104 protein-coding genes, 5 tRNA genes, 1 pseudogene and 2 riboswitches (1 of these 112 running past the window's edge) are annotated in these 115,343 nt (G+C 51.4%); of the genes and pseudogenes, 80 read left to right on the top strand and 30 right to left on the bottom strand.

The genetic code is table 11. From position 1 onward, the window contains the following. On the top strand, nt 1-327 hold the 3' portion of the coding sequence (gene cls, locus AC0YOB_RS22155; protein ID WP_475794604.1) for a cardiolipin synthase. Its footprint begins 1,101 nt before the window's first position; 327 of the gene's 1,428 nt are visible here — the last part of the coding sequence; the start codon falls outside the window, past its left edge; its stop codon occupies nt 325-327. A gap of 67 nt (nt 328-394) precedes the next feature. On the opposite strand, the gene AC0YOB_RS22150 is transcribed toward cls, so the two are convergent. The 3 genes from AC0YOB_RS22150 to AC0YOB_RS22140 all read right to left on the bottom strand — a co-directional run bounded on the left by AC0YOB_RS22150 (nt 395) and on the right by AC0YOB_RS22140 (nt 2,514). Next, entirely contained in the window at nt 395-1,624 is a 1,230-nt protein-coding gene (locus AC0YOB_RS22150) for an NAD(P)/FAD-dependent oxidoreductase (protein WP_475794603.1), read from the bottom strand. 262 nt (nt 1,625-1,886) lie between these two features. Further along, complete coding sequence (locus AC0YOB_RS22145; protein WP_475768586.1) at nt 1,887-2,117, bottom strand: hypothetical protein; 231 nt, start codon at nt 2,115-2,117, stop codon at nt 1,887-1,889. After that, a complete protein-coding gene (locus tag AC0YOB_RS22140; protein ID WP_475794602.1) occupies nt 2,065-2,514 on the bottom strand; it encodes a YtxH domain-containing protein in 450 nt (149 codons plus the stop codon). The genes AC0YOB_RS22145 and AC0YOB_RS22140 overlap by 53 nt, the downstream gene beginning before the upstream one ends. A 234-nt stretch (nt 2,515-2,748) precedes the next feature. On the opposite strand from AC0YOB_RS22140, the gene AC0YOB_RS22135 reads away from it, so the two are divergent. The 4 genes from AC0YOB_RS22135 (at nt 2,749) to AC0YOB_RS22120 (ending at nt 5,753) form a co-directional block, all read left to right on the top strand. Continuing rightward, the gene (locus AC0YOB_RS22135; RefSeq protein ID WP_475794601.1) at nt 2,749-3,795 is read left to right on the top strand and encodes an asparaginase; all 1,047 of its coding nucleotides are present in this window, start codon (nt 2,749-2,751) and stop codon (nt 3,793-3,795) included. Between the two features lie 168 nt (nt 3,796-3,963). Then, nucleotides 3,964-4,125 carry a DUF1328 domain-containing protein gene (locus AC0YOB_RS22130; RefSeq protein ID WP_210038290.1) on the top strand — a complete coding sequence of 54 codons (162 nt, stop codon included), beginning with the start codon at nt 3,964-3,966 and terminating at the stop codon, nt 4,123-4,125. Between the two features lie 41 nt (nt 4,126-4,166). Further along, nucleotides 4,167-4,562, top strand: a complete 396-nt coding sequence (locus tag AC0YOB_RS22125; RefSeq protein WP_210038291.1) for a YflT domain-containing protein — start codon at nt 4,167-4,169, stop codon at nt 4,560-4,562. A gap of 105 nt (nt 4,563-4,667) precedes the next feature. Next, nucleotides 4,668-5,753 carry an AI-2E family transporter gene (locus AC0YOB_RS22120; protein WP_475768590.1) on the top strand — a complete coding sequence of 362 codons (1,086 nt, stop codon included), beginning with the start codon at nt 4,668-4,670 and terminating at the stop codon, nt 5,751-5,753. A gap of 183 nt (nt 5,754-5,936) precedes the next feature. Here AC0YOB_RS22120 and AC0YOB_RS22115 read toward each other — a convergent pair whose 3' ends face one another. After that, nucleotides 5,937-6,794: an AraC family transcriptional regulator gene (locus AC0YOB_RS22115; protein ID WP_475794600.1), complete on the bottom strand. Its 858-nt coding sequence runs from the start codon at nt 6,792-6,794 to the stop codon at nt 5,937-5,939. A gap of 32 nt (nt 6,795-6,826) precedes the next feature. Then, on the bottom strand, nt 6,827-7,117 hold the full coding sequence (locus AC0YOB_RS22110; protein WP_475794599.1) for a hypothetical protein: 291 nt from the start codon (nt 7,115-7,117) through the stop codon (nt 6,827-6,829). Nucleotides 7,118-7,216: 99 nt separating this feature from the next. Between AC0YOB_RS22110 and AC0YOB_RS22105 the strand changes: the two genes are divergently transcribed. The 4 genes from AC0YOB_RS22105 (at nt 7,217) to AC0YOB_RS22090 (ending at nt 11,928) form a co-directional block, all read left to right on the top strand. Next, on the top strand, nt 7,217-8,389 hold the full coding sequence (locus AC0YOB_RS22105) for a galactokinase (protein WP_210038294.1): 1,173 nt from the start codon (nt 7,217-7,219) through the stop codon (nt 8,387-8,389). 91 nt (nt 8,390-8,480) lie between these two features. After that, the gene (gene galE / locus AC0YOB_RS22100; RefSeq protein WP_475794598.1) at nt 8,481-9,467 is read left to right on the top strand and encodes a UDP-glucose 4-epimerase GalE; all 987 of its coding nucleotides are present in this window, start codon (nt 8,481-8,483) and stop codon (nt 9,465-9,467) included. 180 nt (nt 9,468-9,647) lie between these two features. Then, nucleotides 9,648-11,225 carry a UDP-glucose--hexose-1-phosphate uridylyltransferase gene (locus AC0YOB_RS22095; protein WP_475794597.1) on the top strand — a complete coding sequence of 526 codons (1,578 nt, stop codon included), beginning with the start codon at nt 9,648-9,650 and terminating at the stop codon, nt 11,223-11,225. Nucleotides 11,226-11,451: 226 nt separating this feature from the next. After that, nucleotides 11,452-11,928 carry a hypothetical protein gene (locus tag AC0YOB_RS22090; RefSeq protein WP_210038297.1) on the top strand — a complete coding sequence of 159 codons (477 nt, stop codon included), beginning with the start codon at nt 11,452-11,454 and terminating at the stop codon, nt 11,926-11,928. A gap of 91 nt (nt 11,929-12,019) precedes the next feature. On the opposite strand, the gene AC0YOB_RS22085 is transcribed toward AC0YOB_RS22090, so the two are convergent. Next, on the bottom strand, nt 12,020-12,247 hold the full coding sequence (locus tag AC0YOB_RS22085; protein WP_475789542.1) for a DUF1128 domain-containing protein: 228 nt from the start codon (nt 12,245-12,247) through the stop codon (nt 12,020-12,022). A 192-nt stretch (nt 12,248-12,439) separates the two neighbouring features. Between AC0YOB_RS22085 and yyaC the strand changes: the two genes are divergently transcribed. The 9 genes from yyaC to AC0YOB_RS22040 all read left to right on the top strand — a co-directional run bounded on the left by yyaC (nt 12,440) and on the right by AC0YOB_RS22040 (nt 22,986). Further along, a complete protein-coding gene (yyaC, locus tag AC0YOB_RS22080) occupies nt 12,440-13,030 on the top strand; it encodes a spore protease YyaC (protein ID WP_475789543.1) in 591 nt (196 codons plus the stop codon). Nucleotides 13,031-13,084: 54 nt separating this feature from the next. Continuing rightward, entirely contained in the window at nt 13,085-13,927 is an 843-nt protein-coding gene (locus AC0YOB_RS22075) for an alpha/beta fold hydrolase (RefSeq protein ID WP_475789544.1), read from the top strand. Between the two features lie 28 nt (nt 13,928-13,955). Beyond that, a complete protein-coding gene (locus tag AC0YOB_RS22070; protein WP_475789545.1) occupies nt 13,956-14,621 on the top strand; it encodes a DUF6483 family protein in 666 nt (221 codons plus the stop codon). Between the two features lie 6 nt (nt 14,622-14,627). Then, nucleotides 14,628-15,809: a class I SAM-dependent methyltransferase gene (locus tag AC0YOB_RS22065; RefSeq protein WP_475789546.1), complete on the top strand. Its 1,182-nt coding sequence runs from the start codon at nt 14,628-14,630 to the stop codon at nt 15,807-15,809. A gap of 132 nt (nt 15,810-15,941) precedes the next feature. Further along, the gene (locus AC0YOB_RS22060; RefSeq protein ID WP_475789563.1) at nt 15,942-17,597 is read left to right on the top strand and encodes a histidine kinase N-terminal 7TM domain-containing diguanylate cyclase; all 1,656 of its coding nucleotides are present in this window, start codon (nt 15,942-15,944) and stop codon (nt 17,595-17,597) included. A gap of 492 nt (nt 17,598-18,089) precedes the next feature. Continuing rightward, nucleotides 18,090-19,172, top strand: coding sequence for an HD-GYP domain-containing protein (locus AC0YOB_RS22055; protein WP_475794596.1), 1,083 nt, complete (start codon nt 18,090-18,092; stop codon nt 19,170-19,172). Nucleotides 19,173-19,199: 27 nt separating this feature from the next. Further along, nucleotides 19,200-19,292, top strand: a riboswitch (cyclic di-GMP riboswitch). A gap of 137 nt (nt 19,293-19,429) precedes the next feature. After that, nucleotides 19,430-20,149 carry a PilZ domain-containing protein gene (locus AC0YOB_RS22050; protein ID WP_475794595.1) on the top strand — a complete coding sequence of 240 codons (720 nt, stop codon included), beginning with the start codon at nt 19,430-19,432 and terminating at the stop codon, nt 20,147-20,149. Between the two features lie 196 nt (nt 20,150-20,345). Continuing rightward, nucleotides 20,346-22,553, top strand: a complete 2,208-nt coding sequence (locus AC0YOB_RS22045) for an O-antigen ligase family protein (RefSeq protein WP_475794594.1) — start codon at nt 20,346-20,348, stop codon at nt 22,551-22,553. A 76-nt stretch (nt 22,554-22,629) separates the two neighbouring features. Continuing rightward, nucleotides 22,630-22,986, top strand: coding sequence for a hypothetical protein (locus AC0YOB_RS22040; RefSeq protein ID WP_475794593.1), 357 nt, complete (start codon nt 22,630-22,632; stop codon nt 22,984-22,986). A 188-nt stretch (nt 22,987-23,174) separates the two neighbouring features. On the opposite strand, the gene AC0YOB_RS22035 is transcribed toward AC0YOB_RS22040, so the two are convergent. Next, nucleotides 23,175-23,486, bottom strand: coding sequence for a dehydrogenase (locus tag AC0YOB_RS22035; protein ID WP_475794592.1), 312 nt, complete (start codon nt 23,484-23,486; stop codon nt 23,175-23,177). 62 nt (nt 23,487-23,548) lie between these two features. Next, complete coding sequence (locus AC0YOB_RS22030; protein ID WP_210038308.1) at nt 23,549-23,995, bottom strand: cupredoxin domain-containing protein; 447 nt, start codon at nt 23,993-23,995, stop codon at nt 23,549-23,551. A 165-nt stretch (nt 23,996-24,160) separates the two neighbouring features. Between AC0YOB_RS22030 and uptA the strand changes: the two genes are divergently transcribed. From uptA to AC0YOB_RS22010, 4 genes are all read left to right on the top strand, one after another. Further along, nucleotides 24,161-24,778: an undecaprenyl phosphate transporter UptA gene (gene uptA / locus AC0YOB_RS22025; protein WP_210038309.1), complete on the top strand. Its 618-nt coding sequence runs from the start codon at nt 24,161-24,163 to the stop codon at nt 24,776-24,778. A gap of 172 nt (nt 24,779-24,950) precedes the next feature. Next, on the top strand, nt 24,951-25,517 hold the full coding sequence (locus AC0YOB_RS22020; protein ID WP_475794591.1) for a thioredoxin family protein: 567 nt from the start codon (nt 24,951-24,953) through the stop codon (nt 25,515-25,517). A gap of 1 nt (nt 25,518) precedes the next feature. Continuing rightward, the gene (locus AC0YOB_RS22015; protein ID WP_475768925.1) at nt 25,519-26,148 is read left to right on the top strand and encodes an MBL fold metallo-hydrolase; all 630 of its coding nucleotides are present in this window, start codon (nt 25,519-25,521) and stop codon (nt 26,146-26,148) included. 111 nt (nt 26,149-26,259) lie between these two features. Then, on the top strand, nt 26,260-28,464 hold the full coding sequence (locus AC0YOB_RS22010; protein WP_475794760.1) for a Tex family protein: 2,205 nt from the start codon (nt 26,260-26,262) through the stop codon (nt 28,462-28,464). Between the two features lie 163 nt (nt 28,465-28,627). On the opposite strand, the gene cmpA is transcribed toward AC0YOB_RS22010, so the two are convergent. Further along, nucleotides 28,628-28,777: a cortex morphogenetic protein CmpA gene (cmpA, locus tag AC0YOB_RS22005; protein WP_475789552.1), complete on the bottom strand. Its 150-nt coding sequence runs from the start codon at nt 28,775-28,777 to the stop codon at nt 28,628-28,630. Between the two features lie 105 nt (nt 28,778-28,882). Then, on the bottom strand, nt 28,883-29,236 hold the full coding sequence (locus AC0YOB_RS22000; protein WP_210038313.1) for a hydrolase/acyltransferase: 354 nt from the start codon (nt 29,234-29,236) through the stop codon (nt 28,883-28,885). Nucleotides 29,237-29,348: 112 nt separating this feature from the next. Between AC0YOB_RS22000 and AC0YOB_RS21995 the strand changes: the two genes are divergently transcribed. The 6 genes from AC0YOB_RS21995 (at nt 29,349) to AC0YOB_RS21970 (ending at nt 30,480) form a co-directional block, all read left to right on the top strand. Then, a complete protein-coding gene (locus AC0YOB_RS21995; RefSeq protein ID WP_475794590.1) occupies nt 29,349-29,828 on the top strand; it encodes a SprT family protein in 480 nt (159 codons plus the stop codon). Between the two features lie 29 nt (nt 29,829-29,857). After that, nucleotides 29,858-29,933: transfer RNA gene (locus tag AC0YOB_RS21990), tRNA-Asn, on the top strand. Nucleotides 29,934-29,943: 10 nt separating this feature from the next. After that, nucleotides 29,944-30,034: transfer RNA gene (locus tag AC0YOB_RS21985), tRNA-Ser, on the top strand. Nucleotides 30,035-30,205: 171 nt separating this feature from the next. Next, nucleotides 30,206-30,280 (top strand) — tRNA-Glu (locus tag AC0YOB_RS21980). Between the two features lie 3 nt (nt 30,281-30,283). After that, a tRNA-Lys gene (locus tag AC0YOB_RS21975) sits at nt 30,284-30,359 on the top strand. A gap of 36 nt (nt 30,360-30,395) precedes the next feature. Next, nucleotides 30,396-30,480, top strand: a tRNA-Leu gene (locus tag AC0YOB_RS21970). 55 nt (nt 30,481-30,535) lie between these two features. Here the strand turns inward: AC0YOB_RS21970 and AC0YOB_RS21965 are convergent. After that, nucleotides 30,536-31,012: a tyrosine-type recombinase/integrase gene (locus AC0YOB_RS21965; protein WP_475794589.1), complete on the bottom strand. Its 477-nt coding sequence runs from the start codon at nt 31,010-31,012 to the stop codon at nt 30,536-30,538. A gap of 903 nt (nt 31,013-31,915) precedes the next feature. On the opposite strand from AC0YOB_RS21965, the gene AC0YOB_RS21960 reads away from it, so the two are divergent. The 4 genes from AC0YOB_RS21960 to AC0YOB_RS21945 all read left to right on the top strand — a co-directional run bounded on the left by AC0YOB_RS21960 (nt 31,916) and on the right by AC0YOB_RS21945 (nt 33,875). Next, nucleotides 31,916-32,452, top strand: coding sequence for a hypothetical protein (locus tag AC0YOB_RS21960; protein ID WP_475794588.1), 537 nt, complete (start codon nt 31,916-31,918; stop codon nt 32,450-32,452). 54 nt (nt 32,453-32,506) lie between these two features. After that, the gene (locus AC0YOB_RS21955) at nt 32,507-33,016 is read left to right on the top strand and encodes a hypothetical protein (protein ID WP_475794587.1); all 510 of its coding nucleotides are present in this window, start codon (nt 32,507-32,509) and stop codon (nt 33,014-33,016) included. Nucleotides 33,017-33,312: 296 nt separating this feature from the next. Next, nucleotides 33,313-33,465, top strand: a complete 153-nt coding sequence (locus tag AC0YOB_RS21950; protein ID WP_475794586.1) for a hypothetical protein — start codon at nt 33,313-33,315, stop codon at nt 33,463-33,465. A 38-nt stretch (nt 33,466-33,503) separates the two neighbouring features. After that, on the top strand, nt 33,504-33,875 hold the full coding sequence (locus AC0YOB_RS21945; RefSeq protein ID WP_475794764.1) for a hypothetical protein: 372 nt from the start codon (nt 33,504-33,506) through the stop codon (nt 33,873-33,875). 4 nt (nt 33,876-33,879) lie between these two features. Here the strand turns inward: AC0YOB_RS21945 and AC0YOB_RS21940 are convergent. Beyond that, nucleotides 33,880-33,969 (bottom strand): annotated as a pseudogene (locus tag AC0YOB_RS21940) (sigma factor-like helix-turn-helix DNA-binding protein); the annotation flags it as partial. A 588-nt stretch (nt 33,970-34,557) separates the two neighbouring features. On the opposite strand from AC0YOB_RS21940, the gene AC0YOB_RS21935 reads away from it, so the two are divergent. Continuing rightward, the gene (locus AC0YOB_RS21935) at nt 34,558-35,547 is read left to right on the top strand and encodes a DUF3231 family protein (RefSeq protein ID WP_475794585.1); all 990 of its coding nucleotides are present in this window, start codon (nt 34,558-34,560) and stop codon (nt 35,545-35,547) included. An 879-nt stretch (nt 35,548-36,426) separates the two neighbouring features. After that, a complete protein-coding gene (locus tag AC0YOB_RS21930; RefSeq protein ID WP_475794584.1) occupies nt 36,427-37,689 on the top strand; it encodes a Ger(x)C family spore germination protein in 1,263 nt (420 codons plus the stop codon). Nucleotides 37,690-38,349: 660 nt separating this feature from the next. On the opposite strand, the gene AC0YOB_RS21925 is transcribed toward AC0YOB_RS21930, so the two are convergent. Beyond that, complete coding sequence (locus tag AC0YOB_RS21925) at nt 38,350-38,637, bottom strand: WGxxGxxG family protein (protein WP_475794583.1); 288 nt, start codon at nt 38,635-38,637, stop codon at nt 38,350-38,352. Nucleotides 38,638-38,760: 123 nt separating this feature from the next. Here AC0YOB_RS21925 and AC0YOB_RS21920 point away from each other — a divergent pair, with 123 nt between their 5' ends. Further along, entirely contained in the window at nt 38,761-39,039 is a 279-nt protein-coding gene (locus tag AC0YOB_RS21920; protein ID WP_475794582.1) for a hypothetical protein, read from the top strand. Between the two features lie 198 nt (nt 39,040-39,237). On the opposite strand, the gene AC0YOB_RS21915 is transcribed toward AC0YOB_RS21920, so the two are convergent. The 6 genes from AC0YOB_RS21915 to AC0YOB_RS21890 all read right to left on the bottom strand — a co-directional run bounded on the left by AC0YOB_RS21915 (nt 39,238) and on the right by AC0YOB_RS21890 (nt 47,683). After that, a complete protein-coding gene (locus AC0YOB_RS21915; RefSeq protein WP_210038316.1) occupies nt 39,238-39,354 on the bottom strand; it encodes a YjcZ family sporulation protein in 117 nt (38 codons plus the stop codon). Nucleotides 39,355-39,553: 199 nt separating this feature from the next. Next, complete coding sequence (locus AC0YOB_RS21910; RefSeq protein WP_475794581.1) at nt 39,554-41,218, bottom strand: type 2 periplasmic-binding domain-containing protein; 1,665 nt, start codon at nt 41,216-41,218, stop codon at nt 39,554-39,556. A 230-nt stretch (nt 41,219-41,448) separates the two neighbouring features. Continuing rightward, on the bottom strand, nt 41,449-42,348 hold the full coding sequence (locus AC0YOB_RS21905) for a carbohydrate ABC transporter permease (protein WP_475794580.1): 900 nt from the start codon (nt 42,346-42,348) through the stop codon (nt 41,449-41,451). Nucleotides 42,349-42,368: 20 nt separating this feature from the next. After that, a complete protein-coding gene (locus AC0YOB_RS21900) occupies nt 42,369-43,340 on the bottom strand; it encodes an ABC transporter permease (protein ID WP_475794579.1) in 972 nt (323 codons plus the stop codon). 417 nt (nt 43,341-43,757) lie between these two features. Next, a complete protein-coding gene (locus tag AC0YOB_RS21895) occupies nt 43,758-45,431 on the bottom strand; it encodes a type 2 periplasmic-binding domain-containing protein (RefSeq protein WP_475794578.1) in 1,674 nt (557 codons plus the stop codon). A 47-nt stretch (nt 45,432-45,478) separates the two neighbouring features. Next, nucleotides 45,479-47,683 (bottom strand): helix-turn-helix domain-containing protein, encoded by a 2,205-nt coding sequence (locus tag AC0YOB_RS21890; protein WP_475794577.1) that lies wholly within the window; start codon nt 47,681-47,683, stop codon nt 45,479-45,481. Between the two features lie 325 nt (nt 47,684-48,008). Here AC0YOB_RS21890 and AC0YOB_RS21885 point away from each other — a divergent pair, with 325 nt between their 5' ends. The 6 genes from AC0YOB_RS21885 to AC0YOB_RS21860 all read left to right on the top strand — a co-directional run bounded on the left by AC0YOB_RS21885 (nt 48,009) and on the right by AC0YOB_RS21860 (nt 55,833). Further along, nucleotides 48,009-50,318 (top strand): AraC family transcriptional regulator, encoded by a 2,310-nt coding sequence (locus tag AC0YOB_RS21885; RefSeq protein ID WP_475794576.1) that lies wholly within the window; start codon nt 48,009-48,011, stop codon nt 50,316-50,318. Nucleotides 50,319-50,488: 170 nt separating this feature from the next. After that, on the top strand, nt 50,489-51,454 hold the full coding sequence (locus AC0YOB_RS21880) for an ABC transporter permease (protein ID WP_475794575.1): 966 nt from the start codon (nt 50,489-50,491) through the stop codon (nt 51,452-51,454). A gap of 12 nt (nt 51,455-51,466) precedes the next feature. After that, nucleotides 51,467-52,345, top strand: a complete 879-nt coding sequence (locus AC0YOB_RS21875; RefSeq protein ID WP_210038324.1) for a carbohydrate ABC transporter permease — start codon at nt 51,467-51,469, stop codon at nt 52,343-52,345. A gap of 34 nt (nt 52,346-52,379) precedes the next feature. After that, entirely contained in the window at nt 52,380-53,909 is a 1,530-nt protein-coding gene (locus AC0YOB_RS21870) for an extracellular solute-binding protein (protein ID WP_475794574.1), read from the top strand. Nucleotides 53,910-53,953: 44 nt separating this feature from the next. Beyond that, a complete protein-coding gene (locus tag AC0YOB_RS21865) occupies nt 53,954-54,778 on the top strand; it encodes a sugar phosphate isomerase/epimerase family protein (RefSeq protein WP_475794573.1) in 825 nt (274 codons plus the stop codon). Beyond that, nucleotides 54,775-55,833: a Gfo/Idh/MocA family protein gene (locus AC0YOB_RS21860; RefSeq protein WP_475794572.1), complete on the top strand. Its 1,059-nt coding sequence runs from the start codon at nt 54,775-54,777 to the stop codon at nt 55,831-55,833. Before AC0YOB_RS21865 ends, AC0YOB_RS21860 begins: the two co-directional genes overlap by 4 nt. 119 nt (nt 55,834-55,952) lie before the next feature. Here AC0YOB_RS21860 and catA read toward each other — a convergent pair whose 3' ends face one another. From catA to AC0YOB_RS21845, 3 genes are all read right to left on the bottom strand, one after another. Beyond that, complete coding sequence (gene catA, locus AC0YOB_RS21855; RefSeq protein ID WP_475794571.1) at nt 55,953-56,609, bottom strand: type A chloramphenicol O-acetyltransferase; 657 nt, start codon at nt 56,607-56,609, stop codon at nt 55,953-55,955. Between the two features lie 233 nt (nt 56,610-56,842). Continuing rightward, nucleotides 56,843-57,319 (bottom strand): YqeG family HAD IIIA-type phosphatase, encoded by a 477-nt coding sequence (locus tag AC0YOB_RS21850; protein WP_475794570.1) that lies wholly within the window; start codon nt 57,317-57,319, stop codon nt 56,843-56,845. Nucleotides 57,320-57,371: 52 nt separating this feature from the next. Next, a complete protein-coding gene (locus tag AC0YOB_RS21845; RefSeq protein ID WP_475794759.1) occupies nt 57,372-58,097 on the bottom strand; it encodes a DUF421 domain-containing protein in 726 nt (241 codons plus the stop codon). 252 nt (nt 58,098-58,349) lie between these two features. Here AC0YOB_RS21845 and AC0YOB_RS21840 point away from each other — a divergent pair, with 252 nt between their 5' ends. The 14 genes from AC0YOB_RS21840 to AC0YOB_RS21775 all read left to right on the top strand — a co-directional run bounded on the left by AC0YOB_RS21840 (nt 58,350) and on the right by AC0YOB_RS21775 (nt 74,837). Next, complete coding sequence (locus tag AC0YOB_RS21840; protein ID WP_475794569.1) at nt 58,350-59,156, top strand: helix-turn-helix domain-containing protein; 807 nt, start codon at nt 58,350-58,352, stop codon at nt 59,154-59,156. Between the two features lie 185 nt (nt 59,157-59,341). After that, nucleotides 59,342-60,670: an ABC transporter substrate-binding protein gene (locus AC0YOB_RS21835; RefSeq protein ID WP_475794568.1), complete on the top strand. Its 1,329-nt coding sequence runs from the start codon at nt 59,342-59,344 to the stop codon at nt 60,668-60,670. 69 nt (nt 60,671-60,739) lie between these two features. Continuing rightward, a complete protein-coding gene (locus tag AC0YOB_RS21830; protein ID WP_475794567.1) occupies nt 60,740-61,627 on the top strand; it encodes a carbohydrate ABC transporter permease in 888 nt (295 codons plus the stop codon). Nucleotides 61,628-61,631: 4 nt separating this feature from the next. Then, nucleotides 61,632-62,522: a carbohydrate ABC transporter permease gene (locus tag AC0YOB_RS21825; RefSeq protein ID WP_475794566.1), complete on the top strand. Its 891-nt coding sequence runs from the start codon at nt 61,632-61,634 to the stop codon at nt 62,520-62,522. Between the two features lie 264 nt (nt 62,523-62,786). Further along, nucleotides 62,787-64,154 carry an ABC transporter substrate-binding protein gene (locus tag AC0YOB_RS21820; protein WP_475794565.1) on the top strand — a complete coding sequence of 456 codons (1,368 nt, stop codon included), beginning with the start codon at nt 62,787-62,789 and terminating at the stop codon, nt 64,152-64,154. Between the two features lie 113 nt (nt 64,155-64,267). Beyond that, on the top strand, nt 64,268-65,158 hold the full coding sequence (locus AC0YOB_RS21815) for a carbohydrate ABC transporter permease (protein ID WP_210038335.1): 891 nt from the start codon (nt 64,268-64,270) through the stop codon (nt 65,156-65,158). A gap of 18 nt (nt 65,159-65,176) precedes the next feature. Next, nucleotides 65,177-66,010, top strand: coding sequence for a carbohydrate ABC transporter permease (locus tag AC0YOB_RS21810; RefSeq protein ID WP_475794564.1), 834 nt, complete (start codon nt 65,177-65,179; stop codon nt 66,008-66,010). 415 nt (nt 66,011-66,425) lie between these two features. Further along, nucleotides 66,426-66,503, top strand: a complete 78-nt coding sequence (locus AC0YOB_RS21805; protein ID WP_210038550.1) for a potassium-transporting ATPase subunit F — start codon at nt 66,426-66,428, stop codon at nt 66,501-66,503. A 14-nt stretch (nt 66,504-66,517) separates the two neighbouring features. Beyond that, entirely contained in the window at nt 66,518-68,206 is a 1,689-nt protein-coding gene (gene kdpA / locus AC0YOB_RS21800; protein ID WP_475794563.1) for a potassium-transporting ATPase subunit KdpA, read from the top strand. A gap of 7 nt (nt 68,207-68,213) precedes the next feature. Next, complete coding sequence (gene kdpB, locus AC0YOB_RS21795; protein ID WP_475794562.1) at nt 68,214-70,250, top strand: potassium-transporting ATPase subunit KdpB; 2,037 nt, start codon at nt 68,214-68,216, stop codon at nt 70,248-70,250. Between the two features lie 37 nt (nt 70,251-70,287). Continuing rightward, nucleotides 70,288-70,899 (top strand): potassium-transporting ATPase subunit KdpC, encoded by a 612-nt coding sequence (gene kdpC, locus AC0YOB_RS21790; RefSeq protein ID WP_475794561.1) that lies wholly within the window; start codon nt 70,288-70,290, stop codon nt 70,897-70,899. An 82-nt stretch (nt 70,900-70,981) separates the two neighbouring features. Then, nucleotides 70,982-73,306 carry a histidine kinase gene (locus tag AC0YOB_RS21785; RefSeq protein WP_475794758.1) on the top strand — a complete coding sequence of 775 codons (2,325 nt, stop codon included), beginning with the start codon at nt 70,982-70,984 and terminating at the stop codon, nt 73,304-73,306. 37 nt (nt 73,307-73,343) lie between these two features. Then, the gene (locus AC0YOB_RS21780) at nt 73,344-73,592 is read left to right on the top strand and encodes a hypothetical protein (protein WP_475794560.1); all 249 of its coding nucleotides are present in this window, start codon (nt 73,344-73,346) and stop codon (nt 73,590-73,592) included. A gap of 480 nt (nt 73,593-74,072) precedes the next feature. Further along, nucleotides 74,073-74,837 carry an SDR family oxidoreductase gene (locus AC0YOB_RS21775; RefSeq protein ID WP_475794559.1) on the top strand — a complete coding sequence of 255 codons (765 nt, stop codon included), beginning with the start codon at nt 74,073-74,075 and terminating at the stop codon, nt 74,835-74,837. A 410-nt stretch (nt 74,838-75,247) separates the two neighbouring features. Here AC0YOB_RS21775 and AC0YOB_RS21770 read toward each other — a convergent pair whose 3' ends face one another. Then, nucleotides 75,248-77,278 (bottom strand): beta-galactosidase, encoded by a 2,031-nt coding sequence (locus AC0YOB_RS21770; RefSeq protein WP_475794558.1) that lies wholly within the window; start codon nt 77,276-77,278, stop codon nt 75,248-75,250. A 91-nt stretch (nt 77,279-77,369) separates the two neighbouring features. On the opposite strand from AC0YOB_RS21770, the gene AC0YOB_RS21765 reads away from it, so the two are divergent. The 14 genes from AC0YOB_RS21765 to AC0YOB_RS21700 all read left to right on the top strand — a co-directional run bounded on the left by AC0YOB_RS21765 (nt 77,370) and on the right by AC0YOB_RS21700 (nt 92,176). After that, the gene (locus AC0YOB_RS21765) at nt 77,370-78,245 is read left to right on the top strand and encodes a helix-turn-helix transcriptional regulator (RefSeq protein ID WP_475794557.1); all 876 of its coding nucleotides are present in this window, start codon (nt 77,370-77,372) and stop codon (nt 78,243-78,245) included. Nucleotides 78,246-78,442: 197 nt separating this feature from the next. Beyond that, entirely contained in the window at nt 78,443-79,585 is a 1,143-nt protein-coding gene (locus AC0YOB_RS21760) for an HNH endonuclease (protein ID WP_475794556.1), read from the top strand. Between the two features lie 157 nt (nt 79,586-79,742). Beyond that, nucleotides 79,743-80,429: a response regulator transcription factor gene (locus AC0YOB_RS21755; RefSeq protein ID WP_475768632.1), complete on the top strand. Its 687-nt coding sequence runs from the start codon at nt 79,743-79,745 to the stop codon at nt 80,427-80,429. Then, nucleotides 80,429-81,913 (top strand): sensor histidine kinase, encoded by a 1,485-nt coding sequence (locus tag AC0YOB_RS21750; RefSeq protein ID WP_475794555.1) that lies wholly within the window; start codon nt 80,429-80,431, stop codon nt 81,911-81,913. Before AC0YOB_RS21755 ends, AC0YOB_RS21750 begins: the two co-directional genes overlap by 1 nt. A gap of 110 nt (nt 81,914-82,023) precedes the next feature. After that, complete coding sequence (locus AC0YOB_RS21745; protein WP_475794554.1) at nt 82,024-83,166, top strand: hypothetical protein; 1,143 nt, start codon at nt 82,024-82,026, stop codon at nt 83,164-83,166. Between the two features lie 346 nt (nt 83,167-83,512). Next, nucleotides 83,513-83,920, top strand: a complete 408-nt coding sequence (locus AC0YOB_RS21740) for a GntR family transcriptional regulator (RefSeq protein WP_475794553.1) — start codon at nt 83,513-83,515, stop codon at nt 83,918-83,920. Then, nucleotides 83,917-84,630: an ABC transporter ATP-binding protein gene (locus AC0YOB_RS21735; protein WP_475794552.1), complete on the top strand. Its 714-nt coding sequence runs from the start codon at nt 83,917-83,919 to the stop codon at nt 84,628-84,630. The genes AC0YOB_RS21740 and AC0YOB_RS21735 overlap by 4 nt, the downstream gene beginning before the upstream one ends. After that, nucleotides 84,627-85,388, top strand: a complete 762-nt coding sequence (locus AC0YOB_RS21730) for an ABC-2 transporter permease (RefSeq protein ID WP_475794551.1) — start codon at nt 84,627-84,629, stop codon at nt 85,386-85,388. The genes AC0YOB_RS21735 and AC0YOB_RS21730 overlap by 4 nt, the downstream gene beginning before the upstream one ends. 28 nt (nt 85,389-85,416) lie before the next feature. Then, on the top strand, nt 85,417-86,397 hold the full coding sequence (locus AC0YOB_RS21725) for an ABC transporter ATP-binding protein (protein WP_475794550.1): 981 nt from the start codon (nt 85,417-85,419) through the stop codon (nt 86,395-86,397). Between the two features lie 33 nt (nt 86,398-86,430). Beyond that, nucleotides 86,431-87,573 (top strand): ABC transporter permease, encoded by a 1,143-nt coding sequence (locus AC0YOB_RS21720; protein WP_475794549.1) that lies wholly within the window; start codon nt 86,431-86,433, stop codon nt 87,571-87,573. A gap of 268 nt (nt 87,574-87,841) precedes the next feature. Then, nucleotides 87,842-88,642: a CAP domain-containing protein gene (locus tag AC0YOB_RS21715; protein ID WP_475794548.1), complete on the top strand. Its 801-nt coding sequence runs from the start codon at nt 87,842-87,844 to the stop codon at nt 88,640-88,642. 219 nt (nt 88,643-88,861) lie between these two features. Beyond that, complete coding sequence (locus AC0YOB_RS21710; RefSeq protein ID WP_475794547.1) at nt 88,862-89,485, top strand: TetR/AcrR family transcriptional regulator; 624 nt, start codon at nt 88,862-88,864, stop codon at nt 89,483-89,485. A 130-nt stretch (nt 89,486-89,615) separates the two neighbouring features. Further along, nucleotides 89,616-91,073 (top strand): PAS domain S-box protein, encoded by a 1,458-nt coding sequence (locus AC0YOB_RS21705; protein ID WP_475794546.1) that lies wholly within the window; start codon nt 89,616-89,618, stop codon nt 91,071-91,073. Nucleotides 91,074-91,150: 77 nt separating this feature from the next. Then, a riboswitch (cyclic di-AMP (ydaO/yuaA leader) is annotated at nt 91,151-91,389 on the top strand. A 115-nt stretch (nt 91,390-91,504) separates the two neighbouring features. Then, nucleotides 91,505-92,176: a 3D domain-containing protein gene (locus AC0YOB_RS21700; RefSeq protein ID WP_475794545.1), complete on the top strand. Its 672-nt coding sequence runs from the start codon at nt 91,505-91,507 to the stop codon at nt 92,174-92,176. 63 nt (nt 92,177-92,239) lie between these two features. On the opposite strand, the gene AC0YOB_RS21695 is transcribed toward AC0YOB_RS21700, so the two are convergent. After that, complete coding sequence (locus AC0YOB_RS21695; RefSeq protein WP_475794544.1) at nt 92,240-93,169, bottom strand: polysaccharide deacetylase family protein; 930 nt, start codon at nt 93,167-93,169, stop codon at nt 92,240-92,242. A gap of 240 nt (nt 93,170-93,409) precedes the next feature. On the opposite strand from AC0YOB_RS21695, the gene AC0YOB_RS21690 reads away from it, so the two are divergent. The 8 genes from AC0YOB_RS21690 (at nt 93,410) to AC0YOB_RS21655 (ending at nt 104,850) form a co-directional block, all read left to right on the top strand. Further along, entirely contained in the window at nt 93,410-94,372 is a 963-nt protein-coding gene (locus AC0YOB_RS21690; protein WP_475794543.1) for an acetylxylan esterase, read from the top strand. An 18-nt stretch (nt 94,373-94,390) separates the two neighbouring features. Further along, nucleotides 94,391-95,056, top strand: a complete 666-nt coding sequence (locus tag AC0YOB_RS21685; protein ID WP_475794542.1) for an SGNH/GDSL hydrolase family protein — start codon at nt 94,391-94,393, stop codon at nt 95,054-95,056. Between the two features lie 239 nt (nt 95,057-95,295). Next, entirely contained in the window at nt 95,296-96,192 is an 897-nt protein-coding gene (locus AC0YOB_RS21680) for a helix-turn-helix domain-containing protein (protein WP_475794541.1), read from the top strand. Nucleotides 96,193-96,253: 61 nt separating this feature from the next. Beyond that, nucleotides 96,254-97,825 carry a type 2 periplasmic-binding domain-containing protein gene (locus tag AC0YOB_RS21675; RefSeq protein ID WP_475794540.1) on the top strand — a complete coding sequence of 524 codons (1,572 nt, stop codon included), beginning with the start codon at nt 96,254-96,256 and terminating at the stop codon, nt 97,823-97,825. Nucleotides 97,826-97,888: 63 nt separating this feature from the next. After that, nucleotides 97,889-98,836: an ABC transporter permease gene (locus AC0YOB_RS21670; protein WP_475794757.1), complete on the top strand. Its 948-nt coding sequence runs from the start codon at nt 97,889-97,891 to the stop codon at nt 98,834-98,836. Nucleotides 98,837-98,842: 6 nt separating this feature from the next. Next, nucleotides 98,843-99,712 (top strand): carbohydrate ABC transporter permease, encoded by an 870-nt coding sequence (locus AC0YOB_RS21665; protein WP_475794756.1) that lies wholly within the window; start codon nt 98,843-98,845, stop codon nt 99,710-99,712. A gap of 17 nt (nt 99,713-99,729) precedes the next feature. After that, the gene (locus AC0YOB_RS21660) at nt 99,730-101,235 is read left to right on the top strand and encodes a sulfatase family protein (protein ID WP_475794539.1); all 1,506 of its coding nucleotides are present in this window, start codon (nt 99,730-99,732) and stop codon (nt 101,233-101,235) included. A 171-nt stretch (nt 101,236-101,406) separates the two neighbouring features. Beyond that, nucleotides 101,407-104,850, top strand: a complete 3,444-nt coding sequence (locus AC0YOB_RS21655) for a glycosyl hydrolase (protein WP_475794538.1) — start codon at nt 101,407-101,409, stop codon at nt 104,848-104,850. Between the two features lie 86 nt (nt 104,851-104,936). Here the strand turns inward: AC0YOB_RS21655 and AC0YOB_RS21650 are convergent, their stop codons facing one another. Continuing rightward, complete coding sequence (locus tag AC0YOB_RS21650; RefSeq protein ID WP_210038363.1) at nt 104,937-106,196, bottom strand: methyl-accepting chemotaxis protein; 1,260 nt, start codon at nt 106,194-106,196, stop codon at nt 104,937-104,939. A gap of 249 nt (nt 106,197-106,445) precedes the next feature. On the opposite strand from AC0YOB_RS21650, the gene AC0YOB_RS21645 reads away from it, so the two are divergent. Continuing rightward, a complete protein-coding gene (locus tag AC0YOB_RS21645) occupies nt 106,446-106,856 on the top strand; it encodes an O-methyltransferase (protein ID WP_210038364.1) in 411 nt (136 codons plus the stop codon). Nucleotides 106,857-106,990: 134 nt separating this feature from the next. On the opposite strand, the gene AC0YOB_RS21640 is transcribed toward AC0YOB_RS21645, so the two are convergent. From AC0YOB_RS21640 to AC0YOB_RS21620, 5 genes are all read right to left on the bottom strand, one after another. Next, a complete protein-coding gene (locus AC0YOB_RS21640; RefSeq protein ID WP_475794537.1) occupies nt 106,991-107,509 on the bottom strand; it encodes a YhcN/YlaJ family sporulation lipoprotein in 519 nt (172 codons plus the stop codon). A 62-nt stretch (nt 107,510-107,571) separates the two neighbouring features. Beyond that, nucleotides 107,572-108,348, bottom strand: coding sequence for a polysaccharide deacetylase family protein (locus tag AC0YOB_RS21635; RefSeq protein ID WP_475794536.1), 777 nt, complete (start codon nt 108,346-108,348; stop codon nt 107,572-107,574). Nucleotides 108,349-108,517: 169 nt separating this feature from the next. Next, nucleotides 108,518-108,748 carry an alpha/beta-type small acid-soluble spore protein gene (locus tag AC0YOB_RS21630; RefSeq protein ID WP_379114097.1) on the bottom strand — a complete coding sequence of 77 codons (231 nt, stop codon included), beginning with the start codon at nt 108,746-108,748 and terminating at the stop codon, nt 108,518-108,520. A gap of 110 nt (nt 108,749-108,858) precedes the next feature. Continuing rightward, on the bottom strand, nt 108,859-109,755 hold the full coding sequence (locus tag AC0YOB_RS21625; RefSeq protein WP_475794535.1) for a TIGR03943 family putative permease subunit: 897 nt from the start codon (nt 109,753-109,755) through the stop codon (nt 108,859-108,861). A gap of 24 nt (nt 109,756-109,779) precedes the next feature. Beyond that, nucleotides 109,780-110,805 carry a permease gene (locus tag AC0YOB_RS21620; protein WP_475794534.1) on the bottom strand — a complete coding sequence of 342 codons (1,026 nt, stop codon included), beginning with the start codon at nt 110,803-110,805 and terminating at the stop codon, nt 109,780-109,782. A 282-nt stretch (nt 110,806-111,087) separates the two neighbouring features. Between AC0YOB_RS21620 and AC0YOB_RS21615 the strand changes: the two genes are divergently transcribed. Together AC0YOB_RS21615 and AC0YOB_RS21610 are read left to right on the top strand one after the other, a co-directional pair. After that, nucleotides 111,088-113,103: a hypothetical protein gene (locus AC0YOB_RS21615; protein ID WP_475794755.1), complete on the top strand. Its 2,016-nt coding sequence runs from the start codon at nt 111,088-111,090 to the stop codon at nt 113,101-113,103. Further along, nucleotides 113,060-115,063: a beta-propeller fold lactonase family protein gene (locus tag AC0YOB_RS21610; protein ID WP_475794533.1), complete on the top strand. Its 2,004-nt coding sequence runs from the start codon at nt 113,060-113,062 to the stop codon at nt 115,061-115,063. Before AC0YOB_RS21615 ends, AC0YOB_RS21610 begins: the two co-directional genes overlap by 44 nt. Nucleotides 115,064-115,343: the final 280 nt, after the last annotated feature.

The raw sequence follows: 115,343 nt of genomic DNA, 5'->3' as shown, positions 1-115,343 counted from the left end.
TTCGCTTCCCTCTCGTATGTGTCCGAGATGCTGGCGGCCGGAGTACGGATTTACCGCTACAAGAAGGGCTTCATTCATGCCAAAGTGCTGATTGTAGACGACTTTATGGCTTCTGTCGGATCGGCGAATATGGACATGCGCAGCTTCTTCAGCAATTTTGAATTGAATGGCCTGCTGTTTGACGAGAAAATTATTAAACGTCTGGAAACGGATTATATGACGGATATGGAAGACAGCGAAGAGATTCATCTCTCAAACTTTCAGCAGCGCTCCATATGGCGCAAGGGCAGTGAGGTGGTAGCCCGTATGTTATCCCCGCTGTTATAAGAAAAGGCCGTTCCGATCAAGCCCCCGCGGGCTAGAGCAGAACGGCTTTTTGCAAAGAACTTTGTGGTCAGACACTTTCCAGCGAAGGGCGGTCCAGACGAACAATATGGCTGATCGGATGTTCTTCTCCACGGATCAGGTTCAGCAGCAGATTCGCGGCAAGCATGCTGTAGACCGTTCCGTTGCCGCCATAGCCCAGACAATAATAGACCCGGGGCCATTTGGGATCTTCGCCGATAAAGGGCAGATTGTCTCTAGATTCGCCAAAGACAGCCGTCCAGTCATATTCCAGCCTGCCTGTAAACGAAGGAAAATGCTCCTTGATCCGATCGTACAGTTTGTCCGTACGCTTGCGGCGCTCGCTCTCGCTGTGGAGCGGTTTTGGGTTTTCCTCGTCCTGGCCTCCGGCGATAACTCTTCCTTCCGCGGTTGTTCGCATATAGAAATAAGGGCGGGCCGTTTCCCAGATCAAGATATTATCCTTCCAGGCCGAGAGGTCGGGCTGAGGCTCCGTTGCCAGGGCGTAGGTGCGGTTAACATCTGCTTTGACGAGCTGGCCGCGCAACTCCTCAGGCTCATAGCCGACCGCATAGATAACATGCTCCGCCTCCAGTACAATGCCGGTTGAGGTTGTCAGACGCTGAATGCCTTCCCCGGCAGCGGCATGATCCACAATATCGGTATGTTCATGAATAGATGCCCCCGCGGCTGCGGCAGCGTCGGCCAGGGCGTGAACGAACCCGTAAGGGTTGATTTCGGCATCGCCACGGGTGATGATCGCAGCGGGTTTATGGAATGGGTAATGGGTGCTGATTTCCTCGCCAGTCCAGAATTCCACATCGAAGCCGCTGCCTTGCAGTGCCTCAAATTCCTTGCGCAGCTTGGGAACATCCTGCTCTGTGCTGGCATAATAGAGACTGCTGCGGGGAATAAAGCCCACTTCCTTTCCAAGCTTGGCGGCGATTTCTCCGATATGTACAACAGCATCGCGGCAAGCCTTGTAGAACAGCACGGCATCCTGCCGGCCGATCTGCCCGATGAGCTCCGAAAGCATCACATCATTGCAGAACTGCAATATGCCGGTATTTGCGGCTGTGCTGCCTCCGGCAATATCTCCCCGCTCCACCATGCAGACGTCAATTCCGCTTTGGGCAAGGACGTAGCCGCAAATACTGCCAGACATACCGCCGCCAACAATCGCGACCGAGGTGCGTTTGTTGGCCGTCAGAGACGGATAGCGGCGAATATCGTTCATCGTTTCAAGCCAATAAAGCCGGCCATTGTACAAGTCTTTCATCCACATTCCTCCTGAGGTCTATTATGTCCAAATTCCGGTTCATGTATCATAGATTGAGCACGGTGAAAAGCGGATGTCCGCAGCAAAAAAGGAGGGGATTCCCCTCCTTCTTGAAGCAACTGACTTTGCCGCCAAAAGGACGGCGGGCAGGCGTTTCTTCTGAAATATAAGAAGTATAATATGTCTCTATACTTAACTTATATTTCTAAGGGAAGAAACTTGCTGCGCCGCCAAAAGGACAGCGGCAGCCGTTACTTTTTGACTACTCCTGTATGGGATCGGGGACGAGGCCCTCTTCTTCAAGCTGGCTGTTCGTCTTCATCCCTTTCATGTCATTGCCCAGTCGCTTCATATCCTGCTCATCCTGAACCATCGACCCGTTATGGGCATTCTCGATCGGTTCCGATTTGCGGCCCGCCTGACCGGCGGAAAGGGGTGAGTCAGGGCTGGCTCCGGTCTTGGGCAGCTCCGTTTGGTCCGGTTGATGTTCCATTTGGTTTCGCTCCCTCTTCTTCTTTTTTCATGGATTGAAACACATTAGCCGTTGATTCGGCGGCATTCGCCACTTTATCGGCGGTGGTTTTGCCAAGCTCGTTCACACGCATGGTCACATCGCTTGCCTTATCCTTCGCCTGGTCTGCCAGGGCGGCTGCCCGGTCACGCGCAGCTTCTGCCAGACTGACTGCAGTGTCGCGGGTAGCTCCGGCAATGTTGACCGCATGATCCCGGGCGGCGCCCGAAATCTCGGATGACTTGCGGCGGATTGTCTCACGCATATCTTTACCTGTTTTAGGCGTTAATAACACAGCAGCTGCGGCACCAACGGCACCGCCGATGAGTATGCCTTTGACCAAACTTCCACCCGTTTGTTTTGTAACCGTGTTTTCCATTTGAAGTCAACTCCTTCGTTTTACATAAATTAATAGATGCGAGTAACACCCATTATCTTCTTGTCTACTTATAAACCACTGATTGATGTTTGAAACGATTGCCCTGATGATGAATAATTTTCCAAAAATAAGGGAACGTATCTATAGACAGCATGTGCTTCATTATTTCCAACCGTACTAAACGTTCTTATAGATTATGAAAAACAGCCGCAAAAAAGGATGGTGCGAGATTGAATGTCAGATAAACCGAATACGGAACAGATGGCCATTCAGGGTTTGGGCGAACCGCTGGAGGTAACCATACGGGGTGACCGGGCAGAAGATATTTACAGCGGACATGTCGTTGTCGTATCCATGGACGGCAAAATCATGGCGCATGCCGGAGATCCGGATATATGGACCTTTATCCGCTCCACCGCCAAGCCTATACAGGCGATTCCTTCCGTACGGGCGGGTGTCATGGAGAAATTCGGCTTTGACACAAGAGCGCTTGCTCTGATGACGTCGTCCCATCGCGGTTCTCCCGAACATATAGCCGTGCTGGAACAAATGCTGAAGCTTACCGGGATCAAGGAAGCTGATCTGGTATTTGACGAAGCCAAACCTGCAGATCCCCGAACCCGTGATGAATGGGCGAGGAAGGGCGGTCTGCCCCGGAAGCTGTATCATGTATGCGCCGGCAAGCATATCGGCCTGCTTGCCATGTGCAAGCTGCGGGGCTGGCCAATGGAATCCTATACGGATCCGGAGCACCCGCTGCAGCAGGAGCTGCTGCAGACCATTGCAGCGATGGCCGATCTGCCGGCTGCAGAGGTCGGGCGAGCGGTTGACGGCTGCGGCCTGCCCGTCTTCGCTATGCCTTTATGGCGGCTTGCACTTATGTATACACGGCTCGCTGCCCAGTCCCCGGACGGGGCGGACGATGAAACCAAATCAGCGGCGGACCGGATTACGATTGCCATGAATGCCTGGCCCGACCTGGTTGAAGGAGAGGGGCGGCTTGCCAGCATTATGCTCGCCGACGGGACGGTTATTGCCAAAAGCGGAGCCCAGGGCTTATTCGTATTCGGCATGCGCCAGCAAGGAATTGCTGTAGCGCTGAAGCTGGCGGATGGAGGGGAGGCCTCACAGCCTGGGATTATCTGTTCTGTTTTGGAGAAGCTCCATGTGGGAGCGGATTTGTCGGAGCGGATAAACCAGCATTTTTCGGCAGATTTGTATAATGATGCAGGTCAGTTGATTGGACACCGGGAGTCAAGTCTGCGCCTGAAGTTTCATTAAAGGGATCCTGGAAGATGCATAAAGCGATGATTCCGCAGCTGGATTTGCCTTGGTCTATTCGGAAGTGTGGATATTCCTGCCAAGTTTCATGCCCGAAAGGATTGGTTTATAAGCATGATAGGAAGACGGGATAACAAATTCCACTTTGAATAGAAAGGGTGAGTGTCAATGTTAGGATGGGCTGTTCTTTGCTTCATTATCGCTGTTGTCGCAGGTATACTTGGATTCTTTACACTGGCAGCAGCTGCTGCGAGTATCGCTAAAGTCCTTTTCATCGTATTTCTGATTTTGTTTGTTGTATCGCTTATTTTCGGAAGAAGAAGAGCTTAACCGTATAATACTTGTCATTTTTGAAAAAGGAGGAATGAACGATGGAGATTCAAGTGACTAACGTTCATACAGTCGACAATATCCAGCAGGCGAGGGAACAATTGGAACGCTACAAAACGCGTGGTTACGACAAGGATCATCTCTACGTGCTGACTCATGACAAGGAGCGGAACAAACGGATTGCGGCATCTACCGATGCGGACGAGATCGGCGTTGCAGAGGAAGGGCTGGATACAGCCTTTGCCAATATTTTTCGCTCGCGCGGAGCGGAGCTTCGGGCCAAGCTGCGGTCTATGGGAATCAGCAAAGAAGAAGCGGAACGGCTGGAAGAGGAGATGGACAACGACCGGATTGTGGTTATCGCATGGGGCGGCAACCAGTACGACGATAATGATTACGATCCCAATATCGTTTATTTTCCGCCGCTCTTGATCTGACTTCAAGCTTCATAGCTTTTGAGATATACAAATTGCAGTAGACCGTTCGCAAGGAGAACGGTCTACTTTTTCATACATAATAAGAACGCGGGGGGAAGCGACGGCATGCTGCAAAGCCGGTTTTTTCGATTTTGTTTGGGTACGATTGCGCTGCTGATCATCATTTATTTGATCGCGGTGGACAGCTTTATTTTCATACCCTTGATTAAAATGGTCAATATTCTGATAGTCCCTTTCATGCTTGCCGGCTTCTTCTATTATTTGCTCCGGCCAATCGTTCATTATTTGGCGGATCGGCGGATGAGTAAAATCCTGGCGATTTTGCTTGTTTACTTGGGGTTGACAGTGGTTCTGGTCCTGGTATGGCTGGTCGTTTGGCCGACGCTCGTGCTTCAGATCAACACTTTCATCGAGAGTACGCCCAGGCTCATCGAGGGGCTGAAGGAGCAGATCTCCCGGTGGCAGCAGAACCGCATCGTCTTGCTGGTCAGCTCGAACAGCCAGACCGACATGTCGACCCGGATTTCGGATTATCTGAACGAAGCGATTACGACGGCGTCCAACTATGTGACCGACATCATCGCGTTTATTACCAATTTCGTTGTTGTCGTTGCGACCGCTCCGATTATTTTGTATTACATGCTCAAGGAGAGCGAAGCGATACCCCGATCGGTTCTTCATCTGGTGCCGGGACGGTACAGCCGCGACGGAAGAGAAGTGCTTGACGAAATAGATGCCGCACTTAGCGGATTCATCGTGGGACGGATGATTATAACCTTCCTGCTGGGCATTATGATGTATATCGGCTTTCTGCTCATCGGGCTGCCCTATTCCCTGCTGATCGCGATCATCGCCACCATTCTCAATATCATCCCCTACATCGGACCAATACTCGGGCTTGTCCCCTGCGTGATGGTCGCACTCACCGATTCGCCGATGATGGTCGTCTGGGTGCTGATTGTCGTTCTGATCGCGCAGCAGGTCGAAGGGAATCTCCTGTCTCCGCATATTTACGGAAGAAGGCTGGATATGCATCCGTTAACGACCATTGTCATCCTGCTCGTGGCGGTGGAAATATCAGGCATACTTGGCGCCATTCTCGCTATCCCGCTGTATATGGTGGTGAAAATCATTGTGGTGCGCGTCTACCGGCTGTTTTTTGCGGAAAAAGTCGAGGAGCTTGTAGAGTAGCAGAGGGAATAATTTACCCGGATTCCCCGGCTCCTCACTCGTCTCTCCTTGCTGGAAATAAACTCCGGCTCTGTTAACTCCGCTGCTTCCACAATGAAAGTCAAATCCGACTCCGGATATCGGAGGTAGTTCCTGATCAAGAACCGGTCAGCTCCTTGAATCCTGATTATTGTCCGGGCAGCCCTAAACCCGGCGCATCTCCTCGCGGTATGCGCTGGGCGAGAGCCCGTAGAAGCGGCGGAACTGCTTGGAGAAATAAAGCGGGTCCTGAAGGCCGACGGAAGCGGCGATCTGCTGGGTCGTCAGCTCCTGCCGCTCTCGCAGCAGCTGGCGCGCTTTATCCAGCCGAAGCTTGAGCAGGAACGTAACGGGGGTCATGCCGGTATGCTGTTTGAATACGCGTGACAGATAAGCCCGATTATACCCCATCGTCTCGGCCATCCGCTGGATCGAGACCGGCTCGGCGTATTGTGCGGATAAATAACGGATCAGCTGCTGGGTAATCGATTCGCTCTCATGAGCGGAGCCTGCCTGCCGGTCGTGGAGCAGATCTGCGGCAGTGCTGAATTCCGCGAATAACAGATGCAGGTAGCCGATAGAACGCAAATGAGCCGCACCCCCGCCCTGGCGGAAGGTCCGGTCCATGCTGCGGAACAATACGCCAATGCGCTTGTTTGCCCCCGTATCGATAACCGGCCGGGCAATGGTCAGCCCAGCCGACTCCGCAAGCTCCGCCGCCTGCCCGCCATTAAAGGCAATCCACCGGTACCGCCATGGATCCTGCTCGCTTGCCTCATAGCTGATGAGCTGCTCCGGGGGAATGAGGAAGGTTTGTCCCTGCCTGATTTCAAATATGCCGCCTGCGCAATGAAAGGTACCCGACCCTGACAATACATGATGCATAAGATAAAAGCTGTACACCTTCGGCCCGATGCGGTGAGCGGACTTGGTCTGGCTTTCTCCGGCAAACAGCACATACAATTCACTTTGCTCGCTTGGCACCGGATTGGAGACAACGGTGTAACTCACTTGTCGCGCCATTTATGGCAACCTCCCGATTGTAGCAGATATAATCAAGCTAAAAATGCGAATATCTTCAGCGGCGTTTCTTCCAACCGATAATTGCGGTGATGATTAATTCGACGGTCCTTACCGAAAATCCCCCAAAGACAAGTAAAATATTCGTTAACGCACCAATTTCCGAAGGGATTGGCGGCAGCAGAGGGAATATAGATGGGGGAGAATAAATATAGAAGGCGATAGGCGATTCGAGTGACAAAGGCAGGGTTCGTCAAGCCCGATGCCGATACCGCCGGAATACATACCGTGTTTGGCAATTCCGCAACAAAGTCACATTTCTCCATGCTTACTTCACATCAAGCCATTTTGTTCAACGGCACATTCCGTTATACTGTTCCTATACAAATCCTAAAAACAAACTTGCAAAGGAAAGTGGTGTGATAATGGCTGACCTTCAAGAGCTGACACAACGATTTCTGGAATTATACAAGGATTCGGCTGAGAGCATTCACATTTTTCATGCGCCGGGACGGGTTAACCTTATTGGCGAGCATACCGACTATAATGGAGGCTACGTGTTTCCGGCGGCGCTGACCTTCGGCACAACGCTGCTGATCCGCAAGCGCAGCGACAAGCTGCTCGGCCTTGCGACAACGAATTTTCCCGACCACAAGCATCTGCCGATCGAGCCGATTGTCTATGACGAGGCGGACGACTGGATGAATTATCCCAAGGGGATCGTCCATGAGCTGCAGCAGCAGGGCAGGACGTTCGAGACAGGCTTTGACCTGCTGTTCCATGGTGAAATCCCGAACGGTGCAGGCTTGTCCTCATCAGCCTCGATCGAAGTCGTGACGGCGTTTGCGCTGTTGACTATGGGAGGCTACCCGGTCGATACGGTGAAAATCGCCCTTCTGGCGCAAAAATCCGAAAATGAATTCAATGGTGTCCAATGCGGAATTATGGATCAGTTCGCCGTCGCCAACGGGAAGAAGGATCATGCGATCCTGCTGATGTGCGACACCCTTGAATATGATCTGGTTCCTTTCGATTCCGGAAGCTACCGGCTCGTTATCGGCAACACGAACAAACGCCGGGGACTGGTCGATTCCAAATATAATGAGCGCCGCAGCCAGTGCGAGCAGGCGGTGCAGGACTTACGGACCGCTTTTCCGGAACTTACGCTTCTCGGCCAAATTTCGCTTGAGGATTTCAACCGCACCAAGCATCTGATTGAGGACGACACGGTACGGCGCAGGGCTCAGCATGTCGTGGAGGAGATCGACCGCGTTATCCGCTCCATTACCGTTCTGAAGAATAATGACCTTGCAGCATTCGGTCAGCTGATGAATCAATCGCATGATTCGCTTCGCGATCTGTATGAAGTGACAGGCGAAGAACTGGACGCCATGGTGGCTGCCGCGCGCACTGTTCCTGGCGTTCTTGGCTCGCGGATGACTGGCGCTGGCTTCGGAGGCTGCACCGTCTCCCTGGTGCACGAGGACAGCATCGAGCGGTTCAAGGCGGAGGTTAGCCGCCAATACACGGCTGCGACCGGGCTGGAAGCGGACTTCTATGTGTGCAAAATCGGCAATGGCGTGGAGCAGTTGAGCTGATCCCCCATGGCCTTCCCATAGCAAAAGGCATGTTTGCGAAGAAGCGCAGTCCAGCTCCTTCGTCACAAAATTTTTTAGAGGAGGGCACATCATGGCAGTTTTAGTTACAGGAGGAGCGGGTTACATCGGCTCCCATGCGGTGGCGGCACTGCAGGAACGCGGCGAGGAAATTGTAATTGTGGACAATCTGCAGCAGGGACATAAGGAGTCTTTGCTCGGCGGCAAGCTGTACGCAGGCGACCTGCGCGATGCGGATTTTATGGATACGGTATTCAAGGAAAATCAGATCGATGCAGTCATTCATTTTGCGGCCAATTCTCTTGTCGGCGAAAGCATGAAGGACCCGGGCAAATACTATCATAATAACGTCTACGGCACCTTGTGTCTGCTGGAGAAGATGAATCAATACGGCGTCAGGAAAATTGTCTTCTCGTCGACAGCAGCCACTTACGGGGAGCCCGAAAACGTACCGATTGACGAGCATGACCGTACGCTTCCCACCAATGCATACGGCGAGACGAAGCTTGCGATGGAGAAAATGATGAAATGGTTCGATATCGCCCATGGGCTCAAATTCGTCTCGCTCCGTTATTTCAACGCGGCCGGCGCGCATGCCAGCGGCAGAATCGGCGAGGATCATGATCCCGAGACGCATTTGATTCCTGTTGTGCTCCAGGTTGCGCTGGGCCAGCGTCCTCATATCTCTGTTTTTGGCGAAGACTATGCAACAGAAGACGGCACCTGCGTGCGGGATTACATCCATGTCAGCGATCTTGCGGACGCCCACGTATTGGCAGTGGAGAAGCTTCGCAAGGGTGGAGACAGCGCAGTATACAACCTGGGTAATGGTACGGGCTTCTCTGTCAAACAGGTGATCGATATTGCCAGGCAGGTGACCGGCAAGGAAATACCGGCCGTAGTGGAAGCGCGTCGTGCGGGCGACCCCGCTGTGCTTGTCGCTTCGTCCGACCGCGCACGCAGGGAGCTTGGCTGGAATCCGATCCGCAATAAGCTTGAAGATATTATCGGCAGCGCGTGGGCCTGGCACAAGGCCAATCCGCATGGCTATCAGGATTAAGAAGAAATGGGAATGGAGCACGCCTTCGACGGGCGTGCTTTATTTCCAACTATAAGCATGCCAACGTTTTTTTCTATATTTTGCTTACCGATTCGGAAGAAAGTAATCTGCAAGCGCCGGATACGGCGGGTGCCGTTTCTTCTTACACTGGAAAATACCGAGATTAAAGGAGCATTATCAATGACAGAATATGATCAAATACCCGATGGCGGCGAAGCGCTTCTCCTTATTGAACGATTGGTGCAGTTTGCCCGGCAGCGCGGTCTTATTGAGCCTCTGGATGTTTATTATTCACGCAATGCCCTGCTTGAATTGTTTGGCTTCTCCGAAGCTTATGAAGGAGAGGTGCCTGAAGAACAGCTGGAGAGTGCGCTCGAGCTGCTGGAGCCGCTGCTCAGCTACGGGGCTTCAATTGGCCTGATATCGGATAACACGACCACCTTCCGCGATCTTCTTGATGCGCGAATTATGGGACTGCTGATGTCGAGACCGGCGGAGACCGCTGGCCGTTTCGGCCGGCAGGCGGCAAGCGAGGGCATCTTCAAGGCTACCGATACGTTCTATCAGTTGAATATCGATTCCAATTACATCCGGATGGACCGCATTCGCAAAAATCAATACTGGAAGCAGACTACGGAATATGGCGAGCTCGAGATCACGGTCAACCTCTCCAAGCCCGAGAAGGATCCGAAGGAAATTGCTATGCTCAAGGCCATAGCGCCAAGCAAATATCCGAAGTGCCTGCTTTGCGCGGAGAATATCGGCTATGCCGGGCGCGCCGACCATCCCGCACGGCAGAATCTGCGGGTTATCCCGCTTGAGCTCACAGGAGAAGAATGGTATTTTCAATATTCCCCATATGTCTATTACAATGAGCACAGCATCGTTTTCAACAGCAAGCATGTACCGATGCGGATAACGCGTGAAACCTTCGCAAGGCTGCTGGATTTTGTCGACTCGTTTCCCCATTACTTCATTGGCTCCAATGCCGACCTGCCGATCGTCGGAGGATCCATTTTGAACCATGATCATTTTCAGGCGGGCAGGCATGTATTCCCTATGGAGACAGCGAAGGTGGAGACCGAGTTTGCGGACCCTTCGGCTGAGGGGCTGAGCTTCGGGATTGTGAATTGGCCGATGTCGGTGCTGCGCATTCATGGCGGCAGCAAGAAGGATGTTCTTCAGGCCGCCGGCCGAGTATTGGATGCGTGGAAAATGTACAGCGATCCGGACGCGGATGTGCTGGCTTTCTCGGACATCAACGGAGAGAAGATTCCGCACAACACGATTACCCCGATTGCGCGATTGCGTGATAATGGCCAGTATGAGCTGGATCTGGTGCTGCGCAACAACAGAACGAGCGAGGCGTATCCCGACGGGATTTTCCACCCGCATCAGGAATTGCATCATATCAAGAAAGAAAACATTGGCTTGATTGAGGTTATGGGGCTCGCCATCCTTCCAGGCCGGCTCAAATCCGAGCTGGAAGAAATAACAGGCCTGCTCACAGGCAGTGTTTCATACGATAAAGCTTCAGTCGAAACAGGCTCGCTCGACAAGCACAGCCATTGGGTCGATGCGCTGATCGCTGAGCATGGCACCAGCTTGACCCATGAGCAGGCAGTGAGCCTCCTGCACGATGAGGTTGGACGAAAATTCAAGGATGTGCTGATTGACGCGGGCGTGTTTAAACGGACGGATCATGGGCAGCGCGCATTCGCTGCATTTTTGCTGTCGCTTGGATTGACCGCCCGGTAAAACGGGCTCCTGCAGGTAAGAAAATCCGAAAGTAACCCGCAAGCCCCCTTAACTGAGGCTTGCGGGTTATTCTTCGTTATATGAGACATCCGGAAACCGATGATATTTATCAGGTTCGAGAATAAAAAAATATATGGTATTTTTTTATAATTTATAAAGGGAAATTAATATTTATGGCGAAAATATATTTAGTTGCACATCTATCTGAACAAGGGGGAAATTTTTTATGCCTTTATCCATAATGCCATTGGATGACTTTTTAGCTTTGACGACAGACGAGCAAGTAGAGAAATTAAAGCAGTGGAAGCTGGATTATAACTTGAAGGATATCAGAGATGCCTGGGGCTTCAAGCATTCCGCTCAATATTACATGCTTCTCAAGAAGCTGCGGATTTATGAGCGCGTGGTTAACAAATCAGACAAATTTTCACCGGAGCAGATGCTGAACTCGCGTACCCCGTCTGACATGTACGCCCCTCCCGTCTATACGGTGATCGATAGAACCGCGCCGGCGGATCAGTTCGGGTATGAGCTGAATGTGACCTTGAGCGGTCCTGAGCTTGCCGACAAGCTGGAGAGGCTGGCTCATTTTCTGAAGGGCGAGAACAAGGAAATTACGGTCAGCTTATCGATAAAAGCAGCATCAAGAGCCGATAATGATTCCCGGCATCCGGACGAGGAAACGCTCGACAGAGGGGAATAAAGATAAAAAATAAACCGAAGCCAGGTAGGGGCTTTGGTTTATTTTTTGGAAAACTATGTCGACAATTGTAATTTTATGGTTCTATTTTGCGTTATTTACCCCGCAGCCTGCCAAGTTCCGAGACAAGGGCCTCGACTTCGCTGATGCTGAACTTGTCTTTGCTGGCAACTACATCATAAATGTCCTTGATATCCTCATAGTAGTCTATTTTGAAATGGGATGCCTGCATAGCGGCTCCGGACGCCATCCGCAGCTTCGTTTTTACCGTTTCTATCATATACTCAACATTTTCTTGCGTCGGTTCGTTCAAGTTTCTCATTGCTACTCTCCTCCCGGAAGACCATAATGGCTGTACGTATTGTATCATGAGATCAGAATGACCGCTACAGGGCGTTTGATGCATCGCCCGGATTTAGGTACAATTAGAGAACCGGTATCTGCCGCGGTATCCGACAAGCTTGGCGGCAGATCATAATCAGGAAAAACCGGGTAAAGCAAGGAAAGGTAAGGTGTGGCTTTCGTGGTCAAGCGTGCCAAATTACGTAAGACTTTCAATGAGGAACAGCCGCACAGGGACAAGGTCGACATTCGGGGAGCAGCCGAGTTTTTTGCGGACATCGCAAAGCGGCATCCCGTTCGCAGCCAGATGGTTTTTGTCTGTATTGGAACAGACCGCTCAACAGGCGACTCCTTTGGTCCATGGGTGGGCACGATGCTGAGCGAACAAGGCTGGCCTTTTGTCATTGGAACACTGGAAAATCCCTGCGACGCCAATCACTACGAGGCGGCTGTAGCGGATATTCCCAGCCATCGGACGGTTGTCGCAATCGATGCGTGCCTAGGGACAATGGATCCGCGATGCCATTATTTGATCGCCCGCGGTCCTCTGCTGCCCGGCAGGGCAGCCGGAAGAAGCCTGCCTCCCATTGGGGATTACAGCCTGGGCTGCATTGTGGCGCCGATGAGTATAAAACCGTATTCGAGCCTTCAGCAGGCCTCGCTTTTCGAGGTTATGGGAATGGCCCGCGCTGTCGCGGAAGCCATCCATGCCGCCTGGAGCGGGGAATCGGCGGGTACTGCAGTTTTGACAGATTATGTCTGAGTTTTTCAGATGAAGATAAATCATTCAACTATATAACGGAGAGGATGGATTACCATGGCGTCTTTGTCATTAGCAAATCATTCCGCTGACCTGCCGGGAGACGTGAAGCTGGGCTATTACGATACAGGAGAAGCGGGGAATCTCCTGCCTGCGGATACAGCTATCGTATTGCTGCACGGATTTTGCGGCAGCTCGGCCTACTGGGAGCCTATCATTCCGAAGCTTGCGGGACTTGGGCGGATTATCGCGCCTGATCTTCGGGGCCACGGAAAAAGCCCGGCTCCGGTCGGGGACATCTACCTGATGGACGACTTCGCCGGGGATCTGCACTCGCTCCTGGAACAACTGGAGGTCAAGCGGATCTGCCTGTTCGGACACTCTCTGGGCGGTTATATATCCTTGGCTTTTGCGGAGCGGCACGCCGAGATGCTTCAATCCTTCAGCCTGGTTCATTCTACCGCCATGGCGGATGGAGAAGCTGCAAGGCAAAACCGTGACAAGGCAGTGCAAACCATTCAGACTGAGGGCATCAGAGCGTTTGCTGAGGGACTCGTCCCCAAACTGTTTGCGCCGAAGCATCGTGAATCCATGGCCGACCGTATTTTGCAGATGATTGAAGTGGGCGCTGCGACTTCCGCTGCAGGCGCTGCGGCTGCGGCAAGAGGGATGAAGGTGCGTGAAGACAAACGCGAATTGCTGGATCAGATGACGATCCCCTGTTTGCTGATCGCAGGCTCCGAAGACGGCGTCATTCCGACTGAAAATACTTTTACGGCTGAAGGGCCGAGTGTCTCCCAGGTTCTGCTGAGCAATTCCGGTCATATGGGAATGATCGAAGAGCCGAATATGATGGGAGACCGCATCTCCGCTTTTATCCGCTTTGTATCTACGCTGTAAGCCTTAATATAGAGGAGAGTGGCCAGCCATGTTTCAAAGGGATTTTTTTATGCGGATGATTGAACAAATGACGGATGTCGCCAGGCAGGTGATGGGTCTGCGCAGAGAAGGCAAGCCGGAGGAAGCGCTGCTGATCATCGACGATATGCTCGACAAGCAGTTTCGGCTCAACGGCAGGCTGATCCGATCCTTATCGGATTCGGATCTGCTCCGCATCATGACGACCAACGGGGTTGTAGAGACGGCGAACCTGCATGCTATTGCTCTATTGATGAAGGAAGAAGCGGATATATACGACGAACAGGGGCTTCCGGAGAAGAGCTATCCCGTAAGGCTCAAAGCGCTGCAGCTCTTTATGCGCCTGTCGCTGCTGGACTCGCCTCCGATGCCGCGGACGCCTTCTGAAGAAGCGTTGGAGCTTCTTCCCAAGCTTGACGCCTACGAATTGCCGGAGGAAACGAAAGCGCTGATATATGAGTGGCATGATGCGGACAAACGATATGATCAGGCGGAGAACATGATGTATGAGCTGCTGGAGGATGGCGCTTTGTCTGCGGAGGAAGCTTTGTCTTTCTATCAAAGACTGCTGCTGCTTCCGGATGAGCTGCTGGAGGCAGGCGGATTGCCGCGTGACGAGGTACAGGATGGACAAAGATCGGTCATGAATCGAGAAGTTGGTTTAGGAGCTGAATAGAAAGTCATGGATAATTGGCAGGAAGATCTGGTCAAATGGGTAGAAAACGGAGAGCTGCTACAGGCTTCATACAGCCAGCTGCGCCGCAAGGACGGGACTGCCCCGCAGAAGACGACAGTGCGTCCCATTGAACTGAAAGGCGCGCTTTTTTATCAGTTTGAATATCACTTTCCTTCCAAGGTCACGCATGATAATGTGCCCCGGGAGGAAGCTGCGAAGCGGATGGGCGAGTGGCTGGAGCAGCATTACCGCCAGGCGCTGTTCAAGACCGCCGGAGCCGATGTTCAAGTGCTGTTCAACAAGAAGGGGAAAGCGGCGAAGCTGGTCAAGCCCCCGACGGCCAAGGCCGGTCAGGAACGGATGGACCATAACCGGACCAAGCAGCGGGTTGTCCGGGAGGGAGATGCCGCGCCTTTCCTCGTGGAGCTGGGCATCATGACCCGGGATGGGCAGGTTATTCCGAAGAAGCAGGACAAGTTCCGTCAAATCAACCGGTTTTTGGAGATGGTGAGCGATGTTTTGCCGTCTTTGCCCGCGGATAGGGAGATCAAAATCGTTGATTTTGGCTGCGGCAAATCCTATTTGACGTTCGCCCTCTACCACTTGCTGGCGATCCGGCAGCAGCGCCGGATTTCGGTGGTGGGGCTCGATTTGAAGGAGGATGTAATCGCCTTCTGCTCCGGGCTTGCGCACAAGCTCGGGTATGACCGGCTGCATTTTCAGGTTGGCGATATCGCGGAGTATAACGACCAGACGGCGGTTGATATGGTGGTTACCCTGCATGCCTGCGATACGGCTACCGATGCGGCGCTTGTCAAGGCCGTGGAATGGGGAGCCTCGGTTATTCTCAGCGTCCCATGCTGCCAGCATGAGCTGTTCAAACAGGTGAAGAATGATGCCCTGGCCCCCTTGTTGTCCCATGGCTTGCTGAAGGAACGGTTCACAGCACTTGCCACAGATGCCGTTCGTGCCCAGCTTTTGGAGGTTCTGGGATACAAGGTGCAGATGCTGGAATTCATTGATCCGGAGCATACGCCCAAAAACATGTTAATTCGTGCTGCTGCAGGTCCCAAATCGGATTCTGCGAAGAAGTGGCGCGAATATGAAACATTCCGGGACATGCTCCAGCTGTCACCCTACCTGGAGAGGGCGCTATTGCCCCGGATTCATAAGGAGCTGGAGACATAAATAGACTCTCATCGTACTGGGGCACTAATTTATTGTCGTATAAATGTAGATTATGGTAGAATGGGAGAGCGTGGCAGGTCCCGGGCCATTTTTCATAATAATCTTATGATTGGGTGAATAATAGTGGGACTGATGACATGGCTTGATTTTGTTTTTTTTGTCGTGCTTTTCATCTTATTTGTCTATGTAATCGCCAACAACGTTATCACTCAACTGCATAGAGTATATTTGTTTTTCCACTTCTCCATGATGATTTGGCCGCTTGGCCAAATCGCAGTCCACACGACAGACAACCCTCATCTTCAGCTCATATGCATCAATGTCTCGTTTGTCGGCTTGTCCATGCTAGGCTTTGGATGGCTGCTCTTCACCAAATATTTGACGAATCACGGATTCGCGCCCAGACCCTACGTGCTTCTGATGATGCTGATTCCGTCTGTATTTGTAGTGGTCGGGATTATCTGGAATCCAAATGACTGGTTCATTGCTGCCGTTGACGGACGTTATGACGACCGGCAGTACGGCTTGATATTCTGGTTGATGATCGTTATGCTGATTTCCTATTTTATGTACTCGATGAAGCTATTGACCCGTGCTTACCAATCGGACGCGCCGCCATCGGACCGTGCGCAGATTGCAAATGCCCTGACCGGTATTGGCGTTTTTGTCTGCTTTACCCTGCTAGATCTATTGCTTAATGTTGTGCTTGCAAAATGGCTTCCCGTCATCCCGGGCTTGACGTCGCTCGGAATTGTAATTGCGGATATTTATTTTGTATTCTCCATTCAAAAGCACCGTATGTTCGATATCGTGAATATCGCTCAAAAAGATGTTGCCGATACACTGTCTGTCGGTATTATTGTGCTGGACGAGCAGAATGTTGTGATTGATCTCAACAGCGTGGTGAGTCCCGTTTTCCAGCTTTCAGTCGGTACAAGGCTCGATATGGACAAGCTTCTGCAGTCAGTGGAAGACCGTGAGAGGACCGAAGCTTTTCTGGAGATGTACCGTCTGCATCCTGAAGAGCGCGTTCATACCGAGATCGAAGTGCCGGAGGAAGGCAGAATGGCCTATATTGCCTTACATGTCGCGCCTATTGTTGTTAAACAGCAAATCATTGGAAGAGTGATCACGCTGCAGGACCATACAGAGCTGAGAAGGCTTATTGAAGAAACCAACCGTCAGAATGAAGCGCTGCAGGAGAGAAACCGTGCGCTGCTTCTTATGCAGGATGAATTGTACCAGGCCAACCGGAAGCTGGAGCAAATGGCCATTATCGATGGCTTGACGGGCTGCTACAACCGGAGATATCTGATGCAGCAGCTGGAGCATGAGGTCATGGTCAACATGCGCTATCAGATTCCTTATGCGATCCTGTTGTTTGATATCGATCTGTTCAAGACGATCAACGACGCATACGGTCATATGGTCGGCGATGATGTTCTCAAGTTGACGGCGGACGTGGTCCGCAGTACGCTCAGACAAACGGATATTTTCGCCCGCTACGGCGGGGAGGAGTTCACGGTCTACTTGCCCCACACCACCAGGCAGCAGGCGGAAGAGCTGGCGCACCGCGTACGGTCGGTTGTTGAGCATAACTTTGTCGATACCGGAGTCGGGAACGCTCCTGTTTCCATTACAATCAGCATAGGCATGCTTGCCGTTGAGCCGCAGCCGGATACTGAATTGAAGGATAGCAAGTCTTATCTGCGCGAGCTGTTCGTCAAGGTGGACAAGGCGCTTTACGAAGCGAAGGAGAACGGCCGCAACCGGATTGTTCAGTATTAGACAAGGCAGGCAGCGTTATGTGCTGTGATGCTCGTTTTGGCTGCAGGGCGGTCGTGCTGACACAGGGCTGAGAGCATGGTCTGCCGGCATGTCGGGCGATTTGGTGCCAATCCTGACAAGCGCAGCGGCATATGCCGCTTTTACCCTTCCGGCGGCAGGCACGCTTTCTGGACGAAGCATGACCGCCTGATGAGCCGTGGACGAATTTATAATGATTTGTCCTGATTCAGATGATAAACTTGATTGAAGCTGTCATTCGCCAGCATCATGAACAATTGCACAAGCTTATACCCTATCGACAGGATTGCAACTCTTTCGTCTCTGTCGGAAGCGCCAACTTTCCCGACCAAGGGAGCGACTTGAATATGCTTGTGCAAATCGCAGACATCAGGATATACGCCGATAAGCAATTACACTAACTGCGTGCTGCCGAACTGGCAGCGATGCAAGCTTGATCAAATATGCAACCGGACTAAAGGCGGGAATGCTCAGATGAGAAAAGTACATATACTTTCGGCGAAGCCTGGAGATAAACTGGCTCGCCCGATCCTGCAGGAAAATGGCAACATTCTTCTGGGTGTCGGTGTCGAGCTGAACGAACGGTTTATCAATCGCCTGAAGATGCTGGGAGTCGATATGCTGTTCGTCGAAGATCCGTTTACCGAGGATCTGGAGCCGGAAACAGCGATCCGCGACGATACGCGCAGAAAAGCCCATGATGCGGTATTCAAAACCATGACCACGCTGAAGGACCATCCTATGACCAAGGGCAGAACCATTGCGCCGGAGATGGGCCGGACGTTCAAGAATGTGTTTGGCCAGATCATGCAGGATCTGGTTACGCGGGACGACGTTATGGTCAGCTTGACGAATATTCAAGTGGCGGATGGCTATCTGTTCCAGCATTCCGTGAATGTGGCTATATTGTCAGGCATAATGGGACTGGCTAAGGGCTATAACCGCAACCAGCTTGAAGAATTGGGCATGGGAGCGCTTCTGTTCGATATCGGGATGACAAGATTGCCCAAGGATCTTCTGAACAAGACCTCCCCGCTGACCCCTGAAGAGCGGGTCCTGATGGAGAAGCATACGGAGGATGGCTTCAATATTATCCGCGCCCAGCACGATATTTCCCTGTTGTCCGCGCATTGTGCTTTTCAGCATCACGAGCGGTACAACGGATCGGGTTATCCGCGTGGGCTAAAGGGGGATGCCATTCATGAATATGCGCAGATTGTGGCATTGGCCGATGTTTATGATGCGTTAACCTCGCCGAGGCCGCACCGCAAGCGTCATACGCCTACGGAAGCCATCGAGTTTTTATTCGCGGCCGGGAACACTTTCTTCGATCTTGATTTGATCCAGACCTTTTGCAAGCATATATCCATTTATCCGGTATCGACAACGGTACTGCTCAGCTCGGGCCAGATTGCGGTTGTGGCTCTGAATAATCCGCTTGCGGTCAACCGCCCGATCGTACGGATCCTTCGCGAGGCGGACGGCACACCTCCTGCCCAGCCCTATCAGATTGACCTTAAGGATTCGCACAGTATCATGATCGTGGAAGAAATGTAAGAATCGCCTGTACCTAACTTCATATATATCCGATAATGGCAAACTTGCCGAAAGGCAAGGACGCAAAGCTAAAGGGTCTAAGGTTCTTGAAAAGGAGCGACTGACAGCCTGGCTGCCGAAATGAACACCCTTCAGCAGGGTGCAAGTCAAGCGGCTCCGAGGCAGAGGAACGGCTTTTTTCATTTCCTTGAACAGGCAATCCCTTATCAAACTCTCAAGACTCGGCCAGGCGATTGCACACTAAGGAGATGGTACTTATGAGCACGAATGCCCGCAGCAAGGAATTATACACGAAAGCAAAGCAAACTTACTCAGATAAGGTATTAATCCACAGCCGGACCGTAGTCGAGAAAGAAGGATATGTCTCAACGGGGATCTTGAGCCATATTGAGGGCGAGATGATGGAGATTGAAATGACGGAATACAAGTCATTTGATCTCGGCAATCCGGTGGAGATGACAATCTACTCTCCGGTCGGGATACAACGTCTGCAGTCGACGGTCATCGGCAAGGCGGAAGGATCTATCGCAGTTATTTTTCCTGTCCGGGCCTTGAGCGGACTGGAAGAGAAACGGGAGTCTCCCCGTGTTCAGATTGACCATAAAGGCACCATGAAGAAGATAATTATTGAAACAAGAGAATTGTCAACAGGGCCGGAAAACTTTGAATTTATTGAAGATATGGAACTGGCCATACGAAATATAAGCTTATCCGGGCTGGGGTTCATTGTTGCCGAGGGGCCGAGGCTCAAGACGCATGAGCGTCTGGAAGCTGTGTTGTCTCTGGGCTTTGAGCTGCCATGCTGGCTGGAGATCATACGCTATGACAGCGATGGAGCCCAATCCTTCTATGGAGCGCGCTTTTGCGATCTGGATGGGCTGCAGCAGCGAGCGCTGCGGGCCTTTATTCTGAGGGAGCAGGTCGCAGCCTATTACCGCAGGAAACAGGAAAAGGCCAGTGACAACCGGACTCATTAACTATAAAAAACAGGTGCACCGCGGCAATCGCGGAGCGCCTGTTTTTTTGTTCAAAGATAAGAAAATAAACTCTTCTTGCTGCTGAGGCAGCAGCTCCATGACACCTGATTTTCAAATCATTCTCAAACATGTTACAATATTTAGAAAATTTAGATATATCGGACAATTAAAAAGTGAAATAGAAGAGGGGATTCAATTGCCAGTCGTTGTTGGTGCCGCCGGGCTGATGTTTACCGGGCTGCTCATTTGGTCCGCATACCAGAATGGAATGTTTTTTGACGCATCCTTTTACAGATGGGAATGGATGCTTATGGCTTCAACCGTTTTGTCCTTGTTTATTACGGCTCGAATGCAAAGACGAAGGATAAGGGGCAGCAGTAGCGGGATCGGTGAATATTTCATATTGAAAAAAAATAAAGGGCCTGCAGAAGAGGCTGTGCGGGCCTCGGTGCCGCTGGCGGCTTATACGCCGCTGCTTATTGCGCTTTTGTTTGGTTTGAGTCTGGTCAACAAACCGGCTTCCGTACATGGAACTCTGGAGCAGGTGCTCAGATGGTCTGCTTACGCAGCTTTCCTCATATCCGGGTATCTGTGGCTGAGAATCGGCCCATTCCGGAGCTGGCTGTTCATGGCGCTTCAGGGTTCCGGCTTGTTCCTCATTGGCGGCGCGCTTGCCGGATGGCTCGGCTGGATAGACGTTCCGGAGATGATCCTGAGTACAGGGGATTCCAGTTTATCCGCAGTCGGTGCCCGGCTGGCCGGCTTCGTTCAGTATCCGAATTTCCTCGGAGCCGTCTCGGGAGCTTATTTGCTGTGGAACTGGCTTCTTTTGATACGTGCAGGCCGTTATCGGACTTTCTTGCTTGCCGTCATGATGGCCACGCCGCTGGTGCTTGTGCTGCTGCTTACGGAATCCAGGGCAGCCTGGCTTACAACGGCTGTCGGATGGCTTGCCGGACTGCTGCTCCTGACCAGGGAGCAGCGGGTCAAATGGCTGGTTTACAGCGGCTGGACGCTTGTTGGGGCGGGGGCAGCCTATCGTATTGTCTTTGCCGCAGGACTGCAAGGCAGTCATGAAGGCGTTGGCCACATGGGGGAAACGCTTGGGCTGCTTGCCATCCTGATGGCATCTGCAGCGGGCTTCACCGCACTTCGCACGGTATTTGCCGGCTTGTCCGGAAGAAAGCTTGAGCTTGCCGCGTGGGGCGGGTTGGGAGCAGCCTGTCTGATTATGGCGCTTCTCCTGCCGGCAGTAATTCAAGGGCGGATAAGCAGCGGCCATTTTCAAACCGCAGGCGCGCGTACGATGTTCTACAAGGATGCATGGAGCCTATTTCTGGAGGCGCCTCTCCTGGGTCAGGGCGGGGATACCTGGCGGATGCTCTTTACCCAAATCCAAACCTACCCGTATATTGGTAACGAAGTGCATAGCGGTTATTTGGATCTGCTGCTTGATCTTGGAATTGTCGGATTAATCGTATTTGCTCTCATGATGTACGGGCTTTTGCGGATAGTTTGGAGGCATGATCGGGCAGGAATCCTCCCTGTCGGCGTACTGCTGGTTCATGCCGCCGTCGATTTTGACATGTCCTTCGGTTACTATTGGCTGCTTCTGTTTAGCTGGCTCGTCTACTACAGTCCGTACCCGGGGGCCGCGCAGAGCGGGCAATCGTTATTTGCTTCTCCTGGCTCCGGGCAGCTTCCGCCAAGATCGGTATCCCTCGGCAAAAGGACAGCTGCGAAGTGGCAGGCTGGCTTCCAATTTACAGCAGTCCTGCTGACCGCTGCCGTTTTTGCTTTTGCTTCCGCGAACAGCTGGCAATTTGACAAGGCTGTGGCGTATCGCGAGGCGGCTGCTTCGGCTGCAGGGAATGAGCAGACTGCGCTGCTGGAACAGGCTTTGGCAGCCAATCCCTATTGGAGCCGGATTCGTGTAGAGCTCTCGCAGCTGGTACCGCCGATTACCGGCGCAAGACAGCTGGAGGCCGGACTGCGCTATGAACCGCAGTCCGTACCGCTGCTCAGCGCCCTTGGTCTTTGCCATGCCAGGCTGGGGAACGTGAAACAAGCAGCAGCCTATCTGCGCCTGGCCCTGCAATATGATCATTATGATCGGGATAACCAGACAGGGGCGATTATGACGATGGCCCGATTGGCCCGGGATAAGCAGGCCGGGGGCCGGCTTGACGATTCCCGTCTTGCCGCAGCTACAGCCCTGGCGTTCTTCGAGGCTTTTGAATCCCAAGGAGCCGCAACCAGACGGGGAGGGCGGGATTTCGAAGTCACTGTGGAATCGCGGAAGGCAGCGGATGATACACGGCTGCTGTTAAGCGAGCTCGCCCGGGCCAGAACCGCTGCACAGACGAAGACGAGCAGTCCGGAGACAGAAAAGATAAACGCGTGATAGAGGCGCTTTAGCCCATTCCCTTAAGCTGCTGCAGCATACGCTGGAGTATGAACTTGATGGGAGTGATCGGCAAATGGCCGCAATATGCGTCAAACCGAAAATGAAAAGACCGGGCAAGGGGAAAATCGTACGCTTGGCAAAGCCCAAAGGTCTGGCTCAAGCAACAGGACCTATCTTCAGCCGGCTGACGGTTGTCTGGGTTCAGGGCAGCGGCGTGCCTTTCAATACGACCGGATTCTTTGCGCGATTGATCCGCAACAACCGGATTGTTTCCACGGCATCCTTTGACCGTTTTGGGGTCGTTCGTTTCAACAACATCAACACGCTGACAAATGTGAGCTACACGCTTCAAGTGTTTAGTCCAATCGGGCTGCTGTTCCGCGTCCGCACGATTCCAGCGCGGGTTGAAACCTTTGCCGTTATTGGCTGAGGTCCGGCCGTGCGCAGCAAAGAGACTGCCCCAAGTCTTCCGAAGACTCCAGGGCAGTCTCTTTATTTTTGCAGAAATTCAACATAGACAGATAATAACTGCTTGTGTTCACGATGCTACCCGGAAGCCATCGCTTCGCTCCAATGATCATACAGCAGCTGCCTGATCTGCAGCATAATACGAGAAGGTCAGCCGCCGAAGGCTTCGCGGAAAGCGGCTTTCAGCTTGGCAGGGGGAATCTCCCACAGCTCCGCGATTTCGGCGCTGACGTTGTCATCCCACCAGTCGGCGAGGATCTTCCGGTTGCTGGCATTCTCGTGAATCCAGGGCAGATTCAGCGCGACTTTTTTGAAATAGATCTTTTCCGCCTGCTCGATGCGTTCCTTGGATATCCAGACGCCGAGTCTTTTGACTGTGCGATACAGCTCATTCTCGCAGGCGCGCCTGATTTTGCGGGCGGTCGGATAACCCGCCTGGTTGCCCGGGGTAGACGATTTCATCGAATAATCGACTCCTCTCTACCCCCTATATATGCATGCCCGTTATGACCTGTCACACGCCATTATTGAATGACGATATAGCCAACCATCGGACCCCCGTGCACCAAGGTGGTGTGTGTGAGGCATATAATCGGATAAGTGCCCTTGGCTTCCGCGGCGAAACGGACCACCGTCGTTTTTCCTTGTGTAACCTCGCCTTTAATGCCAAGCCCTTCGATGACAAAAGGATGCGAGGCCCCGTTGATACCGGTGATGCGCAGCTCAACGTGATCGCCTTTATTCACGATAATGGTGCCGGGATCCCAGCGGTATACTTCTATTTTCTTGCCTTCACCCGTTGTGGACTCAAACTCTCCTGTTACCAGTTCAAAGACCCGGGGCTCCGGCTGCGCGGCCAAAGCGGCTCTGGATTGATTCCATTTGAGACAAGCTGCCGCGATAAAGAGGACGAGCAGCAGAACGGCGAACAGGCGGATCTGCTTTTTGCTGACCACATAAATCTTGGACATATGAAACATTCACCCCCTTTAATTCGTGTAATAGGATTACAGCTAGTCTATGCCAGGGCTTGTCAGAGCATGACTCAGGGCGCTGGAGGCATGTCTGGAAGTATGCTAGAATACCGATAGAAAGATAATTGGCCTGCCAAATCGGGAGACGATAGGAGAAGAGGAATGGACTGGATTCACAATTTCATTGATTCAATGCTTCAATGGATTCAAGGTTTAGGTTATTTTGGTATCGTCATTGGTCTTGCAATTGAAGTTATTCCGAGTGAAATTGTGCTTGCTTACGGCGGTTATTTGGTATCGGATGCTGGCGGACATCAGATTACGTTTCTTGGGGCCGTTATTTTTGGCGTCATCGGCGCTATTGTGCAGCAGTGGATTCTGTATGCGATTGGCCGGTACGCCGGACGTCCTTTCTTCGAGAAATACGGCAAATACATAAAAATCAAACCCAAGCATCTGGATACCGCGGAAGGGTGGTTTAACAAATACGGGTCCGGAATTGTGTTCACCGCAAGATTCGTCCCCATTATGCGTCAAGCCATTTCCATTCCGGCGGGTATGGCGAGGATGAATTTCTGGCTGTTTACACTGCTGACGGCACTTGCTTCGATTCCATGGTCGCTTCTGTTTGTATATCTGGGCTGGAAGCTGGGCGACCAGTGGGAGAACATTGATGAGAAAGCTGCCCCTTATGTCCAGCCGGCACTTCTGATCGCCCTTGCGGTCCTGGTAATTTATGTGATGGTCAAGGTGCTGAAAGGACGCGGCAAGTCCGTTTAGTTTGTAGTTTGGCATGCCGGTTTGGTATAATTAGGCTGCTGGTTAAGAAAGCGGATTAATGTGATGGCCGTGTATCACTAAAAACTCAGCTTATGCTTTCAATATGAGTTTTTAGCTTGCAAGAAGTGAATTCAAGCCGGTTCACTAAAAACTCTTTGGGAGGTTTTTCATCATGGCTAAAAGTGTAGCAAGCAAGCTCAATACGGGGATCAGTCCGCAGCAGTTCATCGATTCAATGGAGAAGAACAAAGAGGCCTTTCTGGATTGGGGCAGCAAGTTTCAATGGGCGAGCGACGAAGACCGGGAGTTTTTTGAATCGCTGAACAACCGTGATGATTTGCGCTGCCTGATCCTGATGGCAGATTGGTGCGGCGATGTGGTCCGCAACGTGCCCGTTGTGTTCAAGGCGCTTGAGAACTCCGGAATCCCGGTCGAAGTGCTTGTGATGGAACAGAATCTGGATACGATGGATGAGTTTCTGACCATGGGCGGGCGCTCCATTCCTGTCGTCATTTTTGCCGATACCGGCGGTCATGTGCTTGGTCAGTGGGGACCGCGTCCAGCTCATGTGCAGGAAGCGATGATTGCGTTCAAACAGGCGAATACGGACCGGGACGCTGCTGATTATCAGGCGAATCTGAGCCTTGCCCGCCAGGAGATGGGCCGCCGCTACGGTGAAGGCACAGGGTACCAACAAACAATCGTACAAGAGCTGCGCCAGCTTCTCGCTTCTTTCTAAGATGCTGAAGATTGAGACTTTTACGCTTGGTCCCCTGCAGACAAACGCTTACCTGATTACAGAGGAGACCGGCAAACGCGGCATTATTATAGATCCTGGCATGAACCCGCAGCGGCTGCTCACGCGCATCAAGGACCTGACAATCGAAGCGATCGTGCTGACACACGCGCATTTCGACCATATGGGCGGCGTCGATGCGGTGCGCAAAGCAGCCGGCTGCCCGGTATATCTGCATGATCTGGAAGCGGACTGGCTGACGGATGCCCGCAAGAACGGCTCCGAGCGCTGGTCGGATGTCACTCCTCCGCTTGTGACCGATCCTGCTGAGTACGCGCTGGCGCAGGGGCAGAAGCTGGAGCTGATCGGCCATACGTTTCTGGTCATGCACACGCCGGGACATTCGCCGGGAAGCGTCAGCCTGCTGTGCGGAGAGCATTTGATCAGCGGCGATGTGCTCTTCCGCAAATCAGTGGGACGAACAGACCTGCCTGGTGGCCGCGAGAGGGATTTGTACGATTCCATCCGCGGCAAATTGTATAAGCTTGATCCGAATGTGCGCGTCTATCCCGGTCACGGAGAGCGGACGACAATCGGATATGAAATGGAAAATAACCCTTACGTGCCGGCCTAGAGCCGCGCAGTAAGGGTTATGCCCTGTTATAAAGGATGGAGGAAGTGTAAAGTGGCAGAAGCAAAGCAGTATGCAAGTCAGCAGGAATTGGAGCAGGAACCGGGCGCCAGGGTGGAGCTGACCAAAGAAGAGCAGGCGGCCGAGCAGGAACGGATTCTGAAACGGATTACCGCAGAGCTCAGCCTGCCGGGCAGCAAGGTGAAGGCGGCTGTGAATTTGCTGGATGAAGGCAATACGATTCCCTTTATTGCCCGCTACCGCAAGGAAATGACCGGCGAGCTGGATGAGACGGAGCTGCGCTCCATCGAGGAGAAGCTGCAGTATATGCGCAACCTTGAGGTGCGCAAGCGCGAGGTAATCCGGCTGATCGACGAGCAGGGGAAGTTAACGGATGAGCTGCGCATCGCCATTGTGGCATCCGTCAAGCTGCAGGAGATTGAGGATTTGTACCGGCCGTACCGTCAAAAGCGCAAGACCCGTGCAAGCGTCGCCAAGGAGCGCGGACTCGAGCCGCTTGCCGTCTGGCTGCTGTCACAGCCGCGCCAGGGGGATCCAAGCCGCGAAGCTGAGCGCTATGTTAATGCCGGGAAGGGCGTATCGACCCCGGAGGAGGCTCTTCAGGGAGCGATGGATATTATCGCGGAGCAGCTTGCCGACGATGCCAAAATCCGTGCATGGGTGCGCAGGTTCACTTTTGAGAACGGTGTAGTGCGTACGGAAGCGAAGGATACTTCGCAGGAGACGGTTTATGAAATGTATTATGCCTATCAGGAGCCCTTGAAGCGGCTTCCTCCGCATCGCACGCTTGCCATCAACCGGGCGGAGCGCGAGGATGTGCTGCGCGTGTCGCTGGACGTGCCGGCGGAGCGGATTATTGATTATATCGACCGTCAAACCATCCGCGGCGGGACAATTCCTGCAATTGGCGGTTTGCTTCTGCAAACGATTCAGGATGCTTATAAAAGGCTGATTGCCCCATCGATCGAGCGTGAAGTCCGCGGCGAATTAACGGAGAAAGCGGAGGAGCATGCGATCCAGATTTTCTCCACCAATCTGCGCAATTTGCTGCTGCAGCCTCCTGTACGGGGAAATGTCGTGCTTGGCGTCGACCCTGCTTTCCGGACAGGCTGCAAGCTTGCGGTTGTGGATGAGACCGGCAAGCTGCTCGAAGTGGCCGTTGCCTATCCGACCGCCCCGCACAACAAGGTAGCGGAAGCGGAGAAGCTGATCGGGGGATTGATCGATACCTACAAAGTCGAGCTTGTCGTCATCGGCAACGGGACGGCTTCCCGCGAGACCGAGCAGTTCATAGCGGGATTGATCGGCAAGCGCAAGGAAGCCGGCAGAGACAAGGAACTGGAGTTGAAATACATAATCGTCAATGAAGCGGGTGCAAGCGTATATTCGGCGTCCAAGCTGGCTGCTGCCGAATTTCCGGATCTGGATGTGGCAGAGCGCAGCGCGGTGTCGATTGCCAGACGTCTTCAGGACCCGCTGGCCGAGCTTGTGAAAATTGAGCCCAAGGCCATCGGCGTCGGGCAGTATCAGCATGATGTGAGCCAGAAGCGGCTTGAGGAGACGCTCGGGGGCGTGGTGGAATCCGCGGTTAACCATGTCGGCGTCGATGTGAACACCGCCTCGCCTTCGCTGCTGTCCTACGTGGCCGGGATCAATGCCACTACAGCGAAGAATATCGTCAAATTCCGCGAGGAAAAAGGAAAATTCAGCGACCGCAAGACACTGCAGAGCGTTCCGCGGCTGGGCGCCAAAACCTACGAGCAGTGCATCGGCTTTATCCGGGTGCCCGAGAGCGCCAATCTGCTTGACCGTACCCCGATTCATCCGGAATCGTACGCGGTTGTCGACAAATTATGCCGGACGCTTGGTCTGAAGCTTGAGGATTTGGGCTCCGACGCGTTTAAAGCGTCTTTAAAGGCCATTGAGACTGAGGGGGTAGCCCAAACCCTGGGAGTAGGCGTTCCGACGCTCAGAGACATTGTAGACAGCCTCTTGAGACCCGGAAGAGACCCAAGGGAGGAGCTTCCTGCTCCGATTTTCCATACAGACGTTCTGAGCATCGAGGATTTGCATCCGGGTATGGAGCTGCACGGAACCGTTCGCAATGTTATCGATTTTGGAGCCTTCGTCGATATCGGGATCAAGAACGACGGGCTCGTCCATATTTCACAGCTTAGCCACAAATTCGTGAAGCATCCCATGGATGTCGTTTCCGTCGGCGATACGGTCACCGTGTGGGTCATCGGCGTTGATCAGAAAAAAGGCCGCGTAAGCCTGACCATGCGCAAGCCGGACTAGCTCAAGGCGGCAATAGAAAGGGTGTTATCTTCAAGCAGTCACGAGTCACTGCCGGAAGATAACACCCTTTTTCATGGATACCAGCGGATACGAAAGCTGTTTCATCCTGTTCTAGAGCATGGCTGCTGCTTGCCTATACCCGGCCGCTTTCTTCAAGATAATGCTATACATCTGTCGCCATATCGTTTGCCGTACTGTCATCCGGCTGCTGCTTGGTCCGGTAGAAATACCAGCAATCGTTAAGCAGACGGATCTGCCGTCTGTCCTTCTTCACGAAAGCACGCATCAATTGGTTGCATAACCATTGCGGCACAGTCATTCGCCCTCCTTCCAAAGCCGTCACTTGTTGTAGTAACTAGCATATGGGGGTAGGCGATTATCCGTGCAGGTCCAATCAAAACTGCATGAATACGGGAGGTTAGACGTCAGCTTCCTCCTCATACCACTGCTCCAGCTGTGCCTGCAGAGCGCGTATTTCCGTGAGGAGGGAGATCAGGGGGTAGGACTTTTCCTGGATGGAGGAAAAATCGCTCTCCAAAGCATTTATATAGTCCAGACCGGAATGCACGGCTAGCGATTGATCGTGAAGCTCCAATTCATCGCATTCGGCAATTGCCAGCGGCAAGGCGGGAACATTGCTGGCGGTCAGCTTGTCGATTTCCTTGTGCAGGCGCAGATTTAGCGCGCTGAGCTGGTAGGCATGCGATTGCGGCATTTCCACAAACGAGACATCTTGTCCATTTTTCATTATAATATAACGCATCTGTGCCATTGAATTATGCTCTCCCCTCGAATGCAGCAGGTGAATACTACTTGACAGTGTAGCGTATTCGTCCTTTAAAATTCAAGTATGAATATGCAATAAATGTTGAAGGAGAAGAGTGATGGAAGATCATATACTTCAAGCATGGGTCGAGAAAATCTCCCTCCAGTATTTTCAGCTTCCGTTCCGGCACAAGGCAACGTTCAACCCGCGTCTGACATCGACCGGCGGGCGGTACTTCACCAAGACCCACCATATCGAAATCAGTCCGCATCAATTGGAGAACTACGGGACGGAAGAGACGGAGAAAATAATCAAGCATGAGCTGTGCCACTATCATCTGCATTTGCTGAAGCGGGGGTACAAGCACCGGGACGCTGACTTCAAGCAGCTTCTGGTGAAGGTTGGTGGGACCCGATTCTGCAAGTCGCTTCCCAGCCGTGCGGACAAGCGGGTGGAGCCGTACCGGTACAAGCTGATCTGCCGCAGCTGCGGCATGGAATATTTGCGGAAAAGGAAAGTGGACCCCCGGAAATATGCCTGTGGAAAATGCAGGGGAAATTTATTAATTTTTATGCTTGACTTCAAAATTGAATCATGATACATTATTTCTTGTCACCAAAAACACTTTCCCTGATAGCTCAGTTGGTAGAGCACTCGACTGTTAATCGAGTTGTCACAGGTTCGAGTCCTGTTCGGGGAGCCATTTCTTTTCTGGAGAGATACCCAAGTGGCTCAAGGGGACCCTCTGCTAAGGGGTTAGACTGCGCAAGTGGTGCGAGGGTTCGAATCCCTCTCTCTCCGCCATATTTTATGAAGACAAGCATGGGCCGTAAGCCGGTCCTTTTTGTTTGCCTCAAGGCGAAATCGGCTGAAAGTCAGTTGTAAATTCTTAAAAAAAAGTACTTGCATGCGGAATTGAAATTGGTTATACTAATTCTTGTCGTCTGAAAGAGGCACATCTGAGCAACATTTTACGGCCCGTTGGTCAAGCGGTTAAGACACCTCCCTTTCACGGAGGTAACAGGGGTTCGATTCCCCTACGGGTCACCATTCGAGCCATTAGCTCAGTTGGTAGAGCACCTGACTTTTAATCAGGGTGTCGAAGGTTCGAGTCCTTCATGGCTCACCATTTTATCTGATATGTTATACAATTGCATATCACTCCGCGGTCGTGGTGGAACGGCAGACACACCATCTTGAGGGGGTGGCGCTCACAAGGCGTGCGGGTTCAAATCCCGCCGACCGCACCAACCTTAAAATCCTTGAATCCCTTGATACATAAGGGGTTTTTATTTTTTTTCTTTATTATAGGAAATTTGTATTACTCTGCTCCAGGGGAGTTGTTGACGGATTGTTGACGGAAATAATTTCTTCTGAATTTTCATCTGGTTGTTGACGTGGATTGAATTGATTGAATTTGTCAGCAGCAACGCGGCTTAATTTCTTTGTTACATGAGCATACAATTCAGTCGTTGTAGAATGTTGTGTATGCCTCAGCCTTTCTTGAATAATACGTGTATCCGTTTCACTCTCCAGCAGCAGTGTTGCGGTCGTATGACGGAGACCATGAAGGGAAAAATATTTTAGTCCCTCTTTACGAATGAATCTCTTCCATTTCTCGGAAGGGTATGAGAAGTAAAACGGTTTTCCCAGCCCACCATGAAATACATATCGTTCAGTCTCTTCCTCCTCCCGCTTACCGCCGGCATTATTACGCTGGATCTCCCATACCTCTTGGAATTCCCTCAATTCATTCATATACCATTCGGGCATGTCCACCATTGCCTTTGAACCTGCCGTTTTAGGTTTGCCTACGATAGCTTTCCCTTCTATAGTTAATGAGATACTTTCGTCAATACGGATAGCGTTGATATCGAAAAATACATCAGATCATTGTAAAGCTGTTAATTCACCTCGTCTAAAGCCTCCGACAATCGCACCAATAAAATACATTCTCCAATTAGTGGGGAGCTGTGTGTAGATCGTATTAATGATTGCTTGCGCCTCCACGGAGCGAATCCCCTTGACGGAAATGATGCGAGGCCACTTGTCTTATTGCCCTGTACTGGAAGTGAGCGCGCTTAAGGGCAGGCCGAAATACGGGTTAACCGGTTCTAACTTCTTTGGTCCTCCACCGTTTGAGGAAATACCAGACTTATCCGTACTGGACGTGGATAAGAGTATTGGTTCTTTGTGGTGCGGATCGTCTCCATTTGGTTCGCCTTACATGGAGCTGGTGGTAACCTATTCAAGCGGATGGGAGCCGATTCCTGATCTTTTATCTGAATTTGTACTTCGATCATTTAGATAGGCTGAGAGTGGGTAAAGTGGCTAATAAAGAAAGGTTAGGCGAGTATATGCTGCCGTCTCAAACGCGAATGGTGTGAGATGGAACAGAAGTAATCGTAAACAAGGGACAGACTTTGGAGCAAGACAACAAGCGCAGGATTTTCGCGTTAGGAGCCGCTGCAATCTTTAATTTCTTGGGCGGCATTGCACTGAAGGATATTAGAAAAGTGCTGGTTGCATGACAGAGGAGTCAAGTAAATAAAGTGTTGGCAAATGAGGAAACCATAGTATTCTAAACACGATTCGACATGTAAATAAGGATATGGACTCTTATAGCCCATAGTAATCTGTGCCATGATCTGGGTAGGCGGTAAAACCAATTAGGGAGGTCCACTTATGAAAATGAAAAAGCTATTGATATCCAGTATAATCGGGGTTAGTCTATTGGCGTCAACGCAGTCAGCTTTTGCAGCAACGTATTCGTCATCTATTGAAACGAATGACATCGGTTATTACTATCACGAAGATGGAGCGAGGAGCATTAAGCTTAATGAATATTTTATGGGGTATATCAGTGGTCCTGATCCGATAACGAAAGTATCTGATTATGGGGATTCCTTTAAATGGACGAACACCACCGATCATGATATTGCAATTGAAGTCTGGCTTTTCTCTCCAATGTATTCCAATCCAAGCGGAAATGATGACGGTTACGATTTATATGTTCGTCCTGATGATAAACGCGACGAATATCGATCACAAGAGAATGGTCCATACAGCTACGCAAAATTTTATGGGTATGAACATGGCGAGCAAATCATAATCAAACCAGGAAGATCTGCGTTTTTCCAAGTTACTTCTGGTTGGAGTAAGAGTTACAGTAAGACAAAGAACTATGTTATTTGGATGAATGAAGTCCCAATCAAAAAATAACGTATCGACAAGATGAGGAAATCAAAAGTAATTAAAAAAAAGGAGGGATCATTGATGGGAATTAAGAAATCACTTCTTGCGATGGCAACAGTTGTATTCGTGCTCATTGGTTCTCAGTCAGTAGCTGCAACACCGGTTACTTCAACTCTTGAAACCACGGACGTTAATACATATCAAATTAAGTTAAATGAATATTTTATGGGATATCTTGATCGTAAATATGATGATGATATATTAATATATACGAACAATACTGATCACGATATTGCCATCACTCCTTGGTTGTACTCTCCATTTGGCTTAAGATATTGGTTCAATATGACTATTCTTCATTATTATGGTTCTGACCCTAACTACAATAATCACTTCTTAGAATTTTCCACCAACAAGGGTCAATATGATTATTATGCGCCAGGTCCAATAACAATCGATAATTCCCCAAGTCCAATAACAATCGCACCTGGCATGCATATAGAATTTGAAATAAACCCAGTAGATTTTCAAATTTGGAGCAAGACGAAGAACTATGTATTTTGGATAAATGAAGTGCCAATCAAAAAATAACGCAATAAAGAACGGGAATGAGTGTTCGTAAGTATAGACCTGTTACTTTTATTCAATCAGCCGAATATGGCGTTTTACGAAATTTGAATGTCTTTGTATAATGCCCTTATCTCTTCTTCCTCTCTAGTAACTAATAACGTATGCACTTAATGCACGAGCGTAGCGTTATGTGCGCGATTTATCCGTTGCTGCATGTGGTGGGTTTAACACACCGCCTGTGTAACTTAATACGTATAAAGGGGTCACTCCATTGCGAGTGGCTTTTTTAATACTTAATAATCAAAGGAGACGATAATATGTTCACTGAAGAAAACGAGCCGGTTAATGAATTGCCGAAGATTGATCTTAAGGCTACGTTAGAGTGCTTGTTCCTCGCTGTGTCCATGCTCGAAGAAGAGCAGAGGGACAAAGTTCTTGCGAAGATGACTGATATCGGAATAGTAGAGTAAAGATGCTTCAGGATTTTTCACACCGGCAGTTGGCTTGCATGGTTGATGAGATTCCAGAGAGGGTTATCGTATCCCGAGATCGGAAAGGAACGACTGTGAGGGAGAAAGAGTATGTATACAACGGACTCTTTTCCCTATCCTCGGCTGTTCAAAACGGTTCGAAGGTAGAGGTGACCGGTAGTTTATATTTCGTCAAGTCCATGCATATCATGGTTGAACCGGATAAATATTGCTCCCTGATTAAGACCAATGCCGTTGTTGTTGTTCAGCGCTACAGCAGGGAGTACGATGACAAATATAATCCCTTTTTCGCTGAAACTCCGCAGTTTCCGAAGTCGATTCGGTACCCTGGACTCGGCGACGAGCGCGGCTCGCAAGCTGTCTCGCTACGGCTTCGTTGCGTCCAATAATGAGAGCGATCTCCGAGAAAGACAAGGCGAATATATCGTGAAGCACGAACGCAACGCGTTCAGCAGGATTCAATTTCTCGAGGACAACGAGCATCGCAAGTCCGACGGATTCAGCCATCAGCGCTTCATGCTCGGCATCGCTTCTGTCTTGATAACCAGTAACCGGTTCAGGTGCGCTAGCCATCACAAGCTCTTCACGCCTCGACTTGCGTGTTCTGGGTACCAAGGTCACTTATATGCTTCGGTTCGGACACATGCCGGAAAATCCGGAAGCTCCACTGCCGCCGGAAAAGAAGGACTGGGTGAATTACGCCGCCTTGAGAATTGGCGATTCCGAACTACAGATTACCGATAATGTTACCGGTACGTTTGTTCAATAAAACAGCAGCAGTCTAGGACTTTATTTTCTCGTCGCTGCGAACAGAACGGCTGGTGGTGACGACTCTGATCCGGGATCTCTCCTTGCAATCTTGCAGTTGATAGATACTCCTGAAACCCTCGTTATTGACTGCGGTCCTGATGTGAATAGCGAAATATTTCGGGGTGCGCTGAAACGGGTGTTTGTTACACCGCTGATAGGTAATCTCGCAACTGTAACACCGTCTTGATTGCCTGAATATGCATATACCCGGTGGCTCGTGGCCAAACTAATCCTATTCGCTTCCGAGGAGGATTCGCCCATATGAACGACCAATTCACCGAACGGCTGACGGCGTCGGAGCTCACCAGCCTATGGCAGCAATATATTTTTGAAAGTTTTGATATATGCATAAAAAAATATGTGCTAGCGCACGTTGAAGATGCCGATGTCCGATCCGTTTACGAATTCGCCATGAGCATTTCCGAGAGAAATCTTGAGAACGCAAAATATTTTTTGAACCGGGAGCAGTATCCGCTGCCGATAGGCTTTACGAATCAAGACGTACATCCGGATGCTCCGAGACTGTTTTCGGACGCCTTCTGGCTCAAATATATCCAGATTATGTCCGCGAACGCCATTACCACCTTCTCGTTGGTGATTACCACGTCTAGCCGCCCCGATATTCGTCATTATTTCTCCCAATGCAGCAGGGACGCGGAGGGGCTGTTCGGCAAGTCAACAGACGTTCTACTGTCCAAAGGGATGCTATCGAAACCGCCTCATATTCCGGCACCCGATCACCAAGAAACGATGAAGCCCGTAGGCCTGATGTCCAAGCTGTTCGGCGAATCCAGACCGCTTAACGGATTCGAAATCACCCATATCTACTACAATCTTCAAAAAACGGAAATCATTGCGGCAATGGCTGTTGGGTTCTACCAGGTCATGCAATCCGAGAAGGTGCGCGACTTCGGGCAAAGATTTTTGAAATATGCGAAAAAACATAGCGAGCTTTTTCAGGAGGTGCTTCAGAAGGATCGCATACCTCTCCCGTCAACGTGGGAATCGGAGGTTACAAACTCCACCGTGCCTCCGTTTTCGGAAAAGCTTATGCTGACACATTTAGTGACGGCGATAAGCTCCGCCATCCAGTATTATGGGACAGCCCTGTCCACTTCGATGAGACCGGACGTGGTTCGCCATTACCTGGCGGTCATCGCCAAAGATATGACGGCCGGGGAGGATGCGCAGCAGATTCTTATCGAGAACGGCTGGCTCGAACAACCCCCGCATTTGCCGGCCAAATCCTGATCCGGGCAGCCGGCGGACGACCGTTTTCATGGCGTCTAGCCTTCGAAATTTTAAGGCCAAGCTCAACAGCTTTCGCCAGTCGTTAACAGAGGTGATCTTGATATCCCCATCTTGAAAATTAAAAGCTGCTTGAACAGTTTATATGTTTTTAAAATGAAAAGCCCGGGGATGTTCCCGGGCTTTCTCTACTGCACCGGCCGCTCGATAGTGAATGCTGTTTTTTTAACCTTCTCTTTTGATGACCAGCACTGCGCTGGCGGTGGTTAGGCCAAATTCACCCCCTTTAATGTGCTAAAATCGCAAGCGATTTATCACCGTGGCTCCATAGGCGACCTCCCTGGAGACCGTTTTTCCACGATATTCAGCGTTTTCTCACTCTATATCATTGGTACATGTTGCAGTAACTTTTAACTTTGATACGCACGTTAGATCGAGCCTTATCAGGAGTTACTTGGAAGGCAGCGGTAACGATACGCTCCAAGTGTTCGTCGCGGAGCCTTGATTACAGACCAATCATTTATTCCGCCATCTTCACAACTGGTATTGCAGGTGTTAATCCACGCAGCTATACTGCACAAGACCTATTGGCTCCCGCCGATGCTCAAACGACTTACTCAGCTTTTATAAGCAGTGCCATCGTTGATTCATCACGGGTCGGTCCCGAAGTGTTCTGGGGACTTGCCTCATCGTCGGTCTAATTATTCAAAGAAGCTATACAGCAACAGCTTAGACCGTGTAGCTTCTTTTTTTTAGGGACTGGAAAGGATGGATAATGCGGCTGGTCTTCTTAATTTTTATGCCTGCTGCCCGCTTGAATGGCTTTTACATAACAGTAGATATCAAAGGGAATAATATGGATTATTGATAATCTCATGAAAAATGAAAACGTTCATATGGAGTGTGGCAATGTTAAAGACCAGATCGTTTCGCTTGATTTTATGCATACTACTTGTATGCATTTTATGTCCTCTATTGGCAGGATGTTGGGACCGTCTGGAAATTGAAGAACGGGCTGTTGTACTTGCGATTGCTGTTGATGCTGCAACTCCTAAAGGTGAAGAGGAGGAGCCGGAGGTGGCGCATGTCCGGGATTCCATCCCGGAACCGGTGGGCATCGGTTACCATATTACTGCGCAAATCGCTGTTCCGGGGCGTATACCTCTGGGGCCGGGCAACGAAGGCGGCGGCGGTTCTGGAGCTTCACAGAAACCGGTCTGGATTTTGTCAGCTAATGGGCATACCATGGATGACGCCATGAGTGTACTGCAGCAGCAGTTGGCGGATAAGCTGTTCCTTGGACATCTTAGTGTCATTGTCGTTTCCGAGAAGGTCGCCCGTAAGGGACTTGAGAATTTGAACGATTATTTTAGACGGAATCCAGAAGTGCGAAGACTCTCATGGCTCAGTGTATCCAAGGGGAGAGCGGAGAAGGTCATAAGGGCGGCTCCGCAGCTGGAAAGGGTTCCTGCGCTTTATTTGTCGGCAATGTTTAATCATGCTGTCGAGATGGGGAAGTACCCCAATGAATTTATAGGTATATTCTGGAGTAAGAGTTCGAGCAAAGGGGTAGATCCGATCCTCCCCTTACTTGATATGAATAGGGAAGGAAGCATTGAAATCGCGGGTCTTGCTTATTTTCAAGGTGATAAAATGCTTGGAAGCACCAAGCCGCTTGAAATCGGGTTTTATATGGCGGTAACAGGCAAGATAAGAGGGGGGTACACTGCCTTTATTCCAAGACACCCGGGAGGTAAGGAAATGATTATGATCAGAATTATCCAGCGGAATACAACGACGCAGGTGTCAATAAAGAATGGAAAGCCGCAGGTGCAGTTGCATGTGTTGCTGGAAGAAGACATTGAAGAGGTTACGAACTCCAAAATCAGCAAGCATGAAAACCTGGAGGAGATTGCCAAAACATCTGCTGATATGGGAGTGAAGGCCTTTAATGAATTAATTAATAACTTGCAGCTCGCAGGGGCGGATATATTCGGATTTGGTGAACAGTTTCGGGCCAAGAAACCAGGTTACTGGAATCGTAACATTCGAACGGAAGAGAAATGGGATGAAGTATTCAAGACCCTGACAGTTGATGTACATTGTCAAGTCCACATTCGGCGGGTTGGGATGAAGGCAAGCTGAATAAACTCGCGGTGAGCCCGAAATCCAATTAGTTTTTAATTCAAAAACACACTTCCGCTTCCGTTTGGATTTTATCCAGCAGGAAGCTTTTTTTGTTTTCTCTACAAACCTGGCAATAGATTCTCATTTTCAAAGTGGCGATTAAAAACGGAAGTTAAATTTAGGAGATGGTCAGGTTAGGGAGGAAGTTAATCGTCCAAAAACCCGAGGTTTCAAGTGGGGAGAGCTGACGCTGCTTTTTCGTGCTGACTTGATGAGTAGATGACTAAGTGACAAAATCGTAAGCTTTCGGCGGCAAAATGTAAGCTGTAACGGGTATCATCACGGACACTTAAAAAAACCTAAGATTTTCCGGGTCGATGGCTTGGTGGAGCGGCGCTAATTTTTGGTCCGCTACGCGGTTGTCCGGCTGTAAGCGAGAGTACGCCGCGGATGCCATCTATTTTTTGGACTCATACAAGTAATGGGGATCAACAAAAGGTTCTTCGCGTTTCTTGAGTAACATCGCGGGGAGGTACATCGCATCACCTCTGGAACGATTTTGCCATTTAAAGTAGGGAAGACGGTCGGGAAATTTTTGGATGTAAGCCGTTTAAATTAAAAACCCTGCCAACCAACCGGTTAGCGGGGTCTTCAGTCTATCTCGAACTTTCAGGAGAGCTACGTAACAGGGTTTTTATGCTTTGTTCCTCTCCGGTTTCTGCCCATGAGTCCAGCCAGACCAATCAAACCAAGAAGGCCTACCCATCCCCAATCTGTATTATCATTGTCGTTTATACCTGTAGTATAGGCTCTATAGCTATTCATTCCGTTCGTGCCGTAAGTACCATTCGTACCGTATGTGTTGTTCGTACCATCGTTGCCTTTCATTTGCTCGGCTTGTGCCGGGATCAGCAGCATGATAAAGAGAACAGCGCACAATGAAAAACTTGCGATGAGTTTTTTCAAGGGAAATCCTCCATTTGATTTATTGTCCTCAGATGTGTTTTCCCCTCATCGAAAAAATAATATTCATTTAAAAGATCACTCATAATAAGCGATGCGCTTTACACAATCTTTGGAGCGGCTCGCATGTCGATGTTACACATCCTGTGCCATCTGGCAGCAGGGTATCGCAAGGATGAATTTGGATGGATTGTGCAACATGAGGGTAGGGCAGTGGGAGTAATCGGACTAGCTGTACCGACTGTACACAAGAAAGCTTTTTATGGAATAGCAAATAAGATAATTACTGGCGAAGATAAACATTATGTCTACGTGCAGCCTGTTATCAAAGCGAGAGTGCGTACAAGAAATTGGACAAAAGCTGGGCTATTAAGGTCGCCTGAATTTATAGATTTTGTCGTTTGAGATCTCTTTCTTAGAGTTGCCTTTACAGCGCGGCTCTGCTTGTTCTCATCTACAACTCCAAAAGGAATCCGGCATGACTGCAGCGCCGATGGTGCAGCGGTTGGAGAGAAAATGGAAAACAGGCCCGCAGTGCGGGCCTGTTCCGGGATTATTTGCTAGTCAGGAACGTGATCGGAGGTTAACGTTCCGAAGCTTTAATTAGTAGCCGAATCCGCAACCGCGGGTGATAATGACCAGCAAAATAAAGAGCACGAGTATGAATCCAATTCCTGCGCCAAATCCGCCATAGCCAACACCGCCAACTAAACCAGACATTCTGAAGCACCTCCTTGTGTTTTGAGTACTCTGTAAGTTATGCATGCCTGACCCATGGCGATTGTGTGTTTGTTACGGAATGGTATTGGCCTAATGATCATTGGTCCGATACATGATCTGGATTATTGGTGTTCAAAAGCGAAGAAGCAGGGGGCTGATATCAGCTACCCCTGCTTCTTCCTGCACACAGGCAATCCCGTCATTTCTTGCTGTCATACGCATGCTGATAGATTTCAAGATAACGGGTCAGATTCAGGCCGTCAAAGCCCTTCACATAGCTGTCCCATTCGGAGTCGTTCAATTTTCTGGCGCCCGTTATGAATTGAGCCATATTCGAGCGCACGTACTCATTGATTTGCGTGCGCTGCTGAATCGCTTCCTTCGCATCGTCGGACTCCATGAAGATGGTCAGCGGAAACGTTTCCTCCGGCTGCTTGTTCTCGTAATTGTTAGCCGTCTCGAGATACAGGCGATACTCATAGCCTACCTGGGAGAACGGATCTTCCGGGATGGCCCATGATTCACGGATTTCACGCGTCCTTCTGGTGATGCCCATTTGATCCCATATATCATTCAATGTCGTCCCGATATTCCAGTATTCCGGCTTAAGGCTGTACTTGGCCTGGTTGCCGTGCACATCCTTCTGGCCTTCCTTGGCTGCCTCCCAGTACCTTCCTTCCAATCCGTATTCATTGGTAATCGCATGCTCTTCGGAGTACAGGTAATCCGCCAGTTTGATGGCTGCAATGGCCTCCTTCTCCGAAGCCTTGTTCGTAATGGCGAACTGGCCGTTGCCGTATGCCTTGTAATATCCTGCATAAGCTATGCCGCCCGGCCCTTTCAGAGGTGGGACGGATACATATTCTTTATGTCGGTTTTGTCCTTCTGCCAGGCTGAAATACATGCCGATATGTCCGGCCGTGACGCTGCCGCTCACGTTGTCGCCTTGTTTGTTGCCTACCTGCGCCATCTGGTCGTTATTTTGCGTGAAAGCTTCCTTATCGATCAGACCCTCGCTGAATAGTTTATTCACATACTCCAGTCCCTGCCGCCATTCCGGCTGATTCGCGGCTAATTGGACCTTGCCGTCCTTGATGAAGAAGAAATCCTCATCATTATCATAGATGAAAGAATTCATCAGGAAGTTGGATGGAATGCCATGCCAGGAATTAAACGAGCCGGATAACGGTATTTCGTCCTGCTTTCCGTTGCCGTTCGGATCCTTCTCCTTGAACGCCTTTAATACCTCGAAATATTCATCGGTCGTCGTCGGCATTTCAAGACTCAGTTTGTCGAGCCAGCTCTTGTTGATCCATAATTTTTGGGCGTACCAGCAGTGGAAGCAGTCGTTAATATGAGGCAGGGCGTAGATGTTTCCGTCCGGGGCTGTGATGGCTGCCTCCAAGTCCGCATCCTCCTCGAACGCCTTCTTGATCTCATTTCCGTATTTCTCAATCAAATCGTTCAGGGGCATCAGGATTCCCTGCTTGCCGTAGTCGATCTGTTCGGCTTGCGTGAAATCGCCGGAGAGAAAGACGGCCGGATAATCGCCGCTGGCCATAATCAATTTCTTCTTATCCTTCGCATTCGCCTGAGGAGTGGCATCGAACTTGAATTTGATATTCAGCTTATCCTCAATAAAGGTCGTCACGGTGTTTGTACTGACATCTTCGATACGGGGCGGAACTGTGATAAAGGTGTTCAGTGTAACAGGGGGTTCGCTGTTTCCATCTTGAGCCGGTGAATTCGTTCCCGTGCCGGCACCGTTATTGCCTCCGGCATCATTCCCGCCGCTGCAGGCGGATAAAAGCATGGAAATGACGAGAGTCAGAGCCAACACGACCGAACCTGTTTTTTTTCTCAAGCAGACTCCTCCTTAAAAGTTTTGTGAAGCATAGCTTCCTTGTCTTAACTCCGCAGCAAAACCGGCTTCGGAAGCCTATGCTACGTTTTGTGAAGCATAGCATCCTGTCCCAGCTCCGCAGCAAAACTGGCTTGGAAGCCTATGCTTCGTTTGACGAAGCACAATCTTCCAATCAAAGACGGCATCACCTCCCGGAAAATCGAAATCATAATGGAACACTTCCGGTTCGATCAGCCTTTCAGCGAGCCGATCATTATGCCCTGGACGAAATATTTTTGCACGAATGGATAGAGAATCAGTATGGGCAGCGTGGCGACAACAATGAGCGAGAATTTCAACAGATCCCGCAAGCCCTGCATAGCGGCCATTTGGTTCGCGTCCACCATCATGCTCGCGTCAATCGAATTCAGGATGAGGATGTTGCGCAGGATGATCTGCAAGGGAAACAGATTCTGCGATTTCAGGAAGATCAGCGCATCGAAATAAGCGTTCCAATGCCCTACCGCATACATCAGAACCAGCACAGCCAGAATCGGCTTGGACAACGGCAGTACAATCCGCCACAGAAAGCCCAGATCGCTTGCGCCGTCCAATTCGGCTGCCTCTCCGAGCTCTTTGGGAATGGTCGACTGGAAGAAGGTGCGGGCGATAATGACCTGCCACACGGCCAGAGCGCCGGGAAGCAGCATGGCCCATCTGGTGTCCAGAATCCCCACCATTTTGACGGTCAGGTAATAAGGAATCAATCCGCCGCTGAACATCATGGTTATGACCAGAATGACCATGATCGGACTGCGCCCGAAGAAGGTGCTCTTGGACAGCGGATAAGCCAGCATCACGGTCATGGTTACATTGATCAGCACGCCGAAGAACGTATAAAAGAGCGAATTGGCATAGCCTGTCAGCACCTGCGGGTTGGAAAAGATCGCCTTGTATCCTGCAAGGCTCGGTTCTACCGGGAGCAGCCAGACCCGTCCGCTGATGACGGCCTGCGGCGAGCTGAAGGAAGAGCTTAGAATATAGATGAGCGGATAAAGCACGATGATGAGAATGAATAACAGAAAAGCATAAACGATGAACAGAAATATTTTGTCGCCTGCCGATTCCTTGATAGCTGCAGATTTGCTCATAGCCGAAATTCTCCTTTCCGTTACCATAGACTGCTGTCCGATATGCGTCTGGCGACAAAGTTCACCACAAGCAGCAGGATGAGATTGATGACCGAGTTAAACAAATCAACAGCTGCGGAGAAGCTGAAGTTCGCCCCGATCAGTCCGATTTTGTACACATAAGTGGAAATGACCTCGGAGGTGCCGGTATTCAGCGGGTTCTGCATCAAATAAATCTTCTCGAAACCGACATTCATGATCTGCCCGACATTGAGAATAAGCAGGATGATGGCGGCAGGCATGATGCCCGGCAGATCGATATGAATCACCTTCTGGAACCGGGAAGCGCCGTCGACCTTGGCCGCTTCGTATAATTCCGAATTGACGCCGGCAAGCGCGGCAAGATAAATGACTGCTCCGTAGCCGATGCCCTGCCAGACATTGGACCAGACGAAGATGCTGCTGAAATACTTGGGCACGCCCATGAAATTAATCGATTCGATTCCCAGCAGCTGCACGATGGAATCAATAAAACCGAGCCGCGGTGACAGGAAGAGGATAATCATCGAGACCATGACGACGGTAGAAATAAAGTAGGGGGCGAACGTTACCATCTGCACCGTTTTCTTGAATCTCGCATTCCGAATCTCATTCAAGGCGAGCGCCAGAATGATCGGCGCCGGAAATCCGATGACAAGCGAGTACAAGCTGATGATCAGCGTATTCTTGATCAGCAGCCAAAAATTCGGCGAGTTGAAGAAATCGGAGAAATTTTGGAGTCCCACCCAGTCGCTCCCCGAAAATCCCTTGACCGGACTAAAATCGCGGAAAGCAATCTGCGCGCCGTACATCGGAATATATTTGAATATAACGATGTACGCCAGCGGCAGAAGCACCAGCAGATACAGCTGCCAATGCCGCTTGACCTTTCTTGATGAGTTTTTCCATGGAAGCCGTCTGCCGCTTCCCGATGTGTCCAAATTTTTTGCTTCCAGCGCTCCTGTTGACTGCATGTTAGATATCTCACTCCTTTTCCATAGTGATCGGTGACGGATTGGTGTTAACGATAAGGGAGCTGTTCCGGCCCGGTCAACGGCCAGTATTCAACGAACGGACGAAATTCTGCAATCGCTTACTTATCGTGGGCAGAGACGGGCGCGCGATTTTCTGCCGGCGCGCATAATTCCGCAGTCTCGCACAGGGAACCCGCGATACATACGTGAGCCAAGGCCGCCAGCTGCGATTGCGTCAGCCCAGCCGGCGCGAGATCCATGCAGGACAAAAAATCCCGATTTCCGTTGAAGCCGGAAGCCGGGATTGAACGGTCTTTCTTTAAAAATAAGCAGGTAAAAATTTGCTTTATATTTGACATATATTTCCAAATCGAAGAAGCTGCTGCGCCGCCAAAGGACGGGGCTGGCCTTACCTTCTCATTGGCCGTTCTTGTACTTGTTATAGGCATTCTGGTAAATCGTCAAATACCGGTCAAGCTTGAGTCCGGCAAACCCGTCACAGTAGGCATCCCATTCCTGATCCAGATCCTTCGTGCCGGTTATAAACTGCACCATGTTGGATTCAATATAATCGTTGATTTGCACCCGCAGGCGAACCGCCTCGAATGCATCTTCCGGCTGCACGTAAATGTTGGCCGGAAAAACTTCATCCGGCTCTTTGCCGAAATAGTTTTTTGCCGTTTCCGCGTACAGGCGGTGCTCGTAGCCTTCCTTGGAGTACAGATCCCCGGGCACCGCCCACGATTCGCGAAGATCCCTGTTGCGGTACAGGATGCCCATCTGGCTCCAGCCGTCATTTTGCGTCAGATGCTCCCAGTATTCAGGGTTTAACCTGAATCTGGCGGGTCTTCCGTGCTCGTCAACCTCTCCCGGCAGACCCTTCCGCCACCACACGTTCTCCGGCCCGAATTCATTGAGAATGGCCGCCTCTTCGGAATACAAATAGTCCGCCAGCCGGATGGCCGCTGCCGCCTGCGTCCCGGTTGCTTTGTCCGTAATCGCAAACTGGCCGTTATCCCCCATATTGAAATACCCGGCCGCCTGGTAACCGTCCGGCCCGATTAACGGAGGAATGGTGTCATACTCCTGGTTTCTTGCATTATCCAGTCCGCTGAATGCCATCCGGATATGACCCAATGTGGCGCTGCCGAGGATGTTATCCCCATGGTGGCTTGCCAGCTGGATTATCCCGTCAAGAGTCTGGGTAAAGGAGGACGGGTCGACCAGCCCTTCGCTGTAGAGCCGGTGAATATAGGCAAGGCCGTCCTTCCACTCCGGCTGCACTGCAGCCATCCCCACTTTGCCGTCTTTCACATAAAAGTAATTGTCATCCGTGTTATAGATAAACGCGCTCATCAGAAATCCGGTTATTTTGGCATGAAAGGAGCCGATTGCTCCGGATAAGGGGACTTCATCCTGCTTGCCGTTGCCGTTTGGATCCTGCGTTTTGAAGGCTTTGAGCATCCGGTAAAACTCTTCCGTTGTTTGGGGAGGCTTCAGATTCACCTTTTGCAGCCAGGTCGAGTTCACCCAGAGCTTCTGGGCATACCAGCAATGAAAGCATTCGTTGATCGAAGCAAGGGAGTAAATATGTCCATCGGGGGCCGTGACCGCTTTGCGGTGCTCAGGATGCTCGGCGAATATCTGCTTGATATTGCTTCCGTAACGGTCGATTAAGTCATCCAGCGGCCTTAAGACGCCTGACATGCCGTATTTGATTTGTTCATCCGGCGTGAAATCGCCGCCCAGCATGACAGCCGGATAGTCCCCGCTGGCGAGAAGCATTTGTCTTCTTTCTTTTTTGGCAGAGGCGCCGGCGGTAACAAATTCAAATTTGATATTCAATTTCTCTTCGAGGTGTTTTGTAAAGGTATTGGTGTTGAGATCCTCGACTTCCACGGGCGGTGCCGCGTATACAGGGAGCAGGATCTGCTTGTCCGCTATGGGGAACTGGTCTGCCGGCCGTATCTCGGTATCGGATTCTTCTTTGCTGTCTATAGCGGGGCTTGACCGGTACGTGGACCCGGCAGCCCAGACAAGAGCACAGCCAATCAGGAGCATAACGGCAATCCCTGTCATTTTCGATTTCAATGAGGCTCCCCCTCCTTGAACTAGACTCTATACCTTGACCGGGCTGCTCAACCGGTTTGTTCATTCGTGTTGCGCTTGCGGTAATCGACGGGCGAGATGCCCTCGACTCTCCGGAACGCCCTCCTGAAGGTGGCCGCATTGGCGTAACCGACGCGTTCGCCAACGTTCTGGATGGAACCGGATTGTTCCAGCAGCCATCGTTTGGCGTGCCGTATTCTGACATCGGCCAGGAAATCGAGAAAATTTTCCCCGAATTCCTCTTTGAACAGCTGGCTCAAATATTTGGCGTTAATGGAGAACCGGTCACTCAAAAAATCTAGCGACAGCTCCGGATTGGTATAATGCTCTTCGATGTATTTCCTTACCTGTCTCATCAGATGATGGTATTGACGCCCTCCGCGAAGCGCCGCCAGCCGTTCCGCGAAATCCTCCAGAATCCGGTACAGGGTCTGCTGAAGCTCATCAAGCGTATCAAAGTCCCCGATTATTTGCCGTGCGGGCAGCAGGGAGGAGTTTGTCCAAATCTCATAATGATCGTTGGAAACGGAAGAGATTTGAAGATCCATATGGGCAATAAAGTAGCGGCCGAGCTCAATGATCTCGTTCTTGGACAAGCGGCATGTCCGGATTCCGTCGAACCAGTGCCGGAAGCTGTCGCGCCAGCCCTCCTCATTGCAACGGAAGGTCTGAACCAGGCTGTGAATCGCTTTAAGATGCTTATTGTTTTCCTTTATTGTGGCATTTTGCGCTTCCTGGTGGAGGATGATCCGGTTATTGCCCAAAACGGCTTTGAATTTCAAGGCTTCCAAAGCTTCCTTGTACGCTTCCGCGGTATCCTCCAGCGACTCGGCCTGTTCACCCATTCCTAGCGTAACGGTAAATTTAAGATTTTTATGGACCCATGAGACAATGCTCTGGCAAATATCCTCCATTCCGGTATTCGGGTCATGGAGGAAGACAATGCCGGTCAGCTGCAACGAGGAGGTCCATTCCAGCCATATGCTGGAGGCATGCTGGCTGAACATTTCATGCGTCACGCTGCTGAGCACAAATTTGAACAGGGACTGATCGCGGGCTTGAAACCGGAAGAAGGATTGCTCCGGGTTGTCAATCTCGATAATCAGCACATTGAGCGGCTCGTGGGAGGGCAGCAGCAGATTGTCCCGATGCGCATTCCCTGCATACTGACCCGTGATCAGCTCCGTAAAAAAGGCTTTCTTCCTATGCAGCGCCGCTTGTTCGAATTCCTTCCTGAAAGCCTTCGACTGCTCGGAGAAATTGTCGATCGCCGATTCAATAAAAGCAAATTCGTTAGCGGCCACCCTTCCCAGTGAATGCTTCTCCTGAAAGAGGTCGTCGTTGATGCGCAGGACAAGCTCTTCGAGCGGCTTATAGTTCTGCCTGGAGACATAGATGATGCACAGGATACCGGCAATAAAAACAATAAAGCTCAGCACCAGCCAAACGCTTGAGAAGCTGGAAACCGTATTGAGCAGCTTGCCGTTGGTTACCCCGCTTTCCGCCTTCCAGCCGGTATATTCCGAAGATATATCGGCGAGAACCTTCCTGGTTCCCGCAGAATCATCCTGTATAAAGAGCGGACCGCCGTTCAGACCGTACAGGTTTACGAAAGCCGTTTGCGAATCGTACATATCCATAATCATTTCCTGGAGGGAAGAGAGGCTGACGTTGATGACGAACAGTCCTTGCGAGCCGAGACTCAGGGGAACCGGATGAACGAGACTTACGACTTCTTTACTTTTCTGAAAACCAAACTCCCGATAGGTCCTGACATCGGTCCATGGGGATGCTGTCCTGCTGCTCTGCATATCCCGTATAAAAGCAGCATCTTCAAATTCATCCAGGTCTCTGATCACATTCCCGTTATAGACCAGCCCGTCGCTGTATCTTACCAGGTAAAAGGAATCGATGAGCGGCACTTCCTGTTTCAATGCCGTCAGTTTTTTGACCACCTCGTAGTTCAGAAAAACATTGCTGTCATCCTTCTCATCAAAAAAATCGGCAATCAGCTTGTTGTTCATTATTTCTCTGATCATCATATAATCGACCGACTTCAGGGACACGTCGACGGATTGCAGCAGCTGCCGGATGAATACCTTGCTTGATTCTCTTGTATTTTTGTTGTTTTGCTCGACCAGCGTTTGAAAAAACAGGAAGAAAACAAAGGAGAAAATAATGAAAAATATCGGCAGGTAGGACCAGATCATTTTGTGCAGCCACGTTTTATTCATCGGAACCACCCTTCACAGGATTTGAAAACCAAATAAATTGTAAGCGCATTCAAATCTAAGGGCCGTGGAGTGGATAAATCAGGATTTACAGTAAGATCATAGTGTTTATCATCCAAAAAGAATATACACAAAACTATCTTGTTTTTGTACAAAGCTAAGCTGTCTGCGGGACTTGCGCCTCTTTTTTTCAATCATGCGAACGGAAGGAAGAAAATAATTCATGTCGAACTTTAGTATAGAAATAGGATATTGTGTTCGATTATGGCAGCAATTATTGAAAGTGCTTACATTTGATTTGAATCTTATCAGCTAAGGAGAATGTTTGATGTCAAGAGGCAATTATTTTCGCAAAAGCCTGATTTTTGCTTTAATCATGACCAGCGTGCCCATGGCTATTATTGGAATCTGCAGTTATTTTATTGGGATCAATCAAGTGGAAAAGGAGGTTTACCAGAAAAACCACTACCAGCTTGACCAGGTGTTCAAGCGGTTTGACGAATTGTTCTCTCAATTTGAGCTGACGGTGGACAAGGGTGCGGCCAATTCGATATTTGATGAAAAGCTCAGAAATACAAATTTCATCGATGAGTTTCGGGTCATGCAGGATATTTACAGTTTGCTGGCGGTCACCCAAAGCTCTGACGATATGATTTTGCGGATTGATCTGTATTTGGAAAACCAGCAGCTGCTGGTTTCCAATGACAGGGGGGCGATCAAGCTCAAAGATGAGCCGAACAAGGCTGTATACGACATGATTTTGAAATCAGAGGATCTGATGTACTGGAGCGATACGGAAACCTATTCTCCAAACGGCGGCGAATTGTTTCCCCTGGTCCTGGTCCATAAGCTTCCCTTTGTCAGTACAAGGCCTTATGGAGCGCTGCTGGTTTATTTGGACAAGAGCCTGCTTGATAAAGAAATAACGCAGATGAATCCGTATGAGAACGGAATTTCTTTCATCATCAAGCCCAATGGTGATTGGATAACATCCGGTAAAGAAACAGAAACAGACCCGGACAAGCAAGATCTGAAGGATTACATAAGAGGCAAAGTGATCAGGGAAGACAGGAACGCCGATTCCTTCACCGTGAAGTGGGAGGGGGCGGAATATTCGGTTGCCAATGCGACTCTTTCCCGTACAGGCTGGCGTTATGTGATTGCTACGCCGCTGTCCCAGTTAATGGAGCCGATCACCCTGACGTCAAAGTTTATGCTTGGTGCGAGTTTGCTGGGCGTTGTGATTGCGGCCTTGCTGTCCTGGTTTGCTTCGCAGCGCATGTACAGGCCCATCAAGCGGCTGGTTCAAATGTTCGGCGGGAGTATCGGCAGCAAGCTGCAGGAGGAGGACAGGTCGGATGAAATCAAGTATATAGAGAACAAATGGCTCAATATTACCCGGGAAAGCCGGTTATTTCAATCTCTGCTGGAAGAGAACCGGTACAGTATGAAGAAAGGCTTTTTGCTGCAGCTGATTCAGGGCCAGCTTTATTTCTTTTCTGAAAATGAGCTGCGAGTGCGGATGGAGGAGCATGGCTGGGATACGGCAAACAAGAGATTTGCTCTCCTGCTCATCCAATTATCCCCGTTTTCCGAATTAAGCAAAAGATTCGTGGAAGGGGACGAGCAGCTCGTCACCTTTGCTGCAGCCAATATTATGGAGGAGCTCTCCGGCGATAAGGAGAATATGGAGGCTGTCAATCTCCATAACTTAACCGTTGCGCAGCTTGTCTGGTTTGCGGAGGATAAGCCCAAGGAACAAATCAAGAGTGAATTATTCAGATTTTCAAATGAAGTGATCACCATAATCACCAAATTATTGGGTGTCCATGTGGCCGTAGGGGTAAGCAGGACGATTCATGAGCTCAAGGAGCTGCCGACAGCGCTCGAGGAGGTCAAGCAGTGCCTGCATTTTCGAAATATCGGGGAGCACGGGCAAATCCTCAGCACAGATGATCTTATTCCCTATGTGAAGGATAATCCGGATTATCCGTTTCAGATCGAAAAGGAATTCATTCACGCGCTTCAAATGAGAGCCGGGGAAGAAACCCTTCAGAAATGGAACGAGTTTATTCTGGTATTAAGGCAAAATGCGGGCAAGGCGTTTCAAATTCAACAATATATGGCTCAGCTGCTGGGCAGTGTGTTACGGGCGATGATGCAGCTTGGCGTAGTGCATTCCAGCGCCAGCCAAGGCATAAATCTCTACGAGCAACTGTTCAGGCTCAAGGAAATCGATGAAATCAACAAGTGGTTCGTAAATAAAGTCATCCATCCCTTTCTCATCGCATTGTCCGAGAAGCAGGGCATCGAAATGAAGCAGACGATCCGCAAGGCCAAGGATATTATCGATCAGGAATATATGAAGGATATTTCCCTGGAGTATCTATCCGATCGCATCGGAATTCTGCCCAAACGGCTAAGCGCCATCTTTGTGCAGGTGACCAATCAGAATTTCATCGACTATGTCACCGGGATCCGTTTGGATAAAACGAAGCAGCTTTTAAGAAATACGGATTTGAAGGTTACCGAGATTGCTGCCAGAGTAGGCTACCAGCCTTCCTATCTAAATAAAATATTTAAAAAATCAGAAGGGATTACGCCAGGGGAATATCGGGAATCTGTTTTGAGGCTGTAATGCATGGGCATTCAGCCTTTTTTTATGCCTGTATGGACTTGAAAACGGGCAAATGGGAAAAAGTGCAATCCCGGTTAATGGAATTGGGAAAAAGTCGGATTGTGAGAAATGGGGCCATCGGGTACATTCAGAGCATGAATTCACTTGAGCAGAGGAAAGGTGGGTGGGGAATGCCAAACGCGTTAACGGAGTTGAACAAGAAAGCCGGACAAGCACCAAACAAAAGCAAATTTCAGCCGGTGATGAAGGACATCCTGAGAGACAAATATTTATACATTTTGGCTCTGCCGGGAATTCTCTATTTTCTTATTTTCAAGTATGTGCCCATGGGCGGGATTTTGATTGCGTTCCAGGATTACTCTCCTTATCAAGGCTTCTTGCACAGCAAATGGGTAGGGTTTGAGAATTTTGAACGTTTCTTCCTGGGCAGCGAATTCTGGAATCTGTTTCGGAATACGATGATGATCAGCCTACTTAATCTCGTTTTCTTCTTCCCGGTCCCGATTATTGTGTCTCTTCTATTAAATGAGGTCCGAAGCAGAAAATTTAAATCGACGATTCAGAGTGTTGTCTATCTGCCCCACTTTTTCTCATGGGTGATTATCGCGGGGATGACCTTCTTACTGTTTTCCCGTACCGGTGGAATCGTCAATAATGTAGTCGCCATGATGGGCTTTGAGAAAATCGACTTCCTGACGAATCCCAATTATTTTTGGATTATGCTTACGCTTCAATCCATATGGAAGGAAGCCGGATGGGGAACCGTTATCTTTCTGGCGGCCATTGCCGGCACGGACCCGGCTCTTTACGAAGCGGCCAAAATGGACGGCGCCAACCGGCTGCGCCAAATGTGGCATGTAACCCTTCCGGCCATCAAAAATGTTGTCATTACCTTATTGATCCTGCGGCTGGGGCAGGTGATGGATGTCGGCTTCGAACAGGTTTATCTGATGACCAGCAGCGCGGTTTCCAGTGTTTCCGATGTGTTTGAAACCTATGTGTTCCGCATGGGGGTCAAGAACGGCCAATTCAGCTTTACAACAGCCGTTGGGCTGTTCAAATCGGTTGTGGCGCTCATTCTGGTCATCACGACCAACTGGCTGGCCAAGAAATTCGGCGAAGACGGCTTATATTGAGGAGGCGGGATTGTGACAAGAACGTTCCGGGGATTCTCATTTGATCTCGTGGTCACGCTAATACTTGTTTTTGCGGGAGTCATTACCATTATCCCCTTTCTATATATCATTGTAGTCTCCTTTGCAACGCCATCGGAGTACATCCAAAAAGCGGGGGTGTTCGTCTTTCCGTCCGAATGGACACTGGTCAATTACAAGTATCTGCTATCCACAGGCACATTCATCAAGGCAGCGGGGAACAGCGCCTTTCTGGCCATTGTCGGAACGCTGCTGAGCCTTGCGGTTACCTCAAGCTTCGCTTATTCCTTATCCCGAAGACGGCTTCGGGGGAGAAAGGTGCTGCTGCTGCTCGTCTTGATCTCGATTTTGTTTAATCCCGGCATTATTCCGCCGTACCTGGTTGTAAAAAGCCTCGGGCTGATCAACAGCATCTGGTCCTTGATCATTCCCGCCTTAACCAGCGGCTGGTATATCTTTCTGATGAAGAGCTTCTATGACAGTATTCCTGCCAGCCTGGAAGAAGCGGCAAGCATCGACGGCTGCAACGATATGGGGATCTGGGTGAAAATCATTCTCCCGCTGTCGCTGCCTTCTCTGGCCGCGTTCGGGCTGTTTTATGCGGTAAGCTATTGGAATGTGTTTTTTCACGCGATTTTGTACATTAATGACTTCGACAAATGGCCGCTGCAGGTGCTGCTGCAAAATATGCTGATCGATTCCTCGACCAGCGGCGGCGATCTTGCCGGACAAATCGCATCCGAACAGGAAATGCCCAAGGAAACCTTGAAGATGGCGGCCGTCGTCGTTGCCACAGTACCCATTATCCTGGTATATCCATTCCTGCAGAAGCATTTCGCCAAAGGCGTGATGGTCGGCTCTGTCAAGGAATGATATATAAACAAAGATTGAAAAGGAGGGCGCAGCGTTGATATTCAAAAGAAAATCGGCCATGAGGACGATACCGTTCATGCTTGCATCTGTATTATTGTTAATTACAGCGGCTTGCGGTTCAAATCCGGGATCAACAGGCAAAAGCACAGGCGACCAGAAAGAGGAGCCCACAGAAATCAGCATTATGACCACCTTCTTCTCGCAGGAGCCTCCGGATGAAGACAATGTAATTGTGAAGGAGATCGAGAAGCGCACCAACACGAAACTTAAAATCACCTGGGTATCGCCGAATAACTACGCTGACAAGCTGAACGTAACCTTGGCCTCAGGCGATCTGCCAGATATGATTCTTGCGGATTATCCGCAGCGGTATCCGCTCGTTAAAAGCATGTCGCAGCAGGGGGCTTTCTGGGATTTGACGGATATGTACAAGAGTTATCCCAATCTCGCCAAATTTCCTGAGCTTACCTGGAAGAATCTCGCATTCGGCGATGGCCGAAACTACGGCATTCCGCGTGTAAGACCCGTATATGGCCAAACCGGGTTGAATATCCGCAAGGATTGGCTGGATAAGCTGGGGCTCAAGGAGCCGGCTACGACCGATGAGCTGTACGAAGTCATGAAAGCATTTGCAACCAAGGATCCTGACGGCAATGGGAAAGACGATACTTACGGTTTTCTGGGTTATACGGACCCGACCGGCGTAGGGAAATTCAATGTCATCGAGACGGCCTTTACGAAAACCGTCGGAGATTGGAAGCTGGAGGACGGGGTACTGACCCCTACGATTTTCCTGCCTGCACAAAAAGAAGCGCTGCAGTATTTGAATAAGCTGTACGCAGAGAAGCTGATCCCGGAGGACTTTAGCATCTTGAAGCAAACACAGACACTCGATATGATGAAGGCAGGCAAAGGAGGTGTGGATGCCGTGCCCATGGATCAGGCCTGGGAATCGACGGCTGAGCTCAGGAAGCAAACTCCTGAAGCTTATGTGATGCCGCTTGTATCCCTGAACGGAACAACGGTTACCGACCCCGGCTCTTTCGGCATGTTCATGATTCCCAAGAAGGTGTCTGAGGCGAAGGTGAAGAAAATCATGGAGTTCATGGACTTCGGCGCTTCGGATGAAGGCTCCGATTTGGCGAATTACGGCTTCAAGGATGTCCATTTTACCGAGCAGGACGGCTTCAAAGTCCCAACGGAGCAGGCCAAGACAGACAACGTCTCCCAGCAGGCGATGGGACAGATTTTCCTGAAATTCGACAAATACCAGAAAGCCTTCAAGGCCGGCATTCCCAAAGAGGATTACGACCGCCACGCCAAAATCATCGATGAACGGACGAAGTATGCGGTTCTCGATCCTTCCATCGGCGTTGATTCCGATGCCTGGATCAAATATTGGCCTGAATACCAGAAGAAAATCATTGATATGAAGGTCAAAATGATCGTCGGCAAGGAAACCTCCGAGAGCTACGACAAATTTGTCGAACAGTTGAAGTCGGACGCCAATTTTAATCAAATCATTCAGGAAATGAACGAATCCTACAAGAAGAAAAACGGCTAGAGGATTAGGATTGACCCATCCTTATTACATTGGAGTGAATCGGCATGAAATTATCCTTCACCACTTTAGGGTGCCCCGACTGGCCCCTGGACAAAATTATTGCCAAGGCCGTTGAATACGGCTTTGATGCGATTGACTTTAGAGGGTTAACGGGCGAAATGAATATTTATAGGCTTCCGGAATTTTCGGAGCAGGTCCATCAAACCTTAAGTCAAATCACCGATGCCGGTCTTCGCGTATCCTGCTTCTCCAGCTCCGTGCATTTATTCCCGGATGAGAGCTTCGAGAAGAATCTGCAGGAGATTACCGAATTCTCGAAGCTTTGCAGCCTTTTCGGCACACGTTATATTCGTGTCTTCGGCGGCAAAATCAGCGGCGCCGACCGGGATACCGCAGTTCAGAAGGTCGTAGAGCATGTGAGCGCTATGGCGGCTGTCGCCAGGGAGCATGGTGTCAAAATTCTGATAGAAACGCATGATGACTGGATCTCCTGCACAGATATGAGGAAGGTCATGGAGCAGGTGGATCAGGAGGCTGTGGGCGTGCTGTGGGATGTGCACCATCCGTACCGGATGATAGGGGAACAGCCCGAGGATAGCTGGAGCGCCTTGGGCAAATGGATCGACTATACGCATGTCAAAGACTCGCGTACGGCAGAAGGCAGCCCGGACGGCTTCCAGTATTGTTTAACCGGAGAAGGGGACATTCCCCTGAAAGAGATCTATAAGCTGTTGGTCCGGGAAGGCTACCAGGGCTATTTCACCTTGGAGTGGGAGAAAAAATGGCATCCGGAATTGGAAAATCCGGAAATCGCTTTTCCGCAATATGTTCGATACATGCGCAAATTAGCTTCGGAGGTGACCGTATGAGCAGAGTCAGAGCGGCCATTATTGGCCAGGGGCGCAGCGGACGGGATATACATGCCCACTCATTAAGCCAATTAAAGGATAAATTCGAAATTGTTGCGGTATCCGATACGCTGGAGGAGCGGCTGGAGAGAGCCAGGCGTGAGCTGAATGTCGACGTGTACAGCGATTATCGCGATCTGTTTAAGAGAACCGATCTTGATTTGATCATCAATGCTTCCCCCAGCAATTACCATTTCTCCATCTCCAAGGAGATTTTGGAGCACGGGTTCAACGTGCTCTGCGAGAAGCCGCTGGCCCGGACGGCAGCCGAGGTGGACATTCTGATCGAGACTGCCGGGCGAACGGGGAAATTGCTTACGGTATATCAGCAGTCGCGGTATGCGCCGGCTTTTAATAAAATCGAGGAAATTATCGCTTCCGGAAGCATCGGCAGAGTGGTTCAGGTCAGCATCGCCTACAATAATTTCGCCAGAAGATGGGATTGGCAGACCTTGCGGGCCAATAACGGCGGCAATCTCCTGAATACCGGGCCGCATCCGGTGGATCAGGCTCTCCAGTTCTTTGGCGGCGAGTCCATGCCGAATATTACTTCTATCATGGACCGCGCGAACACTGCAGGAGATGCCGAAGACTTCGTGAAGCTGATTTTGCATGGCCACGGGCATCCCGTCATTGATGTAGAGATTTCCTCCTGCTGCGCCTATCCGAGCTTTACCTATAACGTGCAGGGAACCAGAGGCGGCATCAAAGGAAGCACCAGCCATCTGGATTGGAAGTATTTCAAGCAGGAGGAGGCCGGAGAGCTGACTCTGATTGAGACGCCGTTGGTCAATGACAAGAACGAGCCAGCCTACTGCCGCGAGCAGCTGAACTGGTATGAAGAAAGCTGGGATATCCCCGAGGAGCAGAAAAAGGATCTGTTCCATACCATGGCTCAAAGCTTCTACAGCATGCTCTATGATACGATCGTTCACGGAAAAGCGCTGGAGGTGACGCCGCAGCAGGTGCGCCGGCAAATTGCCGTTATGGAAGAGTGCCATCGTCAAAATCCGTAAACCGAATACATCCGCCGTAAAACCTTATAAAGTTAATGAGAGAAAGACTATTGAATGGATCAATAGTCTTTCTCTTTGGAATCTGAAGGCAGCCGGATGCGCCCCCTGCTGCTTGATTATTAGTTTGGCAGCCATTCCTGGCAGATATCTGCCCGTGATTGCAGCTCATTAAACATCAGGCCGGCATGATAGCCGTCGCATACCGCGTGGTGAAGCTGCACCGATAAGGGCAGAAGTATTTTTTCATCTTGCTTAAAATATTTTCCCATTGTAAAGATGGGCAGAAAATAGGTCCCTTCGGTATAGACGTTCAGGTTAAAGCCCGTGAAGCTGACCCACGGAATGCTGGAAACAGGGAAGGTGTTTGGCGGCTCGTTCGTTTTAGCGGCAAACTGCTTAACGCATCCATACTTTTCCATATCATCCAAATAGCGGCGGTAGAACTCTTTATAATCTTCGCAGAAGGGGGTCCAGACGGATGAAAAAGTCTTATCATCATCATGGAAAATGGTAAAGCTGGGAGACATGCTGTCCCAGTAACCCAGCCTGTTCCGGGAATCAAGACATGTGCGAAATTCACGGTGACGGTTTACCACTGCAGTTATCATATGAATCAATGCCGGGTACAGCTTAATCCCCTTTTTCTTGATGGCTTCCAACAGCCGGGTAATATCAATGTTGGCCGTCATGCTGTAGGTACATCTGACATTGTTTACATAATGATCAAAATAGGGTTTTCTACTCCAAGTATCAAGGTCGATCGGATTGAAAATCATTTTTATAACCTCCTAAAATTTCTATATTTTTTTCTTTTAGGAGGTTTACTTGACTGCTTTAACCATATCCTTATCACATTCCCGGTATATTTTTTTGCTGCTGCTTTTAGACGCTGTTACCGTTCACTATATGAAAGAGTATATCATCATGATAGCCGGTATAACAAAAGTTACAGCTCACAGCTGCCGGCTGCGATGCGGATTGTAAGGTCAAGGCCCTTGAAGCCCAGCCGTTACACCCGAAGGACTTTTACCATCAACCGTTTTATTGCACCGAGAAACCGGGGTTTCATCCAGGGAGGCGAAACAAAGACTGTATACATTCCCAGCCGATTTCCACCCCATAAATCAGTAATAATGCCGTCGCCAATAACGGCTGTCTCTTTTTTTCGGGTTCCGAGTATATCCAAAGCAGCCATAAATGCTTTTTTCTTCGGTTTACCCGCCTCGAACAAAGCCGGAATCTCATTAACCAGATCGCTGTCCTGCACAGGAGGTTTACTGTTCGAGACGATTATTATTTTGATCCCATATTGAGACTTAAAGTCTTTCAGCCACTTTTTTATCGAATCCGATGCAAATACAGAATTCTTCGGAACTAATGTATTGTTCCAGTTAATGATTATTCCTTTAATTCCTGCCTGATGCAGCGCGTCTCCGTCAATATCATAAAGGGACCGCACAATTTTGGAAGGCTTGAAAACCGGCATAAAAAAACCTCCGTTTTATTTTAATGACAAGCTACTGGATCGTACTCAAGTCTTACTGGGCGTCTTCCCCATTTTGGTTCAGATTCGTATAGACTCTCACGTTCTTGTTATTATCGACAGTCGCCAAGATCACATCGCGGATTTTCAAATCCGCAGGCGCTATCTTTTTTTCAAGCCATGCATGGTCTTTTCCGATCTCTTTAAGCACCGGCATATCGATTTTTCCTTCAAAGATTATCGGCCTGGTGATGGTAAATGGCGGGGTTTCAATTTTCATATCAGCGGGTGTAAGCGGTTGGTATTGGGTTTTCATAAAAACGGATATTGTTCCTCCCGGCTCCCAAACCGCAAGGGATACTTTTTGTATATCATCCACTTTTTCTTTTCGAAGCTCGGAAAATAAATAATCAACCGAGATTCTTGCAATAGACAGGCTGTGAAACTGGATTTGACCATTGGCAATAAGCGTGATCGGCGGCGGATCGAGATACCGCTTTAATAATGGCCACTTCAAGCTCAGCCAGGTCGCTGCAACATATAGAACGATCAGGACGATCGTCGTGATAACGGACCCTTTTAATCCCAGGTTCTCATCCGAAAGCGGATGGGCAATAATATTGCCGAGCACAAGAGCGATAATGAAATCGAGGAACCTTAATTGAGAAATGGAACGCTGCCCCATCACTTTGGTTGCAAGCAGTAAGAAAACAAAGCTGACCAAGCTTCTTAAGACCCATTCTGCGGTTGTCAATGATTCTTGACTTTTGAAAAATTCCATTTCATTCACATCTTTTCTTACCCTGTCTTCAATCTTCAATGTATGCATTAGGGTATATGATTTAGCGCTTTTTAGCTTGCGTACTCATGTAATTTTTATACATTTTTTTCAAAAAGACCAGACCGGATCAATGTTGATCATAAGAATATGAAGGTTGTGTTCCGCACCGTTCAAGCAGCGTAGTGGGTGAACCGAAAGCTTCTACTTATTCCTTCCTGATATTGCTAGGATAGGTTCAGGGAGGGTCTGCTTATGCATAAGGAAACCGAGCCGCTGGGGATTGACAGAGCGAGCAGTGCGGATTGCGGAACGATTGTCTATTCGCCAGGAGGACAATACGGGCCGCGTTACCAGAATGATATTCAGCTTGTGCTCCTGCATACAGGTCATATGAATGTCACGATTGACACAGCAGAGCATTCGGTATCACCCGGCCATGTGATTCTGCTGAAGCCGGGCCATCGCGAGTTTTTTGAGTTCGCCAGAACCCAGGAGACCTGGCACCGCTGGATCGCCGTTCATATACCGGATCTGTCGGAGCGGGAAGAGGAGGAGCTGGATCAGCTTCCGTTTTGCCGGCCGATTTCCGCAGAGCTGAATAAACTGACGGATCTCATGCTGGATTTAAAAGAAGGCGTTACAGCGGAAAGCGGGCAGATGAGGCATATCGGTATCGCCGCCCTGCACCTGTTCGCGCACGAGCATACGCGGGAACGCCGGCTGCATAATGTGCATCCATCCGTCGTATTGGCGAAGAGCATGATTCATGAGCGATATGCCGAGGATTGGACGTTGAACGGACTGGCCGCGCATGTCAATGTGACGCCGGAGCATCTGATCAGGCTGTTCCGCATCCACGAGAATACAACGCCGATTAAATATCTTTGGCATTACCGGGTCAGGCAGGCGATTGAAATGCTGGCTCATACAGGGTTTACGATCGGGGAAATTTCGTTGCGCTGCGGCTTCAAGACGGCCATCCACTTCTCCAGATGCCTGAAGCAGAGGACGGGGATGTCCCCATCCGAAATCAGAAAGGAAGCCTGGCAGGACCAATGAGCGAACAGCCTGCCGGTCACCGGAGTTTAACCAGCCTGACAGGCAAAAAAGGAGATATCAATTGCAGTTCATAAACTGTCAATTGGTGGTATTGTTGCCCTTTTCAGAAGGTGTTACCATCTTGTCTAAGACATCGCGGCAGCGCTTACAATCGTGATATCTCAATTGACAAGGGGGTAATAAAAATGAAAAGAGCAATGAGCTTCCTATTTGTCTTATCTCTTCTAATCTCCTTGATTGGATGCAGTGGAAGCAGTGGTTCCGGTAATGCCGGCAGTGGAAATACGGGGGATACCCAGGGCAGGAAGACGATAACCTTATGGACCTTCGCGGACACCCATAAACAATACTATGACGAAATGAAAGCGAAATACGAGAAGGAGCATCCAGATATCACGATCAAAATCGAGCTGCTCGAAGCAGCCGCTCTCTATGACAAATACACCGTCATCGCACAGTCCGGCGGCAAGGGGTCCCCGGATTTGATCGACGTCGAGCAGGGCTCGTTCCCCCGCTATATCAAGGGCGATATTCCATTCGAGCCGCTTAACAGCTATCTCGATTCTGCCGGGCTCTCGGATGCGATTCCAAAAGGACGGCTCGATCTCTATACGGTGGACAGCAAGGTTTACGGCATCGAAATTGCGGCCTGCGTGTCGGCGCTCTATTATCGCAAAGACCTCTATGACGCAGCAGGCATCGATGTTGCCAAGCTCCAGACATGGGACGCATTCATGGAAGCCTCCAAGCCTCTGACTGGAGACAACAAATTTATTCTAAGCGGCTCCGAGAAAGACCAGGGCCTGTTCGAGCAGCTGCTGCGGCAGGAGGGCGGCGATGTCGTGACCAAGGATGCGAAGATCGGAATCAATACGCCGGAGGGTATCGAAGTCCTGAAGCGGATCAAGGATTGGAAGGATAAAGGCCTTCTCAGCAAAACGAGTCCGGAAGGACCGCAGCTCTGGCAGGGCTACACCAATGGGCAGTTCATCGCTGCCTCCGGTCCCGACTGGTGGGCGGGACAGCTTGTCCAGAATTCGCCGGATCTGGGCGGGAAATGGGCAGCGGTTCCGATGCCGCTGGGCGGACCGGAATCAGTTCCAACGACGGTATCCGGAGGCACCGGACTCGCCCTGACGAAGTTCAGCCCAAACAAGAACGAAGCCTGGGACTTCCTGCGCTACACGCATCTGGATACCGATAATATCGTCCACAGCTTCCAGATCATCAATTTGTTTCCGGCATTGACCAGCGCAGCCCAATCGCCGGAGCTGCACAAGGAAAGCGCGATTACGAAGTATTTCGGCGGGCAGGATATGGCAGCCTTGTATGCGGATCTCAGCAAGCAGGCGCCAAGCCAGAACCAGGCGTGGTGGCGGTCGCTGATCGGCAAGGCATGGGATAAATTCGAGCCCGATTACCAGAAAGGGAAGATGACGCCAGAGGAGTTTCTGTCCAAGGTCGAGGAGGAGCTGCAAAGCCTGGTGGATGCGGAAGAGGCCAGAGAAAAGTAGAGGTTGGCAAGCCGTATGCTTTGTTCATCTTTGGTTCGTTTTATTTAGTAATCGTTAGGAGGATGACCGATGATTTCGAATGCCATAAGCCGCTGGAGGCTGGCTCCGCTGCTCTTTATAAGCCCTTTTTTCATTGCTTATGCCATTTTCGGCCTGTATCCGATTTTGTACGGGTTATGGCTGAGCTTTCAGAAAGGAACAGACGGTTATGAATTCGCCGGCTTCTCCAACTACATGTTCGTACTGAAGGACGGCTTCTTCTGGAAGTCGATGTGGAATGGCACGAAGCTTGCGCTGGGCAGCTTGTTCATTATTCTGCCGGTTGCCCTCGGAGTAGCCCTGATGCTGGGCAGGCCTTACATTGCCAAGCGGAAAGGGTTCTTCGCAACCTTCTTCTTCACGCCGAATATCACGTCAGCGGTGGCCGTCGGAATCATCTTTAAATTGCTGCTGGAGCGCGACAGCGGAGTGCTTAACAAGCTGCTCGCCGTATTCGGAGCAGATCCGGTCGGCTGGCTGAAGGATCCGGCCTGGACGATACCGGCGCTCATCATTTTATGTACATGGAAATTTCTTGGCGTCAATATTTTGTTCTTCCTTGCCGGGCTGCAGAACGTGCCATACGAGTTAATCGAAGCGGCCAAGATCGACGGGGCAAGGCCGTCTCAGCGCCTGTGGCATGTGACGCTTCCGCTGCTTCGGCCCATCATGACCTTTATTGTTTTCCAGTGCCTGCTTGGTTCTTATGGGATGTTCAGCGAAGCGTTCATCTTAGCGGGAAGCGGCTTCGGACCGGAGAATTCGCTTGTTTTCCCGACCACATACTTGTACGATCAGGCTTTCCGCCGTCTGGATTTCACCTACTCGGCTGCGCTCGGCTATGTGTTTACACTGCTGATGATTGTGATCGGCTTCCTGCAGCTGAAAATGTTCAATGTCAATAAGCAGGGGGACTAAGAAGATGATGATGCGAAAATCGATTATCGAAGCCGCCCACCGGTTCCCGGCCGTTAAAGCTTCCGCGAATCCCTGGAACGGTCTCGGCCGTATTCTGACCTATGCTGCGCTGATTGTGTTGAGCCTGCTGTTCCTCACGCCCTTCCTGTTCATGATCGGGACGTCATTTAAACCCTATGCGGACATTGTAGGGGATCCGCTCAACCCCATTCCCGTTCACCTGACCTTTAGCAATTTCAGTCATTTATTCGAGAAGCTGCCGTTTTTTACCCAGCTCGCCAACAGCCTGATTATCGCGGTTTCCCTGACGCTGCTGGCCATTGTATTCAACTCGCTTGTCGCTTACGGATTTGCCCGCTATGATTTCAAATACAAGCACGGACTGTTCATCGCGATGCTGACAACCATGATGATTCCGGGCCAAATCTCGCTCGTCCCTTCTTTTATCATGTTCCGGGCGTTCCGCTGGCTGGATACCTTCTGGCCTCTCATTCTTCCGGGAGCAGTAGGCGCATTCGGGATTTTCCTGATCCGTCAGGTGATGGTAACCATCCCCAAGGAAATCTTCGACAGCGCCAGGATTGACGGCTGCTCGGAGCTTGGCACCTTCATCCGTATCGCCTTTCCGCTCAGCGCCAGCGCCATCGGGATCGTTGCTCTTCTTACCTTCATGAATGCCTGGAATGATTATTTAGGCCCTTTGATTTATTTGACCTCAGGCTCGAAGATGACGCTGGCCGTCGGGCTTACGACGATGAATAACCCCTATGAGATCGATTATGCGTCTCCGATTACAGGTGCGCTGCTCATGTCGCTCCCCGTGCTCGTGCTGCTGAGCATTGTCGGCCACAAGTACTTTGTCGATGGTCTGACGGCAGGCTCCATAAAAGGATGAATGCCGCCCGCTCAAAGGTGAATAGTCATGATAAATGCCGTAAAGAAATAAGCCGTTATTCCACTTCTACAGGTGGTCTGACGGTTTTTTTCATGTGAAAGCTCAATAGTATATGGGAGATTCAGGAAAGGTTGTACGTTGATATGAAAAGTTCGAATAAATAGTTCATTGCTAAAGTATGTTTATAAGACCTCCGGTAAGGACGTACATAAGGCAGATTCCAGGAGGCGGCTATCAGCATTCAAGAACAGGGAGGAACAAGGCATGCCAATCAGTCAAAGGAAATTGTATCTCGTTGTAACCGTTTTTTTGTGCGTATTTTTGTTGTTTGGTTGTTCCAGCAAGCCGGGCGACAGTGATGGAGCCAAGAAAACCATAACGGTTACCTACAGGGATGACGGAACGGGTGAGAAAGGCACGCTTTATAAATGGATTACAGATGTGGCAGCCCGTTATCCCGATAAGAATGTGGAAATCAAGCCGGCGCCTATACAAGCGTCCGAGGGCGATTATTTTGCCAAGGTCGCATTGGCGCTGAAATCCAAGGATACCGCACCGGATATTGTAACGGAAGACACCTTTATTTTGAATTCGGATGCAAGCGCAGGGTATCTTGAACCGTTGGATGACAAGCTGAAGGATTGGGAGGATTGGACCAACGGCTCTTTTATCGAGGCAATGAAAAAAGGGGTCACGGCAAGTGACGGCAAAGTATATGGGGTACCTTACAATACGGATTCCAGAGGACTGTGGTACAACAAGGAGATTTTCAAGCAAGCGGGACTTCCGGAGGATTGGCGGCCGAACTCATGGGACGATGTCCTGAACGCGGCGAGAACGATCAAGCAGCAAGCGGGAGAGGATATTGTCCCGATTTGGATGAACCTTGGCAAAGCCACGGGAGAAGCGACTTCCATGCAGACCTATGAGATGCTGCTCTACGGGACAGGGGAGAGACTTTATGACGATGCGAGCGGAAAATGGATCGCCAGGAGCCAGGGAATTCTGGATGCATTGAAGTTTATTGAGACCGTGAACAAGGAGAAGCTCGGACCGCCGCTCTCCAAAGTGTTGAACGGTCAAGCGGGCAATACATCCTCACGCGAATATTTGCCGCAAGGCAAGCTTGCCATCTCACTTGACGGTTCCTGGATCACGGGCAATTATTTTGATACCGGAGCTTCCCCTTGGCCGGAATATAAGGATGTGCTCGGCTTCGCGCCGATGCCGACCAGCAAAGGCCAGGAGCCGGGATCGATAACGCTGGCAGGCGGCTGGGCGCTGTCGATTCCAAGCAATTCACAGAACAAGGATGAAGCATGGAAATTTATCAAATTTGCGCTTAACAAAGAGAACACGCAGAAGCTTGTTATCGCATCAGGCAATATTACGGTCCGGGCCGATGTTGCGAAGGATCCCGAATATACCAAGATGCCGTTTAATGAGCTTGCGACGGAATATTTGCAAAACGCTGAATTCAGACCGGCGCAGGACAAATATCCTGAAGTGTCCACACAAATTCAAACCATGGTTGAATCCGTAACGACGGGTACATCTCCTGAAGATGCGCTCAATAAATATACGCAGGATGTAACCCGAATTGTCGGCGAGGATCATGTGATGGAGAAATAAACAAGGAATAACGTCAAAAAAGCTTGCTCAAGCAGCTCCTGGCCGGGCTGACGGGCGGAGCGCTTGGGCATGCGTTTTTTTCTGATATTCGGCGTGCGGGAGGAGAACGGCGCATGAGCAGCCTGACGGTTGATGTTCCCTACAAGAAAAGAAAAACCTATACCTGGTTGTATTTCCTGCTTCCTTCGATCGCGATAATGCTGGTGTTTTTTATCTATCCCATTGTCCTGACCTTTTTTTATTCCTTCACCAATCTGGCTTTGACCGGTGAATCGGCCAAGGAACTGAAATTCATCGGACTGGACAATTATATTCATATGTTTGAAGACCCGACGGTCAAGATCAGCATATGGAATACGTTGATCTTCCTGTTCGGCTCGGCCGTCATCGGCCAGCAGGTGCTTGGTTTTCTCATTGCGATGCTGATGAAGCATAAAAAAAAGAGTTTTCGGCGTGTCATTGGAACGATTGTGCTGGCAGGCTGGGTAACCCCGGAAATCGTATGCGCTTTATGTCTTTACAGCTTCTTCGGGGATGAGGGCACACTCAACGCTATCCTCGGCTTCCTGGGAATTACAGAAGTCGCCTGGCTGTATACCGTCCCCATGCTCACGATCATCCTTGCGAATATATGGCATGGCACCGCCTTCTCCATGCTGGTGTTTCAAGCGGCGCTGGACGATGTGCCGAGTGAGATCGAGGAAGCGGCTGTTGTGGACGGGGCTTCCAAATGGCAGATTTTAACCCGGATTACGATTCCGTACATTAAAGACACCATTACCACGAATGCGATGCTTGTTACGCTTCAGACGCTGGGGGTTTTTGGACTGATTTATGCGATGACGGGCGGAGGACCGGGGAATTCCACCACGACCCTACCGATCTTCATGTATAATCAAGCCTTTGTCAATTATCAACTGGGATATGGAACGGCAATATCCATGCTGCTGTTGGTCATTGGCGTTGTGCTCAGCTTGTTCTATATTCGCTCGATGAAGGAGTAAATGACAAGGGGACTTCCTATGAACGCAAAACAACGTAAGCGCATCTACCGGATTATGCCGTATGCAATTCTTACCTTGATTGGAATCTGCTTCATCCTGCCTCTTCTGTGGGTTCTGGTAGCGTCGGTCGATTCCAATGCGATGCAATCGCTGAAGCTGCCCAATCGTATTACCGGGGCCAATTATGCCGATGTCTTCACCAGCCCTGAAAATCAGCGCGCCTACATCATCGGGCTGATCATGTCAGGCGGTCAAGCCGTTCTCGTCGTGCTGCTGGCATTGCTTGCCGCCTATCCGTTGTCGCGGTATCAAATCAAATATAAGAAGCCCTTCATGCTGACCATTTTATTTATGACTTCTTTGCCGATTACAGCCGTGATGGTTCCGGTCTATCAATTGTTCCTGAGCATCAAATTATACGATAATATTTTTGGGGTTATCTTGTTTTATGTGGCATCCTCCATGCCTTATGGAATCTGGATGCTCAAAAACTTCATGGATTCGGTGCCAGGCGATCTGGAAGAAGCGGCATGGGTCGACGGGGCGTCCATCTTTGCCGGTATCCGGAAAGTAGTCGCACCCTTGATGGTTCCGGGCATCTGCACCGTAGCGATATTTACATTCTCGGGGAGCTGGGGCAATTTCTTTGTCCCTTATATTCTCCTGCAGACGCCTGAGAATTTCCCGGCGTCCTTGAAGCTGTATCAATTTTTCGGACAATACGGAATGGTCGATTACGGAAGATTGGCAGCATTCTCCATGCTCTACGCTACTCCGTCCGTTATCTTGTATATCCTCTCGCAGCGGTTTATGTCCAAAGGCTTCGGACTTCAGGGCGGGACAAAGGGGTAAGGCAACCCTATAAGGCAATGATAACGGGCGATCTTTCTGCAGGAAGTCCAGAGCGTGAAGCATTCGACCGTATCCCTTAATATGCTTGCAAAAGCCGCGATCTGAGTTTCTCTTCTATAAGAAGAGCGGTTCTGATCGCGGCTTCTTTTTGTCTTCATCCAAAGAAGGAACATCCTTATGCCGGCATGTTCAACAATAATTTGGCATCCGAGAGAATATCTGCTCTCTATGCGGAGCATATTACCGTTATCACGACCTGGAAAGAAGAGACATGGGATTTAGTTACAGATGCCTAAGGAGGTTCTTTCATGCTTGACGTATATATGATTTTGCTGCTGGCCTGCATGTTTCTCATATTCACAGGCTTTATGAACTGGTGTGACCGGGTAGTCGAGGATACGGGAGGAGATCCATCATGATCGTCGTGTGGATTTTTACGGCTTTTATTTTTCTCTATCTGATCTATGCTCTGATTCATCCGGAGAAATTTTAAAAGGAGGAAGTTCGATGGGAATTGTTCAACTGGTTATCGTTCTGCTGGTGCTTGTCCTGTTGGTCAAGCCGGTTGGAACCTATCTTTATCATGTATTCTCTAACGAGCCGAACAAGACGGACCGTATATTCGGACCATCCGAGCGTTTTATCTACGCTCTAATCGGACTGAGGCGGCGCCCGGGCATGAGCTGGAAGCGGTATGCGGCAAGCATGCTGCTGACCAATATCGTGCTGGTGGCCGTGAGTTACATCCTGCTGCGTCTCCAGCAGAGCCTTCCCCTCAATCCGAATGCTATTGGCAATATGGAACAGACGCTTACGTTCAACACGGTCATCAGCTTCATCACCAATACGAATCTGCAGCATTATTCGGGTGAGACGGGGCTGTCCTATTTCTCGCAGATGGCTGTCATCACGATGATGATGTTCACGTCAGCAGCGACCGGTTTCTCGGTGGCGGTTGCCTTTGTCCGCGGGATAACACAGAAGGGCCGAACGATGGGCAACTTCTTCGAGGATTTCGTTAAAGCCCATACCCGGATTTTCCTGCCGGCTGCTGTTATTATCACGCTGCTGCTCGTCGCCCTTCAGGTGCCGCAGACGCTGCATTCGACCATGAGCGTAACCTCGCTCGAAGGGACTGCCCAGAGCATCGCGATTGGACCTGTGGCATCGCTTGTGTCCATTAAGCATCTGGGTACGAACGGCGGCGGTTTCTTCGGGGTCAACTCCTCTCACCCGTTCGAGAATCCCAATGGCTTGACCAATGTGATCGAAATCCTGAGCATGTGGCTGCTGCCCGCCGCTCTGCCATACACATACGGGCTCTTCGCCCGCAACAAGAAGCAGGGCTGGGTCATCTTCTGCGCCATGATGTTCTTGTTCCTTGTGTTCCTGATCACCGTCTATAGTGCCGAGCTCTGCGGCAATCCGGCATTGAACAGGCTGGACATCGATGCCTCGCAGGGCAGTATGGAAGGCAAGGAGGTCCGGTTCGGCATCGCGCAGTCTACGCTGTTCACAGCCGTCACAACAGCGGCAACGACAGGAAGCGTCAATAATATGCATGACACGCTAACCCCGCTCGGCGGCATGGTGCCGATGGCGGAAATGATGTTGAACTGCATATTCGGCGGCAAGGGCGTCGGTCTTGTCAACATGCTGATGTATGCGCTGCTCGGGGTTTTCCTCTCAGGCCTCATGGTCGGGCGGACCCCGGAATTTCTGGGGCGCAAGATCGAGCCGCGTGAGATGAAGCTGATTGCCATTGCGATTCTCATGCATCCCTTCATCATACTGGCCACGACTGCGATCGCCTTTGTAACCGACCTTGGAAAAGGGGCCATCACCAATCCCGGATTTCACGGGATTTCGCAGGTGCTGTATGAGTATACCTCTTCTGCTGCCAACAACGGCTCCGGGTTTGAGGGCCTGGCGGACAATACCCCGTTCTGGAATATTACGACCGGTCTTGTGATGATTCTGGGCCGCTATATCTCCATGATTGCCATGCTTGCGGTTGCCGGCTCGCTATGCCGCAAGCAGTGGATTCCCGAGACGGTCGGTACGTTCCGCACGGATAACAAGCTGTTTACGGGTATTCTGATCGGAACGGTTTTGATCATAGGAGCGCTGACGTTCCTGCCTGCGATCGTGCTTGGGCCGATTGCAGAGCAGCTGACGCTCGCTAACGGAAGGTGAATTCAATATGAGTGCAGCCAGGAATCGCAAAACGATGCTGACCCCTGCCATTACGCAGAATGCGGTTAAAGAGAGTTTCATTAAATTGAATCCCGCTGTGATGATCAAAAACCCTGTCATGTTTGTCGTTGAAATAGGGACCGTTGTCGTGCTGCTGATGACCATTATCCCGGGTTACTTTGGAACGGGAAATCAAACCGGCTTTAACCTGACGGTCTTTCTGATCCTGTTGTTCACCCTGCTGTTCGCCAACTTTGCGGAAGCGCTGGCTGAAGGCAGGGGCAAGGCTCAGGCGGATTCGCTGAAGAAATCCAAGCAGGAGATTATGGCGAACAAGCTTGTTGGCGGCAGCACGAAGACGGTAAACGCAACCGAGCTGCGAAAAGGCGACCTCGTTGTCGTCTCTCAGGGCGAGATGATTCCGGGAGACGGCGAGGTGACCGAAGGCCTCGCTTCCGTGGACGAGTCGGCGATTACCGGCGAGTCCGCTCCTGTGATCAAGGAGGCCGGCGGCGATTTCAATTCCGTGACCGGAGGAACGCGCGTTGTCAGCGACCGGATTACGGTGCGGATTACAAATGATCCCGGAGAGTCGTTCATCGACCGGATGATCTCGCTTGTCGAAGGCGCAAAGCGCCAGAAGACGCCTAATGAGCTGGCGCTTAATACGCTGCTGACGAGCTTGACGCTGATTTTCCTGATCGTGGTCGTTACGCTTTCGCCGATTGCGGACTTCGTCAATATCAAGCTGGAAGTGCCTGTGCTGATCGCGCTTCTGGTCTGTCTCATCCCGACGACAATCGGCGGTCTGCTGTCCGCCATCGGCATTGCGGGGATGGACCGTGTGACGCAGTTCAACGTGCTGGCCATGTCGGGCAAGGCGGTCGAGGCCGCAGGCGATATTAACACCATGATACTGGACAAGACCGGGACCATCACCTTCGGCAACCGGATGGCCAGCGAATTCGTTCCTGTGGGCGGCGCCAGTATGGAGACCACCGGGCAATGGGCAGCGGTAAGCTCTGTCAAAGACGATACGCCGGAGGGGCGTTCGGTGCTTGAGCTGATGAGGAAGCAGGGGCTGGAGTATGACAGCCAGTTAACCGAGGGTGCGGAGTTTATCGAGTTCAAGGCGGAGACCAGAATGAGCGGGCTGGATATGAAGGATGGACGCAAGGCGCGAAAGGGCGCCGTGGATGCCGTGAAGAAGTGGGTGGCGGCGCAGGGCGGCACGATTCCGGAAGACCTTGATGAGAACAGCAACCGGATCGCAAAAGAAGGCGGTACGCCGCTCGCTGTTGCGATAGATGACAAAATCGTCGGTGTCATCTACCTGAAGGATACCGTGAAGCCCGGTATGCGCGAACGGTTCGCCCAGCTTCGCGAGATGGGCATCAAGACGATCATGTGCACCGGCGACAATCCGCTGACGGCGGCGACCATCGCCCGTGAGGCCGGTGTGGATGATTTTATCGCGGAGAGTACGCCGGAGGACAAAATCGCCGTAATCCGCCGCGAACAGGGGGATGGCAAGCTGGTCGCGATGACCGGCGACGGAACCAATGATGCGCCGGCGCTGGCCCAGGCCGATGTGGGGCTGGCGATGAACAGCGGTACAGCCGCCGCCAAAGAAGCCGCCAATATGGTCGATCTTGATTCCGACCCGTCCAAGATTATCGAGGTCGTCTCCATCGGCAAGCAGCTGCTGATGACCCGTGGAGCCTTGACCACCTTCAGCATCGCCAACGATATCGCGAAATACTTTGCGATTATTCCCGCGATGTTCATTCTGGCGATTCCGCAGATGAAGTCGCTGAATGTGATGCATCTGGGTTCGCCGAAGTCGGCGATCCTGTCGGCATTGATCTTCAATGCCGTGATCATTCCGCTGCTGATCCCGCTTGCCATGAGAGGCGTGGCCTACAAGCCGATGATGGCATCGAGGCTGCTGTCCCGCAATATCCTGATTTATGGTCTGGGCGGAGTCGTCGTTCCATTCATCGGGATCAAATTGATCGATCTGCTCGTCCATATCTGGATATGAATCTAATTTTAGCAGTTCAGGAAAGGCAGGAATAACCATGAACAAACCGGACTCTCCTTCTTCGGAGACGCCTACCGCGAGTCTATTCTGGATCGCTCTGCGGGCCGGCATTGTCTTCATCATCCTCTGCGGGATTATTTATCCGCTGGTCTGTACGGGAATAGCCCAGGTCATTATGCCGGGTCATGCCAATGGCAGCCTGGTGAAGGATGCACAGGGCAATCAAATCGGCTCTGAGCTTATCGGCCAGAAGTTTGATAATCCGGCATTCTTTCAAGGGAGAGTGTCAAGCATCGATTACAAGGCGGAAGCATCGGGCTCGAACAATTACGCCCCTTCCAATCCCGATATGCTGAAACGGACTCAGGAGTCCATTGACGCCTGGAAGCAGGCCAATCCGGATGTGCCCGCTTCTCAACTGCCGGTTGCTCTGATCACCAATTCCGGTTCAGGGCTTGACCCGCATATTACGCCGCAGTCGGCAGCGGTGCAAATTCCGCGCATAAGCAAGCTGACGGGTCTGGATGCGAATCAGCTTCAGCAGCTGGTGGACGAGCATACGGAGGGGCGCGATCTCGGACTATTCGGCGAACCCCGCGTCAATGTGCTCCGGCTCAATATGGCGCTGCAAGCGCTCGTGACGCCGTAATTCCCATGCCCTGCCATCCCTTCCCGGGATCGGCGGGGTATTTTGCACGAACCAGAAGGGAGTGAGGAGTAGGGTGGCTCACTTGGAAGGCTTTCGCCGGAAGACGCCGGAGGAATTGTTGCTGTCCATATCCAAAATTCACCGGGGCTGGCTGAAGATCTATATCGGGGCCTTCAGCGGCTCAGGCAAAACCTATCATATGCTGCGTGAAGGCCAGGCGCTCAAGCAGCAGGGGATTGAAGTGGTCGTCTGCGCCGTGTCCACCATGCAGCGCCCGGAAACCAGCGAGCAGCTGGCTGACCTGGAGCGGATCCCGAGCATTCATTGGATGAAGGACGGCACGGCCAGGAAGGACTTGAATATGGAGATGATTCTAAAGCGCAATCCGGAGGTGGTGCTCGTTGACGGACTTGCGCACCGCAACCGTCCGGGAGCAGAGCATCCCTCCAGGCTGGACGATATCCGCTATCTGCTGGGGCATGGCATCAGCGTCATTACAACCGTTAATGTCTATGAGCTGGATGGCATCTCGCAGCTGGCTCACAAGCTTACCGGCATAGAGGTCGAGTATTCCGTAAAGGCCGAAACGCTGGAGCTGGCGGACGAGGTGCGTCTGATCGATGTCTCGCCGGAGACGTTATTGAAGCGGCTTGATGAAGGTCATCTGCGCAGCATGAAGGATTCTGTCCTGCTGAAACGGGGAAATCTGGGCATGCTCAGGGAGCTGGCTCTCCGCCTTGTAGCGGAGGGGGTGAATGATACGCTGGTCAAGCACCGCGAGGAGCAGGGGTTGACCGGACCGACAGGCGCTTTAGAACGGATTCTGGTATCGGCACAGTATCATTGGAACGGCTCTATCTATATCAGACGCGGCCAGCAGATCGCCAGGCGTCTTGGCGGCGATATGAGGGTTGTCGTATTTGTTCCTCCGGACAAGCATCTGACCCGCGAGGAGGCGGCGTTCCGGCGTTCGATCCGGAAGCTTGCCGAGAAGGTGGAGGCGGCGTTCGAGGAGCTTCCTCTGCCGGCCAGAAGGAAGCTTCCGGGGACCTTGGTTGACTATGCGGTCAGGCATAATGTGACCAGGATTGTGCTGGGCCACTCCAAGCAAAGCCGCTGGCAGGAGTTCTGGCGGGGCTCGATTGTGGGGGGCGTGCTGAGAAAAACAAAAGATATTGATATTTTCTTCATGGCCGACCGCGCCGACCATGAGGGAGGGCGTGTGCTGCCGACGCATCGCCAGACTTCCAAGCCGTTCTCGGAGCCATACCGCAGATTGAGCAAGCAGGAGGTGGAGCGCAAAATCGAGCGGATCAAGCGCGGCAAATTCAAGGTTTATATCGGAGCCGCTCCCGGTGTGGGCAAAACCTATATCATGCTTCGCGAAGGGAACGATCTGCTGAAGAAGGGGATCGATGTCATTATCGGCCTGCTGGAAACGCATGGGCGCAAGGAGACAATGGCGCAGGCGGGCGGGCTCTCTTCCGTTCCCCGCAAGGCGATGGACTACCGGGGAGCCTCGCTCGAGGAAATGGATGTAGCCGCGATCATAGCGCGCAATCCCGAGGTCGTGCTTATTGACGAGCTGGCCCACACCAACGTGCCCGGCAGCAAAAACAAGAAACGCTATGAGGATGTCATGGAGGTGCTGGACGCGGGCATTTCCGTGATCACAACAGTCAATGTGCAGCATTTGGAAAGCCTTAACGATGCCGTCGAGCATATTACAGGCGTACGGGTCAGAGAGACGGTGCCCGACAGCATCCTGCGGCTCGCCGATGAAGTGGAGCTGATCGATGTTGCGCCCAAAGCGCTGCAGCAGCGTCTGAGGGAAGGGAAAATCTATGCCTTGACGAAGGTCGAGCAGGCGCTGAACCATTTTTTTAAAACCGGCAATCTGATTGCCCTGCGGGAGCTCGCGCTGCGGGAAATTGCCGACGATGTGGACGAGCGGCTTGAGGCCTCGCAGCAGGAAGGAGCATCGCTTCGCGGACCTTGGCGGCGCAGGGAGTGCATCAACGTCAGCGTAAGCGACAGCGACTGCGCGGAGCGGCTGATCCGGCGCGGGTTTCGCATCGCCCACAGGCTGAAGGCGGAATGGCATGTCGTCCATGTCCATGTGGGAGAGACGATGTCCGAGGAAGTCAAGCGGCGTATTCAGGCTTTGCAGGAGCTCACTGTGCGTCTGGGCGGAGAATTTATGCTGGAGCATGCACCCAAGCGCAGCAAGGTGGCAGGCATTATACTGGAGCGCGCCAACGGCTGCAAAAGCACACAGCTGATAATGGGCCAGCCGCTTACCGGGTTCTGGGTCCGTCTGCGCCGTTCCTCCGTGGTTTCTCCTCTTCTGCGGCGGAGCAGGCATATGGATGTGCTGATCGTGGGCAATTCCATGCCCCGCGGGTGACGGGTCTGCAGGCTCGCCGCTTCCGGGACGGCTCCGCATGGGAGCCAGGCAGTCCGGTCCGAAAGTCAGATACAATAAGCTCTGGCAAAAAATACAGCAGCTGCCTCATATGCGGCAATGGGTTACATACCTCTTCCCCGCAGCAGACGCCGCTGAGGCTCTGCGGGATATGCTGGTTGTCGGCTGGACGCAAGTCGCAACCGTCAATATGCTGGTTATGCTTGGCTATTCTGCATCGACTTACTTCATTATTCTCAAGTTTGTGCTTATGAGGGTTAATCATTAAGGTCCCCGGGACGGGGTTTTTGCTGCCAGGGTGCCTATTTGGAATCTATCGACTACCGGAAGATACAAATAACCCACCTTCATCCAGGAAGGTGGGTTATTGAGCTGGCTTCTATCGCTAATGGAATGCGATATCGGGCGTTTGTGATGAAAATGGGCGGATCATCTGTCAGCCTAATTTCTCAGGCCGCAAAATACTGCTCCCGGTCGAGGTCCGGAATAAGCGCTGGCTGCACGGACCGCCACCCGAGCTGCTCCTGCGTCAGGGCGCCCGACGCCGGATGGTCCGCCGAAAGAACTAAATATATCAAAATATAACATAGCCTGATAAATAAGAGTGCATGCGTAAAAACACTATAGTCATTTGATATATAATAGACAATATATATTTAATTTGTTTACAATGAATATATTAAGTGTTATGGTTAGGATGTCGAAAGGCTTCCGCCTGCGAGACGAATCAACGGAAGGAAGGGATAACATGAACATCAGCACCGGGATATCGTTATCGGGAATCGATGGTAAGGTTGTAGCCATTACGGGCGCAAGCAGCGGAATTGGAGAAGCAACCGCGCTTCTGCTCGCTGAGCGCGGAGCGAAGGTCGTACTTGGCGCGCGCCGCTCGGATCGGCTTGAGGCTCTTGCGGCGCGAATCGTAAATGCGGGCGGGGAAGCCGTATATGCAAGCATAGATGTGAGACGGCGAGATGATCTGTCCACTCTCGTCCAATTGGCATGTGAGCGGTATGGCAAGCTTGATGTTCTCGTCAACAATGCCGGCGTTATGCCGATATCTCCCCTTGATGACCTGCGCGTGGAGGATTGGGAGGCAATGATCGATATCAACATAAAAGGCGTTTTATATGGGATAGCGGCAGCGCTGCCCGTCTTCCGCAAGCAGGGTTTCGGGCATTTCGTCAACACCGCGTCCACTGCAGCATTTCGTATCGTACCGAACCAGTCGGTCTATGCCGGCACAAAATTCGCCGTGCGCGCCATCTCCGAAGGGCTGCGCCAGGAGGCGGGAGATAAGCTGCGCGTGACGATCATTTCACCTGGCTTTACAAGGACGGATGGTGTGGGAGCTGCTGTTACCAATCCGGAGGTCAAAGCCCAGCTGGAGGAGTCCCGGGACAAGTTCGCGATGCCGCCGGAAGCGATCGCCCGCTCAATTGCGTTCGCGATCGAGCAGCCTGCAGATATTGATGTGAGCGAGGTCATTGTCCGTCCCACCGCGCAAGGCTAACTTTCGCCTCTGAGAAGGCGACAGCCGGTTTTTCCTTGAGTTGAGCGGGGCGGGGCGAGGATGGAGCCGCCGCGGCAGAGGATTGGCGAAATTGCTGCAGCGTTTGGCCTGCTGGTCAGAAGGTTCAGGGCTTGAGAGGCGGAGCTGTGATCTTCCCAGGCAGATATTTAAGTCGAAATGTATTCATAATTATCTTTCATGAAGAGGCAAAAAGACGCTCCTGCCGCCACTGATAAAGTGGAGCCGGGAGCGTCTTTGCATATTGTTTGGGAATGAGAGGATCTCTTTGTTTCCGGAGCCGCCGTTCGGGCCAGGCGGGCGGGTATTCACTGCAGCAGGGCTTATCCGTCCAGCATGGCCAAGAATAAGGCTGGCAAGCACGCAAGGAGGCTTTTCCTTAATCTATATCGTCAGGATGACGCTTCAATAATCATTACGCCGCGGCCAGCGACAGTAGCGGGACCGGAAGCCGGCTGGCCGGTAAGCAGGTCAACGCCGTAATTCTGATCAAATTCCACCGTCACGGCATTCGGATTATGGTTCATGACGAACAGGAAGGAACGGCCGTCTTTGTCGCGGCTTGCCACTTCCACGCCTGGCTGCTTGCCCGGCAGCGGCTCAATTCCCCGCTCGGCGCAAAGCGATCCCAGGAAGCCCTGCAGGAAGCTGGCATCCGGGCTTGTTGCGACATACCAGGCTTCACCCGAGCCGAAAGAATTCCGGGTCAGCGCCGGCATTCCCGCATAGAAGTCGTCGCCATATTCCGCTATAACGTCCGCTCCCTCAGTATGAATAAGATCGCACAGCAAGGAACAGCTGTATTCCCCCTGAAGCGTTCCGTAAGTATCCTTCATGATCATCCGGTTAGTCTGATCCGGGAACAAAGCATCGATTTCTTCGGCCCAGATGCCCAGAAGCTCTCTGAGCTCCCCCGGATATCCGCCCAGCGTGACGATATCGTTCTCATTGACAATGCCGCTGAAAAAGGTGGTGACGAACGAACCGCCCCCTTTGACATAGGCTTCAATCCGCGGCGTCATCCCCGGCTTCACCATGTACATAACCGGTGCCAGCACGACATCGTATCCCTGCAGCTCATCTTCGAAGGAGATGATGTCCACTTGTATGCCCAGCTGATAGAGCGCATCGTAATACTTATGAATTTCATTCAAATACTGCAGCGCCACGCTCGGACCGCTGGAGTACTCGATCGCCCAGCGATTCTCCCAGTCATACATAATCGCCACCTTGCTTGGCGTGCGCGAGCCCAGCAGCTTATCGCCGAGCTGGCCCAGTTCTGCGCCGAGCTGGGCGCACTCGCGGAAGACGCGGGTGTGCTCGTGGCCGACATGCTCGATAAGCGCGCCGTGATATTTCTCGCAAGCGCCGACCGAGCGGCGGAGCTGGAAGAACATAATGCTGTCCGCGCCATGCGCCACAGCCTGATAGCTCCACAGCCGCATCACGCCCGGGCGCTTGAGTGAATTGTAGGCTTGCCAGTTCTGCTGGCTCGGCGTCTGCTCCATGAGGAGAAAAGGCGCGCCGCCCTTCAGTCCGCGCATCAGATCATGCGTCATTGCCGTGTAGCTGACAGGCGTATCGGCCGCAGGGTAGTTATCCCAGGAGATAATGTCCATATGCTTGGCCCATTTGAAATAATCCAGCTGCCTGTATGTGCCCATCAGGTTGGTCGTCACCGGAATATCGGGGGTGACCGCCTTGACCGCTTCATATTCCAGCTTGTAGCAATCGAGCATGCCGTCGGAATTGAAGCGCGCGTAATCCAGCGATATGCCCTGAAAATTCGTACGGTTAGCGGCCCACTGCTCAGACAGGCCATTCGGCAGGACAATCTCCTCCCAATCGTAGAAGGTATGGCCCCAGAAGCGGGTATTCCACTGCTCGTTCAGCTTGTCCAGCGTCACATATTTCCGCTTCAGCCAGACGCGGAAGGCGGCGGCGCAATTCTCGCAGTAGCATTCGCCCCCGTATTCGTTGGACACATGCCACAGCAGCAAAGCCGGATGATCCTTGTAACGCTCTGCCAGCTTCGAAGCGATCCGCTCCGAGAATATGCGGTAGGACGGGCTGTTGGGACAGGAATTATGCCTGCCGCCGAATTTGCGCCTGCGGCCGTCAAAATCGGTGCGCAGCACATCGGGATACTGGCGTGCCATCCAGGCGGGATGCGCCCCCGTTGAGGTAGCAAGGCAGGCGTATATGCCATTCTCATGCAGCAAGTCCATAATTTGATCCAGCGTTTCAAAGCTGTAAGTGCTTTCATTCGGCTGCAGCATAGCCCATGAGAACACGTTTACGGTGGCGATGTCCATGCCGGCCAGCCGCAGCATGCGCATATCCTCCGGCCAGACGCCGCTGTCCCACTGCTCGGGATTGTAGTCGCCGCCATATAACATTTTGGACAGTTTGGTCGTATCCATAGATATCATCTCCTAAGATGTTTGTAGCTTCATTTTATGATATGATTCACGGTAACGATATATAATATTTAGATAGGCAGGATATGATAATATGGAACAAATCATCCGTCGCAAGGTTGTGGAGGATCAGCTTCGGCGCTTTATGTTTGTGCTCGGCAAAAACGATCTTCCGCTGTATGTAGAAAGCATCGGCTACAATCCCGATCAGGAGTCCGTTGTCAGACGCAAAGGCTATCCGTACTTCCATTGGCTGCAGACGATTGAAGGCGAAGGGGAATTTGAATTAAGCGGCAGAAGGTTCTCGTTGTCCCAGGGCAACGGTTCCCTGATCTTCCCCGGGGTTCCGCATTCCTATTCAGCCGCCAGGGGTAAAAAGTGGGCAACCCTGTATGTGACCTTCGGCGGCTCGCTGGCGGATTCGATGCTTGCCCAGCTTGGCATCCGCCATACGGAGTGGCTGCATTGGAATGATGATGCGCCGATAACGGAGCAGCTGCTGGATATGGTGGAGCAGACCCAGTACGACGAAGACCGTACAGGGCTGAATGCTTCCGCCCAGTTATACCGGTTTCTGACGATGGTCAAAATATACGGCCAGACAGGCGGCAGATCCTCCTTGTTTCAGCATCTGGAGAAGCTTGACCCGCTGCTCAACTGGCTGGATCAGAAGTTCGGCGATCCGGAAATCGGCTTGATGGACATGGCGGACCGGCTCGGAATCAGCCCGCGTTATTTGAATGCGCTGTTCCGTCAGGCATTCGGCATTACCGCCTATGCCTACCTGATCCGGCTTCGCATCCGCAAAGCCAAAGAGCTGATGAGCAAAAGCGAACGGAAGTCCATCAAGGAAATTGCCCAGCTGTCCGGGTATCGCGACCCGAGCCATTTTATATCGGCCTTCGGCAAGACCGAAGGCATGACTCCCGACCAATTCCGCAAGCTGCAGGGATTGACATATATGACATGAGAAGCGGCAGCTGCTGTCCTTGAAGAAACTGACTTAACACTAAAGGACGGCGAGAGCCGTTCTTCATATACAATAAGATAGTGTAGAATCCGGCCTTGCCCTGCTTATATTTCTGATGGAAGAAACATGGCCATGACGCTGAAAATACTGGTGCCGGCCGTTTCTTCTTGTATGATGAACGGAGAGAACTTACAACCATGGATGTGAAAAAATGCGCGGTATGCAAAGTTGAGAAGCCCCTTACCGCTTATAGCAAGCGCTCCTCCGGCATCAGCCGGCGCGGAACCTGCCGCTCTTGTATGCGCAAGCGCCAGCGGGAGACGGCGCACAGCCGGACAGGAGGCTCAGTCGGACCTGCAGTTGAACCAGCAGTAACCGTGAATACAACGATAACGGAACAAGCTCCATCCGCTGCCGCTGTGAAAGCTGTGATCTGGCCTGATCAGCCGGATAAAAAGAAGATCAGTTACCCACCAGAGCCGCAAATGCAAGCTCTGCAGCTTGAAACGGGTGACGGCGCAACTGCGGCTGAAGAGGACGCTCCCCCGCAAAAGCGCAAGCGCCGCAAGCGCGGCCGGCGGAAATCGGGCGGGCATAAAGGCACTGAGACGATTGCGCCTGCAGGTCCTGATCGAGCAGCAGATGGACGAATGAAGGCATCCGAGCGCGCGGATTCCGCTGCAGTTAGAGCAACCCATGCGGATCCCGCACCGGTTAGCCTGACTTCAGTCAACGGGTCAAGCCAGGTTCAGGTCCTGGGCAAGGAGAGTATCTCCTCCGCTCTTCCCATTATTGAAGCTCACCCCGCACCGGCAGCTGCGGTGGATGAGCATGCGTCCAAACGCAAACGAAGACCGCGCGGACGCAAACGCCGCCGCCGCTCAGCCAAAGCGGGCGAGAGCGCTAATTCTCCCCAGGCGGAACCGCGTCCGCCAAGCAAAAGAATCGTTCCGTTCAAAGGCCCCTTCAAATACGATACGTCGATTCTGAACGACAGGGGAACCGGTCTGATCCGTCTGCGCGGCCGCCGCGAGACCGGCAAGCGCTGGTCGACGGACATTCCGCTGGAAATGGCGATAACCATGGTGAAGGAAGGCGCGGCGGGCATCATAAGTCCCGGCCAGATTCACAAGCTGTATTCGAAGACGGATTTTCGTCTTCTCGTTCTCCAGCGGGACAATTATGTTTGCCGTTATTGCGGCCGCTATGGCGATACCATCGATCATGTAATGCCCAAGTCCAAGGGAGGATTGTCCTCGCCCTTGAACTGCGTGTGCGCTTGTGCGGACTGTAATTTGAAGAAAGCCGACAGCCTTGATTTCGTATATGATGATTTCTGAGAACTTTTATTTAAATGGTCCGTACAAATGCCAATCCCCCGCATCGGGGGATGGCATTTTCCATATAGTTGTGAATGCTTCGTTTACGAGTTGGAAACATATCAGATATGCCGGGGATATAAGCCTGTAATAGATTAAGGATAGGGTGATACGGAAAATGGAGAAGAAAATTCTCGTTGTGGACGACGAACAAAGCATCGCAGGGGCAATTGCCTACGCCTTCCGGCGGGAAGGCTACAACGTGGATATTGCCTATGACGGCGAAGAAGCGCTCAGGAAAGCGGCTTCCTTCAAACCGGATGTGATGGTTCTTGATGTCATGATGCCCAAGCTGAACGGATACGATGTGTGCCGCAAGCTGGAGAACCGCAGCGGTCTTGGCATTATTATGCTGACTGTCAAAAACGACATTGTCGACAAAGTCATCGGCCTTGAGCTTGGCGCGGATGATTATATGACCAAACCCTTTGATCTGCGAGAGCTGGTGGCGCGGGTCAAAGCATTGATCCGGCGTATGGAGAACCGGACGGAGGATGAGCCGCAGCAAGTCGAGATAGCGGAACTGCGGATGAACATTCCGAACAGAGTCCTTCAATTGAAGGGCAAGGCGATCGATCTGACCCCCAAGGAGTTTGATTTGATCGCACTCCTGCTTACACATCCCGAGCGGGTATATACGCGCGACGAGCTGCTTGATCTCGTCTGGAGCATCGATTACGCGGGGGGAACCCGTACGGTGGATATCCATATGCAGCGGCTGCGCAAGAAGCTCGGCGAGCCTTACCAGAATTTGCTGCAAACCGTATACGGCATCGGCTATAAAGCGCTCCGGGAGCTGTCCTGATGAAACGGAAGAGGCAGCCAGTCAGGGAGGAGGGGCTGAAGCTGCGAAGAAGAACCCCTTTCAGCCTGAAATGGCGGTTTACGATCGGCCTGGCCATTCTGCTTGCTGCGACTGTCTTGATGCTGGGCTGGCTTGTGCTGCGGGAAATTGAGAAGGAACAGATGAGCAGGGTAGAAGCAACGATGAAGCAGCGCAGCGATCTGGCAAATTTGCGCGTACGGCAGATGTATCTCAGTGCGGACGCGCAGGATGACGTGAATACTTTTTTCCGGCGCAGGGGGCCGGAGCTGGCTTCGGATCTCAGCAGCCTGCTGGGCAATGCGCATATTGTGCTGTTTGACGCCAAAGGCATGGAAATCGGCAATTCCCAGCCGCTGTCGACGACGCCTTCAATCGAAGATATTCTGGAATATGCCAAGAAAGGCAGAACCGTCTACCAGGTTTCCGGCAACTCGCTTGTTTATATGGCGCCGCTTGTCTGGTCGGTTGGCCAGGTGGGCATTGTACAGCTGGAGACCTCGCTGCAGGCCGATCAGGATTATTACGCCCGGCTGCAGCGTTCTCTGCGCAATATTGGACTTGCGGCGCTGGCTGTCAGCTTTCTGATTGGATTTCTGTACGTTTCCCGCGTCACCGGTTCGCTGCGCAAGCTCAGATCTGCCGCCGATCAGATCAGGGACGGCCATTTTATTAAAGATTCGCCTGTTCGGCGCAGAGACGAGCTTGGCGAGCTCAGCGAGGGGATTACCTATATGAGCCGGGAAATCGAGCAAAGCTTCGCGCGGCAGAAACAATTTATCGGAAACATCAGCCACGAATTCAAGACGCCGCTCACATCGATCATTGCTTATTCCGATCTGCTGGATATGTACCGGGATGACCCGGCGCTGCTGGACGAAGCGAGGGAGAATATCCGCAAGGAAGCCGACAGGCTGCTGGAAATGGTGGAGAAGGTGCTGCATCTGTCGGCGCTGGAGCAGTATGAGTTCGGTCTGAACGCGGAACGCCTTGATGTCCGCGAATCGCTGGAAGAGGTATGCAGCCGGATGCGGGGTAAGGCTGTGCAATTCGGCATTCGGATAGAGACGGATATCAAGCCGGCGCAGGTTCGTGTCGACCGCGAGAGCCTGATGCATATTTTCATGAATCTGCTTGATAATGCAATCAAGTACAACATAAGAGGAGGCACGGTTCACGTCTCCTGCAGTGTAGAAGGGGATAAAGCGGTCATCATGTTTCGCGATACGGGGATCGGCATACCGCCTGAGGCTGTCGTGAAGCTGTTCGAGCCGTTCTTCACGGTCAGCAAAGACAGGGCGCGCCTTACAGGGGGAACCGGACTTGGACTGTCGCTCGTGAAAAGGCTGGTCGAGGTACAGCACGGCAGCATCACGCTTGAGCAGCCGCCATCCGGGTCCGGTTCGATATTCAAAGTCGAGTTTCCGCTCGCGGCTCCTGGAACCGTGAAACCTTTACAAGCTTGAAACAAGACCGGAATATTGTCGAGAAATTCATTTTGTACGATGGATCTATAAAGGAAAAGGCTGATGAAGCCCGATTCTTCTTAAATGGATTGAATGGGAGGCACCCTGTGATGGCTGCAAACAAGAAGAAACAAAAAAAGGCGGCTGCGGCTGCGATCACTTTGGCCGGCATGCTCGTTGTGTTATCCGCCTGCGGCAGCGGAGGCGGATACGACGGCAGCACGGCTGCAGGACGAGAGGTCATCAAGAAACCGGATAAAACAATCACCGTTGTGGATGAAGCTCCTGCTCAAGCGGACCAGCAGATGGAAGTGTCCAAGATCGATGAGCTGAAGGGCATTCATGGCCTGGACTGGCTCAGCGAAGACAAGATTATTGTCGACAAAGAGAATTTGAACATGAAGCCGGTAACGATTGAAGGCGAGCAGCGCTACCCCCGCAATCTGTATATACGGGATCTGGCTGCGGCGGACCAGGAGGATGAAGCGCTGTCCGAGGAGCAGGACAATCAAAGCTTCGCGCTGCTGTCGGCGGACAAGAAGTATTTGTTTTACAAGAAAAATTCCGAGGATACGGCAACAGGTTACATTATGGATATGGCTACGCGCGAGTCGGTTCAGACAGGCGAGGGAGAGCTTCATGCCAATGATGGAGAATGGATCGACAACGAACGGGTGATATTCTCCCTGATTAACGGCAGCATTGTAACTTCGGATGTAAAAGGAAATACGACAACCGTTCTGCCAATGGAGGATTTCTCCATCATGAATGCGACCCAGCGCGGAACGACCGTCTATTATACCTCGATGCAGGATAAGCTGCATGCGTATGATACGCTGACCGATAAACAAACCGTGCTCGACAGCAAAGTCATCTGGTTTGTTCCGACCCCCGACAACAAGCAGACCGCTCTGGTCAAACGGACATCGGAGACGGAGATGGAGCTGACCATTACAGACTCAGCCCTCAAAAAGAAATGGACGCTGGTGAAAGCGACTCAGGTCCTCGGCATGAGCTGGTCGCCTGATGGGACGAAGCTGGCATACATTGCTAATTCCCAGGGCGACGGCGTAAACGGAGTATTCGTGGCGGATAGCGTATCCGGCAAGACGACACCGATTTCGGTCGATTCCAGAAACGCATCCGGCACCCTGCGCTGGAGCCCGTCGGGTGATAAATTACTCACCTCTTCAGCAGTTATGGAAGAGAATAAAGTGGTCTTCCATACGTATGTGATTTCATTCCAACAATAAATGGGCTGAATATGCAGTCCCAGTCCCTTTAACTGAAATATAAGAAAGCATAAAATTTCTCCATACTTTGTTTATATTTCTGAGGGAAGAGGCTTGGCCCAGCCGCCATAAGGACGGCGACAGCCGGTTCTTCCTGAGGGGCAGGACTGCTTTTATCTTTTCAATATCTTTTCAAGGCATTGTAAACACTTTCGCACAGGCAGCTGCGGAAGTGTTTTTTTGTGGTTATTCAGCTTTTAGGCGACTTTCTTCAGTCCTTATTGGCGTACTCACTTGCATTAAGTGTATTAAGTGATATAATACACTTAATATTGAAAGAGAAGGCGGCAGGACAGGAGGAACATCCATGGAAGAACAGCAGGTTGGCACATTGCGGTTTCAGATCGATTTTAGTCAACCTCTATATGAACAGGTATTGGATCAGGTGCGAAGCTCAATTGCCAAAGGAGAGATTGGATTGGGAGACAAAATGCCATCGGTGCGCGATCTGGCGCAGCAATTGCGGATGAATCCGAATACGGTGATGCGCGCATATCAGGAGCTGGAGCGGGACGGTTTGACGGAGAAACGGCGGGGACAAGGAACCTACGTCACTTCCTCGACCGAGCGCGTGCAGACCTTTCGGACGGATCTTTCAGCCAGGTATATCGATTCCTTTCTGTCTCAGATGGAGAGCCTGGGAATCAGCTGGCCGGATATAGAAGCTTATGTGCACAACAAACAAATCAACAAGGAAGGAGGGAACCGGACATGAGTGAGCCGATTGTGGTCTGCAAGCAGTTATCGAAGCAGTACGGCGGCAAGAAGGCGCTGAACGGCGTAAGTCTGTCGATTCCTGCCGGGAAAATCGTTGGAGTTCTCGGTCCCAACGGCTGCGGCAAATCCACCCTGTTCCGGACTATAACAGGTCTTGTACAGCCCGATCAGGGAGAAATCAGGGTGCTTGGACAAACACCCGGCTGGCGGACCAACAGAGATATCGCCTATTTGCCTGACCGGGCCAGGTGGTATCCGTTTCATACAACGCTCAAGGCTTTTGAGTGGGGGCAATCCTTCCTGCCAGGATTTGATATGGCCGCTGCCAGATCCTTTGCCGAATTTATGGACATCGAGCTGGACATGAGAATCAGCGGCATGAGCCGGGGGCAGGAAGCCCGGGTGATGCTTATTCTATGCATGGCGCGCAAGGTGCCGCTTATTATTCTGGATGAACCGTTCGCCGGTATCGACGTGATCTCCAGAGAGGCGATTATCTCTGGCATTATCGATTACCTGGAGGAGCGCGAGCAATCCATATTAATCAGCACGCATGACATTCAAGAAGTCGAGGGCTTGTTTGATTACACGATCATGATGAACAAGGGGCAGACGATCTGGACAGGCGATACGGAGGACCTGCGGGCTGAATACGGCTCCCTGCACCACGTCTTTCGCACATTGTACAAGAAGGAGGGGATACGTTGAAAACATCCGGTACCTTTTGGGCGCTGATGCGTCATGAATTTAAAGTAAAGGGAAGCGGCAAGCGCCTGAACCGTTCCCCTCTGAGCAGAAAATGGGCCGGCATCTACGGCGCCGTCGTCCTCATCATCATTCTGGGCACGCTGACTTATTTTGCAATGGACCATTCCTTAAAGCTGCTCAGTTTATGGTTTGTCACAATCGGTTTTCCCTATATGCTGTTCTTCACCGGTCATGGCATTCTGAAGCGGGAGTGGGAGAACGAGACCAGCGGCTGGTGGCTGACGCTTCCGTATTCGCGGCTTACTCTCGTTGGCGCCAAGTGGAGCGGTGCAGCGCTGCGGACATTGATGGCTATTGCAGGCTTCTATGTTGCAGCATCCATATATGCTTCTTGTATCGTGCTGATTTTGAACAGTTATACCATGAACGATTTGTCCGCATTCCTGCTTGTAGGGCTGAACTGGTTTGTACTTATTATTGGATTCGGCCCCTTTGTTCTATCCGTCGGGTTCCTGACAGCAGCGGTTGTATACACGCATTGGCGGCCGATCACTCCCCTGCTCTGGGTAATATTCATGGGAGGCGGAGGCCTGTTGTTCTCCAAAATGGGACCGGTATTTGATCAGCTTAACGGAGATGCGGCAGTGGTTTGGTTTCCGTTTCCATGGGAGGTGCTGGCGGCGATGATCGTCAGCCTGCCGGCTGCTTATCTCGTTATTCGATTATGCGCCTATCTGCTTGAAAGAAAATTAGCCTAAAGACATATTCAACGAAGAAGGGAATGACATGAAGATGGAAACAATGACGGAAAACCGGCGGCCATCCGATAGCAAACGGCCCGAAAGCCGGGAACTTCTGCTGGAAGTCACAGGTCTGCAAAAGGCATATGGCAAGAAACAGGCATTGTCGAATGTGACCTTCTCGCTTCAGGCCGGCACTTCATTCGGGTTTCTTGGTCCCAACGGAGCAGGCAAATCGACCACCATGAAAATTTTGACCGGAATCGTGAAGGCGGACAGGGGGAGTGTGAGCCTGTTCGGCAGAGATATTACCAATGATATCGATGCGGTTTCCAAATACATTGGTTATGTTCCTCAGGAAATAACCCTGTATGAGAAGCTGAGCGCTTACGATAATCTTGAGTTTTTCGGTCAGGCATACGGTGTTCACGGAAATGAGCTTAAACGCCGTATTCAGGAAATCCTGGAGAAAACCGGGCTGATTGACCGGTCCAGGGATGAAGTGCAGACCTTCTCCGGCGGTATGAAGCGACGCATTAATATTGCGGCAGCCATGCTGCACCGGCCGAAGCTGCTGATCCTGGATGAGCCGACGGTAGGCATTGATCCGCAGTCCCGCAATCATATTTTCGAAATGATCCGCGAGCTCAACAAGGACGGGGTAACGATTATTTACTCCACCCATTACATGGAGGAGGTTGAGGTTCTCTGCAATCAGGTCGCCATTATGGATCAGGGAACCGTCAAAGCAAGCGGATCGCTTGGCGAGCTTCTCGAGCAATACGGGCGCAAATCCATTTATCTGGAAGCCGCCGGGTTGACGGCTCCTCCCGTTGATCCGCAGGTTACTCATACGCGCAAAGAAGGCTCGGGCTGGATACTGGATACGGAGCATGTGGCGGGAGTGATGCAGCGGCTTCTGGGCACAGCGGCCCGGAGCCAGTGGGATGTCAAGCAGCTTGAGGTTGTCAGGCCGTCGCTGGAGAGCGTATTTCTGACGGTTACCGGCACCGCTCTGAGAGACTAGAAGCCCGTAAGGATACAGAAGGGAGATTTTCAGATGAAATCCATTATTATGAAGGAATTGAAATTGATCCGCAAGGATAAGCGCAGCTTTTTCTTCCTGCTGCTGATGCCGGCGCTGTTTATCGTCATGTTCGGGTCCGTCTTCAGCAGTTCGGGAAGCTCCTCGCAAGTTTCCGTCCACGCCGTCGATCTGGATCAGAGCGAGGCATCGCAGGCATTCATGAAGCAGATGGGAAATATTATGGATGTGTCGGCGGAAGACCCGGATAGCCTGAATGAAGGAATTGACAAGATCCGTCAGGGGCAGTATACGGCTCTGCTGGTCGTGCCCGAAGGCTTCGAGCAGGCTGTCAAGGAGGGGCAGACGGCTGGAATCAAGATGTACGAGGATCCCGCATCCGCTATCTCCAATGCCCCGATAACGGCTATATTGGAGAACCTTACAGGCAAGTACAGGGAACAGAAGCTAAATGATACGCTGATCCGGATGGGAGATACCGAAGAACAGGCCAAGCAGGCGCTTGCCTCCCCGGTAACAGTCGAAGCTGTGCCCACAACCTCGGATGTTTTTAATTATATCGACCAGGTTGTTCCGGGCATGACGGTCATGTTCGTGTTCTTTATAATGATTACGATGAGCCGCCGGTTCTTTGAGGAGAAGAAGACAGGACTTCTGTCGCGTATCCGCAGCACGAGTATCAAGCCACTGCAGTATTTGCTCGGAATGTGGATTCCCTTTGTCCTCACCGTTGCTGCACAATGCGTGGTTCTGTTTACCTTCGGCCATTTTGTTTATGATTTGAGTCTTGGCGATTTGTCGGCACTCGCATTAATTGTCCTTGGACTTAGTATTGCCGGGACAGGTCTTGGTCTTGGCCTTTCCTTCATTGTTCCGGGCGAAGGAGCCGCTATGGTCATTACACAGCTTATTTCCATGGGAGGCGCTCTGGTAGGAGGTCTGTGGACACCATCGTACATGCTGCCGGATTCGATCCAGGCCATTGGCCATTTTACACCGCAGTATTGGGCGCAGCATTCATTGGTGGACATTATTGCGCATGGCGCGCATATTGGCGATGTAGCTGGAGCTGTACTGATTTTGCTCACGTTTGGAGCAATCGGTCTTGCAGTCGCTTTTATCCGTCTGCCCGGCTTTCTGCGTTCTGCGGCTAATTAAGGGGATGATCGGTTTGGGACAAATAGCGGCGGAAAACGGGGAGAAGAGACGCATAATCATGTGTCTCTTCTTTTTTTATTATTAGAAATTCGGGAAATGCTTTATTCAGGCGTCCCAAGCGATACGCTTACATCAGGGAGCGAATTATGAGAGACATTTGCGGCTGATGCCAAATTTTGAGGCATGAATAACGATTTTTCCTATGTTAACATGAGTGGCGTCGGGAGAAACCGGCAAAACCCAAAACCAACGAGGAGGAAATAAATTCATGAAAATAAGACCAATTCGAGTGGGAATAGCAAGTGTTCTTGCAGCAAGTGTAATTGTACTTGGAGGGGGAGCAGGCTTGCAGCAGGTCAGTGCAGCTTCTGCAAATACAGCCCCAACTAAAACGTATAATATAGACTTTAACGATACGCTTTCAAAACTTGCGCAGCAATATGGAATTGATCTTGGCAAGCTGCTGCAATCCAACCCTTCCCTGGGTAACGGCAATAATATTTTCCCCGGCATGATCATTAAAATTCCGGTTAATGGCGGATACGGGAATGGTTCAGGTGCTCCTGCTAACGGCGGCAGCGGTACGCCTTCAACTGGCGGCGGCAGCGGAACTCCGGCAACCGGCGGCAGCGGCACGCCTTCAACTGGCGGCAGCGCACCGGCAAACGGCGGCTCAACCACAGATCCGGGAACAGTTTCGCAAAGCGAATTTGCTTCCCAGGTCGTAACGCTCGTCAACCAGGAGCGCAGCAAAGCAGGCTTGTCTTCACTGCAATCCGATGCTCTGTTGACTAAAGTGGCGACTGCCAAAGCGAAAGACATGTATGACAACAATTATTTTGATCACAACTCACCAACCTATGGTTCCCCGTTTGATATGATGAAGCAATTTGGCGTATCTTATAACTATGCGGGTGAAAACATTGCCAAAGGCCAACGTACACCTCAGGAAGTTATGACTGCATGGATGAACAGCCCAGGCCACAAAGCCAACATTCTGGGTGCGAATTACAAAAAAATCGGCGTTGCTTATTACAATGGCGAATGGGTGCAAGAATTTACTTCCTAGAATAACCTATGATGGAAAGGCGGCCAATGCTGGCCGCTTTTTTTGTTGCATAGAGAATTCAAGCTCCTGATGATGGCTACCTCAAGCTTCTCTTATGAGCGACCCAACCAACCACACAGGTTCCGCCCTTCGTTTGACTTGACGCGAAATTAACCGGCGGTTATTATGTAACCAATGGTTATTTAAATTCCAAAGAACGAAACAAGGGGTGTCAAAGTCATGACGACAAGACGAAAAATGCTGACTGAGGAAATGAAGCAGGCTATCCGTCATTCCGCTGCACGGCTATTTGCAGAGAAAGGCTATCCGTCGGTAACGATGCGCGAGATAGCCAAGGAGGCAGGCTGCTCGCATACCGCGATCTATTTGTATTTCAAGAATAAAGAGGATCTGCTGCAGCAGATCGCTATCCCGCCGCTTGCGGAGATGGAAGGCCGGATGCTGGAGAGGCTGGGAGACGCGGACGCAGTCCCGCTGGACAAATTGATTGGCGCCTGCCAGGAATATGCTGTGTTTTGCCTGAGCAATGGCAGCTTCTTCAATGTTCTGATCACATCGGGAAGCGGCAGGGTGGATGAGCCGGAGCCCGAGCTCGAAGTGAATCAGATCCGCAACCGTATATTCGGCCATCTGATTCAGGCGCTGGACAATGTGGTGGATGAAGAGGGTTCTGCTTCCGACGCTGAAGCTGCGCTCAATCATGCGCGCATTTTATTTTATTACATGCAGGGATTCGTCCACACCTATAACGGCAGTCTGGAGTCCATCGATTCGCTTTTGGAGAGGACGCTCCCCATTTACAATCAAGGAATAAGAACATTGGTGGCAGGTATGAAGGCCTAATATCGATAAAAAAACAAGAGATCGGCATTAAAACGCCTTTGTAAATAAGTCCTTTGACATGGAGGGAAATGATAAAATGTTAGCGAATTGATAAGGATACTTCTTTTGAACCTGTCGGGGGATGAGCTTTATGAAGGATCAACAATCTCAATACGAGTCATTTATTTCCACTCATCTGCATCAATTGGTTGATCAGTCGCGAATAGGCGTCTTTCTTTTTCATGAAGATCAAATTTCGTATGTAAATCCGTGTCTGGCGGAGATGTTCGGATACTCCCGTGAGGAAATTATCGGTATGCAGCCCAAGGAACTGGTCTTCGAGGAAGACCGGGCATTTTTCAAAGACAAAATCAGCCGTCGGTTGAGAGGGGAAAGCAGGGGGACCCGCAACTGGCTCAGAGGGCTCAGGAAGGACGGAAGTCTGTTCTACTATGAGGCCAAGGGTATATTGATCGAGTATGATGGCCGTCCCGCGCTAGTTGGAACGCTGACGGATGTCACCAGTACGATTAAAGCGGATGAAATTTTGCGTGAGCATGAACTCAGGTATCAGCGCCTGATCAAATATTTGCCTGAACCCATCGTCGTTCATGACGGTGAAACGATTTTATATACGAATAATGCCGGCCTTCTCCTCTTTGGCGCCACCAGGGTTGAGGAATTATTTACCGTTACCTATATGGATTTGATTTACGCCGATTACCGGCAAATGACGAGCGAACGCATGAGCTTGCTGCTGGCCTCGGATGAGCCTTTGGACTTTATGAAATCCAAAATCGTCAGCCTTGATGGAAGGATCATCGATGTCGAGGTTTCAGGCATCCGGATTCATAATTTTCAGGGACGCCCCTTTGTTGTGCAAAGCGTGTTTCGTGATTTGACGGAGCGCAAAAGAGAGGAAGAAGCGATTATCCGGTCAGAGAAGCTGTCGGTAGCAGGTCAGATGGCGGCGGGAATCGCTCACGAAATCCGAAACCCTTTAACCTCCTTAAAGGGTTTTACGCAGTTTCTAAAAACAAAGGTAAGCGACCATCATGAATATTTCAATATTATGCTTGCGGAGCTGGACCGGATCAATACGATCGTGCAGGAATTTATGGCGTTGGCCAAGCCCCAGGTCAAGCAGTTCAGCCATCATAATCTGGTCTTCATATTGGAGAATGTGATTACGCTGCTGGAAACCCAGGCGATTATGAACAATGTCGAGATGAAAAAGGATTTTGCCGCGAAGATGCCGACGGTATATTGCGATGAGAATCAGCTCAAGCAGGTATTTATCAATTTGATGAAAAATGCCATAGAGGCGATGCCAAGCGGAGGAGATTTATCCATTACCCTGAAGGAGGGGGACGCGGGTATGCTTACTGTCCGCATTCAAGACCAAGGGGTGGGAATCCCCAAGGATAAGCTTGAGCGTCTAGGCAGCCCCTTCTACTCGACCAAAAGCTCCGGCACGGGGCTTGGACTCATGATTTGCTTGCGCATTATTGAAGCCCACCGCGGCACGCTGAAATTTGAAAGCGAGGAAAGCAGCGGCACAACCGTCACAGTTGAGCTGCCTGCCTTTGAATGGGAGACAGAGGGATAAATGAATGGCGTTCAGCCAGTTATTGTTCGCGGCTGGACCTATTTACCAGTGTATTTGGGGGATAGAATTATGGTATCCTTTAACGCGAGCCGAAACTTATCGTACGGGGGATCTTTATGAGGCAGCAAACAGATGCTTTCAGCAAGCCATAATCTGTTTCCTGCCTCGCGGAATATTATCCGAGCCAGTCGAATTGGCAGGGTGAAAATCCGCTGGGGGTGAATCGCTTTGGAGCGGGCATATCCGCTTTGGCGTAGGGTTGAACTCCTCAATCCGAATCCGACAACTAACCTCGCAGGCCGCATGCACAAACAGGCATACTTAACCAATCGGGAGAGAGGCTGCCTTTGTTTGAGCGATGACGGAGTTTGGAGACAGTTCTGTATCAGAACATGCCGATAAACCCGTAAATAAAAAGGAGGACATTTGTTTTGGTAAATGCAAAATGGAAAAAAGGCGCGGCAGCAGCTGTGCTTGGATTGGCAATTCTTGCCCATGCAGGGGCGGCAAACGCTGCAGCGGTATACAAGGCAAAAGACAATGATACCTTCTGGACGTTGTCCAAGCAATTCGGCGTGCAGCTTGATCAGCTGGTGAAAGCGAATCCAGGCGTGGACCCGTCCAACATCTATGCGGGCTTGTCCATTACAGTGCCGGGATCGGCAGCGAAAAAAACGGCAGCAGCTCCGAAGCCCGCGGCGGTCAAGGCGATTAAAATGGAATCCACGGCCAAAGCGCTGCCGAAAAATACCGTGACAGTCAACGGACTTGCCTACAACTATACCGATGTTGTACAAGCCAAAGCAAGCGCCTATACAGCTGATGCATCCGAGAACGGCTGGGGCCCGGTTGACTATTACGGCAACCCGCTCAAGCTGGGTACGATCGCAGTTGATCCCAACCGTATTCCGATGGGAAGCAAGGTGTATATCACCGGTTATGACCATGACGGTTTGCCTGTTGGCGGCATGATGGCCGTAGCGACAGATATGGGGAGCGGGATCAAAGGGGATCGCATTGATATCTTTGTACCGCAATCGCAGGCAAAAGCCCAGGAGTTCGGGTTTCAATATGTAAAGGTTTTTGTTCTGGGCAAATCATAATACTTCAAATATAATCGATCATAAATGAGCGGCGCCCCCTTGCAGGGGCGCCGCTTGGTGGTTTCAGGGCTTTACGCTTCGTGCAGCCGGCTCTCCAAGCAGCTCGGGGAGCGTAACCATTTGATAGCCTTTGCTGCGGAGCAGCTTGATCAGTTTGGGCAGCGCCTCTAATGTTCCCGATAAATCCTGGCCGATGCCTCCGCCTGCATGCTGAAGAATAATAGAGCCGGGCTGCAGGGTTTTCTTGATGTTAAACAATATCGTACTGCTGTCGATGCCCCGCCAGTCAACAGAGTCGACATCCCAGTTGACGGCAATATAACCGTTTTGCTTCATCCATTCAATTTGCCCGGGCAGTACTTCCCCATAGGGCGGTCTGATTAATCTGGGACTATAACCGGCGAGCGGACGCAATATGGCGTCCGTATTGCGGATCTGCTGCTGGAAGGCAAACAGGGAAATACGCGAGAATACCGCATGGTTATAGGAATGGTTGCCGATTACATGTCCTTCCCTGCCAATGCGCCTGACTATGGACGGATAAGAAGCGGCGCGCGATCCGACTACAAAAAAAGTCGCCCTGACTTTATGGCGGGCTAATATATCAAGCACCTTGGACGTGTAGCGGGGATCAGGCACATCGTCAAAGGTAAGCGCAACCTTCCTCTCCTTGCGCGGGCCGCCGATAACGAAGGTCCCGGGATAACGCTGCTGCAGATCTACCCAGGATGTGGCGTCACGGCGCGAAATTTTCTTTTTCTTCTGCTGGCCTGTCTCTCTGCTCTGGAAAGAAGGCTCACTGACGCCGGGTATGCTAAGCGGCAGGCTGCCGGGCTCGTTCTGAAGTTGAATATGTAAGGAAGCCGGGAGCTTATCAAGCGGAGCAGCATGAAGTCTCCGCACCGGATCAAATGAACCGGAGAGTATCATGACCGCGAGGAGGATAAGAACGGTTTTTCGTATAGAGCGAACGCAATGATTATTCCGCAGCATGTAAACCCTCCATATTTTGATAAATGACAAGCCATTGCTTCTTGCGCTTTATTCATTGTGCCCCTCTGTTTTCCGATCATGCATGCGACGCAGCGGGTAAACCTCGATGACCTGAAGCGAAGCTGCTGCAGCGTGGACGGCAAGGCTGTTCCGGGGCAATTTTCTGCAAAAATAACTTTACAGATGAAGAATAAAACCGCTAACATGGAAAGTAATCACAACAGCAAAGGAGTTAGAGAAATGCCTACAATTGATAAGCCGCTTGCCGAATTGCAAGCGTATACAGGAAGAAATCCCCGGCCTGCCGATTTTGATGATTATTGGGACAGGGCCCTTAATGAAATGCGTCAGACCGAACCGCAAATCGAGCTTGTTCCAAGCTCCTTCCAGACACCTGCTGCGGAATGCTTCGATCTTTATTTTACAGGTGTGCGGGGTGCCCGGATTCATGTTAAATATGCCCGTCCCCGTCAGGCGGACACGCCTCGGCCGGCGGTTTTGCATTTTCACGGTTATTCCGGGAATGTAGGCGATTGGCATGAGCGTCTCGGTTATGTCTCGCTGGGGTTCTCGGTATTTGCCATGGACTGCAGGGGGCAGGGCGGACTTTCACAGGATGTCGGCGGCGTGACCGGCAATACGCATCACGGACATATTATCCGCGGGTTGGATGATCAGCCGGATAACCTGCTGTTCCGGCATATCTTCTTGGACACGGCGCAGCTGGCTTCCATTGTCATGCAGATGCCCTACGTAGACCCGGAGCAGGTATTCGCAACTGGCTGGTCGCAGGGAGGCGGTCTGACCATTGCCTGCGCTTCGCTGGAGCCGCGTATACGCAAGCTGGCGCCGGTCTATCCATTCCTGAGCGATTACAGGCGCGTATGGGAGATGGATCTGGCGAAGGACGCCTATGCCGAACTTCGCACCTATTTCCGTCATTTCGACCCGCAGCATAAGCGGGAGGATGAAATTTTCACCAAGCTGGGCTATATAGATATTCAGTATTTGGCCGAACGCATTAAAGGCGAGGTACTGATGGGAACAGGTCTGATGGATACGATATGTCCGCCTTCCACTCAATTTGCCGCTTACAACAAGATAACGGCGCCAAAGCGTTTGGAAATTTATCCGGATTTCGGGCATGAAGGGCTGCCTGGACACCATGACAAGATTTTTCAATATTTCTTGGGGAATTACTAGGAGAGGCAGGAATCCTTTATGCTTAAGCTGGAGAAACGGGACAAGCTTGTCATGATCGGCGATTCCATCACGGATTGCGACCGGGCAAGACCGGTAGGGGAAGGGTTATTCAATGCGATTGGCAGAGGATATGTCGGCGTGGTTGACGCACTGCTGACGGCTGTATATCCGGAGCTGGGCATTCGGGTTGTCAACGTCGGAACAAGCGGAAATACGGTAAGGGACCTGAAGGACCGCTGGCAAACCGATGTCATTGACCTCAAGCCGGATTGGCTGTCGATCATGATCGGAACCAATGATGTCTGGCGGCAGTTCGATGTGCCTGCGATGACGGAAGCCCATGTGTATCTGGAGGAATACGAGCAGACCCTTGAAGAGCTGGTTGCCCGAACAAGACCCGTTCTGAAGGGATTAGTGCTTATGACTCCATTCTACATCGAACCTAATCCAACCGATGCGATGCGTGAAACGATGGACCGCTACGGTGAAGCAGTGAAGCGGATTGCAGGGAAGTACGATGCGATTTATGTCGACACCCAGGCGGCATTCAACCGTCTGCTGGAGCATCTGTATCCGGCTACGCTTGCCTGGGACCGGGTTCATCCGTCGCAGACCGGACATGCCGTTCTGGCCAGATCATTCCTGCAGGGGATTGGCTTCGACTATAATCAAGGGCTCGTATGAACCGATTCTACTCAACCTGTCAGTAAAGATAAATTCGAAAGCCGCTTCCGCCTCCGTGCGGGTTAAAGCGGCTTTTTTGTTTTTCAGGGATATATTGGCAGGAAAAAGTCCGAATAAGACATGATATTGTCCCGATAGAGCATGAAACCGAAACGTATAATGCGTTATTATAAATAATATAAAAACGAGTGAATTACTTGGTATTAATCCGGGGCATCCATTAGGGAGGAGCAATCAACATGACCGTCAAGACGTTATCGGGATACCGCAAAAACGCTCAAGGCATCTGGGTACAGCGATCTTCCCATGGACAGCACAACGTGTTTGATGAGCACGCGCATGATTTCATCGAGCTGGTATATGTGGTTCAGGGCGAAGGCTTGCATCTCATTGACCGTTTTCCCTACGAGGTGCGGGCGGGCGATATGTACAGCATTCATCCCGGCGAGCGGCATGCCATTGAGCATCTGAACGGCTCCGGGATCGAGATTATCAATGTTCTGTTTGTTCCGCAGTCCCTGGCGGGCTGCCTTCCTGGTGATCATGAGATGTCCGGGACGCTTGCTTTTATCACGCCGTTCATGGATGGCAGCTGCAGGCTGCCCCGAAAAATGACCCTGAGCGCCGAACAGTCATCGGCCATCGTCGGCATTTTGGAGGATATGATTGCCGAGACCAAGGATGAGGATTCAGGCTCACCGCTGCTGATTCGCTTCAAGCTGATGGAATTGCTCGTTCTGTTATCCCGTTTCTATGAAAAACGGGAGACGACAAAGCAGGTCTCCTATGCCTGCGGCGGCCACGAAATTCTGACCCGCCGTGTCCGCGTGTTTCTGGAAGATCATTTTCATCAAAAGCTTACACTTGCTTATCTGGCTCAGGTGTTTAATCTGAGCGAGCGGCATTTGGGCCGCGTGTTCAAACAGGAGACAGGCAGAAGCGTCAATGAGATGCTGCAGCATATCCGGATCGAACGCGCCAAGCAAATGCTTCACGAAACGAACCGGAGCATGGAGGTTGTTGCGGAGTCCGTCGGATTCGCCAATGCCTCCTTCTTCTCCCGCCTCTTCTCGCGAATCGTGGGAGCTACTCCGGGGGAATACCGAAAAATGGCCAAGAACCGGCGAATCTCCTGATCAAGGAGAGGATTCTCCGATCGTCAGGCCAACAGGAAATTAATCGCGAGGAGAAATGAACATGTATAACGAACAAGCCCCGAGGGGCAACCCCAGTCTTCGGCTTTTTATGGTATCTCTGACGTTAATCGGCGCTCTGCTTCTCTCCGCCTGCTCCAGCAGCGGCAAGACCGGTTCTGATGCCGGAAGCGCTGAAGGCGCGAATACGACAGGCGAAGCCCCGCTTGAGCTGACCATTCAGACGATTACGCCAAGCACGCCGCCCGCGGCCGACGATAACGTGATCAAGCGCGCTATTGAAGCAGCAACCCATTCGAAAATGTCGATTACATGGGTATCCAACAACATCTACACCGAGAAGCTGAATGTGACGCTGGCTTCCGGAAATCTGCCGGATCTCTTGATGGTGAATGACCCGTTCTCTACCGCATTTCGTACAGCTGTTGTGCAGGGCGCATTCTGGGATATCACCCCTTATATTAAGGATTACCCCAATCTCTCAAACGGCATTTCCAAGAACGCATGGAATGTAACCAAACAAGCAGACGGAAACAACTACGGGATTCCCCGCCCGCGTCCGGAAGAGGGAGAGAGCTTCTTTATCGTCCGCAAGGATTGGCTGGATCGCTTAGGCTTGCAGGTGCCAACCACGACAGAAGAATTGTATAAGGTGGCCAAAGCTTTCACGGATCAGGACCCGGACGGCAACGGTAAAGCCGATACGGTCGGTATCGCGGCTTATCTGGATGCCAACGATACCAATCTCGGTCCGGTGCTTGGGGCGGTTGAGAACTCCTTTACGGGTGTGAACGGCAGCTGGAAATGGGACGGGCAGCAGCTCGTATACTCCGCTTTTCTGCCGGAGGTGCGCGAGTCCTTGGAATATCTGGCGAAGGCCTACCGGGAAAAGCTGATTCCGCAGGACCTGTTGTCGCTGAAGCTGACGGACAGCCGGGATCTGTTCAAGTCCAACAAGGCCGGCATCATTGTGGACAAGACAGGTACTCTGCATGTATATGCGGATGATCTGAAGAAGATCGATCCCGGATTTTCATTCGCCGATTTCTACCCGGTGACCTCGATTGACGGTTATACACCAAAAGGTACGGGCTTTAACGGGATTCTGGCCATAGCGAAATCCGTGCCGGAGGATAAGATGAAACGGATTCTGAAGCTGATCGATACATGGATGAATCCTGAAGTGTTCGAAATTCAGAAGTACGGAATTGAAGGCCGCGATTATAATCTGGTGGATGGCCAAAAGGTGATCGATGTCGATCAGAGAACAAAAGATAATGCGTCGGATTTTAATCAGATCGTCAATATACTGCTCCCTGCCGAAACCGTTGGCTCCACACCCGAGGAGACGGAGGCGCTCAAAATCTTCAAACAGGTGGAGGATGCGCAAACCGGCAGCACTGCCGACCCGACGGTTGGGTTGGGATCGGAGACCGCCAATGAAATTCTGCCGGATTTGAACAAAAAAATCCAGGATTTAAAAGCAAAAATCATCTTGGGCAACGAGCCGATTACAGCTTGGGATGATTTTGTAGCCGCACTGAAGCAGGATGCCGGCGTAACGAAGATGACCGAAGAAATGACTGCAGCCTATAAGCAGCGTACCGGGCAGTAAGACGGCTGATGCCGCTTCACCCTTAAGCTGACGGTCCATAAGGAGGATAGCGGCATGAAGGCAATGAATACTGCCGGGCCTGAATTACGGAATCAGGCAGGAAAATGGGGCAGGCTCGGCAGGAGGCTGTATCGGGACAGATCCCTGTACCTGCTTGCCCTGCCGGGAATTCTTTTTCTGATCTTGTTCAAGTATGCGCCGATGTGGGGCATTGTCATCGCCTTTCAGGACTATTCGCCCTTCGCCGGAATTTTGCATAGTCCTTGGGTAGGTTTGAAGCATTTTGAACGTTTTTTTGCCAATCCGGATTTCTGGATGCTGTTCCGCAATACGATTGCCATTAATCTGCTCAGCCTGTTTCTGTTTTTCCCGCTGCCTATTCTGATTGCGCTGATGCTGAATGAGCTGCGGAGCGTCTTGTTCAAGCGTCTCGTGCAGACGGTAATCTACCTGCCCCACTTCTTGTCCTGGGTCATTATCGCAGGTCTGACGTTCTTCCTGTTCGCCAAAGGCGAAGGACTCGTTAACGATATTCTGGAGGCGCTTGGAAGACCCCGATTGGGCGTGCTTACGAATCCGAATGCCTTCTGGCTGATGGTGACCCTTCAATCCATCTGGAAAGAGGCCGGATGGGGAACCATTCTGTTTCTGGCGGGAATCGCCGGAATCAACCCCAGCCTTTATGAAGCTGTGAAGATGGATGGTGCCGGACGTCTGAGGCAAATGTGGCATATTACGCTGCCTGGCCTTCGCTCCGTAATCGTGGTGTTATTTATATTGAAGCTTGGCGACATGATGGATGTCGGCTTTGAACAGATCTTCCTCATGTATAACGGTGCCGTATCCAATGTGGCCGAGGTATTCGACACCTATGTGTACCGGCTCGGGATCAAGCAAAGCCAATTCAGCTACAGCACGGCTGCAGGGCTGTTCAAATCTCTCGTCGGGCTTGCTCTGGTGCTGATTGGAAATAAAGTGGCCAGGAAATTCGGCGAGGAAGGGGTGTTTTAACAAGTGATCAGACCGAGGATGACGGATCGGCTTTTCCGTCTGATTAACGGAGGCCTGCTGGGATTGATGGCGCTCCTCACCTTTTTCCCGATCTATTACGTAGTTGTTATTTCATTCACCGATTCAACGGAGCTGCTGACCAAGGACTATATCCTGTTCCCGTCCAAATGGTCATTCGACGCCTACAGTTATCTGTTATCCACAGATGCGTTCCTGCGCTCGATCGGCAACAGCGCCTTCCTGGCGGTCGTCGGCACCGTATGCTCACTGGCTGTTACCTCATCCTTCGCCTATGCCCTTTCCCGGAAGAAGCTGATGGGACGCAGATTGCTGATGCTGCTTACCCTGCTCACCATCCTGTTCAGTCCGGGTATTATTCCGAACTTTATTCTTATTCGCCAATTGGGCCTGCTTGACAGTTTATGGTCCTTAATTCTGCCGGCCATGGCAACAGGGTGGAATATATTGCTGATGAAAAACTTTTTCGACAGTCTGCCGCAGGAGCTCGGAGAATCGGCTGCCATTGACGGCTGCGGCGAGATACGGGCCTGGCTCTCGATCATGCTTCCCTTGTCGCTTCCTGCTCTGGCGGCATTCGGGCTGTTCTATGCAGTGGGCTTCTGGAATCAATTTTTTACCGCCCTGCTGTACTTGAATGACTCCTCCCGCTGGCCGATCCAGGTTCTGCTGCAGAATATGCTTCTGAATGCCTCCAATACGGATTTGGCCGCTCCTGGAGAGTTTGTGGAGGTTCCGCCCTCAGAATCGCTCAAGATGGCTGCCGTTGTTGTGGCGATTGCCCCGATAGTTATGGTTTATCCGTTTTTGCAAAAGCATTTTGCCAAAGGAGCCATGGTTGGTTCTATAAAAGGTTAGGTTTGGAGATGAAGCGTATGAAACCCGATATCATTTTTTTGATGACCGACCAGCAGCGCTGGGATTGCAACGGTCTGTATAATCCGGCAATTAAGACACCGAACATCGACAAGCTGGCCGAAAGCGGTATTGTCTATAACCAGGCGGTTTGTCAGGCGCCGATGTGTGTGCCGAGCCGCAGTTCCATGATGCTTGGTCTGTATCCTTCCCAACTGGGCGTGCGGACGAATCATGGAGGTCTCTACGACGAAGACAAGCTACCTGCCGAGCCGCTGCCCGAATTGATGCGCAAGGCGGGATACCAGACGGCAGGATTCGGCAAGACGCATTGGAACCATGGACACCGGAATCCCGTTCCGCCTACGAGGGGCTTTGAAGTGCGCTCGGTCGGACTTTCCCGGGAGAGCGGCCACTATGAGGACGGAGCTGTGATGATGGGAGACCATGATCCGGAAGGGCTGCGGGCTTATAGCGAGGAAACGGCTCTTTACGGCAGCGGGGAAGAGAATGCGCTAGGCTATATGGGCCGAACGAGCGGAATACCGATGGAGCAGCACCGCGACGGCTGGGTAGCCGGGCAGTGTTTGAATTTTCTGGACGGCGGCATCGATCCGGATCGTCCCTTGTTCCTTTATCTGTCCTTTCTGAAGCCGCATGCCGGGTTCAATGTGCCGCAGGAATTTGAGGATCTGTACCGGCTTGAGGACATTCCCGATATTCCGCAGCCGCCATGGGAGGACGAGGAGGGAACGCACTTGTCGGCTACGGACGGCGTGAATACAGGCAGCCGGCGAATGTATCTGGAGAGACGCGAAGCCTGGGAAGCGATGAGTCCGCTTGAGCGCAGACGGACTACACTGCGTTATTATGCAAATTGCAGCTGGCTGGATCATTATTTTGGCCAGGTGATGGAGTCGCTGGAGCGCCAGGGAAGATTGGACAATGCCCTGATCGTATTTCTGTCGGATCACGGCGAGATGCTCGGCGAGCGGAGATACCGCTTCAGCAAGTACTGTCTGTACGACTCCAGCGTCAGAGTGCCGCTCATATTGTCCGGTTCCGTGATACCCGGGGATAAACGCGGTACAGTTGATGAGCGTCAGGCCGAGCTGATTGATCTTGTGCCAACGCTCAGTCAGTTAGCGGGATTGCCGCGGAACCCGATTCTGCCGGGACTTGATCTTCTGGGTGAGCGCAAGCGCCGGGGAACGTTCAGTGAGTTTCACGGCAAAGGGGCGGAAGGACTTCATTCGGCTCCCTGCTATATGTGGCGCAAGCGGGATTGGAAGCTGATCATATACTTATCCGGTACGATTGAGGATGCCATCGAGCGGGTGGATGAGGCGCACGGAGAATTGTATAACCTCCGGACTGACCCCCAGGAATGGTATAATGTTTATACTGAAGCGGAGTACCAGCCGGTTCGCGAACAGCTGAAGACGGAGCTGCTGCTTCATCTGGCAAGCGTCTGGTCGAGGGGACCGTTTTTTTATGACCGCCATGGATACGCCTCTCTGGGGTGAATGCGGGCATAGAAGATGATGAATCGGCGGTGCAGACGGAAATAGTCCGGGAGAAGCATAATAAGCTTTATAGCCCCGCGAATACCAGATGACGTTTCCACAAGCGCAGCCCGGTTATTTGACCGATCCTTTAGAAGAAGCTGATTGTTCATACGAAGGAGGCTTGAATTTATGGATTGGAGCCGTTTTAAACATCCGCATGCGGAAGACCGGATTCATCCGTTCTGGTTCTGGAATGGAGAAATGGCGGATGATCAGATCAAGAGGCAGATCGGGGAGATGGCGGACAAAGGCGTAGGGGGATTTTTTATTTGCCCGCGCCAGGGGCTTGAAGTGCCTTATTTGTCTGAACAGTGGTTTCAGAAGGTTCGTCTGGCAGTGGAGTATGCCGCAGGCCTTGGGCTTCAGGCATGGCTCTACGATGAATATCCCTACCCCAGCGGCATTGCGGGCGGCGAGGTGACCCTGCTGCATCCGGAAGCGAAGCATTATACGCTGGAGACCATTACCCGCAGAGCAGAGGGCGGGCGAAGCGTCCGGGAGGAACTGCTCTGGGCGCGGATATTGGCCGCTCAGGCGGTACCGGTTGGTGAAGGAGGCCAATTGAATTGGGATGAGGCCGTCGATATCCGCGGATCAATAGGCAGCAGGCAGACACGACGCATCTTCCAAAAAGCCGGGCTCACGGCGTATAACCGCAAGCGCTTCTTTAGTTATGGAACCGCTTACGAGCTGGTCTGGGACGCTCCGGACGGAGAATGGGAGCTCATTTTGTTTCTGGAGAAGGAACTGGAGGATTTCAAATATTACGGGACATTTGTTGATCCCGGAAACCGTCAGGCTGTCGAATCCTTCATCCGGTTGACCCATGAGAAGTATGCCGACCATGTAGGCGACTTGTTCGGTGACCCCATTAAGGGGTTCTTCGGGGACGAGACGGGTTTTCTGGGCAGCATCCCTTGGTCGCCGCAGCTGCCGGCAGCTTTCAAAGAGCTGCATGGCTATGAGCTTCGGGATCATTTGCATGCGCTTCTGTATCCGGATCGTCCGGATGGCGCGCGGATCCGTTACGATTATTTTCAAACGGTTCATCTGCTGCTGCGCTCCAACTATCATCAGCAGCTTCATGATTGGTGCGGGGAGCATGGACTTGCTTATGTGGCCGAGGCGCCATCGGTACGGATGACGACACAGAGGTACAGCCACATTACAGGCGGCGACTCGGCCCATGAAAAGCTGGGACGGCCGCTGCGCTGGGTGCTGGAGAGGTATGCGGGGGAGATGCGTTATAACCCGAAGATGGTCAGCTCGCTGGCCCGTCAGCTGGGAAGGGAGCGGAATCTGATTGAATGCTTTCATAGCGTAGGCTGGTCCATGACGCTGCAGGATGCCAAATGGATGATCGACCGGCTGGCCGCGCTGGGAACAAATCTGTTTAATTTTCACGCGTTCTTCTATACGCTGGATGGCCTCTCCAAGCATGACGCGCCTCCATCCCAATTTCTGCAAAATCCTTATTGGCCATATTTTCGGCAGCTTGCCGATTATACAGGCCGACTCAGTTATATGATGAGCCAGGGGGCTGCAGACATTCGGATCGCGGTGCTGGACCCGGTAACAAGCTTCTGGACGCATATGGGCAATCCTCTGCATGGATTCAAATATGCGGGTGAAGATGAGGAGCAAAAACGGAGACTGGAACGTCTTCACGGGGACTGGAAGGCGCTGTCGGTGCATCTGCTGGAGACACGCCGGGATTTCGACCATCTTGATCCCGAGCTGCTCCAGGAAGCCGACATTAACGAGGGCGTCGTCACAATCGGTCATGCCCGTTATGAAGCGATTCTGCTGCCGCCGGTTACGAATCTGGAAGCGGGAGCATGGAAGGCTCTGAAGACTTTCGCTGCACAGGGAGGCATAGTGATCGGGATGGGGCTGCTCCCATATGAGCATATCGCAGTGGATAGCCCCTCGGAAGACGAGGCAGCGGCTTTCTTCGGGGTAGAGCAATCCCCGCGCACCGGATACTGGGAATCGGGCAGAACGGGATCGGCAGAGAGTCAGGATTCCGGCCGGATTGGATACCGGAAGGAAGCAACCGGTTCCGTATATTTTATCCCGTGCGGCACTTCGGGGCCATTTCAGCCGGTGCTGGACCATGTGACCAGGCTGCTGGATGAATGTCTCCCGCAAGCAGTAACGGTAAAGGCGGCTTCGGCAGACGAACATCTTCCGCTGCTCATGCAGACGCGCTGGCTCGAAGAAGATACGGGGATGATTTTCCTGACCAATCAGGAAGGCCGTCCGCTTTCGTTTATATTAAGGGTGGATGCGGAGCTTCTTCCGGACCGGGGCGGACATGTCCATGGGGAAGCAATGGTTCTGCTTCCGGCGGATTTGATCACAGGCGAGGTGGGCAATGAACCTTATATCTCGCACCCGGAATATGATTGGAATGCGCGGCCGGACGAATCATCCCAGACTGGCGGCGGAGCAGCAGCAGTTAGGCTTATGCTTGCGCCTTATGAATCACGGCTGATCCTGGCGGTGCAGAAGGAACGGGTGAGCGGGATAGCCGGTAATCGAAACCACCGTCCGGGGAGGGAAACGGAAAGCGGTGCATTCGAACGGCCGCAGGAGCATACTGCCGCGAAGCGGGAAGCCCCGGAATGCATTTCTGGAAAACCGCACAATCCTGTACTGGAATCGTCCATCAGCATCACTTCGGAAGCGCAGTGGATTGTGGAACCGCTTGGTCCGAACATGATTAGGCTGGACCGGTTTTCTCTGCATCTGCCTGGTGAGGAAGAGGGAATTCTTGTCGGGGTCAAGACATTCATCGATCAATGCGAGGATCTGGCCGCCGTTCAGGCTCTTCCTGTAGCATTCCGGCAATCCTTCGGCACTCCGATGAAAGTAGGAATGGACTATCCACTTGACGTAACCTATCGTACAAGATTGCTTGTGACAGCTCTTCCTGCCGAATGCTCGCTTGTCATGGATGAGCTGGCAATCTCAGGCGAGTGGGTGCTGATGGTTAATGGAACGTCGTTTCGCCGTGATCAGTTTCGAGCTGCCGAGTTGTATGATTACCGGAACATCAGCAGCGATATTGCTTCGCTGCTGCGCGTTGGCGGCAATGAAATTTCAGTCAGCATTCGAATATCGAGCGATGAAGACGGGCTGCTCGACGCGATTTATCTGGCAGGGTCATTCGGAGCCGAACTCCAGCCAACCCAGGATTCCGCGCTTCCGGTGATGACTGCTGTACCGCGGACAGCGGCTTCGCTCCCTCATCACTACACGGAGGGCTTTCCGTATTATGCAGGCGCCTTGCGGTTCACCCGACAGCTGGATATGAGCCTGCCTGCCCGGACGGATGAGATAGATATACAGTTTGCCGACTGGGAAACGACACTTTCGGTTCAGATAAGACTGAATGGTCATGATCTGGGCGTACAATCCTGGTCGCCCTACCGCTGGAGGGCGAGCTCCGCTCAGCTTCGACCCGAAGGCAATACAATAGAGGTGGATGTAACGAATACGCTGGTGGGGCTGCTCGAAGGAGCGTATTTTGATTACAGGGAGCACAAGCTGCAGCCTTTAGTTCCCTGAACCTCTCAAGCAGCCGGCGGCTGAGTACGAAAAAACCCCCTTCTCGCGGAGCGCGGAGAGAAGGGGGTTTTGACTGCAGCTTTTGTCTATATTTTGAAAATCGATACGGTACGCTGAAGCTGAACGACCATCTGCTGCATTTTTTCGGTCTCGTCGACAACCGCCTGCACGGAGCCAATCTGTTCATTCATGGAGGCGGATACCTGCTCGGTACCGGCAGCGGACTGCTCGGTGATTGCGGATATATTCTGGATCGCTCCTGAAATCTTACGGGAGCCCTCCAGCATTTGGTCGCTTTCGCTGGAGAATTGATAGATCTGCTTGGTTATAAAATCAACGCTGGCGACAATCTCGGAGAAGATATGCTCCGATTCCTGAAGCATATGGGTTTGCAGCTTAACGACTTCTTCGTTGATTTTAATATTTTCGATAGCCTGCTTGACTCCGGAATCGATGCTGCGGACAAGGTTGAACACTTCTTTGGTCGAGGCGGTCGATTCCTCCGCCAGCTTGCGCACTTCCTGTGCGACAACTGCGAATCCTCTGCCATGCTCACCGGCGCGCGCCGCTTCGATCGAAGCATTAAGAGAAAGCAGGTTCGTCTGCTCGGCCAGATCGGAGATTGTGCGCGTTATCGACGAGATGCCCTCCGCATTGCGGGCCAGCTCCTCAATTGTAGCCGCAACTGTAGAGGTCGCTTCCACATTGCGCTGCATGCCGACCGTCTGGCTGTCTACAGCTTTGCGGCCTTTCTCGACCAGGATCAGCGTTTGTTCGGATTTCTCGTTCATTTCCTTGGTGGAATGGGCGTATGAGGCCACTTTGTCCTCGATTTCCCGGATTGACTCAGCCATATCCGCCACATCCCCGGAAATTTCGTTAGCTCCGGTTGCAAGCTCTCCGGCCGATAAGGCGACCTGCTCCATGATCAGCTTCAGATCCTTGTTCTTGTCAAAAATATTCCGGCTGGTGTCGTTCACGATGCGGGAAATATTGGATGTGTCCTTCAAAATTTCCCGCAGCTTGTCAATCATACTGTTAAAGGAATGGCCCAGCTGTCCCAGAGAGGAGGATGAGGATACGTCAACCTTCTGGGTAAAATCTCCCTTGGCTATGCCAAAGGCAATGGAAGAGATTTCGTCAATAGATGAAGTAAGCGCTCTCTCGATCACACTCACAAGGGGATACGTAATCGCTGCCGCGACTAAAATGATGATGAGCCCAAGGAGTAAGCTGCTGCCTGTAATGATCAATCCCAAAAGCAAGGCGATCGAGAAAATGCCGACGATTGAATAGCACCCGATCAGAAGTTTGTTGCGGATGGACAATGAATAAAACCATTGCATGAGGCAGGGCTCCTCTTTATTAGAATAATCTCATTATATTCACAATGGAGAATTTTGTCTATATTCGTCTAATGCAATCGTACTAAGTCGAAAGAATTAAGTAAGGATTGTGTAATAATGCTGAATCGAGGCTTTTCGCTGTAATGGTTTTGTAAAAATATGTTGAAGGAACCATAAAGCTGTCTTATAATAGGCCTAATGTATTATTTGTAAGCTTCAAGAAAATAAGGATTTAGGAGGGGGTTTACTATGAGTTTGGAAACGATGTCATTGGCGCGGCAAGTGGATTATGTATTCAGACAGCTGGAAGAAGAGCTGATTTCGGCTGTTGCAGGGACTGTTTTTATACATATTCGGAATAATGCAGTCGGCAAATACGGAGTCAGGCACAATCCCATTGAGAGCAAGAATGGTGAAATCGGCCAAACAGAGCAGGGTATGACCGCTTCCCAGGTGCAGTCCTTTCGCCAGATGGCAATAGACTCGCTGAAGCTTAAACGGAATTGGACACATGGTGAAATTTTGTATGATTTTTCAGTAAGGTCGAGCACGGGCGCTTGGTCGGCAAGTATTCTTTTTGAATCGAATTACAATTTGGCCAATGGCATGTTTCGCTACCAGCCGAAATATTCACAGCAGGCGCTTCGTGATGCTCCATAGCATATATTCAGGGGATGCCCCCCAGCAAAAAAACAGCTATCGTCGATCTTCGGCGAAGTTTCTTCTTCAATCGTAGACTTATTATCCATTTAAGAAAATGCTGCTCCGCAAATAAGCGGGCAGCATTTTTTTCATTAACGAAGCGGCGCTGTTATTGTGCGTCCCATGTCCCGGATGAGGGTTCCTACATCTTCCGAGAAATTACGGACAGGATGGCCGTCCATAGGCAGCATTTGATTCTGAAGGCTCTTGATGCGGGAAAATAACTGTCCATCCGTCGTTACGTGAACGGCATAACCCGGCTCCGCCCGTTCAACGGTTTGTTTCACCTGCCGCTTCACCATTTCGGTGTGGACACCCTTCTTGACAGCGACACCGACAACGGCGTCGCGGTTGTTAAGAATGACAGTTGCTCTGTCCACGCCATGAACGCTGGAAACATGCTTGGCGATTTTCTCGGCCGTGGTCATGTTTGCAGAAGCACGCGGATGCTGCTTTTGCTGCGGTTGCGTTTCTTTCATCAGCATACGTTTATCCGTGGTGGACTGCGTTTTGTAATTATTTGTTTTTACTTTGTCATGCTTCGCTGTACATCCGGTCGAGGCCATAACGAGAAACAAGGAAAGAACCAGCATTGCGGATATCCTATACATTGGTTTTTTCACCTCCTGAAGATAGGATTCGCGGTGAACATCAAAACCATGCTGGTAATATTTCATTTGGAATTTTTGATGGCAGCCTGTTTGCGGCCTGATTCCGCCACGGAATATTTCATTAATTCGGAAACGGTAATCAGGCGGTAGCCTCTGGCTCTGAGCTCCGGAAGAATGACTCTCAATGCGGCAGCGGTTTGCGATTTCCCCTGGACATGATCATGGAAAAGCACAATATCCCCGTTTCTGGCATTTCCCAGCACCTTGTCCAAAATCCGTTGAACGCCTGGCCGGCTCCAGTCCCGTGTATCCTGATGCCAGGACCACATGACAGGAAAAAGGCCCATTTTATTGGAGACCTTGACGATCGTATCGTCATACATGCCGCCCGGTGGACGAAATAACGCCGACTTGCGGCCGATTACCTGGAATATTTCATTTTCCGTGCTCTCGATTTCCTGGCGGACTATTCTTTCCGATGACGGGATTCTGAAGTAAATATGGTTATAGGTATGGTTCGCAATCTCATGCCCTTCGGCGGAAATCTGATTCAGAATATCCGGATACAGCTTCACTCTTTTGCCTACAACAAAAAAAGTGCATTTGGCATTGTATTGCCTGAGCAGATCGAGAATTTCCAGAGTTTGAACGGGATCCGGCCCGTCATCGAAGGTGAGCGCCATCACTCTCTGCTTCGTCTGTACCTCCCAGATCATTTCTCCTTTTTTCTCATAATAAAAACGGTCCTTCTTGAATGGTGCGCCTGCGCCATCAGCTTCATTTGCGAACAGCAGCATCGAAAGGCTTACGATCCCCAGCAGATATTTGTGTACGAGCATGAATCTCCATCCTTTGCAATGTGCATCATTCACCACATGTGTTGACGATAAGCTTTAATGTTTCAAAAATACCGGTTTCGCATACATCTAAGTTAAGCAAGGAAATCCGGAAACACAAAAAAAATGCTGCCTCGCTGAGCCGGGCAGCATTTTTCGGTATTGGCGAATCCTAATGGCGAATGTTGCTTCCTGCCAATTGTTGTTCCGCGATTTGAACAAGCTTGCGGGTGATGTATCCACCCAATGCTCCTGTATCGCGGGTAGCCATATAACCGTAATAGCCGTCTTGCGGAATTTGGATTCCAAGCTCCTGCGCCACTTCGTATTTCATTTGGTCCAAAGCTGCGCTGCATTGAGGTACGACTAATTGGTTGCTGCTGCGGGATTGTCCTGCCATTATATTCACCTCCTAAGCTTTCTTGAGCCTTATTATGTTCCTGTTGGAATCTTTTATGCAGAATAAAAATGATTTTTTTCAATCCTCTAAAATTCAAGCCAACCATCTGGCGCTCAGAGGTCAAATTCATAATCCGGGTAGACATAAGGCATGGAAGGAGGAGTGATCGTTTTGATTTGCGCCGCTTTAAGTATAACGATCGGGCTTCCTTCAAAAATGCCCACAGTCACGGTGCCGCGCACATTCAGCCAGACATCGTCATCGTAATCTGCAGCTTGCGGATTTTCGATCATCAGACCGTATGGCAAGGAGTCTGCGGAGCAGCAGTTCATCGCAAACCGGCTGACGGCCAGCTGCGACGGTCCCATCCCTTCCTGCCTGTAGACAAACCCGCTGATTTCAACCGTTTTGCCGATAAAATTATCCCGATACAGGTCAAGCGCAGTCAGCGTCTCCATATACTGCTTCTCGGGAATTACAATTTCGTTCAGCCCATACAGCCTTTTGCCGAGCCGGGCATAGGCAGCCGTGTATTCATCCGCGGGAAACAGCGCATCCAGGTCTGTGTTGTCCGCAGAATCATCAGGGAACGGCTTCGCCTCCGCATTCTCCGGCATCACAAAACTTCCTGTGCCGTTCAGGCTGATGCCTTTTTTGGATGCTGCAGTGCTTCCAAGCATCGTGTCCGGCAAAAGGAATCCCATAATCAACGGGAGTACGAACAGGCCGTAGATGAGCGTATTTTTGATAACCGAAAGAGATGGCTCGTGATCGCAGTCATGGGCAGCCGTCCGATTGCCGACCCATACCTGAACGGCGGAATAGAGCAAATAGATGGCTGTTGCATATAAGCCGATTGCCGAAAGCTTGACATAAAGAACCATGCGCGGCGCGATATACAGCGTTATGCTGCCGCTGCGTACAAGATCGATTATATACAGGGCGAAGCCGGTCATGATCATGGCGCGCAGCAGATGGTGAATGATCGTGATCTTATCTTCCTTTGTCATGGGGGACGCTCCTTTGCTTCACTATCAGGATGGATAAAAAACCAGTTTCTCCATAACCATGGAACCCATCAGCACAGCGACGAACAAGAACGCGATAATCGTCAGAACAACCTTGGTGCGGAAGGCGGAGAAGAGCATAAGGGTGCTTTTGAGATCGACCATAGGTCCAAATACAAGGAAGGCCAGCAGTGCGCCGGGCGAGAACAGGCCGCTGAAGCTTGAAGCAACGAACGCATCCGAGGTGGAGCAAAGGGACAGGGCGAAAGCAAGAACCATCATAAAGATATGGGAAACGAAGGGTTGATCGGTGATCGAGTCCAATAATTGACGGTCGAGCGCAGTTTGCATGGCAGCGGTAATAAATGCGCCCATAATCAAATATTTGCCGATATCAAAAAATTCATCTGATGCGTGTGCGAATGTAGCGCTGATCCGTCCGCGCAGCCCGTTTCTTCTTTCGTTGTGATTATGGCTGTGTTCATGATGATGGTGAATAGACGAAGGGTGAGCGCTCCTAAGCGGGTTTTTACGGAGAAAACGGTACAGCAGCAGCCCCAGCAGCACACAGACACCAAAGGTCAGCCCCATTCGGGAGTAGGCCATAAGAGGCTCAGAGCGAAAGGCGGTGAAGGTCGAAGTAAATACGACCGGATTAATAATCGGTCCTGCGAAAATAAATACAAGTCCTATGTAGGCCGGCATGCCTTTGCGTATGAGACGGCGAACTACCGGAATCATGCCGCATTCGCACAAAGGCAGCAAGAGTCCCAGCAAGCTTCCGAACAGCACCCCGACGACGGGGTTTTTAGGCGTCAGCCTGGCAATCATTTTGTCAGAGACAAACACCTGCAGAAGGGCCGAGAACAGCACCCCAAGCAGGATGAAGGGAAAGGCTTCGAGGATGATGCTGATGAACAATATTTTAAAGGATTGTATCGATGGATTGGTTAGGATCAGATCCGTAAGGCCGTCTCTGGTCCATATGCGGGCAAGTATCACCAGGCAGCCGGCAGCGAGCAGCGGCGTACCCCATTTATAGATGATTCTCAAAGGACAAACTCCCCCCTTAAACTTCCGTTCTTATACAATATGCAGGCTTGGCCTTATGAAGGACAGCCTTTCATAAAGTTATTTGACCACGCCTGCAAAAACGGCTGGGCCGGATTTAAATCTGCCCAGTTGATTTGACAGTTATATCAAAAATAGTCATTGCCAAATGAGGAGCAAAGAGGTACAATCACTAACGTTGATAATGATTCTCATTATTGCTCGATAGATGATAATGAGTGTAACGGATTGGGGAGAACAGCGGTCATGATAAGTAAAAAGAAAATGAAAAAAACAGGATATAGCATTACGGCAGCGATGCTTGCCTGTGCGTTAACGATTACCGGCTGCAGCGATGGCGTGAAGGTTAATGTAAAGGATTATTCATTCGACACGGCAGGGAACATGTTTGCCTATGCGGAATTCGAGTTATCCGGCGAGCCTCTGGCTGAATCGCTTGGACTGGATCTGGATGTTCTGGATGCCGGGAAGCCGGATTCGCCAACGGCATTCGATTACATAGCCGGGATCGAATCCTACGAGTACTCGGAGGAAGCGATGTACGAGGTGGTGGAGAAATCCGGCATGGGGCTGCATCTGGCAAATGGCCCTGCTGTAGCGGACGAGGCCAAGAAAGCCGGCCAATCGCCTAATGAACTGCTTGCTTCGCGCTTCCTGAAGATGGCAGACAGTGTAGGACAGCCGGCGGATCAGATTCAGCAAAATATGTTTCCGACCTTCATTGAATATGCTGCAGGCGATCCCCATTACGCGCAGAAGGTCGATACCGGCAAATACGCCGACGGCGAGAATGGCACCTATATTCCTAATTACCAAGTGGATTTCAGCTCGCTGCGCTGGGACCGCGACAAAATGAAGAAGCAGTTTGTTCCAGCCGCTTATGGCGCAACGATGCTCAAGCAGTCTCTATGGGCCGGCGATTTTCTTGGCAATCTGCACAATGCGGAGTCGGATGAGGAAGTGGATGCATCCACTGCTGCAGAAGGACCGGAAGCTGATCAGGGGCTGAAGCTGGGCGTCAGCTCGGTTGACGGCATGCAGGGGATGATCCTGACCGAGGAAGTCTGGAACAAGCTCCAGTATGTGCGCGGCAATCTGTTCTATGATCCGTCTTCGCAAGGACTGGGTGCGTTAAGCAAGAACGCGACCAATGTTTATCTGCCGCATGCCATTGACGTTGAGGAGAACGGGGACAAGGATTATCCGAATGTAAAAGGCTTGAAGGTAAACGATGGAAGCAGTTCATTGCAGGATCAGTGGCTGATGCTGTGGCCGACCTCGGAATTTTACGGGATGACCGACCAGCGTACGGATAACCCCAACCGCAATCCGGCATTTGCCCGCGTGTTTGACGGGGATCCGTTCCCTGCGGCGCCTGCAGCCAATACCGATAGCGATCCAAGCAACGATGTCATCTCCAATGATCCCTTTACCATTGCCAGCGATGTTCTGCTTGCCGTATTCGATAATATCAAGACGCGTCACTGGAATAACGATGCCGGTACGCTGGTCACGTCCTTTGACGGCGGCAAGCAGGGAACGGCTGTGGATACGTTCCAGGCGGGTTATACGATAGAGGCGCTGCGCATGTTCGAGCGTGCGATCGACGGCTTGCCTGTAGGCTACGCGAATGGAGATGCGGCTGAAGGCTTGAAAACAGCGGCAGGGGCCGAGGCCAAAGAAATGATTGTCAGGCAGGCAGATTTCATATTGTCCGCGCTTGTCAATAAGGATGGCCTTGCCGTGAGCAGTTATGACACAGCCAAAGATGAAGCCGGACAAGACACCACGCTGCTTGCTCAAGAAGGCGCGATCCGCGGTTTGACCTCGGCCTTCCTGGCAACAGAAGACGAGAAATACCGCGATGCTGCCCGCCATCTTTATGCGGCGATGGACAGCAAGCTGTGGGATGACGGCATCAAAGCTTATAAAACCAATGGCGACAAGGCATCTTATGATGCTTTTGCCGCAGGCGGCGTATCCTCTATGCTGCGTCTCGCACTTTTGCACTTGAAAAACACGGGCAGCGAAAGCGATGCGCCCAAAGCGCTTGAACAAAGCGCGATCCAGGAGCGTTATGTCGACTTCTACCGTCAGGTGATCGATGGACCTGCGCTTGATGAAGGGATGCAGGCGAGCGAATTCTGGGATACGGGCGACTTTTATAAAGAAGGCGATGACTCCGGCAATACCGATGGGGACACAGTGCCTCAGATTCAGAAGGGACATGGTGACAATGGCATTTCCCCGGTTCTTCTTCCGGTTGAGATCTCGAAATAATCCATCGCTTGCTTGGAGGCTGGCGGCGGGTGCATCTGCACTCGCCGTTTTGCTCTTCTTATCTGCATGCTCCGGGGAAGAGAATGAAGACCCTGTCGGCCCGCAGTCAGGCAGCAGTATTGTGATGAGCGAAAATGGCAGGACTATCTATGTAGCTAATGGCGATGCCAATACCGTTTCCATCGTTGATGCGCGAACCCGCAAGCTGGAGAAAGAAATTCCGGTAGGCAAAGAGCCGCGTGAGCTGGCACTGTCTCCAGACGGAGAAACCTTGTATGTGACCTGCCGCTATGCGAACAGTGTGGAATGGATCGATATAGAGAAAGGCAAGGTGCTTGGTTCGCTGAAGACAGGAATAGAGCCTTATGGTATTGTGAGCAGCCCGGATGGTTCGCGTCTATATGTCACCAACTATCGTTCGGGCACGGTTAGCGTGGTTGATGCGGCGAAGCGGACCATCATCAAGCAGCTGCCCGCTGGCGATAATCCAAGAGCGCTGGCATTGAGCGGAGATGGCAGCAAGCTCTATGCAGCTGAATATTTGAGCGCCAAAACCCATGTGTTCGATACGTCCTCCATGGCTGAGCAAGCAGATATCAAGCTTGGCGCTTCTCCGGATAAGAAGGACCGCAAGAAAAGCCAGGGAACGCCTAATACTGTCGAGCAGATTCGTCTGTCTCCGGACGGGAAGAGTGCCTGGGAAGCCCATCTGCTAACCAATACGGATACGCCGATTCAGTTCGAAGAAGTGATTTTCCCCTCCTTGTCGGTTCTGGATCTGAGCGCGAATAAGGAGAACGGCAAGGACCGCAAGGAACTGTTCGACTCCATTGACGTCCAGGATAAATTCGGAAAATCGACAATCGTTGCCAATCCGACAGATATCCTGTTTTCGCCGGATGGGAACAAGGCCTATGTGCTGATGGGAGGAAGCGAGGATCTTCTGGTCTTTGATCTGGCCCGGGGCGGCCGGGCGAGTCAAATCATCCGCCATCTGCCTGGAGACTTTCCGATCGGCATGACCATGTCACCGGATGGCCGCATTTTATATGTTCATAATGTCAATTCGCATGATATGACAACTATTGCGCTTCCCGGAGCCGAAGAGGGCGGGCAAGCGCACGTCGATGGCAAGCCTTCGAAGTTAATCCACCAGGATCGTCTGACTGCCGAGCAGCGTCTGGGCAAGACCTTGTTCTACAGCGCCAATTCGGATGATTTTCCGTTAACCGGCTCCAACTGGATGAGCTGTGTGTCCTGCCACTCGGACGGCGAGGTGGATTCATTGACGCTGACGACTTCCAAGGGTCCGCGGAACGTGCCGAGCAATGTCCTGGCGTTCGAGACCGGCGTGTTTATGTGGGACGGCAGCCGCGATGATTTCGGCGATTATATTCACACCATTCAAGGAGAAATGGGCGGAATGTCGGATGTAGACCCTGCCAAGCCATACCCGGCAGAGACACAAAAGCTCTTTGACGCTCTCGAGGCTTATATGCGGATGCCGGATGCTTTCCCGGTACCGTTGAGTCCTTACCGGACGGAGGACGGTCAGCTCACGGCCGAGGCCGAGGCAGGCAAGCAGCTGTTCGAAGGGAAGGCGCAATGCATCACCTGTCATGCTACAGATGTGATGACTGACAGCGTGAAAGCTGTTAACGGCAATGGAGCGTTAACGACAGACAATAAGGATTTTCTCCATAATGTCGGCACTGTCAGTCCAGCAGACATCGATTATGCCGGCGACGCCCGCGCAGCCTTTACGAATAAACGTGTGCGGGGCTTCTATGACACGCCGACGCTTCGCGGTGTTTACGCGACAGCCCCCTATCTGCACGACGGCAGCGCGGCCACTCTCAAGGACGTGATTGAACGCGCAGGCGACAAGCACGGTAAGACATCGGGGCTGAGCGACAAGGAAATAAACTCCCTGGTTGCATATCTGCAGCAGCTGCAGTAAAGGTGGACCCCTCCCTAAATCCCTCCTGAGGAGGGACCCCAAAGGGGGCCGCCCCTCTGGACTCCCGGAAATATGTAACGTGGGAGGGACACAGCCGCGTGTTAGTTGATTCATGCTAAGCTCGTTTTCGTCCCTACGGGACACACTCTAATACTGGCGCACCCGTGGTACCAGATGCCCCTTCGGGGCCGGAATAACGTGGGAGGGACACAGCCGCGCGTTAGTTGATTCATGCTAAGCTCGTTTTCGTCCCTACGGGACACACTCTAATACTGGTGCA

It is taken from the genome of Paenibacillus sp. JT31N17, assembly GCF_056269255.1.
The sequence above is the reverse complement of the archived record's forward strand: the minus strand, read 5'-3'. Positions and strand labels throughout refer to the sequence as shown.

Coding starts and splice junctions, on each gene's coding strand:
- AC0YOB_RS21635 (WP_475794536.1), bottom strand. CDS start 108,348: ATGCTCGTACACAAATATCTGCTGGGGATCGTAAGCCTTTCGATGCTG.
- AC0YOB_RS22090 (WP_210038297.1), top strand. CDS start 11,452: ATGCCTTTATCCATAATGCCATTGGATGACTTTTTAGCTTTGACGACA.
- AC0YOB_RS21825 (WP_475794566.1), top strand. CDS start 61,632: ATGATGATGCGAAAATCGATTATCGAAGCCGCCCACCGGTTCCCGGCC.
- AC0YOB_RS22035 (WP_475794592.1), bottom strand. CDS start 23,486: ATGAAATCGTCTACCCCGGGCAACCAGGCGGGTTATCCGACCGCCCGC.
- AC0YOB_RS21650 (WP_210038363.1), bottom strand. CDS start 106,196: ATGCAATGGTTTTATTCATTGTCCATCCGCAACAAACTTCTGATCGGG.
- AC0YOB_RS21935 (WP_475794585.1), top strand. CDS start 34,558: ATGAACGACCAATTCACCGAACGGCTGACGGCGTCGGAGCTCACCAGC.
- AC0YOB_RS21775 (WP_475794559.1), top strand. CDS start 74,073: ATGAACATCAGCACCGGGATATCGTTATCGGGAATCGATGGTAAGGTT.
- AC0YOB_RS21760 (WP_475794556.1), top strand. CDS start 78,443: ATGGATGTGAAAAAATGCGCGGTATGCAAAGTTGAGAAGCCCCTTACC.
- AC0YOB_RS21725 (WP_475794550.1), top strand. CDS start 85,417: ATGAAGATGGAAACAATGACGGAAAACCGGCGGCCATCCGATAGCAAA.
- AC0YOB_RS22020 (WP_475794591.1), top strand. CDS start 24,951: ATGGCTAAAAGTGTAGCAAGCAAGCTCAATACGGGGATCAGTCCGCAG.
- AC0YOB_RS22065 (WP_475789546.1), top strand. CDS start 14,628: ATGGATAATTGGCAGGAAGATCTGGTCAAATGGGTAGAAAACGGAGAG.
- AC0YOB_RS21930 (WP_475794584.1), top strand. CDS start 36,427: ATGAAAACGTTCATATGGAGTGTGGCAATGTTAAAGACCAGATCGTTT.
- AC0YOB_RS21710 (WP_475794547.1), top strand. CDS start 88,862: ATGACGACAAGACGAAAAATGCTGACTGAGGAAATGAAGCAGGCTATC.
- AC0YOB_RS22060 (WP_475789563.1), top strand. CDS start 15,942: ATGACATGGCTTGATTTTGTTTTTTTTGTCGTGCTTTTCATCTTATTT.
- AC0YOB_RS21885 (WP_475794576.1), top strand. CDS start 48,009: ATGTCAAGAGGCAATTATTTTCGCAAAAGCCTGATTTTTGCTTTAATC.
- AC0YOB_RS21750 (WP_475794555.1), top strand. CDS start 80,429: ATGAAACGGAAGAGGCAGCCAGTCAGGGAGGAGGGGCTGAAGCTGCGA.
- AC0YOB_RS21880 (WP_475794575.1), top strand. CDS start 50,489: ATGCCAAACGCGTTAACGGAGTTGAACAAGAAAGCCGGACAAGCACCA.
- AC0YOB_RS22015 (WP_475768925.1), top strand. CDS start 25,519: ATGCTGAAGATTGAGACTTTTACGCTTGGTCCCCTGCAGACAAACGCT.
- AC0YOB_RS21660 (WP_475794539.1), top strand. CDS start 99,730: ATGAAACCCGATATCATTTTTTTGATGACCGACCAGCAGCGCTGGGAT.
- AC0YOB_RS21840 (WP_475794569.1), top strand. CDS start 58,350: ATGCATAAGGAAACCGAGCCGCTGGGGATTGACAGAGCGAGCAGTGCG.
- AC0YOB_RS21625 (WP_475794535.1), bottom strand. CDS start 109,755: ATGACAAAGGAAGATAAGATCACGATCATTCACCATCTGCTGCGCGCC.
- AC0YOB_RS21720 (WP_475794549.1), top strand. CDS start 86,431: ATGAAATCCATTATTATGAAGGAATTGAAATTGATCCGCAAGGATAAG.
- AC0YOB_RS22075 (WP_475789544.1), top strand. CDS start 13,085: ATGGCGTCTTTGTCATTAGCAAATCATTCCGCTGACCTGCCGGGAGAC.
- AC0YOB_RS22055 (WP_475794596.1), top strand. CDS start 18,090: ATGAGAAAAGTACATATACTTTCGGCGAAGCCTGGAGATAAACTGGCT.
- AC0YOB_RS21645 (WP_210038364.1), top strand. CDS start 106,446: ATGAGTTTGGAAACGATGTCATTGGCGCGGCAAGTGGATTATGTATTC.
- kdpC (WP_475794561.1), top strand. CDS start 70,288: ATGAACAAACCGGACTCTCCTTCTTCGGAGACGCCTACCGCGAGTCTA.
- AC0YOB_RS21755 (WP_475768632.1), top strand. CDS start 79,743: ATGGAGAAGAAAATTCTCGTTGTGGACGACGAACAAAGCATCGCAGGG.
- AC0YOB_RS21765 (WP_475794557.1), top strand. CDS start 77,370: ATGGAACAAATCATCCGTCGCAAGGTTGTGGAGGATCAGCTTCGGCGC.
- AC0YOB_RS21955 (WP_475794587.1), top strand. CDS start 32,507: ATGGGAATTAAGAAATCACTTCTTGCGATGGCAACAGTTGTATTCGTG.
- AC0YOB_RS22120 (WP_475768590.1), top strand. CDS start 4,668: ATGCTGCAAAGCCGGTTTTTTCGATTTTGTTTGGGTACGATTGCGCTG.
- AC0YOB_RS22110 (WP_475794599.1), bottom strand. CDS start 7,117: ATGGAGAAATGTGACTTTGTTGCGGAATTGCCAAACACGGTATGTATT.
- AC0YOB_RS21705 (WP_475794546.1), top strand. CDS start 89,616: ATGAAGGATCAACAATCTCAATACGAGTCATTTATTTCCACTCATCTG.
- AC0YOB_RS22135 (WP_475794601.1), top strand. CDS start 2,749: ATGTCAGATAAACCGAATACGGAACAGATGGCCATTCAGGGTTTGGGC.
- AC0YOB_RS22115 (WP_475794600.1), bottom strand. CDS start 6,794: ATGGCGCGACAAGTGAGTTACACCGTTGTCTCCAATCCGGTGCCAAGC.
- AC0YOB_RS21830 (WP_475794567.1), top strand. CDS start 60,740: ATGATTTCGAATGCCATAAGCCGCTGGAGGCTGGCTCCGCTGCTCTTT.
- AC0YOB_RS21950 (WP_475794586.1), top strand. CDS start 33,313: ATGTTCACTGAAGAAAACGAGCCGGTTAATGAATTGCCGAAGATTGAT.
- AC0YOB_RS21920 (WP_475794582.1), top strand. CDS start 38,761: ATGTCGATGTTACACATCCTGTGCCATCTGGCAGCAGGGTATCGCAAG.
- AC0YOB_RS22095 (WP_475794597.1), top strand. CDS start 9,648: ATGACAGAATATGATCAAATACCCGATGGCGGCGAAGCGCTTCTCCTT.
- AC0YOB_RS21890 (WP_475794577.1), bottom strand. CDS start 47,683: ATGAATAAAACGTGGCTGCACAAAATGATCTGGTCCTACCTGCCGATA.
- AC0YOB_RS22125 (WP_210038291.1), top strand. CDS start 4,167: ATGGAGATTCAAGTGACTAACGTTCATACAGTCGACAATATCCAGCAG.
- AC0YOB_RS21670 (WP_475794757.1), top strand. CDS start 97,889: ATGAATACTGCCGGGCCTGAATTACGGAATCAGGCAGGAAAATGGGGC.
- AC0YOB_RS21680 (WP_475794541.1), top strand. CDS start 95,296: ATGACCGTCAAGACGTTATCGGGATACCGCAAAAACGCTCAAGGCATC.
- AC0YOB_RS21655 (WP_475794538.1), top strand. CDS start 101,407: ATGGATTGGAGCCGTTTTAAACATCCGCATGCGGAAGACCGGATTCAT.
- AC0YOB_RS21965 (WP_475794589.1), bottom strand. CDS start 31,012: ATGGTGGACATGCCCGAATGGTATATGAATGAATTGAGGGAATTCCAA.
- AC0YOB_RS21835 (WP_475794568.1), top strand. CDS start 59,342: ATGAAAAGAGCAATGAGCTTCCTATTTGTCTTATCTCTTCTAATCTCC.
- AC0YOB_RS21820 (WP_475794565.1), top strand. CDS start 62,787: ATGCCAATCAGTCAAAGGAAATTGTATCTCGTTGTAACCGTTTTTTTG.
- AC0YOB_RS21850 (WP_475794570.1), bottom strand. CDS start 57,319: ATGCCGGTTTTCAAGCCTTCCAAAATTGTGCGGTCCCTTTATGATATT.
- galE (WP_475794598.1), top strand. CDS start 8,481: ATGGCAGTTTTAGTTACAGGAGGAGCGGGTTACATCGGCTCCCATGCG.
- AC0YOB_RS22040 (WP_475794593.1), top strand. CDS start 22,630: ATGGCCGCAATATGCGTCAAACCGAAAATGAAAAGACCGGGCAAGGGG.
- AC0YOB_RS22145 (WP_475768586.1), bottom strand. CDS start 2,117: ATGGAACATCAACCGGACCAAACGGAGCTGCCCAAGACCGGAGCCAGC.
- AC0YOB_RS22130 (WP_210038290.1), top strand. CDS start 3,964: ATGTTAGGATGGGCTGTTCTTTGCTTCATTATCGCTGTTGTCGCAGGT.
- AC0YOB_RS21610 (WP_475794533.1), top strand. CDS start 113,060: ATGGCATTTCCCCGGTTCTTCTTCCGGTTGAGATCTCGAAATAATCCA.
- AC0YOB_RS21695 (WP_475794544.1), bottom strand. CDS start 93,169: ATGCTGCGGAATAATCATTGCGTTCGCTCTATACGAAAAACCGTTCTT.
- catA (WP_475794571.1), bottom strand. CDS start 56,609: ATGATTTTCAATCCGATCGACCTTGATACTTGGAGTAGAAAACCCTAT.
- AC0YOB_RS21960 (WP_475794588.1), top strand. CDS start 31,916: ATGAAAATGAAAAAGCTATTGATATCCAGTATAATCGGGGTTAGTCTA.
- AC0YOB_RS22150 (WP_475794603.1), bottom strand. CDS start 1,624: ATGAAAGACTTGTACAATGGCCGGCTTTATTGGCTTGAAACGATGAAC.
- AC0YOB_RS21915 (WP_210038316.1), bottom strand. CDS start 39,354: ATGTCTGGTTTAGTTGGCGGTGTTGGCTATGGCGGATTTGGCGCAGGA.
- AC0YOB_RS21770 (WP_475794558.1), bottom strand. CDS start 77,278: ATGGATACGACCAAACTGTCCAAAATGTTATATGGCGGCGACTACAAT.
- AC0YOB_RS21845 (WP_475794759.1), bottom strand. CDS start 58,097: ATGGAATTTTTCAAAAGTCAAGAATCATTGACAACCGCAGAATGGGTC.
- AC0YOB_RS21745 (WP_475794554.1), top strand. CDS start 82,024: ATGGCTGCAAACAAGAAGAAACAAAAAAAGGCGGCTGCGGCTGCGATC.
- AC0YOB_RS21690 (WP_475794543.1), top strand. CDS start 93,410: ATGCCTACAATTGATAAGCCGCTTGCCGAATTGCAAGCGTATACAGGA.
- AC0YOB_RS21715 (WP_475794548.1), top strand. CDS start 87,842: ATGAAAATAAGACCAATTCGAGTGGGAATAGCAAGTGTTCTTGCAGCA.
- AC0YOB_RS21740 (WP_475794553.1), top strand. CDS start 83,513: ATGGAAGAACAGCAGGTTGGCACATTGCGGTTTCAGATCGATTTTAGT.
- AC0YOB_RS21615 (WP_475794755.1), top strand. CDS start 111,088: ATGAAAAAAACAGGATATAGCATTACGGCAGCGATGCTTGCCTGTGCG.
- AC0YOB_RS22105 (WP_210038294.1), top strand. CDS start 7,217: ATGGCTGACCTTCAAGAGCTGACACAACGATTTCTGGAATTATACAAG.
- AC0YOB_RS21905 (WP_475794580.1), bottom strand. CDS start 42,348: ATGAGCAAATCTGCAGCTATCAAGGAATCGGCAGGCGACAAAATATTT.
- AC0YOB_RS21675 (WP_475794540.1), top strand. CDS start 96,254: ATGTATAACGAACAAGCCCCGAGGGGCAACCCCAGTCTTCGGCTTTTT.
- AC0YOB_RS21945 (WP_475794764.1), top strand. CDS start 33,504: ATGGTTGATGAGATTCCAGAGAGGGTTATCGTATCCCGAGATCGGAAA.
- AC0YOB_RS21735 (WP_475794552.1), top strand. CDS start 83,917: ATGAGTGAGCCGATTGTGGTCTGCAAGCAGTTATCGAAGCAGTACGGC.
- AC0YOB_RS21900 (WP_475794579.1), bottom strand. CDS start 43,340: ATGCAGTCAACAGGAGCGCTGGAAGCAAAAAATTTGGACACATCGGGA.
- AC0YOB_RS21810 (WP_475794564.1), top strand. CDS start 65,177: ATGAACGCAAAACAACGTAAGCGCATCTACCGGATTATGCCGTATGCA.
- AC0YOB_RS22050 (WP_475794595.1), top strand. CDS start 19,430: ATGAGCACGAATGCCCGCAGCAAGGAATTATACACGAAAGCAAAGCAA.
- AC0YOB_RS21640 (WP_475794537.1), bottom strand. CDS start 107,509: ATGTATAGGATATCCGCAATGCTGGTTCTTTCCTTGTTTCTCGTTATG.
- AC0YOB_RS22030 (WP_210038308.1), bottom strand. CDS start 23,995: ATGTCCAAGATTTATGTGGTCAGCAAAAAGCAGATCCGCCTGTTCGCC.
- AC0YOB_RS21685 (WP_475794542.1), top strand. CDS start 94,391: ATGCTTAAGCTGGAGAAACGGGACAAGCTTGTCATGATCGGCGATTCC.
- AC0YOB_RS21865 (WP_475794573.1), top strand. CDS start 53,954: ATGAAATTATCCTTCACCACTTTAGGGTGCCCCGACTGGCCCCTGGAC.
- uptA (WP_210038309.1), top strand. CDS start 24,161: ATGGACTGGATTCACAATTTCATTGATTCAATGCTTCAATGGATTCAA.
- AC0YOB_RS21805 (WP_210038550.1), top strand. CDS start 66,426: ATGATCGTCGTGTGGATTTTTACGGCTTTTATTTTTCTCTATCTGATC.
- AC0YOB_RS22000 (WP_210038313.1), bottom strand. CDS start 29,236: ATGGCACAGATGCGTTATATTATAATGAAAAATGGACAAGATGTCTCG.
- AC0YOB_RS22070 (WP_475789545.1), top strand. CDS start 13,956: ATGTTTCAAAGGGATTTTTTTATGCGGATGATTGAACAAATGACGGAT.
- AC0YOB_RS21860 (WP_475794572.1), top strand. CDS start 54,775: ATGAGCAGAGTCAGAGCGGCCATTATTGGCCAGGGGCGCAGCGGACGG.
- AC0YOB_RS22085 (WP_475789542.1), bottom strand. CDS start 12,247: ATGAGAAACTTGAACGAACCGACGCAAGAAAATGTTGAGTATATGATA.
- kdpB (WP_475794562.1), top strand. CDS start 68,214: ATGAGTGCAGCCAGGAATCGCAAAACGATGCTGACCCCTGCCATTACG.
- AC0YOB_RS22140 (WP_475794602.1), bottom strand. CDS start 2,514: ATGGAAAACACGGTTACAAAACAAACGGGTGGAAGTTTGGTCAAAGGC.
- AC0YOB_RS21780 (WP_475794560.1), top strand. CDS start 73,344: ATGGGAGCCAGGCAGTCCGGTCCGAAAGTCAGATACAATAAGCTCTGG.
- AC0YOB_RS21815 (WP_210038335.1), top strand. CDS start 64,268: ATGAGCAGCCTGACGGTTGATGTTCCCTACAAGAAAAGAAAAACCTAT.
- kdpA (WP_475794563.1), top strand. CDS start 66,518: ATGGGAATTGTTCAACTGGTTATCGTTCTGCTGGTGCTTGTCCTGTTG.
- AC0YOB_RS21995 (WP_475794590.1), top strand. CDS start 29,349: ATGGAAGATCATATACTTCAAGCATGGGTCGAGAAAATCTCCCTCCAG.